The organism is Rhodocytophaga aerolata, assembly GCF_030503435.1.
Taxonomy (GTDB): domain Bacteria; phylum Bacteroidota; class Bacteroidia; order Cytophagales; family 172606-1; genus Rhodocytophaga; species Rhodocytophaga aerolata.
This window is the reverse complement of the sequence record NZ_JAUKPO010000008.1, coordinates 173,015-288,357: the sequence shown is the minus strand read 5'-3', so window position 1 is coordinate 288,357 and position 115,343 is coordinate 173,015. Positions and strand designations below refer to the sequence as shown.

Genomic DNA, 115,343 nt, shown 5'->3' with positions numbered 1-115,343 from the left:
CCGGCTGTAATTGAATATCAAACTTAGCCAGAACCGATTTCTGTACTTCTTCAGCTAAGGCTTTTATCTCATTTCCTTTGGCGTTTCCATAATTTACCAGCACAAGTGCCTGGTTTTTATGTACGCCTGTATCGCCCAGGCGTTTGCCTTTCCAGCCACTTTGTTCAATTAGCCATCCCGCAGGTACTTTCACCGTTTTATCCGAGGTAACATAGCCGGGCATTTGTGGATAGTGGATTTTTAAGTTTTCGTATTGTTTGGTTGGAATCTCCGGATTTTTGAAAAAGCTTCCGGCATTTCCTATTTCCGCTGGATCTGGCAGTTTGCTTCGACGGATATAAATGACTGCATCACTGACAGACCGCAATGTTAAGTTCTCTACATTCATTTGTTTCAACGTGTCCTGAATAGCTCCATAGGAAGTATTAAAAGCAGGTACTTTACCTAGCCTGAATGTAACCCGTGTGATCACATATTGGCCTTTCAATTCTTTTTTGAATATACTTTCGCGGTAGCCAAACTGGCATTCTTCATTGGTAAATACACGGATATTACCTGTATCTATATGTACAGCTTCCAGCCTGTCGAAAATCTCTTTAATTTCTACCCCATAGGCCCCAATGTTCTGCATAGGCGCAGCACCCACCGTACCCGGAATTAGCGAAAGGTTTTCAATACCTGCATACGCATGTTCTATGCAATACAATACCAGTTGATGCCATACTACGCCTGCCCCTGCCTGCACATATACATGCTGGGCATCTTCATTAATCTTTTCTATTCCCTCAATTGCTATTTTAATTACCAATCCATCAAAATCTTGTGTAAACAGCAAATTGCTACCCCCACCCAGAATCAGTTTGGGCATTGCTTTATATATAGAATGCGTAAGTAGTTCTTGCAGTTCGGCTACTGTACGGATCTCTATGAAATAAGCTGCCGTAGCATCAATGCCAAAGGTATTATAGGACTTTAGCGAAATATTTTTCTGGATATGCATAATAGTAGTAACAGTGGGAAAGTAAATGCTATTGTTGATGGTAGTGCAATTTATGGCCTTTTTCTATTTCATCAGCATACAGAGTATTTAACAGATGTAAGATATGGTTTTGTTCTTAAACCAACAGAAACCATATCTTAAGCTATGATTCCCTGCATCCTGCATACATAGGGAAGTAACCTATTTTCAATAGATTCAGCTGGCATACCAATAAATTCCTAGACTAAATGTAGTCACTTATGCGGGGAATACGTACACTGGTTGGTTGCAGAACAACTGCTTCATAAACCCTTTATGTCATGAAGATATTCCGATTTAATACAAACATTGAAAATACCGAAAACCTCCAGGAATTAAGCAAAGTCTTTAACAGAGACCGCCGGATAATTTCGTTTAAAGTTGCTACACAAGAGCCATTACACGTAATGGAGGTAAGCTGTAATGAAGATATTTCCGAACAGGAAGTAAGAGATTTAGTAACGGAAGCTGGCTTTCAAAGCTCTGATGTTCATGCAAGCGTGGCTGGTAATGCTCAGTAGCCTGGGTTCACAATTGGTAATGTAGGTAAGCAGGCTGCGAAGAACGTAGTGAGCTAATTGCTTTGATTGTAGTAAGCCTGCAACATAAAAAAGTGTAATATTTATATAGTTTCTGTGGAAATAATATTAAAATAAAGTATCATCTTTCCAAGATCAAATGAATAGCTACCCACTTTTGAATGGCAGAAGTTGACATTAACGGCATAAAATTAGCCAGAGGAAAAGTTACTGAAGTTAATATTGTAATTTCCCAGCTTCCTTCTCATACCATTATAGACTTGCCGGTATATGCTTTCAGAGGCAAAGAAGATGGCCCTGTGTTATTACTCACCGCCGGCCTGCATGGCGACGAAATTAATGGCATAGAAGTAATACGCCGCTTAATTGTTGAAGATGCCCTCATGCCAGATAAAGGGATGGTTATTGCCATTCCATTAGTAAATGTGTATGGCTTTATATACAACTCACGTAATTTACCCGATGGCAAAGACTTAAACCGTTCTTTTCCAGGCTCTGCAAATGGGTCTTTAGCTAACCGCTTAGCCTATATTCTCATGAACGAAGTGGTGCCTCTGGTAGATTTTGGCGTAGATTTTCATACAGGCGGTTCACGTATTACCAATTATCCCCAGATCCGATGTGTGCTGAGCAATGCCATGAACCGTGAGTTGGCTTCTGCATTTGGTGCGCCTTATATGGTTAACTCCAATTTAATTGATAAATCATTTCGCAAAGAAGCTTCAAAAATTGGAAAAACCATATTAGTCTACGAAGGGGGTGAATCCCTTCGCTTAGATGAATTCTCAATAAACCAGGGAAAAGCAGGTATCCGCCGGTTGATGCAATACCTGGAAATGAAAAATTACCGGGAGCGGCCTCAGGTTTCCGTGGTGCTGCAACAGACCACCTGGCTGCGGGCAAAAATATCGGGTATTTTTAATTGTTTTGTAGAATATGGGACTACTGTCCGCAAAAATCAGCCTCTGGCTAACATTACCGATCCCTACGGCAAGACTAAAATGATAATGAAAAGCCCAAACGATGGCTATGTAATTGGGCTTAACAATATGCCGGTAGTCAATGCCGGCGATGCCTTAATTCATTTGGGTTCTTAATAAGAATGAATGAGAATTGCAGATTGAATAATCATTCATCATTGGTTATCAGCCATTAATTTCCTCTGTTTCAGGAAGTACAGGGAGGGATGATTTCCAAAAATAAATCTGCGGCTCATTTGCAATTCCGCCGAAATGCTCCTACATTTGCACTCCGTTTTGTTAGATTAGATTTTTTGCGGCAAAAACAAGATTTCTAAGCCTTTAACAGAGACTAAGAATTATTATATAAACTAGATAGACAAAAAAATATCCAATGGATACTTTAAGTTACAAAACCATTTCAGCCAACAGTGCTACGGTAGAAAAAGGATGGATAGTAGTGAATGCCGAATCTGCTGTGTTAGGCCGCCTGGCTAGTGAAGTTGCCAAAATCATTAAAGGCAAAAACAAAGCAAGCTACACGCCTCACGTAGACTGTGGCGACAATGTGATCGTCATCAATGCTGACAAAATCCGCCTGACAGGTAAGAAATGGACTGATAAGGTGTATCTTTCTCATACTGGCCACCCAGGTGGGCAGCGGGCTACTACTCCCCGCCAGATCAGAGAAAAGTCAGCCAGCAAGATTGTTGAAATGGCTGTAAGAGGGATGCTTCCTAAAAACAGATTAGGCAGAAAGTTATTTCACAATTTATATGTTTACAACGGTGCTGAACATCCACATGCTGCTCAGCAACCAAAAGAAGTAAAATTGTAAACTGGCTCCGTTTTAACGAAAACAATCAAGCTTACTATAAATTTCACGCAGCTTTAAGCTAAGTGCTGAGGCTAACAACAAACATATGGAAGTTGTCAATACAATAGGTAGAAGAAAAACATCGGTTGCCAGAGTATATCTCACTCCAGGTAAGGGAGATATTACAGTTAACCACCGGAATTACAAAGAGTATTTTGCATCAGAAATTCTGCAAACGATCATTAACCAGCCGTTCAACACGGTACAGGCCTTAGGATCTTTTGATATCAATGCTAATGTAGCTGGTGGCGGTACTACCGGTCAGGCAGAAGCGTTGAGAATGGCAATTGCAAGAGCTCTCTGCGGAGTAAATGCCGAATACCGTCCTGCCTTGAAAAAAGAAGGATTCTTAACAAGAGATCCTAGAATGGTAGAACGTAAGAAATACGGCAGAAGAAAAGCCCGCAGAAGATTCCAGTTCAGCAAACGTTAACAGCAGAGTGAATGGTGCATGGAGAGTAGCGTACTTCTTGTTCATTCATCATTACTCAGTCATCATTAAAAAAGCTTTGCTTGCAGAGACCGATGCAAGGCTTACCTGCGTATGAGCAGGTTCTTTATTTTACATTAACAATTTAACAAACAAAAAATGGCTCAACTACAGTACAAGGATCTTCTGGATGCAGGTGTGCACTTTGGTCACCTTACCAGAAAGTGGGACCCACGGATCGCTCCATACATTTTCATGGAGAAGAATGGCATTCACATTATTGATTTAAATAAAACCTTATCTCTTCTCGAAGAAGCTTCTAACGCTATCAAGCAAATTGTACGCTCCGGCAGAAAAGTAATGTTTGTAGCTACCAAGAAGCAAGCACAAGAAGTAGTAGCCGATGAAGCAAAAAGGCTGAAAATGCCCTATGTAACTGAAAGATGGTTGGGTGGTATGCTGACTAACTTTGCTACGGTTCGTAAGTCTCTGAAAAAAATGTCTTCTATTGAGAAGATGATGAAAGAAGATACTTTCACCAACATGGCAAAGCGGGAGAGACTGATGGTAACCCGTGAGAAAGAAAAGTTACAAAAAATATTAGGAGGAATAGCTGATCTAACCCGTTTGCCGGCTGCTTTATTTATAATTGATGTGAAGAGAGAACACATCGCTATTGCAGAAGCTCACAAATTAGGTATACCAGTGTTTGCTATTGTAGATACAAACTCTAACCCTGAAGTAGTAGATTTCCCAATTCCGGCCAATGATGATGCATACAAGTCTATAGCTATCATTACCCAGGCTATTGGCAGAGCTATTGAAGAAGGTTTGCAGGAAAGAAAGAAAGACAAAGACGATCAGAAGCTGCAAGAGGAAGAAGAAACCAAACGTCAGGTGGATAATGCCAGCAGAAAACAAGCTCCTGCGGCCGTAGCTGCAGAAACTGACGAAACAGAAGCAGAAGCAACAGACGCTGAAGATAACGCATAATCCGGATTTACTCTGGATATTTCTATACCTGCTTTGCAGGGAACAAATTGAACATTGAGCTTAATAATTCAGTGTTCAATTTTTTTTAACCAACGATCAGATCAAACTAAATTATAAACCAAAACTTTACCGATAATGGCTATTACAGCACAAGACGTAAACAAACTAAGACAAATGACCGGCGCGGGAATGATGGATTGCAAAAAAGCATTAGCCGAAGCAAATGGTGATTTTGAAGCTGCCATCGATATTCTACGAAAAAAAGGACAAAAAGTATCTGCCGCCCGTTCTGACAGACAAACTTCTGAAGGTGCCGTATTTATAAAAGTAAACGATGCTGGCACAAAAGCTACCTTATTAGCCCTGGGTTGTGAAACTGATTTTGTTGCCAAAAACGAAGAGTTCCAAAGATTAGGAAACACTGTATTAGAGGCTGCTGTAAAAAATGATATGGACACAGCCGGCGAAGTATTGGCCCTGCATGTAGATGGCCGCCCGGTAGCCGAACACCTGACTGACCTGATTGGTAAAATTGGTGAGAAAATAGAGATTGTATCCTATGAGAAAGTAGAGGGCGAGAAAATAGTGCCTTATGTTCACTCAAATGGTAAATTAGGCGTACTGGTGGCACTAAAAAATACTGGTGGTGCTGACGTAACAGAAGCCGGTAAAGATGTAGCGATGCAAATTGCAGCTATGCGCCCGGTAGCCGTAGATAAAGATGAAGTAGATGCAGCAACCGTGCAGCGGGAAATTGAAATTGGTAAGGAGCAAGCCCGTGCAGAAGGCAAACCAGAAGCTATGCTGGAGAAAATAGCCATGGGTAAGCTAAATAAATTCTATAAAGACAGCACGCTGTTAAATCAGGAATTTGTGAAAGATAATTCGAAAACTGTAGCCCAGATGCTGGATAGCATTCACAAAGGGTTAACCGTTTCATCTTTTAAGAGAATTCAAATTGGTTAAAACAAACCACACAATAATGAAAAGCCCTCCATTGAGGGCTTTTTTTATTCCTTTATTTATGCATTTCCATAAACTTTAATAATTGGTTCCCGCAATACTTTAGCCTTTTCTGAAAGGGTAAAGTACATAATTTCTGCTACTTCTTCCGGTTTTACCCAGTCAGTAAAGTTGGCATTTGGCATGGCTGAGCGGTTTTGTGGCGTATCTAAAATGCTGGGTACGATTACTGAAGTAACTATATTTTTCTTCTTGCCTTCGGCATTCAGCATTTTAGCAAACTCAAAAATGAGTGATTTGGAGAGGGCATAGGCCATCATATCTTTACCTGCTTCCGGCATAAGCGCAGGGCGGGCTCCTACCAGGAAGATATGTCCGCCAGTTGCTTGAGTAGCCATTTGCGCAAATATTTCTCTGGCTAAATAAAAGGCAGATTCGAAATTCAGTGAGAATAGTTTTCTCAAGTGTTCTCCCCGGGTCTGCTGTAGATTACCCATTGCAAAACCACCTACCAGTAGGGCAGCCACATCAATAGTGCCGTTTTTCTGTATGACCTGGCTAACCAATTGCTTTGCCGCATCTTCATTGGTTACATCTACTTCGTACTTCTGGAAATCCGGAGTATTGTCAAAATTATTTACCCTGTCGTGTTCATGTGCTAAAACAGTACCTGCTACGGTTAATCCATGATTCAAAAAGTTCTGCACAACTGCCTGACCAAGATTGCCGGCTGCACCGGTAACAATTGCCGTTTGCTTTGCCATAATGTAATAATAAGTTTAGGTTTAGCTATTTAACACCAATATAGAAAACATTGCTTTTTCAGCTATCTCTCTGATAAAGTATTTTATTTATAGCTATAGCTTATGTATTTCTTTTAGAAGCATCTACTAGAAATGCTAGGGTATAATAAGCAAAAAGCGTAAGACTGTTGCCTTACGCTTTTGTACTAGATATTTTGAGTATTTAAACGGTAGCAGTCTGTAGAACATCCGTTACCTCTGTGTATGGCAGGTTCCAGGCTTCAGATACACCTTTGTACACAACCTCTCCTTTTACCACATTTAAGCCAAGCTGTAATTCTATGTTTTCCCGGCAAGCTTTCTGCCATCCTTTGTTAGCTAACTGAATAGCGTAGGGCAGGGTGGCATTGGTTAAAGCCAGAGTAGAGGTATACGGTACGGCACCTGGCATATTAGCCACACAGTAGTGCACCACATCATCAATAATAAACGTAGGGTTTTCGTGGGTGGTAGGTTTACAAGTTTCAATACAGCCTCCCTGGTCTACGGCTACATCAACCAACACAGTGCCGGGACGCATCATTTTCAGCATATCTCTGGTAACCAGGTGTGGAGCCTTAGCTCCAGGAATTAAAACAGCTCCAATAATTAAGTCAGAAACTTTAATACGGTCGCGAATATTATATTCATTGGACATCATGGTATCCACATTAGCAGGCATAATATCATCCAAATAGCGCAGGCGTGGCAGGCTCACATCCATAATAGTAACATGTGCCCCTAAACCGGCCGCCATCTTGGCTGCTTGTGTGCCCACAATACCGCCTCCCAAAATAAGTACGCGTGCAGGAGGTACGCCAGGTACACCGCCTAATAAAATTCCTCTTCCCTTCAGGGGTTTCTCCAAATAATGGGCTCCTTCCTGAATAGCCATCCGGCCGGCTACTTCCGACATAGGCACCAACAAAGGCAAACTTCTGTCGGCTTTTTCTACCGTTTCATAGGCCAGACATACTGCTTTTCTGGCGATCATGGCATGTGTTAGTTCTTCGGAAGAGGCAAAGTGGAAGTAGGTGAATACTAACTGATTTTCCTTTATCAGGTTGTATTCCTGGGCAATCGGTTCCTTTACCTTGATGATCATTTCTGCAATCCCGTATACTTCTTCTATGGTTGGTAGAATGGTAGCTCCTGCAGTTCTGTAATCTTCATCTGAAAAACCGCTGCCTACTCCGGCATTGGTTTGTACATACAAGGTATGTCCGTGTTTTCTTATTTCAGCTGCCCCGGCAGGTGTTAACGCTACCCGGTTTTCGTTGTTTTTTATTTCTTTTGGAACACCAATGATCATGGTTAAGATCGATTATGAGTTTGAAAATGAAGTCTGCAAATATAGGCATAAGTGGCCAGTATTCCCTATGGGGTTTGCCTTTTTGTCAGTTAACCGCACCTGGAAGACAAGCTCATATAGGATATTTTCCAGGGAAATATTACGCTCCCAGTTACCCCTGTTTTTGGGATATTTAGAGAGTGGTATTGCATTTGTATCTACCCAAATACCTATAAATAATTGCAATAAACTAAGGAGATTGACATGCGAAAAACACTAGGAATACTCTTATTTGCTACGTTTAGCTGTACCATAAGTGTGGCACAAAAATCAAATAAGCCCATACCAGAGCAGGTAGCTATGCAGTTCAGTAGCAAATTCACGCACATCCGGCAGGTGGCATGGAGCACAGCAGACAACAATACCTACGAAGGCCGGTTTCAGGATAAAGGCGTAGTTAAAAAGGTAGTATATTCAAATGCCGGCCAATGGCTGGTTATTGAAAGCCCAGCTTCTGAAAATGAGATTCCGCAGGCGGTTAGCCGTTCAGTATCCCAAAATTTTCCGGGGTATCAGGTAAGCCAGGCTACCCGGATGGAGCTATTTGGCCAGGGCATAGCCTTCCGGATCAGAGTTAGAAATGGTAATGGTTCCCTGGATGTAGAAATAGATACCCGAGGAAATGTGCGGCGGCGAGTAGAAGTATACGAAGATCACCACCATCACCACGATTGCCATCACCATCATGAGCATTGTGATCATCATAAACATAAAGACAAGCATAAACATAAGCATGGCAAAGGACATAAACACCACCATCGTGATGACGATGATGATTAATAGAATAACCTAAAAAGAGCCGTATTAAATGTCTCTTTTTAGGTTAAAAAAGGATTGTACTTTTTTTCTACACCAATCGTAGTAGGATCGCCGTGTCCCGGATAGACGGTAACATCATCACCTAATGGAAATAACTTGGTTTGGATGCTCTTGATAAGGGTATGAAAGTTTCCTCCAGGTAAATCGGTGCGGCCAATACTCCCTTGGAATAAAACATCTCCGCCGATACAAAATTTCTCTTCTGCACGATAAAAAGCAATATGCCCCGGCGCATGACCAGGTACAAACAAGACTGCTAACGAAGAGTTGCCAAATTTTACCCTGTCACCTTCTTCCAGAAAATGATCGGGCAGGGTAGGCTCGTATTGGGCAAAACCATAAGAAGAAGCATAACTTTCTACAGCCCTAAGTACTGGTTCATCTGCCTGGTGAATGTAGAGGTCAACTTTATATGTATGCTTTACAAAAGCATTGCCCAGTACATGGTCTATGTGACAATGGGTATTCAGCAGGTATTTTACGTGTAGTTGGTTGGATTGAATAAAATCTGTTAACTCCTGTTTCTCTTGTTTCTCGTAACAACCGGGGTCAATAATGACACACTCGCGGGTTTCATCAAACAGCACGTAAGTATTTTCCTGGAAAGGATTAAAAGTGAATGTCTGGATCTGAATCATAGTAAATAGTGTAATTTGGCTAGCCTACTTGTATAACAGGAAAATAGTTGGTTTTTTGTGTAAATCCGGTTTGTTTTCTTTCCATTCCTTGGCTGTCATAGTCCGGATAAACTCATCAGGTGCGGTTATGTTTGAGGCAATGCAGAGCAAGGTGCCAGGCTGACAATGGGTTAGTAAATCTTCCAGCAGCTGGTTGTTCCGGAAAGGGGTTTCCATAAAAATTTGTGTCTGGTTTTTTTGCAACGCCTCTTTTTCCATCTGCCGGACTGTTCTGGCTCTTTCTCCTTTATCAATGGGCAGGTACCCATGAAACACAAAAGATTGTCCGCTGAAACCGGAAGCCATTAATGCCAGAAGAATGGAAGAAGGACCCACTAAAGGAATAACCCGGATGCCCTGCTCATGAGCCAGTTTTACGGCAAGGGCTCCAGGGTCGGCTATTCCCGGGCATCCGGCTTCAGAAATAACGCCTACATTTTTGCCTTCCTTCAATAAACTAAAGTGTTTCCGGATGTCATTGAGTACGGTATCTTTGTTAAGCTCATAAAATTGGATATCATCAATTACCTTTCCTGTTTGCAACTCACCAATAAAACGCCTGGCTGTGCGTATATTCTCCACAAAAAAATGATCTGTTTGAGTAATCACTTCTCTGATTTGGGAGGTAAGCACCTGACCATTAGTGCCAGGGGCCAGTACTGTCGGAATTAGATAAAGTTGTCCTTTTTTTATGTTCATCTACAAATAGTTTTATGCAACAAAAGAAATAAAAACAATCTGGTTTTTGTTAGTTTAAAAACCATTCTCTCTTTACGTAATTATGCAAGGAATAGGTAAGATGCTTATTGTAGCGGGCATTGTTTTGCTCATCGCCGGATTATTTTTTGTTTTCTCTCCAAAAATCCCTTTTTTAGGTAAGCTTCCGGGAGATATTATGGTCAAGAAAGAAAATTTTACATTTTACTTTCCTTTAGCCAGTAGCATCCTATTAAGTGTGCTCATTTCTTTGATTGTATATCTCATTCGAAAGTTCAGTTAATGCCTTTATTGAGTTCAAATATAACTTTACTTATAGTTTATTGCTGTATTTGCGTAAAAACTAATATCTTCAATGCTTAACCTATACGCATTAGATATTTTCAGCATGAGTGAAGAGCAAAAAATAAACCGCAGAGATTTTGTAAAAAGTGCAAGCATAGCCAGCCTTGGGTTAGGCTTAGCAACTCCCGATTTTTTAAGGTCTATCCAGCCTAAACCTAAAAATAAATTACCTCAATGGAAGGGATTTAACCTTCTGGATTTTTTCTCACCAGACCCGGCAAAATCCCGCAAAGGCACTACCGAGGAACATCTGAAATGGATAGCTGACTGGGGTTTTAATTTTGTGCGTTTACCTATGGCCTATCCACATTATTTGAAAATAGACCATAGCAAAAATATTACGCCCGACGAAGTATATCGCATAGATGAGCAAGCCGTAGACAAAATTGATCAACTAGTGTCTACCGCACATAAGCATAACCTGCATGTAAGCCTGAACCTTCACCGCGCCCCAGGATATTGTGTGAATGCCGGATTTTATGAGCCTTATAACTTATGGACCGACCAGGCAGCGTTGGATGCATTCTGTTTTCACTGGAATATGTGGGCGAAGCGGTATAAGAATGTGTCTTCTAAAAAAATAAGTTTCGATCTGGTGAATGAGCCCAGTATGCGGGAAGATATGAACGATCAGCACTCCAAACGCAGCACAGTGCCCGGCGATGTATACCGGAAAGTAGCCAAGGCCGCATCCGAAAGTATCCGCAAAGAAAATAAAAACCACCTGGTAATTGCCGATGGGAATGACGTAGGTACCAAAGTAATTCCGGAGATTACAGACCTGAATATTGCCCAAAGCTGCCGGGGGTATCATCCGGGAATTATATCTCATTACAAAGCTCCGTGGGCTAATAAAGATCCGGAGAACTTGCCGGAGCCCAAGTGGCCAGGGCAGGTTGGAGATAAATACCTAAGCCGCCAGATGCTGGAGGAATTCTATAAGCCCTGGATTGAATTAGTGAACAAGGGAGTAGGGGTACATTGCGGCGAATGTGGCTGCTGGAACAAAACGCCACACGATGTGTTTTTAGCCTGGTTTACGGATGTACTGGATATTTTGTCGTCCAACGGAATCGGGTTTGCCTTGTGGGAATTCCAGGGAGATTTTGGTGTTCTGGATTCTGGAAGAGCAGATGTAAGCTATGAAGACTGGCATGGTCACAAACTGGACCGGAAATTATTGGAACTGCTCAGAAAGCAATAATACGATTATAACTTATTGTATAAAGCAGCCTCTTTTATTAAGGGGCTGTTTTTTTTAATTGTATATCTACAATATTGAGCATAAAGGCAATAAATACCGTAATATCTTTATTGGACGTACTCTCATCTAGTATTTTTAACTTAATGTCTACCAGTTGTTTGCGCGTCTTATGCTGAATAGCATTGGCAAAATGATTCAAAGCAGCTACTACACGTTGCTCAGCCTGAATTTTCGATTCCAGGAACAGATATTTGCCGGCAAGTACACCTGGTAACTCCTTTTCTAGTTGGGGAATATGCTTCATTAAGTTAAATTTATTATGGGTGTATCAAATTAACTACGTAGTAAATACTGAATCGTTACCCGGATAGTACTGATTTTTAGATGAATAAAATAAATTACAAGATGAAGGATAAGGAAAAATGGATGAACGGTCAAAATAAGGCAAGTTTCCTTTTACCCAATGGGTAAGTGTTTCAACGGCTTTCCCTAAAGTAGCTTGTTACATGGCTTTGCTTTCCTCCGACAGTAGTTTATCCATAAACAAATTGAATTCTTCTACAAAAGCCTCATAATAATTACCTGTTCCTGGTCCGCTAAATCCGGTATGTATCTTGCGGACTTTGCCGGTTTTATCTATAAAGATGGTAGTTGGAAAAGATATTACCTGGTTGAGCATAGGCAAAGATTTAGACGCTGATTCAGTATCGGAAGTGCCGGCAATAGCAAAGTCATAGCCGACATTCAGCCTTTGTTTCATCTGTTGTACCCGTTTTCGGGCATACTCTAACTCAGGTTTTTTTTCATACGCCAGGCCAATAATTTCTACGCCCCGGTCTTTGTTCTTCTCATACCAGGGTGCCAGAAATCTGGTTTCATCCATACAATTAGGGCACCAGGTACCGAATAGCTGTAAAATAACCACTTTACCCTGGTATTTAGCATCACTTAACCGGATAGTGTCTTCATCAGATCCCGGAAAGCTAAAATCAATAGTAGAATGGCCATCTTTTAAGAAAGTAAGACTACTAGGGTCAGGTAAGGCGGCATTTGCATCTTTCCTAGCAGACCAACTACGGCCTTTGGCTTTGCCAGACCAGAACTTTCCATTCACTAGGCTATCTCCTTGTATCGTAGCTGTAAGCACATAAGCATGTTCTCCATCAAAGGTTGATAATTTCATTTCATGGCCAGCTACTACACCATCCAGATAACGGTAATCGCCTGTGCGGGTAAGTACAGTTCCGGTGAGTTTAGCACCTTGCTGCTCAAACACGCCAATGGATATTAAAGAATCTGGCCGGTCGGCAAAACGGATAGCATATTTTCCGGTAATGTTGGCGGCAGGCTGTTTATCATTTGTTTCAAAACGGTACTCCTGGCCATGGGCTGCCCGGAAGGGGATATGGTAGTTTTGGGCATAGTTTTTTATCCAGGCACCTTGTATGGTAGTATCAGTAAACTTTCCGGCGATTTGTGCATCAAAAATATGCATGGGTATATAAATTGAATCGCCTTTGATAAGTATACTGTCTAGTTCCAGGCGTTCTCCTGCATTGATCAGATACATCCGGAAACTGCCTTCAGCCTTCTTTTCCACTTCAAAAGTAAAGGGCAACGCTTGCTCCGGTAAGGTAAGTACGCCACGCCATTGGCCTGTTGTAAGGCTAGCAGCACTCTCTGACGGCGTACAGGAAACAACCGTAATTACTAGTAAAAGCAGGAGTATTCCTTGAAATACAGTGGTCTTCACAATAAGGATGAGTTATATGACTGAACTAAATCTATATTTATTCTACTTTACTAAAAAGTGAATTTAACGATTCTGCCAAGGTTGGATGTGCAAGGACCGCATCTCTTAGTTTGGGATAAGGCAGTTTGCCCATCATGGCTATCTGGATCATCGACATAATTTCTCCCGCTTCTATGCCCAGTATGGCGGCTCCCAAGATCTGGCTGGTTTCTGCATCTATTATGGCTTTCATTATACCCTGCATATGTCCGGTTTCAATAGCTCTGGCAACATATTTCATAGGAAATTTAGCCGTCTTAATCGTATAGCCCTGCTTATGAGCTTCCTTTTCACTTAATCCTATTCTGCCAAGCTGAGGGTCCGTGAATACGGTATAAGGTACCATACGATCCCTTGTGGTAGCATTTCCTTTTTCTAACAGATTCTTCTCAACAATGCGGTAATCATCGTAGGAAATATGCGTAAATTCTGGCCCTCCTTTGATATCACCCAATGCATAAATTCCGGCCTGATTAGTTTCCAGACGCTCATTTACCACAATATATCCCTTGTCAGAGGTCTTTACTCCGGCTGCATCCAGGTTCAAAGCTTTCGTATTGGGCGTAGTACCTACCGCAATTAAAAGATGAGACCCTTGTACTGTTCGAGTTTTTCCATCTTCCCTAAGTGTGAGTTCTATACCTCCAGAGGAACTTCTGGCAACTTTAGTAACTTCTGTATTAAAAAACAAATGAATTTCTTCCTGCTGCAAAATAGCGGCTAATTCTCTGGCAATATCTGGGTCTTCGCGGCTTAGTAGCTGGGAGCCATGTTCCAGAATACTCACTTGGCTACCAAAACGCCTAAACATCTGCCCGAATTCAAGGCCAATATAGCCACCTCCCAGAATTAACAGGTGTTCGGGTAGTTCTTCCAGTTCCATTATGGACGCAGAAGTTAAGTACTGAACATCGGATAAACCCTCTATGGCTGGAATCATTGGAGAGCTGCCACAATCTATAAATATGTTTTCTGCCTGTATTTGCTGGCTTCCGCCATCTGTTAATTTTATTTCGAGCACCTTGCTGCTAGTGAAGCTGGCCTCGCCCCGGATAAGGGTTATGTTTTCTGCTTTATCCAGGCTATCCTGCACACTCTTGCGGAATTGTTCTACTATTTTGTCTTTCCGTTTTTTTACTTCCTTCATATTCACTTTTATCTCTCCCGTATGCACGCCATATTCACTGGAGCGGCGGGCCTGATAAGCCATGTGGGCAGAAGCGATTAAGGTTTTGGTAGGCGTACAGCCGTAATTGATGCAGGTGCCACCCAGATAGTTCCGTTCAATAATGGCTGTTTTCCGGCCTTTTCCGGCTAATGCCAGGGCCAGAGGTTTGCCTGCCTGCCCGGCTCCGATAATAATGGCATCAAATGTTTTAGGGGTCAGATTTGTCATAATACAGAGAGGTTTCTATCTCTAGAACAACGGGTGCAGGTATTTTTTGTTTGACTAATTGGACAAAACTGGTAGAATTGCCTGTTACTATAATTCCCATTTACAAACAAGCCTGGCAAGTTATATTGCTACAAATCAGCTTTTTGCATGAGAGATACTTTGGCTTTCCAGTTTCTTTTTTCCAGTATCCGGACATTCTGTGTGTCTTTCAGGCTATGCAGGTAGGTTAACAAAAGCGGTAGTTCCTGGTCTGCTACCTCACCATTGTATTCTGCTGGATAAATCACATTTCCATAGTTTCTTTTTGCTTTGGAAGGAGTATCATCCACAATCAATACACGTTCAAGTGAATACCCCAGCTTCGTAACCTTCTTTAGTACTTTTATATAGTTATAATGGTTAAAATAATCTACATAATGGTCAGTATCAAATATATATGTAGCAGCGCAGAAGGTACACCGGCTTCGTCCCCAGATAAAAGCCAGAGGAACATCTGGTGGAACTATCTGTTTTATAATAGCTTCTACATAGTCATCAGAAGCAGAAGACCAAATAGCCAGTGTAAAATGTTGATTACAGCCCCGCAGGAATTCTTCCAGGTAAGGCCGTTTGTAAATATAATAGCCCAATGCTTGAAAATCAGACGGCCTGGATAGTGGCTTTTCAGTAGCATAAATCAGGGTTTCATCTATATCCAATATCAACAGAATTTTATCATCTGGTGCTTTACGTTTGCCAGCCATAAGGATTAATGGTTTATAAAACCTACGTGGATGTCAATTTTCCTGCTGAATGGAAGTGTTTATCCCAAGGCTACATCCAGAGTCATCATCACACCAAAACCAAGCAAGGTAGCCAGAGTGGTCCAGTCCGTATTGTCGGCTAGCTGAGACTCTGGAATTAATTCTTCTACTACTACAAATATCATGGCACCAGCGGCAAAAGACAAAGCATAAGGCAGAATAGCCTGCATATGAATAACCAGCAAGGCGCCAATAACTCCTGCAATAGGTTCGACAATACCGGACATTTGCCCGTAAAAAAAAGCTTTGGATCTTTTCATGCCTTCTCGGCGCAAGGGCACCGAAACAGCCGTGCCTTCCGGAAAATTCTGCAACCCAATACCTATGGCTAATGCAATAGCGCTACCCAGCGAAGCAGAAGGTAAATCATGGCTTACCGCACCAAAAGCTACTCCTACAGCTAAGCCTTCTGGTATGTTGTGCAGCACAATAGCCAGCACTAATAATATGCTCCGGCGGAAACCGGTTTTGGGCCCTTCCGATTTTTGAATATCAAAACCCGGATGCAGGTGCGGCAGAAGCTTATCAATTAGAAACAAAAATAAGCCTCCGGTCATAAAACCGATTAAGGCTGGAGCCCAGGAAGGCAGGCTGCTCCCATTTTGTTCACTCATTTCAATAGCCGGAGCCAGAAGAGACCAGAAACTGGCAGCAATCATTACGCCTGCCGCAAAGCCCAGCATACAATCCAAAGCTTTCTGGTTAAACTTTTTGAAAAAAAACACTAAAGCAGCTCCAAGCGCAGTTACTCCCCAGGTAAATAAGGTGGCAATTAACGCTTGTACGGCCGGGTGTAAAGGGGCTAATACGGAGGTAATATATTCCATGTTCGGTTACAGCTGTACAGATATTAGGTTTGTGTACAAAAATTGTGTTAAATAAATACACTTCTTGCTAAAATGGAAATATTGCAGCTCTTATTTATGAAATATTCAGGGATTGTTGAAGAATCGCCGGATTCAGACAAGCTATGCCGGTAAATTGCCTGAGAAAATCATATGCATGATCCGGCAGCTACCTACAAAAAACTTTATGCATACTATTGGAACAGCTAAATACATTTTCTATATTTAACTTATCTCCAGCTATTTACCTATACCCAATAGATTTTTTAACATGTATCAAGGCAGCTATTTATTGTCTGGCCGATGCTAATCCGTTACAGTGCACTTACTTATTTAACCATATAAATTTTTTATGAATGAACTTGTTATCTCGAACCTTTCGAAGACGTACTCGAATGGGGTACAGGCTTTGAAAAACGTCAGCCTGACTATACCCAGAGGTATGTTTGGCTTACTTGGCCCTAACGGTGCCGGTAAATCTTCACTCATGCGGACCATTGCCACCTTACAAGAAGCCGACAGCGGAAGCATCCGGCTGAATACTATAGACGTATTACGACAAAAAGAGGATGTGCGGAAAATACTAGGTTACTTACCCCAGGAATTTGGAGTGTATCCTAAAATTTCCGCGGAAACTATGCTGGATCATATTGCTACCCTAAAAGGCATCCGCAACAGCAACGAACGAAAAGAAGTGGTAGAAGCATTGCTGCAAAAAGTAAATCTATATCAATTCCGCAAAAAAAATCTGGGCACTTTTTCCGGGGGTATGAAGCAACGGTTCGGCATCGCCCAAGCCCTTATTGGCAATCCCAAACTGATTATTGTAGATGAGCCTACCGCCGGCCTTGACCCTGCAGAGAGGAATCGTTTTCATAACTTACTCAGCGAGATTGGGTTGAATACCATTGTTATCTTGTCTACGCATATTGTGGAAGATGTTACCAATCTTTGTTCGAGTATGGCTATTATTTGCATGGGAGAAGTAGTGGCGCAAGGAAATCCGAATACCCTGGTCGCGAGTGTTCAAGGCAAAATATGGAAGCGGGTGGTTAATAAGGAAGAACTGCCCTTATACCAGAAAGAGTATCAGGTAATTTCTACACATTTGAAAGCTGGCCTTACTAATATTCATGTGTACAGTGATGACCTGCCTGACTCCACCTTTGAACCGGTAGATGCTGATTTGGAAGATGTGTATTTTACCAAAATCACCGGAAATGCCGATGCTGTAGCTGTGTAAACAGCCTGTTCCACTAACTAGTCTAGCCATGTTCAAAGATATTTTTCTGTTTGAATTAAAATACCGTGCCCGCCGCCCGGCAACGTACCTGTATGCATTGATCTTATTCCTGTATTTTTTTATCAGCATCATTAACGGATGGACCCCAGGAAGTGAGAAAGCCTACATCAACTCCGCGTTTGTAATACAGCAAGCCCTGATTATCATGTCCATTTTCGGGGTGCTTATCTGTTCAGCTATTATGGGGGTACCGGTATACCGTGACATAGAACACGATACCAGAAGTTATTTTCTCAGTTATCCTATCACAGAAAAAGGGTATTTGCTTGGCCGTTATGCCGGTTCTTTTGTGGTGTTATTTCTGGTATTTTTAGCAGGCACCTTAGGTCTATTGCTTGGAGGTATTATGGGACCTTTATTCGGGTTTGAAGAAACCAGCCGCTTCGGCCCGGTCAATTTCTCTGCGTATGCAAACGGCATTATACTATTTCTGCTGCCTAATATCTTTTTTACAGGTACGTTGTTTTTTTGCCTGGTTACCCTCACCAGAAAAATTGTGGTAGCCTATACTGGAAGCATCTTGTTTTTTGTAGCTTACTTGGTAGCCAATGCGTTAACCTCGGATATTGAAAAGCGTAACCTGGCAGATCTGATAGATACATTCGGCCTGAACACGTTTCAAAATGCTACCCGTTACTGGACAGTGGTAGAGCAAAATACTTCCCTGGCAGCCTTAGAAGGAAATACGTTATGGAACCGGATTATATGGATGAGTATGGCGGCTGTGGTGTTTGCCTATACCGTGTTCCGGTTTAACTTTCAGAGCTTTCTGGATGTAAAACTGGGCAAAAAGAAAACTATAGAACTGGACTTAGGTATCTCTAAAACACATGTGCATATTCCTGTGGCAGTGCAAAGTTTTTCTGCTTCCGGATATTTCCGTGAAATGTTCCGCCTGGCAAAGCTGGAGTTTACCAATGTTGTTACCGATATCTATTTTCTGGGCATTCTGCTGGGAGGTTTATTGTTTCTTTTCCTGGATGGATGGTTTGGTTTTCCGCAGTATGGTACACCTTCTTTCCCCACCACCTACTACATGCTGGAGGTAAAAGACTTTAATTATATTATTTTTATTTACATCCTGCTGATTTTTTACACAGGCGAAGTCGTGCACCGCGACCGTTCCGTACGTTTTAACCAGATTTCTGATACCCTGCCGGTACCCAACTGGCTCATGTATGGCAGTAAATTTCTTGCTCTGGTATATATATGTCTGATGTTAGTACATATGCCGCTGATCTGTGGTGTATTAAATCAGGTAATTAAAGGCTATTATACTTTTGAATTTGGTAAGTATTTTACCGACTTGTATCTCATAGAACTGCCAGAGTACCTGCAACTGACCATGTTGACTTTCTTTGTGCATATTCTGGTGAATAATAAGTTTCCGGGACACGTAGTTTCCATTGGTATATGGGTTATTATGTTCTCGCTGCGAAGTTTTGCCGAATACGATTACAACCTATTCTTCTATAGCTATACCCCCGGCTACCGCATATCTGACATGAATGGCTTTGGCCACTTTCTAAAGCCACTGGCTTGGTTTAATGTATACTGGTTGCTGCTCGGTGTACTGCTGCTTATGATCGGTAACTTACTATGGGTAAGAGGAACAGAAGGTGACTGGCAAAATAGATTAAAACTAGCCCGGCATCGGATAAATACACCAGTCTTAGCCAGCCTACTTACAGTGACACTCTTATGGATAGGCACAGGGTCGTATATTTATTATAATACCAGTATAGTCAATAATTATAGAACAGCAGAAGAAAATAGGAATGCCCAGGCGGAATTAGAGAAGAAGTATAGTCACCTGGAACGGGCATTACAACCCAAAATCACAGATGTAAAACTATATGCCGATCTGTATCCCAATGACTTCCGGGCTTCTATGCGGGCCATTTGCCTAATAACCAATAAATGGGATAAACCCATTGATACGTTGTATATCAATAGCAATGCACCCATCAGATATCTGAAAATTAATGGTACGGCTCTGGAGCCCTTTTTTCAGGATGCTTCATTGCTACCCACAGAAGGCATAAATACAGATGCAGACCGTACCCATACAGGATTTCTGTGGTATAAATTGCCGCAGACGCTACAGCCCGGCGATACAGTGACCATGGAAACACAGACAGAACTGGCTTACCGCGGATTCACCAATAGTGGTATTAACAGGCAAGTAGTAGAGAATGGTACCTTTTACACTGGTGGAATTCCTGCTTTCGGCTATTCTAGCCAAGGAGAACTAACCAGTGATAAGGAACGAAAAAAGCGGAACTTACCAGAGAAGAAATACACCCAGCCAGCGCAAGACGATCCCTGGGGTTTGGGAAACCTGCTATTTAACGACGATGCCGATTATATTACCTATGAAGCAGTGGTCAGCACCACACCCGATCAGATAGCTGTGTCTCCTGGCTATTTGCAGAAAAGCTGGGAGGATAATGGCCGGAAGTATTACCAGTATAAAATGGAAGGGGAGATGGATATGTTCTTTACCGTAGTGTCTGCCCGGTATGCTGTAGCCAAAGACCAGTGGAAAGGGCAGGATGGAAAAACAGTAAATATCGAAATATTCCATCATCCTACCCATACCTATAATATCGACCGGTTTATTGGTTCGGTAAAAGCAAGCATGGATTACTTTAATACCAACTTTACCCCTTATCAATACAAGCAAATGCGTATTCTGGAGTTTCCCAGGTATGCCGGATTTGCACAGTCTTTTCCCAATACTGTACCCTATTCTGAGAGCTTTGCCTGGGTAGGCGACTTTAGCGATCCGGATAAAACAGACTATGGTTTTTATGTAACTGCCCACGAAGTAGCCCATCAATGGTGGGGCCACCAGGTAACGCCTTCCAATACCCGGGGAGCCAATCAACTTTCCGAAACTATGGCCGAATATTCTGCTTTAATGGTGCTGAAAAAAGAGTATGGGGAAGATGCCATGCAGAAGTTTCTAAAATATGCTTTGGACCGTTACCTATCCGGCCGGGCAAGCGAACGCAAGTTTGAAGAAACCCTCATGCAAAACGATCAGCGGGCCTATGTCTGGTATCAGAAAGGTTCACTCATAATGTATGCCCTGGCCGATTATATTGGAGAAGATGCGGTAAATAAAGGGTTAAAAGCTTTTCTGGAAAAAGCAGCTTTCCGTCAGAAGGCACCATTTGCTACTACAGGAGAATTTCTGCCTTATCTGATGAATGCTACGCCAGATTCCCTGCAATACTTTGTGGTAGACGGATGGGAAAATATTTGTTTGTATGAAAACCGTATAAAAGAGGCTACTTACCAGAAAGTAAAAGATGATGAATATAAAGTAAAACTGACGGTAGATACCAAAAAAATCTATTACGATGGCACAGGCAATGAAATGGCACAGGGAAAATACAAAGAGTATATAGATATAGGTATTTTTACCGAAGATGGGAAAAATAAGCAAGGTATGACCGTTAAGAAACCGCTTTATCTGAAAAAGCACTGGTTAGCCCCCGGAGAACATACGCTGGAGTTTACGGTTAAAGGCAAGCCGGTAAGAGCAGGCATAGATCCGTATAATAAGTTAATAGACCGTGTTCCGGATGACAACGTAAAAGATGTTTCGGAGGAATAACAAAAAACCTGTTAGATTAAATAGTCTAACAGGTTTTTTGTTATTAATCTTCTTTTATTTTGATGAACTTATACTTGTACCCAGGCTTGTTTCCGGTTACTTTCAATGATTTTCTCACACAAAATTAGTTCGCGTAAACCATCAGCAAAGGTTGGATAAGTGGGGTTAGCAGGTTGTTTGCCTTCACGTACAGCTTTATATACTTCTTTAAACAACTGCTTAGATGTATCTGGGAAACCTTCATTGTGGCCACCAGGGAAAGTAATCAGTCCGGCAGCCTCACGGTCTACTAAAGAAGGATCACGCATCAGCATTTGATTGGCCGTATCACGTTTACCCACCCACAGATTGTTGGGTGACTCAGAGCACCAGTGATAGGTTTCTTTAGAACCGGAAATTTCCAGATCCAGGCGGTTTTTACGTCCGGCAGAAACCTGGCTTACCGTTACTACTCCTTTGCTGCCATCATCAAAGCGGAGCATCACTGTAGCATAATCTTCCGTATTGATCGGCACTTCCTGGTAATCTTCTGGTTGCAATAGTTTGCCAGAATAGGTTTCAATTGGTTTGGTTGGCTTTTTTCTGTTTTTGTGTACCGTAGCAAAATCAGCCATTACAGCTGTTACATGCAACCCGGAGATATACTCAATAATATCCATCAAATGGGAACCGATATCGGCAATCGCACGGGATTCACCTGATTTATCAGGCTCCAGCCGCCAGTTATAATCTGTTTCGTAATAGAGCCAGTCTTGCAGATAAGTGCCAATAACTGAATGAACTTTGCCTAATTGGCCTTTTTCCCGCATTACTTTCATATGCCGCACCAGCGGATAATACCGAAGGTTGAAGTGTACGGCATTTACTAACCCGGTTTTGGCTGCCAGTTCTACCAGTTCTTTTGCTTCAGCAGATGTATTGGAAAGGGGCTTTTCACACACTACATGTTTACCGGCTTGCAAGGCACTTTTAGCCATGGGGTAGTGCAAAAAGTTAGGCGTACAAATGTGTACACATTGTATTTCAGGATCAGCAAGCATGGCCTGAAAATCTCCATACGATTTTTCAATACCCAGGCTCTGGGCTTTTGATCTGGCATAGTCGTCACTAAAGTCGTTAATGGCTACCACTTCTACATCGGGTAAACGGCGGAGGGCTTCAATATGAGCAGGTCCGATAAAACCTAAGCCTGCTACACCCACTTTTATTTTATTTGTCATGTGTATTAGATGATTTACAAAGCCAAATATATTCTATTTTCTATTGAGGTCAAGCAAAATTTCCTCTTAATTCATCCGGCTATTGCCAAAGGTTTGATAGATGAAGTATAAAATAAAGAATAGAAATAGCTGAGTTTAATAAAAATTAAACTTAAAATTTTTATAAAATTTTACAAGCAATACCTATTTCTGTTAACTTTAACAGGCTGCAAATATCAGATTGATTCTATAAGTAGTCGTTTTGTTAAATAACCTTATTAACCCCTAACTTCTTTTATTGTATGATGAAGGCAATAACCCTTTTGCTTCTGGCAAGTATCCTTTATTGTTGCGGACCTTCCCGAACAAAAGACAATACCAATGCATCAGCAACTACCAGTGACACAATGTTGAGTATTGTGCAGGATAGAGCTGCACATACCATTTCAGTGTTCAGGAAAGGAGGCAAGGAATTGATACTTACCCAAAATGCCAAACCGGATTTCCGGCCCTATCTGCATCCTATTATGGCTCCCGATGGCAAAGGTACCCTTACTGAATATAGTCCTGGCCATCATAAACACCAGACAGGACTATATTGGGGCTTCACCCGGGTAAATGGCCGCGACTATTTTCATCATCCGGAAGGCAGTTACTGGCGCAGAGTGGAAGCTAAAATTATAGACGGAACAGGAAAGGAGGTACGGTGGCAAACTGTATATGACCTGCTGGATTCCACTGGTAAAGCTGTACTCACTGAAACCCAAACCTGGGCTATGCGGGAGCAGAATGGCAAATTTCTTTTAGACCTGGAATGGAGGGGAGAGGCAAAAACAGAAGTAACCATTGGCAAATACGACTATGGTGGCTTGTTCTTACGCATGCCCTGGCGGGAAGGAATTAATGGAGAAGTAATAAATGCTGCCCGGCAGCGCAACGAGAAGGCGGAAGGACAAAAAGCTATGTGGGTAGATGTGGGCATGCAGGTAGAAGGCCGCAACGACCTGGCTCATATTGCTATCTTTGATCATCCGGAGAACAAAGGCTATCCGCAACCCTGGCGGGTAGATGGACAACTAGGTATAGGTCCGGCTAGAGCCAGAACAGGCGACTGGAAAATCAATAAAGGTGAAACAGAAATAATCCGCCACCAGCTGGTAGTTTATACAGGACAATTAAACGATGTAGAACTCAATGGGCTTTATGGCGAGTTTTCTGGCAATAATTCAACTTATTCTACCGCAGCCTTATGGAGTATAGCGCAACAGGAAGGCCGCGATGCTAAATTTCTTAAGCCTCAGGAAGCAGTAGAAGCCATGACTGTCAAAGAAGGTTTTCAGGTAAATGTCTGGGCCGCTGAACCGATGATTACCCAACCCATGGCGTTTTGCTGGGATGACCGGGGCAGGCTCTGGGTAGCTGAAAACCGGGATTACGAATCACGCGGACATGGCTTTTCTAATGCTGGCGACAGCCGCATTTTGATTTTGGAAGATACTAACCGAGATGGCATAGCCGATAGCAAAAAGGTATTTATGGAAGACTTGGCTTTCCCGGCAGCCATTGCTGTAGGCTTTGACGGTGTTTTTATTGGTGCCCCACCCAACTTACTATTTGTGCCCGATCGTAATGGCGATGATAAAGCCGATGTGAATGATATTGAAGTACGGCTCACTGGCTGGGGAATCCGCGATAGGCACGAAACCTTAAACAGCCTGCACTGGGGGCCAGACGGCTGGCTTTATGGCTTACAAGGTTTTGCTACACCTTCCAAAGTGAGAAAGCCTACAGGGAAAGGCAAGTTATATAAGCATAAAGATCCCTTTCCGGAAGATATTCTGGAAGGAGAAGGCGTAGATATTAATGGCGGCGTATGGCGGTATCATCCAACGAAAGATAAGTTTGAAGTAGTGGCACACGGCTTTAGCAACCCATGGGGAATAGATTATGATGCCAAAGGCCAGTTGTTCATGAGTGCCTGTGTCATTCCGCATATGTGGCATGTGGTTCCTGGAGGCATTTATCACCGGCAAGGTGGGCAACATTTTAATCCGTATGTGTACAGCGACATCCGCACCATCACCGATCATAGTCACCGGTCTGCGCATGGAGGAGCACGCATTTATCAATCCGACGCTTTTCCGGAAATTCACAAGGGACGCATCTTTATGGCTAATATTCATGAACATGCCATCTTATCGGATGTATTGGAGGCTAAAGGTTCTGGTTTCAAAGCCAGCCATGGGGATGATTTTCTGATGGCCAATAATGCACAGTGGATCGGCTTTAGTGTGGAAATTGGCCCGGATGGAGGGTTATATGTATTAGACTGGCACGATGCGGATATTTGCGGGCAGGATGTGTTGAATCAGGAAACAGGCCGTATTTTTAGAGTTACCCCCAAAGAATCATTGGCCCAAAACTTTGAAGGCCGCTATGCTGACCTGACCAAAATGACGGATAAGCAGCTGGTAGATCTGCAAACCAGTAAAAGTGACTGGCATGCCCGCCGGGCGAGAGTAATTTTACAAAACCGGGCTGTTAAAGGAAAATTGCAACCGGATACACATAAAAATCTTTTTTCTATTTTCAAAAGCAATGCAACTCCGGACATCCGTTTGCGGGCTATGTGGGCTTTGCATGTCACAGGTGGGTTTACAGAGAATCAATTACGGGAAATAGTAGCGGATAAAGATCCGTATATCCGGGCCTGGAGCATACAATTATTGTGTGAAGATCAAACGCCTTCTGAAGAGGTATTGGCTGTATTTACTGAAATGGCCCGCAAAGATAATTCGCCAGTGGTGCGGCTATACCTGGCTTCTGCTTTACAACGAATAGCGGAAGAATCACGCTGGAAAATTGCCGGAGAACTCATGCAGCATGCAGAAGATTCCACAGACCATAACCTTCCAAAAATGATCTGGTATGGCATGGAATCGTTAGTAGCGAAAAACCCGCAACGTGCCTTAGAAATGGCATCTCAGAGTAAAATACCGATGCTAGCCCAGTTTACTGCCAGGCGTGCTGTAGATGCCGATGCCCTGGAAGTACTGGCTGCTGCTATTGGAAACGCACCTTCAACTCAACTCTACTTAATGGAAGGAATGCGCGATGGCTTGGAAGGCCGCTATGATTTAGCGGCTCCAGCAAACTGGAAAACAGTATACGCCAGTCTGCAGAAATCTACTCCGAAAGTGGCTGGGTTAGCCGGAGAAATAGCTGGGAAGTTTGGTGATACCGAAGCTGCCAAGCAAGCCCTGGTTACATTGAAAGACAAAAATGCCTCACTTGAACAACGTCGCAAAGCTTTGCAGATGCTAACGGCCCGGCAGCGGAAAGAACTTCCTAAAGAATTGCCCTCTTTGTTAGCAGATGAAACTTTACGGATAGATGCCATCCGGGCTATAGCCAGTTATGATCAGGAAGATTTAGGGAAATTGCTGCTGAAGCAGTACAAGACTTTTAGTCAGGAAGAAAAGCTGGAAGTTGTACAAACTTTATCATCCCGTCCGGCCTACGGATGGCTGTTAACCAGAGCCATTCAGGATAAAACAGTTCCCAAAGCAGAAGTGCCGGCTTATGCGGCCCGGCAGTTGCGCAGAGTAGTAGGCAGTGGTTTTGTAGAAGTATGGGGGCCGATAGACGGATTAGCCACTGGCGAGCAAGCGGCAGAATATACCAGGTACCGGAAACTATTAACCGATAAGAATTTGCTTGCTGCGAATGCACAAAAAGGACGGGCAGTATTTGGGCGAACTTGCGGTGGTTGCCATAAAATGTATGGAGAAGGCGGGAATATCGGTCCGGATATTACTGGCTCTAACCGGGGCAATGTAGAGTATTTGCTCAGCAACATTCTTGACCCCAGCGGTGAAATCCAGGATGATTATAAACTTGTAGTCATTACTACCCGCGATGGCCGTACCTATAGTGGTAATATTGCTGGCGAAAACCAAAGGCAGGTAACTTTGCGTGTAGTCGGGCAAGAGGCCGTGGTAGTAAATAAAGCAGATATTCAATCCCGGGAAGTTACACCGGTATCCATGATGCCTACCGGCTTGTTCAAGAACTTGTCGGATACAGAAATTCTGGATTTGGTAAAGTATTTACGAACAGTAGAGCAGGTAGCTATGCCATAACTTATAGATAAGTATATTTTATCAGATCTTTACGTGAGAATAAACTTAGGTAGCTAACAAAATTGAAATAAGCCGTTGAGATAATACATAGAATCGAAAGTATCAGAGGTTAGAAAGTAAATTATTTATGACACCTGATGCTTTCGTTTGCTGCGTTAAGAGGGAATTTAATGTATCGGTAAATGGATGAGCTATAAAGAGTTAGAATAAAATGAACGGTAAAAGTACATCCCGGGCTTTGCCTATTTTACACTAATTCAAAAAAAGCAATATTTGTATACGTTCATACAAATCAGACAAATGTTTTCTGGCAAACAAGCATTGCAACACGATACTGCAAATTCCCTGTCAAAAAAAATAGTTAGTTCATATTCTATTCATTCTGTTCCATCGGATGAAACTGAAAGCCGGAATCGCATTTCCAAAAAAGAATATCTAATACCAGGACTAATTACAGTTGTATTGATTGCCTCTTGCATCATTTATTCACCTAAGAAGTTCTTCTGGAACGATGAGTTGTTTTCCTACTATTTTCTGTCTGATTCGTCTTTTACCCATATGTGGGCGGCTTTTCATGACAAATTAAATAATACGCCTCCTTTATATTTCTTGCTGGGGTGGGGATGGAGCTGGGTTTTCGGTGCTTCAGAACTGTCCCTCCGGTTATTTTCCAGTCTGGGAATAAGTGTAGCCTGCTGGTTTACCTGGATTACATTAAGGCGTACATTCAATTTCTGGTCAACCTCTTTTGCTGTATTAATTATATTCTGCTTATCTACCTTGGTGCTTTCCCAGAACGCAGAAGCCAGAATGTATGGACTATATCTGGCGGTAAGTGCCGCAGGTGTATGGATATATGATCTCATCGGCAGCAAAAGTCAGGTAAGTTGGAAAATGTTATTTCTCAATGCTTTAATACATGCCGCTATAGTGAATACCCATTTATTTGGGTGCTTGTATAGCGGTGCCATCTTACTTGCTTTTATACTGAACGATTGGCAAACCAGGCAGTTCCGGTGGAAATTGTATGCAAGTGTTCTATTCGGCTGGGCAACATTTCTTCTCTACATACCTGCCTTACTTATACAAGCCGATGCCGGCAATCCGCGTACCTGGATGACAGTACCATATTTGCGCTATGTATTGGATGTACTTTGTTTCACAGCCTTTACCTATGATTTTATTTCTAAATCTGTGTTATTGAAATCGGCTGCTCTGTTGGGACTTGCCTTAATTCCAGGTATCGTTTTTCTATGGGGCAAGCGGGCCATTGCTGAAGCAAAAAAAAATACAGCTGGTACAACTATCCGTTATCAGGCTGCGGGCCGTTTGCTTTTGCTGGCGTATTTATTTCTGGCTGTTCCCATAGCCATGTGGGTGTTTTCCCTAACCATCCGGCCTGCATTCTGGGACCGCTATTTGTTACCTAGCGTACTTGCCTGGCCTGTTTTGTTTGCCAGTTTATTCTCCTTACTATCTATCAATCTTTTTAATTTTCATAGCATACTAAAGAAGCTAGGTATCTATCACTTTATCTATTCCGCTAAGTTTTCCATTTTATTAGTTACCCTATCTGGTATACTGCTCATCTTACCAGTTTACGACTCAATAAAAGCTTATCCCAAACAAATGCCTGGAGAGAATGATTATCAGGCAGGCTATGCGCATTTGCCAATTGTGGTGCTGTTTTCCCATGATTTTCTGGAGCGGATGTACTACTCTCCTCAAAAAGAACGCTACCACATGGTGCTGGATTGGGAAGTGGCGGTAGATTCTACCAGTGGACTTATTGCTCCGCAATTTCATAAACATCTGGAGGCATGGAAGCGAAATTATCCCGCTGTGTTTGGTAACAACATTAGCTATACAGAGGAGTTTCTCAGCAAGCATTCGCAGTTTCTGGTAGTAGGTTTTTCGTGGCAATGCGATCCAGATAAAAAACTAGAAAATGGTTTTTGTGCACGGTGGCTGAATATGCGTCTGGCAAATAACCCCCACTATAGAGTTACTACCTTAAAAGATATTGATTACCGCAGGTTTTATCTGGTAGAAAAAATAAAATGAACTTTGACTCATCTCACCTTCACCTACCTACTCTTTGCTTCTATAAATATTTAAGCTGCGGCTTAAAAATCAACTGTATTGTAAATAAAAACTATGAATTGGAACGCTACACAGGTATTAACTCAGGAATCTTTGCAAGAGCAAACCCTTTTATCAGTCAGGTACAAAGGTGCTTGGCAAGACTGCTTGTTTCTAGGCCTGATTTTATTTCTTTCTGTGGTGCTGTATATTACCAAAATTGGGTTTTATAGTGACGATTGGGCCTATTTCTCCATTTTAGAATCTACTGAAAATAGCTCACTTCTTGAGAATTACCGTAACCTAATGGGAAGCCCTAATTTACGTTCCCGTCCGGTGCAGGCTTTTTTGCAAGGGTTAATCTATTGGTTATTTGGATTGCAGCCACTGGGCCATCATATTTTCAATACCAGTATGGTTTTGCTCAGCATGTGGCTGCTATATTTTATTCTGCGCGAAATGAGGCAAAGCCGGACAATGGCTGTTGTGATACCCTTAGTATTTTGCTTAATGCCTCATTATTCTACTGACCGTCTATGGCATTCAGCCTTTATGGTTACACTAAGCATGTTGCTGTATTTCCTGAGCTTGTATGCCGATTTGCGCTTCTTACTTTCTGCAGGAGTAAAATCCTGGGTTTGGAAAGCAGTAAGTGTCCTGAGCCTGGCGGGTAGTGCCCTGAGTTATGAAATTTTTATGCCCCTTTTCTTTGTCAATCCGGTATTGGTTGGATACTTGGCTTGGCATGTTTCTAAAGATACGGCAAATGCCAAATCAATTAATAAAAACTGGCATTTTTTCTACCTGTTAAATCTGGCAGCTATGGTAGGGGTAGTACTCTACAAAGTATCAACAGCTACCAGAATGGGTACCCTTGGCTTTGCAAAGCAAGTGGAATGGTTTGGGCACCTCATTTGGAAGCTAGCTAAAATCAGCTTCAGTATGTTTGGTGTAAAACTGCCGGGTATCGTATGGACATCAGCTAACTTGTATGCCGATAAACTGATGATCGGGGTATCGGTTATTGCCGGGTTGCTCATATTTGTTTATGTATACAGATCAATGAAACAATCGGCTGAAGGGAAAAACAATTTGTTTTTTGCATGCCTTACACTCATTGGGTTAGTATTGTTTGTAGCAGGCTTTGGAATCTTTTTGGTTAACACCAATGCCATTATTACGCCTACCGGCATAAGCAACCGTATTTTTTTAGCTTCGGCCATGGGAGCAGCTGTGGTTTTTGTGGGAGTTATCGGATGGGTAAGTAGTCTACTGTCTTCTATGCAGGTATACAGATATACCTTTAGTTCGCTTGTTGCGCTTCTGTGTGCGGGAAGTTTGTTTACAAGTAATGTTATTGCTGCTTTCTGGGTAGATTCTTATCGTCAACAAAAACAAGTAGTAGCTGATATTATAGAGAAATTTCCGCAGCTTCCGGGCAAAAGTACCTTGCTTCTGGATGGTATCTGTCCCTATGCCGGGCCGGCTGTAGTATTTGAATCGAGCTGGGATCTGGCAGGAGCTATCCAAATAGCCTACCGCGATACAACTATCCATGCAGATATTGTTACACCGAACTTGCAAATAGAAGAGAATGGTATGGTAACGCTTATGTATGGCGGAGCTAACCGCACCTTCCATGGTTATAGCAATCAGTTATTTGTATACCATATTGGCAGAAAATCTGTGCATTCTCTGCCAGATGCCAAAGCAGCCGAAGCCTATTTCCAGACCTATAATCCTGATTATGATAACAATTGCCCTCCGGCTATGGAAGGGATGGGAGCGGGTATTTTCTAAAAATTATCTGGCAGGTATTTTCCTTTTCCAGATTAACACAAATTAGAAAGCTTTATACCAAAAGTAGGTTTTCTTTAGTTTATCATTCCTTAGAAATGGCAGGCGGAAATATATTTACGCAAAATTTAACCAAGTAGTATGTATAAACATCCTGTCTTTTTCAAAGTGGTTGCTTACAGTCTGATCTGCTTAGTAGGATCTGTTTCATGGGTAGCCTGCAAAAAAGTTGAAAACTTGCTGACTTTCCGCATAAAAAATGAGGTTTCTTTTATGATTCCCTCCGCCATTGGAATCAATACACCTTATTCATTTCCTACGCCCGATGTACCAACAAATGCTAGCCAATCATTCAGCAATAACAATACAAATGTTAATAAAGTAAAAGATATTAAGCTGGAGACCTTAAATCTAACCATCACTTCTCCATCTAATGCTACATTTAAGCCGGTAAAATCAATAAATATTTACATTGTGAGTGAGGGCTTGCCTAAGAAACTGATTGCTTATAAAAATGATATTCCAACAACCGTTGGCAATCAATTGACTCTGGAGACTACCCGTGAAAACCTGGATTCATATGTAAAAAAGGAAAGTTATAGTCTGGCAACAGAAACAGTCCTGCGGGAAGCTGTTTTTCAAGATACGGAAATACATGCTCAAATGTCATTTCTCGTGTCAGCCGATTTTTAATTCTTTCTCTATGGATCAGAAGCCTTATAATAATCTGTTATAAGGCTTTTTTATTGTAAGCTAAGCTTTTAGCAGGAGATTTTCTTTGGATGAGATTTATAAAGATAGAATTCATTTATCTTCATTTCTTATTCTTTTTGTAGGGATTAGATCCATTAGCTAACTTAAGCCTTTTGATAATGATCTTCTCTATGATTAAGGGCACATTTTCTATTCTTATTTGCTTCATCTTTCTTCTTTTTGCGTGTTCCGGCCGTACAGGTAAATCTTCCAAACCGGCTACCTATGATGTATTGATCCGCCATGCACGGGTGGCCGACGGTACTGGCAATCCCTGGTATTATGCCGATGTAGCTATTAAAGATGGAATTATTGCCAAAGTAGAACCAGCTTTAGAAGCAGATGCTGCCCAGGTGATTGATGCTGATAATTTATTGTTGTGCCCAGGGTTTATAGATGTACATGCACACGCAGAGAATGTATACAGTAATTCCAGTGAACGTTTCGTGCGGATGGGAGTAACTACGCTAATTACCGGGAACTGTGGCAGCTCTGTTACAGAAGTAGATACTTTTTTGAATTATGTAAATAAAACACCTATTCCGTTGAACATTGCCACCCTCATCGGGCATAATTCTGTACGCCGCAAAGTGATGGATGAAGTAGACCGCAGGCCCACCCCGGAAGAACTGAAGCAGATGGAATCACTCGTAGAAATGGCTATGAAAGAGGGAGCTGTAGGATTGTCGACAGGCTTAATTTATGTGCCTGGCACCTATGCTAACACGGATGAAATTATCACGCTGGCAAAAGCTGCTGCCAGGCACAAAGGTATTTATGCTTCGCATATCCGGGACGAGGGGAATGAGGTAAAAGAGGCTATTCAGGAAGCTATTCAGATTGGAAAAGCAGCACAAATGCCGGTAGAAATATCTCACTTTAAAATATCCAGCAAAAAATATGGGGTAGCAGCGATCAGACAATTCAGATGGTGGCAGATGCCCGGCAAAAAGGCTTACAGGTAACGGTAGATCAATATGCCTATACAGCTTCTTCTACCAAACTTTCATCCAACCTGATTCCTTCCTGGGTACTGGCCGGCGGATTAGACAAAGCGAAAAGCCGCATTATGCAGCCTGATACTTTACAGAGAATTGTAGCCGATATGAAAAAAGCTATGGGAGAAAGAGCCCATACGGATTTTAGTTATGCCGTAGTAGCAAATTATAAAACAGATACTTCGTATAATGGCCAATCTATTCCGCAACTAGCCCAGCGGGTAAGACAAGATACCAGTGTAGATAGCCAGATCAGCCTGATTCTGGATATGTACCTGGCTGGCGATGCGCAGATGGTATACCATTCCATGGATGAGCCAGACGTAGAACGGATTATGCAAGAGCCATTCACGATGGTTGCTTCCGATGCAGGTCCGGGAAATTATGGCGTTGGCGTGCCTCACCCGCGTGGCTACGGCAACAATGCCAGGGTGTTGAGCCGCTACGTCCGGGAGAAAAAAATAATCAGACTAGAAGATGCTATCCGTAAAATGACATCTCTGCCTGCTCAAACGTTTGGCTTAAAAAACATAGGGCTAATTAAAGAAGGCTATGCTGCGGATTTGTTGATACTGGATGAAAATACAGTAGCCGATCAGGCCACATTTGAGCAGCCCCACCAGTATGCCAAAGGGTTTGAATATGTTATAGTAAATGGAAAACTCGTCATTAACAAGGGTCAATCTACGGGTGCAAAGCCTGGGAGAGCAATCAGAAAATAAGGTGTATTAGTAGTATTACTTTTACAGAATTTACCAAAAGTCTGTACGCCTGTTTTGCTACAGTTTTTCTACATCATACAAAAACTATTGCCAGGCTTTTAGTCACTTAGCTTCTGGTTTATGCATTTTATCGCCTAATAGTAGACTAGAAACAATATTCTTGGGTTACTCCTGCCAGGTTAAATTTTCTAGCCAATTGCTTGACTATTCGTATGCAGGCACCTATTCTTCTGGAGAATGTTTGGCTTTAATATCCGTTAACGCCTGATGAATTTTGTTGAAAATTTTAATGAGCGACTGCTTGCTGGCATTCGATTGAAGCGCATCGCGTAAGTCGTCGGCGAGTTGTTTAGGAAAATGATTCAACTGAGAAATATGATACAACATAGCCATAGACGCTTTTGTCAGCTGAATGTTTTCGAGTACAGATTTCTGGGCTTCAATCAGTAGTTCCTGTTCAGTGGTATAACTTCTGGCTAGAGTATCCTGGGAGAAGTTGAATCGGTTTGAGCCAGCCATATGAAAAAAATTAAGTGTATACTAGGTTTACTTATACCATATCAGTAAGATGAAATTAATGGCATTTGGCAGGCTTAGTAACCTGCTTGTTTATTGAAAGTACTGATTTTTTTGCAAGAATGCAAAGCTATCTAGCGTAAAATCTCAGGCATTTGCTTAACTCTTTTACGCAATAGACGAAAGCCAAGATGTTTTTTCTGTACTATTTTTAGATAGTAGGCTTGGCTGTACTCAAGTTTTCGTCAGGTAATCGGGCTATCTGCACCTGGGCAATATTGTTTCTCAGCCGTTTGAGCACAGTAAATTCGTAGGGTTCAATCACTATTTTTTCGTTGTCGTTTGGAATACGCCCAAAATGGTAAATTAGTAATCCTGCCAGACTATCATATTCTTTGTTTTCTGGAATAGGATCGGGCAAATATTCATTAATGTCGGCTATGGAAGCGGCCCCCAGGGCCTTAAACTGTGTAGGATCTATTTCTTCAATAATTGGTATTTCATTATCATACTCATCCTGTATTTCGCCTACAATTTCTTCAATAATATCTTCTAGGGTAAGTATTCCTTCTGTGCCCCCGTATTCATTTACGACAATGGCCATATGGATGTGTTCCCGCTGAAAATCGCGAAGCAGATCGCTGATTTTTTTGGACTCATGTACAAAGTGGGCTGGGCGCATCAGTTCCTTAACTACAAGGGTTTCCTTCCGGCGCATTCGTAGCAGAAGGTCTTTTATATAAATAATGCCTACTATGTTATCTACCGAGTTTTTAAAAACCGGCACTCTGGAATATCCTTCGTCTATCAGTTTGTTCAGCTTTTGCTCATCGGCCTGATCTATATTCAACCCTACTACTTTAGTTCTGGGAGTCATCACTTGTCTGGCTGTACGTTCCGAAAAATCGAATGCATTTTTAATAATCTCGTAATTATTTTCTTCAATACTACCGCTCTCACTGCCTTGCTCTACCAGGTAGCGCAGCTCTTCCGGGCTATGTACTTCGTGTTCGGATGCTGGCTCAATGCCAACAGATTTTAATACCAAATTGGCAAAGCTATTTAATAACCAGATAATCGGCTTAAACACAAAGTAAAAGAACCGCAAAGGATAGGCTATTGCCAGGGTCACAGCCTCAGGCCGCTGAATAGCCAATGATTTTGGGGCAAGTTCCCCGAAAACAATATGCAGTACAGTGATTAGAGAAAAAGAAACAACCAGAGAAATCTTATTAGTAAGTGAGGGGCTCATGGATATTCCCAGAACATGAAACAAATCTAGAATGATCTCTTCTACCACTGTTTCGCCCACATATCCCAACGCCAAACTGGCAATTGTAATTCCTAATTGTGTAGCCGATAAGTAGGCATCCAGTTTGCTAATTATTTCTTTAGCCATTAAAGCAGTTTTACTGCCGGTTTTGGCCATTAATTCAACCTGGGAAGCTCTTACCTTAACGATGGCAAATTCTGCTGCTACAAAAAATCCATTAAGGAAGACTAAAAATAATGTAAATACAACGTTAAAGAACACTGTTAGGTAGTTTGTTTATATACGAATAGCATGGCAAATATATCTTTTATTTGCCTGTACTCATGCAGCCAGAACCATATACTTTCATTTTCTGATCAGCTAATGATTTTGATACGCTTACCGCTGTCAAATGTTGTAGGGTTGAGGCAGTCTGCTGGTATATCTTTTTGTTAGCTGTATCTATTACTAATGTGAGAGATACGCTGTAGGGTAATTATGCAGCAAGGTGCAGTTGCGAAGTTAGTTTATTGCTTATTTCACACACAGATACATATGCAAAAACCTACCTGGGCCAATTTGAAGAACACATCTTGATGACCACTGCCATACTTTATGGCGAGGTATATGGCATTTCAGTATGCAAAGAACATTTTCGCAGCCTCATGTATGGTGGGTGTAGCGTTGGTAACTATCGGTTTTCGGACAATATAAGCTGCTATTGGTAACTTGGTAAATTCTCTACACAATGAATACTATACCCGTTCTACCTAAACAGGCAGCCAAAATTGCTGGAATGGCTATGCCCTGGTAAACTAGTAGTAAGAAGTTACAGCTGATTTATAGAAATTTATTCGGAGAGTGAAGAGAAAAATGAGTATTAACTAATATGTGCCTGTTGTCAGTGCTTAATATCCATAAAAAGACTGGTAAAAGTATTCAGCAGAAAGAATAGCAAGCATCTCTATCGAAACAAATAGCTTTATGGCAGATTCTACCTTATTTTAATTAGTTGCCTATGCAGGTATATTAGGTAATATACTATTCTCTCTTTACAAAATAAGTATACCTGTATATTCGGCTATTGTACCCCAAGAGCTGTTTAATATGGGAAACTAATAGAAAGTACAAAGGGCCAGAGTGTAATATAGATCTATCTACTCTTGGCCCTTTATTTTCTTTGCTTAGGCTTCTAGCTTAGCAGTCATGGTAATATTGGCATTCAACACTCTGGAAACCGGGCATCCGGCTTTTGCTTTGTTAGCCAATTCTTCAAACTTAGCTTGGTCAATGTTTGGTACTTTTCCCTTCAGGTCCAGGTGGATAGCGGTTATAGACCAACCGCCATCTTTATTTTCCATGGTCAGGTTAGCCGTAGTATTTAAGCTATCGGCAGTAAATCCTTCGCCATTCAGCATAAACGAGAGTGCCATATTAAAACATCCGGCATGCGCTGCTGCAATCAGTTCTTCAGGGTTGGTGCCAGTACCTTGTTCAAAGCGGGTATGAAATGAGTAAGCTGTATTATTTAGTACACCACTCGGAGTAGTTAAATTACCTTTTCCTTCTTTACCGGTGCCATGCCATACGGCTGATGCTGTTCTTTTCATAAAAAATGCGGTTTTAGTAAAATATTTAAAAATGCGGTTTTTTGGTCAATATAATTACTAATCTGAATAAAAGAAAAAATCCATACTCTTTGTTTAAGAATATGGATTTGAAGGGTAAATATTTGTAAAGTTTATATCAATAGGGTATGAGTTAAGTGTGCATACTAAATTAATGAAACACTAAAGCTAATAACTATTAGTTGATATCTGCTCCAACAAGTTCGTGCTCTAACTCATCCGCTACTTTCGCTACCTCTAGGATCATATCTTTGATTAACTGCTCTGTACAATGATCTAATAAAGCGGCGGCAGCTACTTTCAGGTATCCTTCATGGATTACTACTTTGCTGTAGAACAACTCCTGGTTAAGTTCTAACATAGCTTTGTGGTCAATACTTTCGTTCAGTTCACAGATTCTGGACATAAACTCTACCACTTTTACATTATTCCTGTTGATCAGGTATCCGGTTACATTCTGGTAACGGTATCTGGTAACTGGTACAGTAATGATGGTGTTCTCGGCTGAATACTCAAGGAATTTTCCATTGATTTCATCCGCAATTTTTTCCATAGTTAATGAGAGGTTCATATGTATTTAAGTTTTGAGTGAAACTATAGTTGTGTTTATATAAAATTTGATCTTTATTCCAGGCTAAAAACACTGATAGGGGTAAGTTACTGCTTTCTGTTTTGAGTTAATAATTTTCTGACTATCAAACATTTGAGGTAAAATATCTCGAATGTAATATATACTTTTTTTTGCTAGTTCTCAATTGTTGATTTACAAAATTTTTATTTTTCGGCTTCTTCTTACGTCTGCTTTGTAACCTTTAATACTGCTTTTATAAGATTAGTAAACCCTTTTTTGTAATTTTTTTTGATTTTTTTCAGAGAAATTGATGTTATTTTTATGCAAATCTGGTACGCATGTGTTTTAGAGGAATAAAGCAATTATTGTGCGTAATCTTTCTTTTTTAAGAAGCTTATCAGTAGGTTTTTCCATTGTTGTCAGCTAAACCTTATACAGAAGGCAAGCAGCCAAGTTATGGGGAATAGCAAAACAGGCAGAAGTGTGTGTTACTAATGCAATAGTAACTAATCAATCATTATACTTGAAGAGAGACAAGCGTTCACCTGCTCTACCAGCAATCAGGAACAGGAGAAATATATTTCCGGTATTTGCTAGAATCTGGAAGCTGTTAACTGAACGTCGGCTCCGTTCCATGCCTGCTTAATTTGTTGCTCTAAGGCAGTAGCATCGGCTTCTTTACCTTGTTTATGCAAGCTTTGTTGTAAGCCTACTAACGACCAGCCATTTTCCCGGTGGATTTCCAGGTCTTTCAAATATACTTTTTCTGCTTCTGAAGCTAAGCCGGCATCCAAAAGTACGGCACCCAAACTATGCCGCACAGGCTGTGGCCAGGAGCGGGGTTCATCATACTTCAGATCGTCTTCCAGTTGCACAGCCTCTTTTAGTAATGTAATTGCTTCTGTGTATTGTTTCTTTTTGGCCGCTATCTCTCCGGCTAGTACTTTATAAGCAATAGGCAACAAGCTAGAAGTAGGATTTTGAGATGCGAATATAGTGCTATAGGTTGTATCGTTACGTAAAGAATCTAAAGTAGCTAATTGCTTTTGTGCCTGGCCTATCTGCCCTTTGGCTATATAAGCCATCCCTCTGGCATAATGCCACATAGCAGCAGCATGTTTTAACTTTTTACCCGGATATGGTTCGGTAAGTATTTCATTCCACTTGCCGAACCGTAAATAAGCGAAGAGGGGCAAGACATGAAAATTCTGTAGAAAAGGCATTTCTTCTATTAAAGCCGGGTTAGCTCTGGAGGCTGTTTTACGGGCCATTTCAATGGCTACCCGGCTGTTTCCCTCCATAGCTGCTGCTGCCCATATAAAATGAATATTATGTGGGTAATACCCCGTTGGATATTCTCCCTGAGCCATATACTGTGAAATATACTCTTCGTCTACTTCTACTGCGCGGATATTGGTCTGCCGGGCATCTGCATAGCGGCCCACCCGCAAGTAAATATGGGCAGGCATATGTACCAGATGCCCGGAGCCTGGCATTAATGCGGCCAGCCGGTCAGCACTAGGTACCGCCCGGTCAGGATTGTTAGAGGCCTCTACCACATGGATATATAGATGGTGAGCACCAGGATGGTCAGGAAACCGTTTAATTACAGCTTCCAGCGTAGTAATGGCTTGTGCTATTCCCGGTCTGGGCAGGCTTTCTTTAGTCCAGTAATCCCAGGGTTTGCGGTTCATTAAAGCATCGGCATACAAAGTACCAGCATCCGGATCATTCGGATATTTTCCTGCCAGTTTACCCATGGCCACAGCATACGCAGAATCCAACTGGCTTTGTGGTATAGCTGCATTATTGCTGAAACGTTTGGCCATTGCCTCTATATAGGCTTTCTCTTTGGCAGAGGCTTTTGCTTTCAGCGACAAGGCTTTTTGAATAGCTTCGTACCCCATCTGACTTCTTTCCTCATTTATAGGAGAGTTGATATTAGGCGCCAGAGCTAAAGCTTGTCCCCAGTAGGCCATAGCACAACCAGGATCAAGCCGGGCAGCTTCCATGAATGACCGGTGAGCTTCGTAATGATTAAACCCGTAAATAAGCCGCAATCCCTGATTAAAATAGGTTTGTGCCTGCGAAGATTGTGTACTGATGGTGTGTTGGAGAGTACCAAGTTTATCGAATAGCGGAGGCACGGGCCCCACAGTATCGGTTACTTGTCTGGCAAAGGATACTGGTGAACTGCAAAAATTTCCGGGATCTGCCGGTGGCCAATTGCCAGGTAAAGCAGCTTTTGTAGACTCAGCAGCTAGCCTAGGTAAGCTGATAAAAGTTATACTACTGAAGCCGGGAAGTGCAGACTCGTCTATACTTGTTTTAATGGAACAAGCAGCCAGGCAGCTGTAGAGAACTAAGGCGAAAAGGAGGGAACGTGGTTTCATGGGGGTAGGGGTCGTAATATGTATTAATTGTGACAGGGAAAAAGCAATAAACCTGTAGATATAGACAAATGTATTAGGTAAAGCTTTAAAAATCAACTGTTTAATTTGCTTTTATTTTATCTGTACGCTGCCCGCTTTCACATTGGGTAGAGCAAATTATCATGCATAAATTTAATTAACAGTGTATGAAGGGGTTAAAAAATTTAACATTAGTGGTACAGGTTTTCTCTGTAAATTGCCATACCTAACTATGATGACAGATCTGCCACAAGTATCATTGCTCCCCGACGAGAACCGGACTACTCTATTTGTCGATGTGATTTTGCCTGTATCAGTGCCGAATTTATATACATACCGGGTACCGCTTGAGCTGAATGAACTTGTTAAGGTGGGTGCCAGGATAATTGTACAGTTTGGGAAAAGCCGTGTGCTTACGGCAGTAATTGCCAAAATCCATCAAACACCTCCGGAAAAATACCCTGCCAAATACTTACTGGAACTGCTCGACGAACACCCCATGGTTACCGGCCATCAGTTGGAGCTGTTTTCCTGGATGGCTGATTATTACATGTGCTGTATAGGAGAAGTATTGAATGCCGCTTTACCCTCTGGCATGAAGATCAGCAGTGAATCGCATTTGCAGTATAATCCGGATTTTGATAGCAGTATACCTCTGTCTGATACGGAACATTTGTTGTTGGAAACCATTAAAAAAAAGCAATCCCTGTCGTATGAAGAGGCGGCAAGTCTGGTAGGGCAAAAGCATTTGTATAAAATTGTAAAGTCCCTGATTGCCAAACAAGCCATTATTATTATAGAAGAGGTAAAGGAAAAGTATAAGCCCAAGATTGTAAAGAAAATACGCCTGCTAGAGATCTATGAACAACGGGACAATCTACAAGCTCTCTTCCAGATACTGGACAAAAAGCCTAAGCAACTCAATATTCTGTTAAAGTACTTACAACTAGTACCTGTGCTGAGCAATCCGGTTGTTAATAAAGAGGGCGTAGATAAAAGTTTGCTAACCCAGGACGATGCTTCTGCTTCTTCACTGAAGACGCTGATCAAGAATAAAATTGTTGAAGAATTTGAAATAATTGTTTCCCGCTTCGAAGAGGGGAGTCCGGTAGAAAACTACCAGCTGAAGCTGACAGATACGCAGCGGCAAGCAGCAGATGAGATCCTGCAGTGGTTTAAAACAAAAGATACAGTGCTGTTGCATGGCATCACTGGCAGCGGTAAAACAGAAATTTACATTGAACTTATCAAGCAGGTATTAGATAGCGGATCTCAAGTATTATACCTGCTACCGGAAATTGCCCTGACTACCCAGATGGTGAACCGGCTTCGAAAAATATTCGGCGACAGCATGGGCATCTATCACTCCAAGTTTTCGGATAACGAACGGGTAGAAATCTGGAAAGGCGTACTGAATGGGCAATATTCCTTTGTAATCGGCGTGCGTTCAGCCATCTTTCTGCCATTCGATAATTTAGGGCTGATTGTCGTAGACGAAGAACACGAAACATCCTATAAACAGCATGATCCGGCTCCCAGGTATAATGCCAGAGATGTAGCGTTGATGGTGGCTAAAAAACAATATGGCAAAGTGTTACTGGGTTCCGCTACACCTTCGTTCGAGTCATACTATCATGCCAGAACAAGTAAGTATGGGTTTGTAAAGTTAGATAAACGGTTTGGTGAAGCTCAGCTGCCAGAGATTGTACTGGTTGATACCCGCATGGAACGTCGGATGAAAAAGATCAAAAACAATTTTTCTACGGTGCTGATTGAGGAACTGCGGCAGAACATGGAAAACCGGCAGCAGTCTATCTTATTTCAGAATAGGAGAGGCTATGCACCCTATATTGCCTGTGAAGAATGCAACTGGATTGCTCAGTGCCAGAATTGTGCTGTCAGCATGACGTATCACTTGCATAACCATGAACTGCGTTGCCATTACTGTGGACATACAGAAAAGTCGCCGGCCGTTTGCCCAGCCTGCGGTTCTACAAAAATTCTGACCATGGGCTATGGTACCGAAAAAATAGAAGATGAACTGCAACTATTGCTACCTCATTCCCGCCTGGGCCGCATGGACCTGGATACTACGCGGAAGAAGAATGCCTATCAGCAAATTATTGAAGCCTTTGAAGCCGGGCAAACTGATGTACTCATCGGTACACAAATGGTTAGTAAAGGACTGGATTTTGAAAGAGTAAGCCTGGTAGGTATTTTCGATGCTGACCGCATTATCAACTTCCCGGATTTCCGCTCCCATGAACGGGCTTTCCAACTTATTACCCAGGTAAGCGGCCGGGCCGGCAGGCGCGATAAGCGGGGTAAAGTAATTATCCAGACCGCTAATGCCGGACAACCTCTTTTGCAAAATGTGATTGATGGAAATTATACCGGCTTATATGAGAAGGAAATGCATGACCGGAAAAAATATAACTATCCGCCCTTTTGCCGCATGATCCGCCTCACCGTGAAGCATGTGCAGCATACCTTGGCCGAAAAAGCAGCTGCTGTATTAGCTGGCCGTTTATTAGAAAAACTAGGGATGAATCGAGTACTTGGACCAGAGTCACCTGTGGTAAACCGCATCCGGAACCAGTATTTAAAAGATATTATTATTAAACTTGAGAAGGACAACATTAACCTGAAAGCCGTAAAAGAGATGATCCGGAATGAAATGCAGGAGGTATGTACGCAGAAAGAATTCCGCCAGGTAACCATCGTAGCGGATGTAGATCCGTTATAAGAGATATTTCTATAGTATATCCGTGTGAAATTATATCCTTTATATTGGAAACCGATAGTAAAATAAACACCTTATACATATGCAACCCCTGAACAACCCCATCTGGGTAATGAGTTCTGCTTTTAAAAAGCTACAGTTACCCGAAATCATAGAAAAAACCAAAGAAATGGGTGCACAAGGCATAGACCTGTGTGTGTTCCGCCACGATGGTACCCGCAAAGATCACGTAGCTACCCACCTAAATTATGAAAACTTCACCCTGGAAAGTGCCCGCCAGGTAATAGAAGCGTTTAACAAAGCTGGATTAAAATTATCTATTGGAGCTTTCGAAAATCTGATTGGAGGCGACCCAGCAGAAAGGCGCAAAAATCAGGACCATCTGCTGCGTTTAATCCGGATGGCTCACTTGCTGGGAGGTAATGAAAATGGCGTAACAGTGGGCACCTTTGTAGGCTACAACCATGAATTAGGTGTACAAGAAGGCGGTTTCCAGAAAAATCTGGATGAATATGTAAAAGTATTTAAACCCATTATCCAATATGCCGAAGATCTGGGAGTAACCCTATTGTATGAAAATTGCCCCATGGAAGGCTGGCGGCCTGAAGGGTATACCAGTACTTTTAATAACCTGACTGGTGTACTGGCGGCCCGTAAACTGATGTATACGCTTATTCCCAGTAAGGCCCATGGCGAAATCTATGACCCTTCGCACGATGTATGGCAGCATACCAATCCGGTGGATGTTATTCAGGCTACTGATATGAAGCGGCTGCACCGAATCCATGTAAAAGCTACCCGTAATCTGCAAAACCAAGTGCGTACCTATTGGGGGAGCATGTACCCAATGCAGACAGTAAACCCAGCCTTAGCACAACAAGCAGGCGTACCTATTCCTTCTCATAGCTGGGACCGCCATAACTACGAAGCCATGATGCCCGGCTTTGGCGGCTCCGACAGCATGGACTGGCGGGCTTTTGTAGATACACTCAACGAAAAAGGATTTACCGGAGCTTTTGAGATGGAAAATGAAGCCAATAATTCCAAAGGTACAGATAACCTGGGAGCCATTGTGCAAGGTTTCAAAGCTACCATATATTTCCTGTCACCTATGTTATGGCCACTGGCAGACAATGGCTATCAGTATAATAGAACAACTGAAAAGCCATTGAAAGAAGCAGCTAGCAAGGATATTCCAATAGTGACAATGGAAGAGCTACAGAAGAGAACTGTAACTGTATAATGAGTACTACTAGCTTGCCTTCTCTACGAAATCTGGCAGTTTCGGAAACGCTACCAGATTTCGTGGTGTGGACTGCAATTTTCTTCCCAACAGCTATCCTATACTTCCCGATTAAGTGTTAACTTGCACCTCATTTTACAGAGACAGAGAGCAGCATGGACTACTTAGAAGGCTTAAATGAACCCCAGCGCGAAGCCGTTCTGCAAACAGAAGGCCCCTTAATGATTATCGCTGGCGCAGGTTCAGGTAAAACACGCGTACTTACTTACCGGATTGCCCATTTGATCTACCATGGAGTAGACCCATTTAATATACTGGCCCTAACCTTTACCAATAAAGCTGCCGCCGAAATGCGCCAGCGGATTGAGAAAGTAGTAGGTACCGAATCCAGAAATGTGTGGATGGGAACGTTTCACTCTATTTTTGCCCGTATCCTGCGTATAGAAGCAGATAAAATTGGCTATTCCAGAGACTTTTCCATTTACGATACGGACGACTCCAAATCCCTGATCCGGTCTATTTTGAAGGAATTAAGCCTGGATGATAAAATATACCGGGTTGGCGGAGTGTTAGGCAGAATTTCCGGAGCCAAAAACCGCCTGGTTTCCGTCAATGAATACCTGCGGAATACGACTATCCAGGCGGATGACGAGGCCAACCGGATGCCGGAAATGGGCAGGTTGTATAAAATATATCAAGACCGGCTGCGGAAATCTAATGCTATGGATTTCGACGATCTGCTGTTTAATACCAATGTGCTTTTCCGCGACCACGTAGCGGTGCTTAATAAATATCAGCAAAAGTTTAAGTATGTAATGGTAGATGAGTTTCAGGATACCAATATTTCGCAGTACCTCATTACCCGCAAATTGGCCGCTGTCCATCAGAATATTTGTGTGGTAGGCGATGATGCACAGAGTATTTATGCATTCCGTGGAGCCGACATTCAAAATATTCTCAACTTTGAGAAGGATTATCCGGATCTGAAAGTAATTAAGCTGGAGCAAAATTACCGCTCTACCCAGAATATTGTAAAAGCGGCCAATTCGGTTATTAATAAAAACAAAGCCCAGCTCCGCAAAAATGTCTGGACGGAGAATATAGAAGGCCCACTGATTGATTTAATCAAAGCCTCATCGGATAATGAAGAAGGCAACCTGATAGCCAATTCGATTTTTGAGGAGAAAATGAACAATTCGCTCCGCAACAGTGATTTTGCTATTCTCTACCGGACCAATGCCCAGTCACGTGCCTTTGAAGAAGCCTTGCGGCGGCGTAATATCAAATACCGGATTATTGGTGGAGTGTCATTCTACCAGCGGAAGGAAATTAAAGACCTGATCGCCTATTTGCGGTTTACTGTAAACCAGAACGACGAAGAGGCATTTAAACGCATTATTAACCTGCCTAAGCGTGGCATAGGTGAGAGTACAGTTGCTAAAATAGTGGTTACTGCCGATGAGAATAACATTAATTTATGGGAAGTAGTAAGCAAAGTGCAGCAATTTATGCCTGGCAGGCTGGCGGCACCCATTGATAATTTTTCTACCCTGATCAAAAGCTTCAAAGTAATTGCCAATCAGAAAGATGCTTTTGAAACAGCTACGCATGTAGCCAAAAATTCCGGTTTGCTGAAAGACCTGCATGAAGATAAAACGGTAGAAGGCCTGGCCCGCTACGAAAACGTGCAGGAATTACTCAACGCTATTAAAGAGTTTGTAGATAATCCGGAGAATGAAGACAAAACCCTGAGTTCATTTCTGCAAAGTGTATCGCTACTAACCAGTGCCGACGACGAAAAAGATACCGATACCGACAAAATCACGTTAATGACAATACATGCGGCTAAGGGCCTGGAATTTAAGCATGTATATATTGTAGGTATGGAGGAAGATTTGTTTCCTTCGCAGATGATGCTAGCCAGCCGGGCGGATCTGGAAGAGGAAAGGCGGTTGTTTTATGTGGCCATTACCCGAGCAGAAAAAAAACTGACACTAGCCTTTGCAGAAACCCGGTATAAGTTTGGCCGCTTAAAAACCTGCGAACCCAGCCGCTTTCTGAATGAAATTGATCCGGCTTTTATCCGCATGGATAAGTCATTGAACGGCCGGGAGGCGGCGGCTGCTACCCTGGTAAAAAGTATGACACCCCGGAAACCTACCGTGGTGCCTGCTAACCTACACACGCCCTCGCAGGATTTTGTACCAAGCGATACTTCTCAACTTACCGGGGGAATGAAAGTAGAACATCCTAAATTTGGATTTGGTATAGTAAAAGATGTAGAAGTGCAGGGAAACGACAAGAAAGCCAGGATAGATTTTGAAAAAGTTGGCGAAAAAACTTTATTATTAAGCTTCGCAAAATTGAAGATTCACACAAATTAGTTAGATTCACAAAACGTAAATAACTAGTATAGCGTATTTCTGGTATATAAAATATGCCGGATTACTTGCTACCTATGGAGAACAACGTAATTCTTCTATGCTGGCAAGTATCTGACAGGCTTGTTAAACCATTTTAATTGAATTAATCTGGTATGAAATGTTTAAAGAGTAAATCTTATAAGCATAAGCATTATTGAAGCATTCCATGTGGCCGTAGAAAACAAAATTATTTACACATGAAAGCATTTATTTATAACACACAACAAAACGATCTTATATTGAAAGAGTACGGTAGAAATGTCCAGAAACTCGTAGATCATATCATCACGATTCAAGACAAAGACAAGAGAACGAAGTATGCACAACTTCTGGTGGAACTTATGCGCCAGATTCACCCAAACATGCGCGACAACCAGGACTATTCCAACAAACTCTGGGATGACCTGTACATACTATCGGGTTTCAACCTGGAAGTGGACAGCCCTTATCCCATGCCAGAAAAGACATTGCTGGGCAAAAAACCAAAGCGGGTAGGCTACAATACACATGAGTTGCATTACAAACATTATGGCCGCAATGTAGAACTAATGATTGAAAAGGCAATTGTGATGGAAAATCCGGACGAACGCTTTGCCGCCATTGTACACATTGGGCGGTTAATGAAAAGCTTCTATTCGACCTGGAACAAAGAGAATGTAGACGATGCCCTGATTGTAGAACACCTGCGGGAACTTTCAGACAATAAGCTGGAGATCAGTCTGGAGAAAGTAAAAGCAGAAGGTTTATTTGATGCCTCAGGCAAAGAACGTACTGATAACCGGGATAACCGGGGCAGCGGTGGCGACCGTAATAAGCCTTACGGGAACAATGCCAACAAGAAAAACAACAACCGTAAAATGGATAAAAAAAGAAAGTAACCGCTAAATGGTTACTTTCTTTTTATAAAATACGTATGCGTAAGGTACTTCCGGCTTTTTAAATAAATAGGTGTTGCAAAACAATGCATAGCTAAGAAAAACAGGAAGTTAGCCGTGTATTACTATACCTTTTTCACCGAGCAAAGGCTGTTTGCTCGGTTACATTTCCGGGTTTTTACCTGAATTTTGTTTTTTTACTACATGGTTAACTAATTAAGCGTATACAATTGAAAGTTTTGTATGCAGAATAACATATATCTTTAATTAACCATTAACTATTTACCCAGCTTACCTTTTATGCTTTCATTCAAGATTCAAGGCGGCCACCGTCTCAAGGGAGAAATTATTCCACAAGGTGCCAAAAATGAAGCCCTGCAAATACTTTGTGCAGTATTATTAACTGCCGAGCCTATAATCATCCATAACGTACCAGACATCCGGGATGTTAATAAATTAATTGAACTTCTGGCAAGCATGGGGGTAAAAGTGGAAAAGCTTAACACCTCCTCATACCGCTTCCAGGCCAATAACATTGATCTGGAATATCTGGAATCGCCGGCCTATAAGGAGAAAGCGGCTGCCTTGCGTGGTTCTATTATGGTGCTGGGTCCTTTATTAGCCCGTTTTGGAAAAAGCAAAATACCTAAACCAGGTGGCGACAAAATTGGCCGCCGCCGGTTAGATACCCACTTCCTGGGTTTCGAGAAGCTGGGCGCTAAATTTACTTACGATTCACACGACAGTTTTTACCACATAGATGCCAGCAATCTGAAAGGCACTTATATGTTATTGGATGAGGCTTCTGTTACCGGTACGGCTAACGTAGTAATGGCGGCCGTATTAGCCAAAGGTAAAACTACTATTTACAATGCAGCCTGCGAGCCTTACCTGCAGCAATTATGCAAAATGCTCAACCGCATGGGAGCTAAAATTGAGGGTATTGGCTCTAACCTGTTAACGATTGAAGGAGTAGAGATATTGAAAGGCACTGAGCATACCATGCTTCCCGATATGATTGAGATTGGTAGCTTTATTGGTATGGCTGCTATGACCCAGTCTGAAATTACGATAAAAAATGCCAGAGTAGATCAGTTAGGCTTAATTCCGGAAGTTTTCCGCAAACTGGGCATCAACCTGGAGATTAAAGGTGATGATATTTTTATTCCAGCCCAGGAACATTATGAAATAGAGACGTTTATTGATGGATCGATTATGACTGTAGCCGATGCGCCATGGCCAGGTTTTACGCCAGATTTAATCAGCATTGTGCTGGTTACAGCAACCCAAGCCAAAGGTACCGTACTTATTCATCAGAAAATGTTTGAAAGCCGCCTGTTCTTTGTAGATAAACTGATGGAAATGGGTGCCCAGATCATTCTCTGCGATCCACATAGGGCAACTGTTATCGGCTTGAACAGAAGTGTGCCTTTGCGGGGAATGCGTATGACCTCTCCGGATATTCGTGCCGGTGTATCTATGCTTATTGCTGCTCTTTCTGCTACTGGTACCAGCATAATTGATAATGCAGAGCAAATAGACCGCGGCTATCAGCATATTGACACCCGTCTGCAAAAACTGGGTGCGGTAATTGAACGCATGGAATAAAAAAAATAGATAAATAGATTTTCTGAAGAGACTGCTAATCAGGCAGTCTCTTTTTGTTTGTAGCCCTTGCCCAAAAAAAAATCTCCATGCCATTAAACCTTCTCTCTTTCCTGCTCTCTAACAGATAGATTTTAATTTTCATCACCTATATACACGAAATGGCCATTCGATGTGTGTAGTAAACAATTGTACAATCATGAAAAAATTTAGTGTTATTGTATTTATAATAATGGTATCCTGGGGTTATTCGTTTGCCCAGGATGGCACTGCACAAGCCAGAGGAGAAAGAAAAACCATGGAAGAACGGGTAGAAATCCGGACTAACAAAATGGTAGGCGAGTTAGCCTTAACTCCAGAACAAGCAGCAAAGCTTAAAGAAATACACCTGAAGCAGGCAGAAAAAATGAAGGCTATGCGTGAAAAGCAGGCAGCAGAAAACCAGACATTCCGCCAGGAAGCAAAAGCTATTGCTACGGAAACAGAAAAGGAATACGAGGCTATTCTAACCCCTGAACAGGTAGAAAAATATAAGCAAAGTAAAGCCCAAAAAGCGGATGGAAAACGGCCTGGACACAAAGAACCCAGAAAGCGTAGTAAACGCTAGCGCTTGCTACAGTGGTTTAAGCAGAAAAGCCGGCTAGTAAAGGCCGGCTTTTTTGTTGTGTTAGCAGTTGTCTCCTTGAGTTTATTTATCGGGAGAACTAATCGCTTGATTGGTTTCAAAATCATATAAAGTTAGCTGACGAAGGTTGTAATGAGCCATCCAAAAACTTCGTAGAGAGGCGACATAATCACGTTTGGCTTTGTCTTTTTCCTGCAAGGCAATATTTAGATTTGTAATGTCTATCTTCCCGATCAGGTACCTGTTTTTGGAGATATCATACCTTTTCTGGGCCACTTCATCTGATTTACGTGTTATTTTCAACTGGTCTTTTAACATCCGGTAGTTGCGTACCTGGGTATAAATTTCCTGTTCAAAGTTGAGCACATCCTGGCCAACAATGTTTTTCGTAACATCCAGGTTAGCCATGGCTACTTTACGTCTGGACCGGCTGCGTCCCCAGTCCATAATGGGTATATTAAATCCAACCTGTAAGGTTTGTTGCGGAACCGTGTTTGCATAGGAATCGCCTACTTGCGTCAGCGATGCGCCAGTGGTACCATAGGTAGCTACAATATCTGCATTCAAGCCGTTATCTCCTTTTGCTTTGGCAACATCCCGTTCTGCTTCCAGTAACCTTCTTTTAAAACCAATAACCGCTTGCCGGTTCTTATTCGCTTCTTCAATAGCTTCGCTTTCGTCTACTTCAAAGGTGGGGATAGAATCAGGTCTCACTAACTGGATGGGTTGATTATCTGTAACTCCAATAAAAATTTTCAGCCGCAGGGTAGATGTTTCCAGGTTAAGCTTTGCCTGGGAAACAGCCTGGTCAGAATTCATAGCCGTAAGCTCCAGTTGCAGCAATTCATCTTCGGCTATCTTACCCAGATTATACCGGCCCTGGGCTATTTTATAAATAGTGTCGTTATTCGCCTGGTTCTTAAGAGCAATCTCCAAATTAATTTGTTCCAGTAATAAACTAAAAAACCGGTCGGTAGCTATCACAGCAATTTCTTCCAAATCTTCCAGATATAACCGCTTGGATTCTTCAAACTTCAAAGGTTCTATTCTTCTGTTCCACTGTAAGGCATTAAACTGGAAAAGCGGTTGCTGATACCCTACCAGAAAGGGCCGGGAATTGTAGTTAATAGTGCGGCCATCGTTAAAATTATCAATGCGGTTAAGCCGGGAAGTAGCAAAAAAACGCCCGCCTGTAGCCCCTACATTCTGCTGCAGCGATAAACCTACATCTGAGTTAGCATAATGCTGAAGTCTGGCATCATAGCTTCCATCTGGCTGCAAAATAGGATTATATGCTTTTTCGTAATTAGGTAGTGTTCCAAACAGAAATAGTTGAGGCATATAATCGGATTTGTAGGTCCGCCACTGCCAGTAACTTAGCTCTTTATTATTAGAGGCCTGATAATAGGAGGGAGACTGCCTTTTGGCCAGGTCAATAACATCTTCCAGGGTTAGTACCACCGGCGGTTTTAGGGTGTCTACTTCCTGGGCTTGTATGCTTCCTGCACTAGTTAAAAGAAGAACAAAGAAAAGAAAAATACATTTATTCATACCGGAGAGAGGTTATAGGGTTTTGATTAGCAGCCCGCCTGGCAGGTGCAATGCCGAATACCAGGCCAACAAACGAAGAAATACCAAAAGAAATGACAATAGACATCGGAGAGATAATGGTCGGAATGTTGGCTATATGAGAGATCAGAATAGCAATAGAAATTCCTAAAAACACGCCAATTAACCCGCCAGTTAGGCTGATCATGGTAGATTCCATCAGGAATTGAAGAATAATATCTTGTTTTTTAGCCCCAATAGATAAACGCAAGCCAATTTCTTTAATCCGTTCCAGCACGGAGGCCAGCATAATGTTCATAATGCCAATGCCGCCTACCAGTAGCGAAATACCGGCGATAGCCCCTAGCACAATGTTAAAAATATCTTTTGTGCGCTGCTGTTGTTTGAGCAGTAGTTCAGGAATGCTTATTTCATAATCGATCATGTTGTTGTGCCGACGCTGCAGCATCCGGGATATAACCTCAGAGCTTGGCGTGAGAAACTCAGTTTCGTTTACTTGCACCACCATGCGGTCTATCTGGTGGTAGTTTTTTGCTTCTTTGTTTTGTTCTCCCTCATTTTGTTGATTTTCATTAGCTGCCCGCTGAATCATAGCTTCGGTAAGCAACGACCGGTTAGTATACCGCATCAGCACAGTTTTCAGCGGTACATATACATCCATATTATAGTCGCGGATGCCTAGTTTAGATACCGAGTTTTCAGAGATCAGCCGTTCGTCCAGCACGCCGATAATTTTCAGCCAGTGTTTGCCGCATTTAATGTATTTGCCCAGTGGTTCTTCTTTGGTAAAAAATCTGGTCTGAATTCCTTTGCCAATAATGCATACTTGCTCCCCATGCGATAGCTGGTGATCATTAAACATTTTGCCGCTTTTTAATGAAAAATTGCCTATATCAAAGTAGGTAGGTTCTACGCCTACCAGCTTGGCAGACCGCCTGACACCATTTTTGATAATATTGGTTTCCAGCAGAATTTCCGGACTTACTTTGCTAATACCTGGGATATGTGCTTTTATGCTTTGGGCATCGGCCAGTGTCAGGCCCGGAGAATAGGTTTTCTTTTCCTTTTTTCCCTCTTCTGCTTCTACTTTTTCCTCTTTCTGCTCGACAATGGGGGTAATTACTACATTGTTTACCCCTACCAGTTTTATCTGTTCAAGAATTTCCTGCTGGGCGCCATTGCCTACCGCAAGCATAGAAATAACAGCGGCTACTCCGAATATAATACCTAAGGCAGTTAAGGTAGAACGCAACTTATTGGCTTGTATCGCTTCAAAAGCAATTCCAAGATTTACGAAATATTTGGTAAGCATTGAGTGTTGTGCTGATGGTTGATGTGCGAATGTGCAGGTTCCAAAATAGCGGGTAAAACGCTTGTTCCTCACGAATTTCCCCCGCCAGTAATAAATTTAATAGAGACCCTAATGGAATTTCAGGAGTTCTGTTGCAGACTTCCTATACACTGTCCTGAAATTGGTAGCAAAGCTGTTACTCTCTGGAAGTAATGGCAGGGGCAGCCGGGGATGCAGGTAACAAGACGAGTTGTTTGCTTTCTGCATTTTTTGGCACAGACAGGTATAAGTCGTCGCCTTCTTTTACACCTTCTATAATGACAGCCTCATTATCGTTGGTTTGCCCGATTTTTACTTGTTGTTTAACTATACTCGCTCCGCTTTTTTTGAATACATAGGTAAGGCTATCTCCCTGACTGTGCAAGCATTCCAGGGGAGCAAACAGCACATCTTTTAGCTTATTAGCCACAATGTTGTTACTGGTAGTCATGGCTGGGCGGAGGGTAGTATCACTTTCGTTTACCTGAATATTGACCTCAAACACTTTGGAATCGGAATTAGGCATTTGTTCACCTACGTTGGCTACAGAGATAACTTTGCCGCTAAGTTTTTTCTCGGGGAAAGCATCCAGGCCAATCCGCACAATCTGGTCTTTTTTAATTTTCCGTATATCTACTTCATTTACATAAGTTTTGGAAAGCATAACCGACAGGTCGGGCAGCGTGGCTACGGTGGGGTCCCAGGGTTGTATGGTAGATCCTACTGTTTTTTTCCGGCCATTCCATTCTCTCTGGTAAATTACCATGCCGCTTTCAGGAGCATTGATGGTAAACTCCTTCATAATATCGGTAATCTGTTGTACGCGGCTCTTATTCTGGTCTACCAATACGGCTACTTCCTGCATTTTGGCAGCTGCCTGGTTTTTCTTAATGCGGTAATTTTCTTTGGCTTGTTCGTAGCTTCGTTTGGCTTTCTGCATATCTATTTCAGCCTGGCGGATAGTGGCTGGCGGTTCGTATTTAGATTGTTCCAGCACTATTTCTTTTTCTTTTACCGTAAATGCCAGGTTTGTTAATTCGTCGCGTGCAGCCCGTAAGGTAAGGGTAGTATCTAGTTGGGTTTGTACAAACCTCGATTCTTCTTTCTGAAGTTCGGTTTCCCGTTCTCTGAGTTTATTTCCAATTTCAGTTTTGTCCAGTAAAGCAATATAATCTCCTTTTTTTACAGCCGTTCCCTCAGCTACCAGATCTGAAATTTTTACCTGCCATATCTGGATGGCTTGCAAAGAAGATGGACCAGTAATGCGTACAGAATTTTTTGCCTCTAATTCGCCGGAAGCACTTACCAGAATCTCAAATTCCCCTTTCTTCACCGGTACGAGCATATCTGCATCTGCTTTACTGCCAGGACGTAAAACAAACCAAGCGGCTGCCAGGACTACAATAAGCCCTATAAGTACATATAAGATTTTGCTTTTCATAGGAGGTGGGTTAGGTAGATAGGTTTAGTTAAAAGCTTGAAATATTAAATATAATCTAAAATAGTTAATACTCGAACGGCTCTATAGTATATTTTTTTTATGTTTATCTTTGCCGCTACAAGAAATTAAGTGAACACGAGAGACAACAACTAGGTAAGGTGATAGAATAATTCGGGTTTTGCTGATGGTATAAAATTATTTTCAGTTAGGAAGGCATGCTGTCAGTAGAAAGCAAACAAAATTTGGAAATCTTTACAAATGCTGTCTGGAATGCTTACTTCATGAAACTACCCTATTGGAAGAGTGTGCAGAGCACTCATTCACTCAATTACGCATCCTCTAAATGAAGCAGATAATAAGTTTTGTTATCCGGCATGTGCCGCGGAAATACCTTCAGCTGGTTAGTCATGTTGCCCTCAAAGCAATAGCTGTTTTTTATAAGGGAAACGCCGTGGAATGTCCGGTATGCCATAGCCAGTTTAGTAAATTTATGCCCTATGGGCGTACAAATCCCCGTAATAATGCGCTTTGCCCCAATTGCCTTGCCCTGGAACGGCACCGGCTGATGTGGCTGTATTTGCAGAAAAAAACGAATTTCTTTAAAGATCCTCTAAAAGTATTGCATGTGGCTCCGGAACATTGTTTTATAGACCGTTTCGAGGCCATGAAAAATCTGGAATATATTACGGCAGATATTGAGTCCCCTTTGGCCAAAGTAAAAATGGATATTCATGCCATTCCTTTTGAAGCCAATACTTTTGATGTAGCCTTTTGTAACCACGTAATGGAACATGTGGATAATGATATTCAGGCCATGCGTGAATTACACCGCGTACTAAAGCCGAATGGCTGGGCTATTGTACAATCGCCAATGGATGTTACCAGGGCTACTACACTCGAAGATCCTTCCATTACCTCCGAAGCAGACCGTGAAAAATATTACTGGCAGAAAGACCATGTACGCCTATATGGCCTGGATTATAAAGATAGGTTAGAAAAAGCTGGTTTCCAGGTGAAAGCCGATACCTTTGTAAAAGAGCTGGAAAAACAGGTAGTAACAAAATATGCCCTTCCCGAAGGAGAAATTGTGTATTTCTGTAGAAAAATATAAATACTGATAAAAGAGTCTGGTACTTAGGTGTCGCCTGTTTTTATATAAAAAATTTAGTGTTGAGCATACAAGTATGCATACCTGCGCCTGCATCCGTCTAATTGCCATCGTCTGCAAAATTACCTAGTTACCCATTTTTAGCCAATCGGGTGAGTGATGCCAATGAGTACCTCGGTATATTATTGCTAGTGCCTTTCTGCTTTGTTTTATCTATATGCACTTTCTGGTGGATTAGTTTAAAGCTAGCAGCTTGAGTATAAACTTCAGTTGAGAAAAATCCGGTTCTATTTAATTGCTTTTTAATATGATTTTAATGCTTTATTAATGATTGTTTGGTACATTTAAGGATGCCAGGTATGGTGAGAAATCTTCTGGTAAAGTTGTTATGCTAAAGGTCTACTGCTATGAATAGTTGTCCGCCAATCAAATATTGGTTTATATCTGGCCTGCTGGCTCTGATAGTAGGATATACGTTCAATGTAAATTTAACGGCTCATACCTTTGTATCTGCGGTAAAACACCAAAACATCAGCCAACAAAATAAGCTAAGTTTTGAATTACCCTGCTACCCCTCTACCCCTGTAGAATTTACGCGCGATAATCAACTTTCTGCTCCCGGATTAACGCTTAAATCAACAGATCCATCACTTAAGAATTTACTGTATACTTCGTATTGCCTGGATTATATTATATTCATATCCGGCAAAAAGAACAGCTTATTCCAGATAAGCCCATACCTCCATCAACGTTGCCCCCTCTATTTATTGTACAGAGTTTTGCTGAATTAGACTTGTACTATCTTTCTGCTACGCTTACCTGCTAATTTTTATTAGCAGCCCATCTTTTATTATTCTCACCCAAATAAAATTGTATTGCCATGATAGGTATTAAAAATATGTCAATGAATTCCATAGGTCATATCCATTTTAGCAAAAAAGACGCCTTAGCTGAACAGCAAGCCCGGGAAAACCGCCAGTATTTGTTGAGCAAAGCGCAATGTTTAGGAAACCTTTTCCATCAGCCAGTAAACATAGTTTATCAGGCAGATGACGGAGAAATTCAACAAGTAGAATCAGTAGTATGGTCAGTGCTTGAAGATTATATGCAGGTTACAGGAGGGTATATTATTCCTGTGCATGCTGTATTAGCTGTAGAGTTATAGTAGAAAAGAACCGCCGAGCTACTTGGCGGTTCTTTCACATACTGTATGTTGGATTTCTAGGGCAATGGCTGATCAAAAGCTAAAAAAGTCTCTGCTTCTTATGCCTTTATTCGTTGCACATCGTCTGGTTATGGGTTACTTACTAAACATTTACTTCTATTGAAAACTACTTATTTGGAGTACAGTAAATACATTCTTGAAAAAGTTAGCTTTGATAAAAGCTTATTTGAAAAAGAACTACTAAAAGCCATTGAAAACCTTGCTGATACGGAAGTACTGGAACTCTATCAGTGGTGCCTCGATTTATACAGCAGCGACTACTATACTATTATCAGCCATTGCTTCAATATATGACGTTGATTTTGCAGGCAAAGTAAAGACTGCATGAACTGAAAATTCACTGTTTTATGCCAGGCTTTCCAGAACGAAACGTAGAACTTTTTCTTTTATACATTTGCCTCTTATTCAATTCTTACCAGATAGTTATTCAGTGATTTTTATTGGTATAGCTATTTTCTTCTGCTTGCCACCTTTTTATAGCATCCTTCAACCATTGAGGCTTATTATGCATGTCTATTTTTGACAAATCGTAGGTTTTTGTCAGCTGTTGGGCGTGTTCGTAGAGTTCTTCTAGGGGTGGCACATCCCAGTCGGCTCTTTCGGCATCGGTTGTTTGCGGGTCTACATCCCATACTCTTAATCTGGTTCCATCCGGCACATACTGGAGTCCGTACTTTTGCGGCTTGCCCTGATACATCAGCCACCGGTCGTAAGCTGCTGCAGCCAGTTTTCGGGCAGGTGCATACTGTAGTTCTACACTTTTTAGGGCACAGGTATAGGCTTGCCAGAAATCTTCCGGACAGTCTCCATGCAGAAAAATAATACAAGCATAAAAATAATCTTCCCCTGATAAACGTGTTGCCGATTCTATAATAGCTTGAACCTTTGCTATCCGTGCTTTTATCCGCATCCGCATTGCTTTATGTTCAGGCGTACTATCTGGAGGCTGATTGAGGCATTCCTGCTGGTCTTCGTCAAATAGTAAAGTTAACTCTTGATTCATGGCTTTTGCAGAAGTACAAAAAGTGAAGCCCAGAAGTTGATAACCAATGGCCGGAAATAAGATAAGCTTTAGTTTTCCCAGCCACTGGTTAAGTTCTATATGTATTCTAAAGTACTTTCAATACACCCCGGATATAGCCAACTGATTCTGCAGAGCCCGGTACCGGATCATCACCATCTTTCTCGTATTCCAGGGATACAACATGTTTGTATTTTGCTTTTACCAGTGCCTTTAGAAAAGCAGGTATATTTATAACTCCCCGGCCAATTTCCAAAGGGGTATCTTTGCCGGTAGAGCCTGTTACATCTTTTATATGAATATCGTAGAGGCGATTCGCATATTTGGCAGCCATTTTTGCTGGGTCTTGCCCAATGCGCTGGGTATGCCCAATATCTATACACAGGCCAATCCGGTTATCCAGATCTTTTATTTTTTCATAAACCGATTCAGGGCTGGGGTATACTTCATCGCCTGGGCCATGGTTGTGAATAGCCAGCATAATATTGGTTTCTTTCACTTTTTGCTCGGCCAGGCTCAACAGGTTATGAGACGGTACGCCAACAATCATTTTAAATCCGGCCTGCCGGGCGTAGTCAAACGCCTTGCTTACTTCGTCTTCGGTTTTCATGTAAATTACCCCACCCCCATACAGATCAAGGCCTGCTTCCCGTACCTGGGCTACCCGGGCTTTTAGTTGCTCCTGAGTTAAACTTAACGGCAAATGGAAATCTTTCAACGCCACATGTTTTAACTCAAGTTTTTTGCAGATAGCTATTACTTCGTCCAGGGTAAACTTACGTAAGGTATAAGAAGCCATACCCAGATTCAGTTTATCCTGTACAGCGTTGGAAGAAGCAAGCGAAGGGGAGAAGCCAGAGAGCAGCGTGCTTCCCAATACGCCGGCCCCGGAGCGTTGTAAAAATTCTTTACGGGTAATCGTAGACATAGAAATCGGAAAAATTAATTGTAGAAGTTTAGTTAATCACTGTCCTTGCGGCAATGCGCGTCAATATAACAAATAATAGAAGGAATAGAAATAAATAAAGCGAGATTATGCCTCCGGCACCTGCCGGATCTTTGGAAAACTACCTGAAAAGCTACTTTTGGTGTGGGTCCAAGCAGGCTGACTATTTTTTACAAAGCTCTGGTTTAAGGACAGATGCATCCAGGATAAAGACAAAACTTTATTATGGGCTTCACGTAAGTGTCCATAGGTTGTATGGCCTTAAAACAGACCGGCTTAACGCGGGTTTGTGCTTGCCCCATACGGCAATACTATAATCTGAAACTCTATATGCTAGAAATGATATATCCGCCTAACCCAGGCCAGAATCCGGAAATTCCACCGACACAGGAACCCATTCCAAACTCGCCGGTACCAGAACCCTATTCACCTCCGCGTGAGCCGGAAACACCACCAGTGCAGGAACCGTCTACCCCTCAAGTTCCTGACCCTTATGTTCCGCCGATACAGGAACCGGGTACCCCTTTACAGCCTTGAAAAATGTTGGATTACTATAACAGTTGGATTATGAGAAGATTTGTATTATACAGGTTAGTAATGTGTCTGCTTATCTTGCCAGGCCTGGTATTATTGGTTTCTTTATGCAAACCGGCAAACATCACCTCTTCTACGCGGGAAATATTACCTATTTCTGCAAAATTAGTCTCAAGCAGAAGTGAATTAAATATGTTGTTTGATCAGCTGGCAACCGCCAAAAGCGGAACAGAAGTGCAGCAGATTCAGGCAAAAATATGGAATGTGTGGATGGATAGTGGTGAAATAGAAGTAAACGGCTGGATGCAGCAGGGCAGCAAGGCTGTATCGGATGGTGAATACACCAAAGCCATTGCTATTTTTACAAAAGTTACAGAACGAATGCCTGAATACGTAGAAGGCTGGAACAAACGGGCCACGGCCTATTATTTGAACGGCGACTATGATGCCTCCCTGCAAGATATTTTCAGGACATTATCTATAGAAAAACGTCATTTTGGGGCGCTCTCTGGCCTGGCCTCAATCTATTTGGCCAACAATGATTACAAAGAAGCTTTGCGGGTTTTGGAATATATGCTGCTCATTTGCCCTAGCCAGCCCGGCCTGGAAGAACAAGTGCATGAGTTATACCAGCGGCTAAAGATCATGAAAGTATAATAAAGCTTATTTTACCTGAACCTATATAACCAACCCCAGTTTCTGGGGTTTTTGCTTTTATTGGGTGTTGCTGGTGATCTGTACCGTGCCCACAGGATTGCGCATATATTACATGGAGTAAGGGGCAGAAACTTAAAAAGTTTCCAATTCTTACCTATCTTCCAGGTACAGGGGATTTGTATTGCCTCTTCCAGTTATTGTATGCGAGATTTGAAATATATAGGTCAGCTATGCCTGCTTTTGTGGCTATGTTCACTCACTTGCCAGCAGGCCTGGGCGCAGGAAATAGTAAAGGTAGATGCCCATCAGGTTCTGAATGATGTGGCGGATAGTCCAATAGGAATCAATATGAATTATCTGATGGACGGCACTTTTTTTGGACCTTCTCAGATAACCAGTACGAAAGCCGCCTTACAAAGCATGTGTGTGCGGTTTTTAAGATACCCTGGTGGTGAGAAATCAGACAACTACTTGTGGTCTGTGGCTCCCTGGACTAAATCTTCACCAGTAGTAGCCAGGCCTGGTCCCATGGAATGGCCTTCCGGTGATGCCCGTTTTACCAAAACAGACCATCGAACATTGAAACCGACTGCATTGGATTTTGATGAGTTTATGGAAGTAAGTAAAGCCATTGGAGCCGAACCAATACTAGTAGTAGCCTATGATGGGATGTATAAAAAAGCAGCTACTCAGCAAGCCAGTATACCAACAAGAGAACAATTGCTTAAAAATGCAGAAGAATGGGTACGCTATGCAAATGTGATAAAGAAATACGGCGTAAAATACTGGATGATCGGCAATGAAAGTTTTAAGAATTGCGAATATAATGGCTGCGCTACGGCAGAACAATACCGGGACGATGTCATTGAATTTGCCAGCCGGATGAAAAAGATTGATCCTGGTATTAAGATCATAGCCAATGGGGAGGAAGAGGGGTGGTGGGCAACCGTACTGCCACAGGCCGCTGCCTATATTGATTACCTGGGCCTCAGTAACTATCCGGCCTGGAACTACACTGGCGGCTATGAATACTACCGTACCCACCAGCCCAACTTTATGAGAGTAGTCAACATAGCTACCAATGCTCTTGCTAAGTATACACCTGCTGAAGATAAAGAACGTATCAAAATTTTCGTTACAGAGTTTAATGCCATAGACTGGTCTGGCGCCTGGAAAAATACGAATGATCTGGGGCATGCTTTATTTTCATTTGAAATGCTAGGGGAACACCTTACTACTCCCATTATCGTCTCTACCAACTTCTGGACTACCAGATGGGCAAAAAACACCCTAGATCATGAGGTAAATGATGCCCTAACAAAGTATGCCAACCTGACACCGGGCGGAAAAGTCCTTGGCATCTGGGGCAATTATCTGTTGCCAAAAATGATACATACTACCAGTACCAAAGTTATCCGTACATTCGCCAGCCAAGACCCTGCAACTGGGAAACTCCATGTTTTTCTGATCAATAAAGATATAAAGCCTCAGCAAGCAACTGTTTCTCTGCTAAACTATGCAGCGAGCTTTAGTGGGAAAAGATGGGAATATAGTGGAAAAGGCCCGGGAGATCTTTTTCCGGCATGGATACAGAAAGAAAGTATTGAAAGTAATCGTCCTTCCTTGGCTATTCAGTTACCTGCTACTTCCATTACTGTATTGGAACTGTCTGCCACAAAGTAATCCCCGTCTGAAGCTATTCTTTCTCAATCAGGGAGGTATACTTGGTATCTTTCATGCTAACATACACGATGAGCGAAGTAAAAATACAAACTGTCACAAAGTAATAATACCAGTTTTCATGGCCGATGCTTTTCAGATACAGGGCAATGTATTCTGCGGACCCTCCAAAAATAGCTACCGTCAGGGCATAGGGTAAGCCTACACCCAAAGCCCGTACTTCTGCCGGGAAAAGCTCCGCCTTTACTACTGCATTAATGGACGTGTATCCACTTACAATAAGTAATGCTGTGATGAGTAATCCCAGTATTTCCAGCTGGCTGCTAGCCTGGCTTAGAGAAGTTAATAAAGGAACAGTGAAAAGGGTACCCAAAATGCCAAATCCCATTAGTAAATACCGGCGGCCAATTACATCGGATAGTAAGCCAAACACAGGTTGCAACAAGGCAAATACGGCTAACGAAAGAAAGGTGAGTAAGGTAGATTCATCTTTGGTTAATTGTACCGTATTGACCAGGAATTTCTGCATATAAGTAGAATAGGTATAAAAAGCAATAGTTCCTCCCAATGTTAATCCTATCACCGTAGCAATAGCTTTCGGATGCCGGAATAATTCCTGCAAAGAACCTCTGTTTGTATGGGTTTGACTGGCCTTCTGGAAATTTTCTGTTTCCTTAAGTTTGCTCCGCAGATACAGGGCTACGACTGATAGTAATGCACCGATAAAAAAAGGAATGCGCCAACCCCAGTCATGCAGTTGTTCAGATGTAAGCAATACTTTTTGCAAAATTAATTGTAAACCCAGTGCCAGGAGTTGTCCGCCAATTAACGTTACATACTGAAAGCTGGAATAAAAGCCGCGTCTTGCCGGTGTAGCGATTTCGCTTAGATAAGTTGCGGAAGTACCATATTCTCCTCCTACACTTAATCCTTGCAACAACCGGGCTACGAGCAATAATACTGGGGCAGCAATGCCTATACTGGCGTAGGTAGGCGTAAGGGCAATCAGCAAAGAGCCAAATGACATTAGCAACACTGAGGAAGTCATGGCTTTTTTGCGGCCACTTCTATCGGCTAAGCGGCCAAACAGCCAGCCGCCTACCGGTCGCATCAGAAAGCCAACAGCGAAAATTCCTGCCGTGTTTAATAACTGCGCCGTAAGATCGCCTTTTGGAAAAAATGAGGCAGCAAAGTATAAGGAAAAAGCGGAGTAAGCATACCAGTCGTACCATTCTACCAGATTCCCAATAGCCCCGCCAAAAATAGCTTTTAGCCGCCATTGCATATCATGTGCCTTACCAGGATGTACAGAGCTTGTTTTCTGGTTTACGTCAAAGGGTGTATTCATCTGCTTGCAGGTCAGTAGGGTGTTAGCAATATTGTAAACCACGCCATTGCCTTAACTATTATTTACTGCTGGTAAAATAACAAATATTCTTTAGTAGCGGAATGGATTTGCAAATTTACGTTGCTGTAGGCTGTGCGCTTATTGCTTTGTTTTCTGTAAAAACTTAACGTATTTTACCCAAGCACAAACCCTAAATACCTCCATGATACGGCATGCATTTAAAATGAAATTGAAAAAAGGCTTTGAGGAAGAATACAAAAGAAGGCACGATGCATTATGGCCAGAGTTGGAAAAAGCATTAAAAGAAGCAGGTATTCATGACTATTCCATTTTTCTGGATGAAGAAACATTAACCCTGTTTGCTGTTCAGAAACTGGAGCCGGGCCATACAAGCAGCCAGTTGCCAGAACATCCGGCAGTCAAAAAATGGTGGAAATACATGGCAGATATTATGGATACCAATCCCGATCATTCACCGGTAGCTATTCCCTTAACAGAAGTGTTTTATCTGAAATAAGAAAGGGTAATTTTAGTGCTTAAGAGTATTACTTAAACTGCCCAGGATACATTGCCGCGGCTTTCCTGTCTAACCATACTGTTTTTACTTTGCCAATTGTGTATGCACTGCTACTACTTTTTACTAAAAATATCATCACTGCTGCTTTGTTGCCTCACCCTTATAGCTTTCCAGGCTCAATCGCAACCCCAAAAACCAGAAGGACTTGCTTTGTGGTTTACACATCCTGCCGGTACCTGGAATGAAGCGTTACCAGTGGGCAACGGAAGGCTGGGAGCTATGCTATTTGGCGATCCTGATAAAGAACGGCTGCAACTCAACGAAGAAACGGTATGGACTGGCAATCGGTCTGATTTTGTAAACCCACAGGCAAGGGGATCTTTGAAAGAAGTACGTGCATTACTATTTGCCGGAAAATATGCAGAAGCACAGAAACTAGCCCAGCAAACGATGATGGGCGACAAAAAAGTGCATAGCACCTATCAGACATTAGGAGATCTTCAACTGGACTTCAGCTATGCAGATGCCGCCGTTTCGGATTACTACCGGGAACTAGACCTGGAAACAGCGGTAGCTAAAGTAAGTTACCGGGCAGGAAAAGTAGTTTTTACTCGGGAAATTTTTTCCAGTGCCCCAGACCAGGCCATGGTAGTGCGGTTGACTGCAGATCAACCCGGAGCCCTTACCTTTACTATGAAGCTAAGCAGGCCTGGAAACAAAGCCAGTATTAAGGCAGCCAATGGAGAAATTACTCTGAGTGAACACGTTGGGAATGGAGTAGGCGTACAACTTGTCGCCCGGGCAAAAGTACAACATGAAGGTGGAAGCCTACAAATAAGCGGAGAGACTATTACCGTTGACAAAGCTAATGCGGTTACCTTACTTATCACGGCTGCTACCGATTATTGGGGGAGCAACCCGGCAGAAATCTCAACCAAGCAGTTGACAGCTGCGGCAGGCCGAAATTATGAAGAGCTAAAGAACAGACATACAAAAGATTATCAGCAATACTTCAAGCGGGTAGATTTTGATTTAGGTACAAGCCAGGCCATTTATTTTCCGACCCATACACGTGTGGCAGCTATAAAGCAAGGCAATACTGATCCGCACTTATTAAAACTATATTATCAGTTTGGCCGCTATTTGTTAATCAGTAGTTCCCGGCCGGGTGGATTACCGGCTAATCTACAGGGTATCTGGGCCGATGGGTTAAATCCACCCTGGGATGCAGATTACCATATCAATATCAATATACAAATGAATTACTGGCCTGCCGAAGTAACCAACCTCTCCGAGATGCATATGCCATTTCTTCAGTTTTTAAATGATATGCGGCCAGATGCCCGTAAAACGGCTAAAGATATGTATGGATTAAACGGGACCGTAGCCCATTTTACAACCGATGCCTGGCACTTCAGCGAAACCTACGGACAAACACAGTGGGCTATGTGGCCCATGGGAATGGCCTGGAGTGCACAGCATTTATGGGAACACTATTTATTTACGGAAGATAAAAAATACCTGCAGGACCTGGCCTATCCGGTGATGAAAGAAGCAGCCCAGTTTTGTGCCGAATGGCTGGTAGAAAATCCTCAAACCAAGCAACTGGTGTCTGGGCCATCTATTTCACCGGAAAATACCTTCAAAACCAAAGATGGCGAAATTGCTACCATGGTGATGGGGCCAACCATGGATCATATGATTATCCGGGACTTATTGAGTAATAGTATTCAGGCAAGCAAAATAGTAAATACCGATGCTGCTTTCCGCCGCAGGTTAGAAAATATACTTTCCCGTTTGGCTCCAACTAAAATTGGCCGTGATGGACGCATTATGGAATGGACTGAAGAGTTTGAAGAGCCAGAGAAAGGTCACCGCCATATCTCCCATTTGTTTGGCTTGCACCCCGGCCGGCAAATTACCAAACAATCCAATCCGGAATTGCTGGAAGCAGCACGCAAAACCATCGATTACCGCTTATCTCATGGAGGCGGCCATACTGGCTGGAGCCGGGCCTGGATTATTAATTTTTTTGCCCGTTTGCAAGAGGGTGAATTAGCCTACCAGAATTTACTCGCATTGCTAGGCAAGTCTACCTTACCGAACCTATTTGATACACATCCACCATTTCAGATTGATGGAAATTTTGGCGCTACTGCCGGAATTACTGAAATGCTGTTGCAAAGCCATGCAAAGGAAATACAGCTCTTACCTGCCTTGCCGGCCGACTGGCAGAAAGGGTATATACATGGCCTTTGCGCCCGGGGTGGATTTGAGGTGAACATAGATTGGGAAGGAGGGAAGCTGTCAAAGTGTACCATTCTGTCTAAACTAGGTAATCCCTGCACCATCCGCTATGGCAACCAGGTAATTACAATCCAGACAGAAAAAGGCAAAATGTATCAGTTTGATGGAAGTTTGAAGCCATTGTAATGCTGCTATCATAAATATATTTGTCAAGGTGCAACGAGTAGTCTAAACTCAGCATCTATGGCAGTATAAGATTTTCACCACCCGCTTTTTATCATTGTAATCCGATAATGGTATGCTACACGTATTTCCACAAAAAATTAGCTATCAACATGTATGGCAGAAAATAAAAAGAGTGCGCCACCTGTCTGCTGCTAGTTCTCAACCGTCTGCTGGTTCCGCAAGTACCTTTTCGTATAACGATAGTTGGCTGAGAATAGTGGGTTCTTTGGCTGCTACACATTTTATAGAAGTACTTGGCCGGGAAGAATCGTTGTTTTACCTGTTGCTGCAAAAGTTCTATTATATAGATGTTATCTCCGGATTCTTTATTGCTTTTATCGTGTGGGAGATGATTGCACGTGCTACCCAGTACCTGGATGCCAGGGTACCCTGGGAAAAGCATCCGGTAAAACGCATAGGGTTACAAGTGTTAGTAGCCGTATTTATTCCATCGGTTGTATTACATATGCTCACGTATTTGCAATTTACCTATATTCTCGGGCAGCAGATGTCCGTTACCAGCTGGTATATCTACGAGCTTCCTGTTTGTATTTTGTTAATAATCCTGATCAATACTTATTACCTGACTTATTACTTTTTTCGCCAATATCATTTACTGAAGCAGCAAGGTGTCTTTTTGGCTTCAGCCAATGCAACTTCTTTGATGCAGCCCCTTATTGAAACACCTGTTGTTAAGCGGAAACGGCAGGTGTTTATCATCAATAAAGGCCACCGGAATATACCACTGTCAGTAGAAGAAATCGCTTATATTTATAAAAAAGAAGAATACTGCTACCTTCGGACTTTTACCGGCGAAACCCATTTAATTGACGAATCGCTGGAGGATATTTTTTCACAACTGGACCAAGGGCAATTTTTCCGCGCAAACCGCCAGACGATAGTTAGTTTTCATGCCTGTAAATACTATAGTACTTTAGACTATGGAAAGCTAGAAGTAGCACTGCTTCCTGAGGCAGACGAGGCAGTTGTTGTCAGTCAGAAAAGAGCCCCGCTTTTTAAAGAATGGGTAAGCCGCTAGTAGTTAATAAGGTTGTGTCGTAGGTTGTGCGGGTACCCCCTGATAAGCGAGCTTCCGCCACAGCATTTCTACTGGCCCCTGAGAAAAGTGCTTCATCCACCAATGGCTATACAAGACTTGTAGGGTATACACAGCCATGGCAATCAGATACGTTTCCGTGATGGTTACTTTTCCATATAATTGCAACCCATGCGGCCAGTGAAAAAAGAGCAATAGGTAAAAAATGGTTTGCATCAAATAATTGGTAAGTGCCATCCGGCCAACTGGTACAAAAATTTTCAAAATATTTTGCAGGCGGCTATTCTCCCAGGCTTTCACAAACAAACCTATATAACATAAGCTTTGCAATACCAGGCCGCCTACAATCAGAAAGATCAAGCCTACAGAAGCCCCATCTAGCTCCAGTCTGCCAGTAGTTACTGCCCAGAAGCCGACACTGCTCAGGATGCCGAATGTACTACCAAACAAAATCCATTTATTAATCATGCTTCGGAAGAGTTGAGGTGTGGCAAAAAAACCGATCCGGCCTAGCCAGAAGCCTAATAAGATCTGTCCTGAACAGAAAACCAATGTAATAGGAGAGTCCTGTATAAAGTTGACTAATGGATCTATGGTAAAATTAATGGTTAAATACCGCCAGTAGGATTCTGTAATATATAATTCCTGCACAATAGACACATCATACGTGTATTCCTGCAGGTTCAGCGCCGCATTCAAGATAAATACCAGGGCAGTAAGAGGAATGGCCAGTAATAAACCTACCCATAAAATCCTTCGTATGGGCCATTTGTAAATAAGCACTAACAGCAAGCCGCAGATGGCATAATCTCTAGTAATGTCTCCAAACCATAACAAGTATCCATGGATACATCCAATTAACAGGAGCCATAACATTCGCCGGATAAAGTATTTGCGGAAATCAGTGTTCTTCTCAGCCATTCTATCTACCTGTATAGAAAATCCAAATCCAAACAGCATAGAAAATACGGTAATAAATTTTTTATCTATAAAAAAGGCAGTAGCTGTTTTAAGCAGGTTATCCCAATAGGCAGACCCTAGTATAGATCGGTTGCTAGTATATACTTCTGTCAGATCGTGGGAATAGGGAATGTTTGCCAGAATAATACCCAGCAAAGCAAAGCCCCGCAAGGCATCTACCATTTCGAGGCGTGTACTTTGTATAAGCGCCTGAGAATTGAAATAAGGTTTCATACGTTTTGTCTGATTTTCTATGGTGACAAAAATACGCCTCTACATTCATGAAAAGACATGTGGGAAAGCCTTACCTCCCTCAGACAGGAAAAAAAGGAGATGAAGTAGAACGTATACCAGGTGAAAAAGGAATGTATATGTTCTGTATAAAGAGCTAACGCAGTAGGAAATTATTCAGGTAGTTATGCCTAACGTTTACTTCCGAATGCTTCATAGCCTGTTTGATCTACTTCGGTTAGTATCAACGTAAAAATACGGTTTGTTAAAATGCTTATGCTTGATAAAAACACAAGAGCCTCCGGCTATGTATCAGCCGGAGGCTTTTAGATAAAAGAACTGTCTGTCAGGATTATTTTTGCTGCAACACTTTACGCAGATACTGGCCATAGCCGCTTTTGGAGAGTTCTTCGGCTAGTTTCAAAAGCTTGGTTTCGTCTATAAATCCCATCCGGTAAGCTACTTCTTCAATAGAACCAATTTTGGCTCCCTGCCTTTTTTCAATCACCCGTACAAACTCACTCGCATCGTGCAGCGAATCAAAGGTGCCTGTATCCAGCCAGGCTGTGCCCCGGTCTAAAATAGCCACTTTCAGCTTGCCTTGCCGCAGGTATTCTTTATTGACATCGGTGATTTCATACTCACCTCTCGGCGATGGAGCGATGTTTTTGGCAATTTCTATCACCTGGTTGTCGTAGAAATAAAGTCCGGGTACAGCAAAATTCGATTTAGGCTTGGCCGGCTTTTCTTCGATGGAAATAGCTTTGCTTGCCTCATCAAACTCTACAACCCCATAGCGCTCCGGATCAGATACCTCATAGGCAAAGACATAGCCGCCTTCCACCCCATTTAAGGTTTGCAATTGCCGGCCTAAGCCCACCCCGTAAAAAATGTTGTCTCCCAACACCAAGGCCACTTTGTCTGCATCCACAAAGCGCTCGCCAATGACAAACGCCTGGGCTAAGCCATTGGGTTTTTCCTGCACGGCATATGAAAACTGGCAGCCCACCTGACTGCCATCGCCTAATAAGCGTTTAAACTGCGGATTGTCTTCCGGGGTGGTTATAATTAATACCTCCCGGATACCTGCCATCATCAGCACCGACAAGGGATAATAGATCATGGGCTTATCATAAATAGGCATCAGTTGTTTGCTGATGGCTTTGGTAATGGGGTAGAGGCGGGTGCCTGAGCCGCCGGCCAGAATAATTCCTTTCATTTATCGTCGGTTGATATATACAGTCGGTTGATACAGGTTTGCAAACTATGTTTCCAATAAGGGATAGCTATACCCAGCGTTCGTTTGATTTTCGATTTATCCATCACCGAGTAGGCCGGCCGTCTGGCTTTGGTGAGGTATTCAGCGCTGCGGACCGGAGTCACTTTTACGGCCATGCGGCTAAGCTCGAAAATAGCCTGGGCAAAATCGTACCAGGAAGCCACCCCTTCGTTGCTGTAATGATAGAGGCCATACTGGGAAGTTTTGCTCTTGATGATGGAGAGAATACAGGTTGCCAAATCCATGGCATAGGTAGGGCTGCCTACCTGATCCCATATTACTTTCAGCTGCTCGCGTTCTTTGCCCAGCCGCAGCATGGTTTTGACAAAATTATTGCCATATTCAGAATATAGCCAACTGGTGCGAATAATGAAGTGTTTTTGGGTTAGTGCTACCACTGCCTTTTCTCCGGCTAGTTTACTCTCTCCATATACATTGATAGGTAGGGTATCCTCGGATTCTGTTAGTGGCAAATGGTGGCTGCCGGAAAAGACAAAATCCGTAGAAATATGGATAAGCGTGGCATCCTGTTCTCTACATAAGCGGCTCAGGTTACTGACCCCATCCCGGTTCAGCTTCATGGCCTGCTCAGCTTCATCTTCTGCTTTGTCTACAGCTGTGTAGGCCGCACAGTTAATGCAATAAGCAGGTTTGTATTCAGCAAATACCTTTTGTAAAGTATCTACATCCAGAATGTTGGCCTGCTGACTGGAAAGAAAATTGATTTGTTCTAGATTTTGCTCCCTGGCCAACTTTTGCAAACATTGCCCTAATTGCCCAGAAGCTCCAAAAACGACGATTGTATGCATTCAGAAGTTGAGTTATGTACAGGAAATTTCTCTCATTTTATATGTTTCATCAATGTGAGAGCCATTAACTGTTTATCTGTTAGCCTGCAATTTTACATAAAAGTAAGGGTAAAGCAATCTTTTCTAGTAATGAAATTCCAATTTTTCCCGCTCAACTGAGACCTGTATTGTAGCTGCTGGAATAGCAAGAAATGAAGATTTTCAAGCGAATTATCTCGTCTTTCAACGTCCTTCGGTATTGGCATTATTGAGTTGGATGTTGAGGAATCTACTTCATCAAAAGTTCTATTTCCTGCTAAAGCCAGGCCAGAATTGGATTGGGATACAAACAATCAATTAACTATGAATATGGATTTCAAAAACTTTTTAAGAAGAGTACGCAAAGATTTAGAAAGCAAAGAAATTAGAAAAGAACCATTTGGTAAAATTTTAAAAGAAGAGGAGTTGAGTAGAAGCTTTAGTAGCATATAAGCAAAAAGCCCTTAATTTCGTGAATTAAGGGCTTTTTGTTGACCTACCAGGATTCGAACCTAGACAGACAGAACCAAAATCTGTAGTGCTACCGTTACACCATAGGTCAATTAGGACTGCTTTAAAATTTGGTGTGGCAAAGGTAGGATGAAAAACATAATCTGCAAAAATATTTTATAAATTTTTAAAGTTTATTGGCCAGCCGGCTGATTGCTTCAATAAAATAAGCCCCGTTCTCCGGACCGAACCAGTTCATGGTCCTGGTTTCGTAATGGTCTACATCGTAATAGGTATCTGAGGTAATATAGCCAATGTATCCTCCATTAAAACTAGTAATAATAAGCTGTTGATTGGTTTTTTTTTCAATAGCAGGCATCATTTCTCCGGCAAAGTCGCAAGGGGTGCCAATCCAGGTGACATCTCCAATGCGTAAGCCTGTTAAAGAAGAGGGGTAGTTGCCATATAATCCATAAAATACCCACGGGCGCAGCCGCCAGTTTTCAGAGATACGCCATTGTGGTTTACGGAGCGGCAAAGGCATATGTACACTTGCCAGTTTCTGATGGTATTGTGTAGAAATGGCAGGCAGGTTATAAGTGATTTTCTGGGAAAGGGCAGCTGCTACATTGCCAATTTTCTCAAAATGTTCTCCTTCTCCACCAGTACTATGGCTACCTACACCACCTGCACAAAAAGCTGCAAAATCTATATCCGGGTGCTTTTCTAAGGAATCTACCAAGGCACCAGGATAATCTCTGGACAGAATATATTGACGAGACGGCAGGCTGGTAGCATGGGCGGCAAAGGAAGTAATTACGGCTGTGGCCCCAGATTGCTGCCGGATAAGGAACACCCGCAACCAGGGATCTATATTGCCTTGTTTACTAATGCGGTGGTATACCAGTTCGCCGGCGTGGTACTGGGCAAAGCCAAAACTAGCTTTTTGCTTACGAGCCTCTGCCTGCTGAATAGCAGAAAGAATGCGGCTGATTAACTGGTTTACTAATTTATCGCGGTATTTGCCGGCTATGATATTGCCTACCAGTTTTTTTGCCCAGCCTCCATATCCGTAATGGGTATGCGTGGCCGTCAGATAGGTTTGATTGATGGTAAAACCGATTTCTGGCAGCCGTTTCTCCAACGCTTCGGTTACTTCAGGTGGTACAATTAACATATCCATGGTGAGTAGCACGGCTTTTTGATACCCGTTGTCGAACACAAAAGCTCTAACCCATAATGAGTCATGCACGGAAACATATTTTTTGCCCCACCGGTTACCATAGCCAGCCATTGCTACAGGTTCATCAGGGGTAATATTAACTTTTGCCCAGCCCGCCTGGATGGTGTCGGTTTTGGTATATAAAGAGTCAGTATTTACTTCATTTATCTGCTGCTGAAATTGCTGATAAAAATCTGTTTGGTGATAAGGTGTCCGGTCTATTTTTGCCAGCAAGCAAGACTGCATGATCAGAGCCATACTTACCAATACAGGTACGAAGCTGGCATAATAGTATTTTCTAATTTTTTTAGGGTTTAACGTAGCAAGTACTTTAAGCAGGTTTTTTACTGGTAAGGTGTTCAAATCTGGATTTAAGGGTGTTTAATTCAAAAATTACATCGCTTGGCTTACGGGAGACTGATTTAGATACCAGGGCTCTGGCTTCCCAAATCTCCAGAATATCTTCAACCGGAATAAAATCTGTCGCAAATTCCGGATTATCTGATTGAATAACAATACCTGCCGCTTTATCTATTACATTTTGTATACGCTTAATGCAGATTCCGTTTTTGGCTACTATTACATATACATTGTCGTTGCTCAGATTGTTCCAGTTTTCTACATATCTGGTAATCACCATATCTCCCGGTTGCAAGGTATTGGTCATGCTGTAGCCTTCTACTTCAAAGATACGGAAGGTACCGTTGGTAAAACCAGGCATAGAGCAGGCATATAAGGATTGTATGTATTCCGGATCTCCATAGCCTAACAAGTATCCGGCTCTGGCTTTCACCGGTACAAACAAAATGTTTTCTTTGCCGGTGCTGTCTACAGTAACAACCAACGGACGGACATTTTTGCCACTTACTTTGTCTGTTGTTTCGGGTGCCATCCGGGGAGTTTCCAGACCTTGTTCAATAAATTCAGGCGTAGATTTATACAAATCTGCCAGTTTCTGAAGAACAGGATACGGAATTTGTAGGGAGGGTTGGGTTTCGTAAATGGCTAGTCTTGAACGGGATTTGCCAATATAGGCGGCTACTTGCTGCTGATTAAGTCCGGCTTTGCGGCGGAGGGATTTAAGTCTGTCAGATTGGTTCATACGTGAGGTGTGTTTGTCTGGTAAATGTAGTGTAAAAAGCTAACATTTGCAAACAAAAACGAACAAACAAGTTAGGTTGAAAATGAGAAGATGTGGAAATTTGGAAATGAGATAAGCTCGTCTTTTAGTTGAAATAGAATTGTTGTAGAATATACCAGTTGTTGAAATTTAATATAATTTAGTAAGCATGATAAGTCTATAAGAGCAATTTATGATGAAACCATTACATATAAATAAATTAATGTGCATTTTACAGTAAGCTTCAGTTTACTTTCCCATTCTCAAACTTCCTCATTTTTAAACTTACTTGTTCCTGCTTGCCTGTGCAACTTGTTCCAGGTTTTTGAGCATACCCTGGTAGGGTGGCTTTTCTATTTCCCGGCTCAATACTTTGTATTCATTAATAAAATTGCCGGTACCTTCGCCGTTCATAAATATCCATTCTTCATCTTCGCTTACTTTTACTCCTTTATTTTGCAACTTCTTTAAAATATTCTTCTTTATGTTTAGGTATTCATTTACTAGGTTACCATATTTCTGATCTACAATCATAAATACCTCAATAAATTCCGGGTTATTAATAATACCCTGGTATACATCCGGCTTGTATTTCTGGGCATGCAGCAGGTAAGTAAGGCAGTAAAATTTAAATTCCACATAAGCATTAATGACACTCCCTACCGTAGAAAAGTAGTTACGCCAGTCGTCTACGGTGTTTTTACTGTTCTCCTCATACCACTTGTACATATATACATCTGTTTTGGTGCCGTGGTAATAGGCATTCCATTCGTCGAGTAAGCCATAAATCCCTAAAACATTGGACGTGATCTGTATCTTTTCTTTCGGGTTATAGATGTAGGTATCAAACCGGAAGGTATGGAGTTCCGGGCGTATTTCTTTACCAATCTCCTCAGTTAAGAATACCGGCGTGTATTTTACGAGAATGTGTGTGGTATCGCCAATGTAATAACAGGCATATTGGTCCCGCTCTCTGGGGCGTATTTTCCAGGCCATAAGAGCACTATACCCATGATTTAACTCATGTACAATGGTGCCTAATGCATCGCGTACATTTTTCTTGGTATGGCCTTCAGCATACCGGTCGAAATGATTGTTGTAGGACAGTTCGTTCATCTTGTTAACTACATACCAGCCTTCCGGGTCATATTTTTCAAGTAGGTCTAATGCGTATTGCCTTTTTTGAGGAAAGCTTAACACCGTTTGAGCCTGTGTAGCAGATTGGCTCAAAGAAAGACATGAAAGCAGCAAGAGAAGTAACAAATATCGCATACTAGCCATAGGTAATCTTCTACATGTTAGGTACAATCTATTAAACGGCAAATCCTTTTCTCCGCACATATAATAACCGGAAATAGGTAGAACTGTCTTGCTTTGTACGATGGCAAAACGAACAGTACACTTTTTGCCTATTTTTCAGAGCAGCAGGTAGTTTTGATATGATAAACAGAAAATTACAGAACTTTAGTATATCTGCTGGTAAGTCTCTTGCGTAGGCAAAAAAAAAGGGCTCTACAGCCCTGTAATTTTACGTTTACCGAGGTAAACAGTTATGAATGTTTAATATCTATTTTTCTTTGTAGACTCGTCCGTTTCTGGCGGTAAGGCAGCGTTACTTGTAATACACCTTCTTCATATACTGCATCTATGTTGTTGCCATCTACAAAATACGGGATGTCAAAGGTTTTATAGAACATAGGTACCTGTAATGGAAGCTCTGATTCCTCTTCCGGATGCCTGCCTGGGATAGTAGAAAACACAATTAACTTACTATGATCTATGAATATATTGAATGATTCAGGACTAACACCAGGGGCAGAAACAGTAATAACTAAGCTATTTTCGGTTTCTTCCATGTTCATAGAGGCCATGCTTACACCGCCATTCAGCGTGTTCATTAAGTCGATTTGCTTAAGAAAACCCCGCCACATATTATTATCTTTTATAAATTCCATGATTTTCTGTTTTAGGTTACACATCTAGTTATACAATTAACATACCAGAGACAGAAACCTTCTATAGCTATGCATTCTATGTTAATTTGTCATATTCATTTATATTGCTTCGGTTATAGTATGTCATATAGTCATTTTCTGCTATAGCATGCCTCTTATGGAGTATACCACATGAGCGGCTATTTTGTTTAATTTTCTAATGACATATACAGTTAAGTTCTCTCGTTTATCTGCTCAACAAAATATTATGCAGCTTACTAGAGTAACTAATTAATTAAACAACTGCATCGCTGGAATTAACGTTGAGGGTAGTATTCCCTTATTTTACAAATAGCATTACTCCGCCTAACCCATTACCACTAACTAACCTATGAAAGCAAACATTCAACTGGCTTTAGTACTATGCGCTTTAGCTTATAAGCAACTGCATACCAGAACTATTTATCTGCAACCGGAAGACATGCCAGATGCAGAGGATTATGATGAAGAAGATACCTGGGAAGAAGGATTAACAGAACTCGACAGACAAAAACATGTTGACCACGACGAGGAGGTAGATTTAATCGAAGATGAAGACGACAGTTTTGTTGATGAACTGGATGAAGAAGAATAAAATAGCTGTAATACCTGCTACTAAAAAATACGCTTATACGATTCATTGGCTATCCTCTAATGCCTTGCCTATCTTCAGACTTTTCTATCAATCCTTATCCATTATTACTTTCCGGGGCGGCCATCTTTATGTACTGTGCACTTGTACTCTGCTGAAAGTTCCTGCTTTTGAGCAGGCAATTTGCCGAAGTGTCGAAAGATTCTGCCCAACAGTCTAAAATTTGTAGAGTTCAGGCAACAAAAGTTATAATTTGCATATTATTTACTGGTAATTAACAATACCAATGTACATCTGCTGATGATTTTCCTGCCTGATAGTAGGAGAAAGCAAGTAAAGCAGATTAGCAGGAAGCCTGTTTTATTCTGGCCAAATAGTTTACAGTGTAAACTATTTACGATGTAAACTATTTATGACCCATGGCAGTTAGTTAATTAATGGATAAAGAAAAGTGGCAAAGTGGTACGGCTCCCTTAGGACTTTACTTTAGTTTACTTACTAAGTGTTTTGCTGGTGCTACCGTAAAAAAGATGTCTCATATTGATCTGGATAAATATTTCAGAGTATTGGTGGCTGTGGAGCAATCGAAGGAGACGATTACGCAGCAAAAGCTTTCCGACTACTTTAAAACAAGTAAAGTGTCGATGGTTAGAATTATAGATTATCTGACTGGAAAAGGCTATCTGCAAAGAAGAGTAAATACTAAAGACCGGCGAGAACATTTTTTGATTCTTACTGAAAAGGCGAAGAAGGAGCTTCCCCTGATCAAACAAACGCTGGCAGATGTAGAAGCAAGTGCTTTGCAGAATTTTACAGAAGAGCAGAAGCAGCAATTCTTCCAGTATCTGGAAAAGATATACATAAATATGTCCGAACTGCCTGCTGAAGATCTTTTTGTCGTATACCAGAAGGTAGGTGAATCAGAACAGCAGTCGGCTAACGTGTCTGTAGGGGATGCGGCAGAATAACCCAAAAAGTTAGATAACAACAGTATAAAATAACAGTAAAAGCTAGATTTTTTAATTGCAAAGTAGATGAATAAGTCAGTAAAAAGGGGCCTAATAGTAGTAGTGATCGTAGTAGGTGTGTTAATCATCGCACTGCCCCGTATGGATTTTTTGAAGGCCGACAACAAAACTGACCCGAAAGGGCAAGCGGCCACCGGTGCAGGTGCAAGTGCAGGAGGAAAAGGCGGTCCGGGTGCAGGGAACGTAGCTGTGGATGTGATTGTGGTGAAATCAGAAAAACTAGACAATAAAATTCAATCTACAGGTACCATCTTAGCCAATGAGGAAGTAGAACTCCGTAGCGAGATTTCAGGTAAAGTGAGCCGGATTTTTTTTAAGGAAGGCGACCGCGTAAAGAAAGGACAGGTTCTTGTCCGCATTAATGATGAAGAACAGCAAGCTCAGCTGAAAAGGCTTCAGTATAATATAAAACTGAATGAAGATCAGGAATTCCGTCAAAAACGTCTGTTAGAAAAAGAAGCTATTAGTCAGCAGGAATATGATATTTCTCTTACACAGCTTAATACGATCCGGGCAGAGTTGCAGCAGCTGGATGCAGTGATAGACAAGTATTCAATTAGAGCGCCTTTCAGTGGTATCATTGGTTTGCGCTATATCAGCGAAGGAAGCTATGTATCGCCAACCTCTCAGATTGCCTTTATGCAGGATATTGACAAGGTAAAAGTTGAGTTTTCTATATCAGAAAAGTATGCAGCTCAGGTAAAGCCGGGAAGTAAAATTGCCTTTAGCATTACCGGCAGAGATAAACAGTACGAAGGTACCGTATATGCCGTAGAACCTAAAATAGACCTGGCCACCCGTTCTGTACGTATACGGGCTATCAGTCCAAATCCGGACGGAGAATTATTTCCAGGGGCTTTTGCCAGAGTGGAACTTACCCTGGAAACTATTGATAATGCCATTATGATTCCCACAGAAGCCTTAATTCCTGAACTTCAAGGACAAAAGGTATTCTTATATAAGAATGGCCGCGCTATATCGTCGCCGGTAGAAACCGGATTACGTACCGAAAGAGCAATTCAGATAACTAAAGGTGTACAATCCAACGATAGTTTAATTGTAACTGGGTTATTGCAGCTAAAAGATAGTACGCAAGTAAAAGTAAGAGACTTGTCTGCTGCAGAAGCAGCCAAAAATAACCAGATCTCCAGTATATCAGAGTAAAATAAATTATACCATATGAATATTTCTTCACTCAGCATCAACCGTCCGGTACTGGCCACTGTCTTTTCTATTGTGCTTGTACTTTTCGGGGTTATCGGATTTACAGCTTTAGGTGTAAGAGAATATCCCAGCGTAGACCCACCCATTGTTACGGTGCAAACCAACTATACAGGGGCCAATGCAGATATTATTGAGTCCCAGATTACAGAGCCCTTAGAGGAATCGATCAATGGTATTGCCGGGATTAGTGCGTTAACTTCTCAAAGCAGCGATGGCCGGAGCAGTATTACGGTAGAATTTGACCTGGAAGTAGACCTGGAGGCAGCTGCCAATGACGTACGCGACCGGGTATCCCGTGCACAACGAAACTTGCCTCAAGATGCGGACCCACCCATTGTATCCAAAGCAGATGCAAATGCCGAAACCATTTTATCTCTTACTGTACAAAGCGATAGCCGCACCTTACTGGAACTTTCTGAAATAGCCAACAACGTATTTAAAGAAAGACTGCAAACTATTCCCGGGATAAGCGAAATCCGGATATGGGGAGAGAAAAAATACGCCATGCGTTTGCTGATGGACCCCGATAAATTAGCGGCTTATCAGCTGGCGCCACTGGATGTACGGAATGCTTTGATCAGGCAGAATGTAGAACTTCCTTCCGGAAGAATTGAAGGATACGGCACAGAGCTGAGTGTTCGGACACTAGGCCGCCTACGGACTGAGCAAGAATTTAACGACATGATCATTAAAGAAACAGAAGGATCTATTGTCCGCTTCAGTGATATTGGCCGGGCTGTACTCTCTCCAGAGAACGAACGGACCCTTTTACGAGGAAACGGAGGTATCCCTATGGTAGGTGTAGCCGTAACCCCTCAGCCAGGCGCTAACTACATTGCTATTGCCGATGAGTTTTACAAACGGGTAGACCAGATAAAAAAGGAACTACCAAAAGATCTCCAGTTAGGCATGGCCCTGGATACCACAGTTAATATACGTAAGGCCATCACGGAAGTAGAAGAAACGATTCTGATAGCTTTTGGACTGGTAGTGTTGGTAATTTTCTTGTTCCTCAGAGACTGGCGAACTACGCTAATTCCTGTACTGGCTATACCAATCTCGCTGATCGGGACTTTTTTCATCATGTACATTGCCGGTTTCTCTATTAATATTTTGACTCTGCTAGGTATAGTACTGGCAACCGGTCTGGTAGTAGATGATGCGATTGTGGTGTTGGAAAATATTTATTCGAAGATAGAGGGAGGCATGAACCCAAAGGAAGCCGGGCATAAAGGTTCACAGGAAATTATTTTTGCGATTATCTCTACAACCATTACGCTGGCAGCTGTATTCCTGCCTATTATATTTCTGCAAGGGATTACCGGAAGGTTATTCCGGGAGTTTGGCGTAGTAGTAGCCGGTTCGGTAATTATTTCCGCGTTTGTTTCCTTGACACTTACACCCATGATGAGTGCCAGATTCCTGAAAAAGAAAAAAAGCGAAAGTAAGTTTTACCACATCACCGAAAAATTCTTTGTGAATATGACAGAAGGGTACAACCGGTCGTTGCAGACGTTTATGCGCTATCGGTGGGTGGCTATTGTCATCATGGTTGTTTCACTGGGCATTGTCGTCGGCATTGGCTCTCAGCTTCCTTCCGAGCTTGCTCCCCTGGAAGATAAAAGCCGCCTGAACATTCAGGCTACTGCTCCGGAAGGCACTTCGTATGAGTTGATGGAGCAATACATAGGTAAAATAATTGAGGTAGTAGATACTATGGATGTGAAAGAGTCCATACTATCGGTAACTGCGCCAGGGTTTGGAGGAGCCGCAGCTGTAAACAGTGGGTTTGTCAGAGTAACATTGGTAGACCCTACCAAACGGGAAGTAACCCAGCAGCAATTAGCTGACAAATTAGGAGCCATTACCAGGCAGTTTAATTTTGCCCGCACATTTGTGGTGCAAGAGCAGACTATTGGTGGCGGTAGAGGCTCCGGTTTACCCGTTCAGTTTGTTATTCAGGCACCCAATTTTGAAAAGCTAAAGGAAATCATACCCAAGTTTATGGACCGGGCGCAGGCAGATCCCAGCTTCCAGGTAGTAGATTTAAATCTGAAGTTCAACAAGCCAGAGCTAAGTATAGAAATAGACCGTGAACGTGCCAGAATTCTGGGTGTATCTGTATTGGATATTGCTGAAACGTTACAATTATACTATAGCGGCCAGCGTTTCGGATATTTTTATAAAGATGGAAAGCAATACCAGGTAATAGGCCAGGCTAACCGGGTAAGCCGAGATGCGCCCGTAGACTTAAGTTCCGTATATGTTAAGAATGACAGAGGCGGCTTAATTAAACTAGATAACGTAGTACGGTTAAGCGACCAGAGCAGTCCGCCACAATTATTCCGGTATAACCGCTATGTTTCTGCTACAGTTTCTGCTTCTCCGGCTCCAGGACTTACGTTAGGCCAAGGTATAGAAGCCATGGATAGAATTGCCGATGAAGTACTGGACGATACTTTCTCAACCAGTCTGGCGGGTACATCCAAAGAGTTTGCAGAAAGCTCCAGCAGCTTGCTTTTTGCCTTCCTGCTTGCATTAGCATTAATTTATCTCATTCTTTCAGCGCAGTTCGAAAGTTTTACTGATCCGTTGATTATTATGTTTACGGTGCCATTAGCTTTGGCTGGAGCAGTATTATCCCTGTGGCTATTCGGGCAGACCTTAAACATCTTTAGCCAGATCGGGATCATTGTGTTGATTGGTATTGTAACCAAAAATGGTATTTTAATTGTGGAGTTTGCCAACCAGCGAAAAGAAGAAGGTTTACAGGTAATGGATGCCGTAGTAGATGCTGCTACCCAAAGGCTTCGTCCAATTTTAATGACCAGCTTAGCTACTGTACTGGGTGCGTTGCCTATTGCCCTGGCGTTAGGCGCTGCTTCAAAAAGCCGGATGCCGATTGGTATTGCTATTATTGGCGGGTTAATGTTCTCTTTGATTCTTACGCTGTATGTCATTCCAGCTTTGTACACCTATATCTCTGGTAAAACCAAAGCAAAAGAAGAAACGCCAGCAGAGGTACGAGAACTGGAAAGCGCAACTGTTTAATTAAGCATACTGAATATTTATAGCCAGATAAAAACGGTTGAATAAGTAAAGGGCTAAGCTTCTTATTCAACCGTTTTTATTACAATTTTGCATACACAACCTAACGTTTTAATCAATTATGATAAAAAACATTTTTATCGTATCTCTTTTATTATCTGTTCCATTTTTTTGTAAAGCACAGAACGCATCACCTGTAGATACTCTCACTATTGAAAATGCAGTTCAGCTGGCATTAGAAAAAAACTATTCCATAAAGATTGCTCAAAATCAAAAGCAGTTTGCAGCGAACAATTTTAGTTACGGGTATGCAAATTTTCTTCCTACCATAAATCTGGATGCTTTACGAACCAACTCCGTTAGTGATACCCGCCAGGTTTCATTTAATGGGGATGTAAGAGAAGTAGATAATGGAAAATCGAACAGACTTTCTGCATCTGCCTTATTTAACTGGACTATCTTTGATGGACTTCGCATGTTTGTTGCGTACGACCAGTTAAGAGAATTAAAAGCTGCCGGTGAAGAAAGTGCCCAGATTGATATAGAAAATTCTGTAGCCCTGGTAAGTAATTCCTATTATGACATCATACAACGGCAGGAACGGGTAAGTGCCTTTCTGGATGCCCTGAAAATATCGCAACAACGCCTGGATCTGGCACAAGCCCAGTATGAGGTAGGATCAGGTTCCAAGTTAAATTATCTGGCTGCACAAGTAGATTATAATACAGATAAAGCTGCGTTAATTTTGCAGGAACAAGAATTACAAAAAGCTAAAATTACATTTAATGAGTTTTTGGGCAGAGAACCCAATGTCGAATTTGTGGTAACAGATACCATTATTGTGGATGAAAACATAGACCTTGGAACGTTACGTGCCTCTGCCCTTCAGCGGAATCCTAACTTACTATTAGCCCAGCGAAATAAAAATATTGCGTATTTAGATACCCGGGCTATCCGGGCAGAACGATTTCCAACCCTCAACCTGACAGGTGATTATACTTATTCCAGAACGGAAGCGGCGGCAGGTTTTGCCTTAAGTAACCGGAATAACGGCTATACCTATGGAGCCAGATTGACCATGCCTATTTTAAACGGATTTGATATAAACCGGCGGGTGCAAAATGCCAAGGTTCAGCAGGATATTAGCAATTATCAGCTGGAAGCTTTACAGGTACAACTGGAAGCCGAAATACAAAGGGCTTATACGGACTATACAAACAGCTTGACTCTCGTAAACCTGGAAAAACAAAACCTGGAAGTTGCCCGTCAAAACATTGATATTGCCCTGGAAAGATACCGCCTGGGCGTATCTACACCCCTGGAACTGCGCGAGGTGCAGCGGAATGCGGTTGCTACGGAAAGCCGCTTGATAGAAGCGGAATTCAATGCAAAATTAGCTGAAATAGAATTAATGCGGTTAAGCAGCCGGATTATCGAATAAGCCTTTATAGTTCACAATAGAAGCATATTTATGAGTAGTTTGCATATGGATACATATGCTTTTATTTTATGCGTAAAATTATTCTCATCAGTGCTTCCTTATTGCTTATCGGAGGTATTATAACCTACATAACACTAGGAGGTTTAACAAAGCCACAATTTACTACCCAACCGGTCTCTGGCTATCTAATGGCTGGTGTTGCTTTTAAAGGGATGGCCTCTAACGAAGGGTTGCTGAAGCTGTTTGAGCAAACCCGTATCTATCATCAGCAGAACAAACTGCCCGGTACTCTGGCTGCCTTGTATGTGGATATACCTAACGCAGAAAAAGGAGAAGTAGAGGCTTTTGTAGGTGTAGTTGTAAAAGATTCGGCTACTGTTTTGCCTGATAAGTATATCTATAAATATATTCCTGCCGATAAGGCAGCACAAGCCACTATAAAATCTCACTATCTGGTAGCTCCTTCGCCTGATAAGATACGGGCAAGCTTGCTGAATTATGCGCAGGAAAGAGGGTTACTATTGCAGAATTTTGTAATAGAACAATATATAGGAGATAATCACATTGTTGTAGAAATCCCTGTAAAAAGTGAGTAATTTTAATGTACGTAGAGCTGATTGATTATAGTAGCACAAGGGATATACGTAGGAACAGACATAATTAAAAAAGTAAATGTATGACAAAGAAACTGAAACGTTCGCAGACTAACCGCATGTTGACCGGTGTTTGCGGAGGCATTGCCGAATATATGAATGTAGATGCTACCCTTGTACGTGTAGCTTTTGCTGTTGCAGCGGTCTTGGGGGTGGGTGCACCAGGTATTGTTTATCTTATCTTGGTGTTTATTATGCCAGATGAATATTAACCGGCAGACCTTATCTGGTGGGTTTCGCTAAACGGTAAGATTTTCTCTTGGCCAGATAATTTTTTAAAACCGGATAAAGTAATACAGCTGAGAGTATGATAAGTGTCCCCAGGTAAAAACCTGGGGTCATTTTTTCAGAATCGCCAAAAAACAAAAAAGCTAACACTATTCCATACACCGGCTCCAGGTTCACAGTTAAGTTAATGGCAAACGCTGAGAATTTTTTCATCAGTTGCACGGCTACTGAATAGGCATATACCGTGCATACGAAAGCAAGTATGGCAATATAGAACCAGTCATTTAAGCTGGGCGTTAAGTGTAGTTGTCCATTGTCGGCAAGAAACCACTGATAGAAAGGCAGAAAAATCCCTGTAACCAGACAAGCTCCAACCATTTCATAAAAAGTGATCGTATACGCATAATATCTGCTGCTGAATTGCACATTTATCACCGTGAAGAGTGCGGCTAGCAAGGCGGATGTGATAGCCATACAAATACCCAGTGCATGGGTAAATTCAAAATGAAAAATAACATATAAGCCCAAAATTACCACCACCCCAATGCCCATTTCCAGCAGGCTTATTCTCCGGCCAAGCATCAGTGGTTCCAGCAAACTTGTCCAGAGAGAGCCGGTAGCCATGCCCGCCAGACAGATAGAAGCAGTAGAAACTCTGGCTGCTCCAAAAAACAGTATCCAGTGAGCCGCAATTAACCCCCCAGTCAGCAACATACGGATCAAATCTGTTTTCTGAATAAAGAGTTGTTCTTTTTTTTGCATTAGCATAGCTCCTAATAGTAGTGCAGCCAGCAACGTGCGGAAGAAAACAAGTTCTACGGTGGGTATGGAAATCAGTAAACCCAAAATGGCGGTGAATCCCCAGATAAGTACAATAAAATGGAGTTGTAAATAATCTTTTAAAACGGGCATAGATAGTGGCAGGTAGACTGATGTAAATGCAGGTTAGCTAAACAGGATAAAACAAGAAAGTTACCGGGGAACCGTATGGTACATAACCAGCCCAATACCAGAAAAAATAATGTTAGGTAGCCAAACAGCCAGCAAAGGGTCCATGGAGCCAGTTTGGGCAATGGCGCGGCTCATAATAAAGAATAGTATATAGACAAAAGCTAGTACGAACCCAAAGGCAATCTGGAAACCTACACCACCCCGGCTTTTGCGGGCAGAAACAATTACACCTATCAAGGTCAGAATAATGATAGCAAAAGGACTGGTAAACCGCAGGTATTTCTCTATCTGGTAAATGGCTACATTGTCTGCCCCGCTTTCTCTCAATTCGTTAATAAACGATTCCAGCTCGTTAAGGGTAAAGGTTTCGTACAGCATATAATTGTTGCCGAAAACCTTTGGATGCAGGTTAATTAAGGTATCTAAAGTATCACCATAGGAAATGGTTTCTTTCATGCCATCAAAGGTGCGGAGTTTGTAGTTCCGGATCAGCCACTTTTCTTGCTTAGGCTTCCACTCTATCCGTTGGGATTCCAGCTTTTCTAGCAGCTTGGTATCTACTATTTTTTCCATCGTAAACTGGTAGCCAACATCATTGGTTACATCGTAGGTACGCAGATATACATAGGTGTGAGGAGCTATTTTCTTATGGATATCTCTGGAATCGTTGTAATAAGGGTCTTTCAGGTACTGCCGTTCAAAATTAACCCGTACTTTGTTAGAATTAGGAATAACCCACCCCGAGAAGAGAAAGATAACCAACCCAATGATTATGGCACCTACTACATATGGCACCATAAACCGCATAAAACTGACCCCGCTGCTTAAAATGGCAATTACCTCTGTGCGGGAGGCAAGTTGTGCGGTGACAAACACGGTGGCAATAAATACCGTAATTGGACTCAGTAAATTGGCTATGTATGGTATAAAATTTAAGTAATAATCGTAGATAACGGCTTCTGTAGGGGCTTTCCGTTTAATAAAATCATCGTTTTTCTCTGTAAAATCTATTACTACGATAATGGCAACCAGGATGAGCACCACAAACAAAAAAGTGGACAGGAATTTTTTCAGAATATATAAATCCAGAATTTTCATAACCGTTGCATCACTTGTTGAACCATCTTGTTTTTCCAGGCTGCATAATTTCCCGCTATAATCTGTTGACGGGCCTGCTTTACGAGCCACAAATAAAACGTGAGATTATGTACACTGGCAATCTGGGCAGCCAGGTATTCGCCGCTTATCACCAGATGCCGCAAATATGCCTTTGAGTAGGCTGTACTTACGTACCCTCCCAGCATTTCATCAATCGGACTAAAGTCCTTTTTCCACTTTTCGTTCTTGATATTAATAATGCCTTGTGTAGTAAAAAGCATGCCATTTCTTGCATTTCTGGTTGGCATTACACAGTCAAACATATCTATACCCAAAGCAATGGCTTCCAGAATGTTGGCAGGTGTGCCTACTCCCATTAGATAACGGGGTTTATGCGCAGGTAATATACCACAAACCAGTTCTGTCATCTCATACATCAGTTCAGCCGGTTCTCCTACCGATAAGCCGCCAATTGCATTGCCTTCCCGTTCAAAAGAAGCAATAACCTCAGCCGACTGCTTACGTAAATCTTTAAAGGTACTGCCTTGTACAATTGGAAACAAAGTCTGGCTATAGCCATATTCCGGGCTTGTGCTATCAAAGCGGTCGCAGCAGCGTTTCAGCCAGCGGTGGGTCATCTCCATCGATTTGCGGGCATAGCTGAATTCGCAAGGGTAGGGGGTACATTCATCAAAAGCCATTATAATATCTGCCCCGATAATGCGCTGAATATCCATTACATACTCTGGTGAAAAATGATGCGTAGATCCGTCTATATGCGATTTGAACGTAACCCCTTCTTCCTTTATTTTGCGTGTGCCGGATAAGGAATATACCTGGTAGCCTCCGCTATCGGTTAAAATAGGTTTTTGCCAGCTATTGAATTGGTGCAAACCGCCAGCTTTATTAAGTACATCTAACCCGGGTCTTAAGTATAAGTGGTAGGTATTTCCCAGAATAATGTGTGCTTGTATATCGTCTGTTAATTCCCGCTGATGCACCGCTTTTACTGAACCTGCTGTGCCTACCGGCATAAAGATAGGTGTTTCTATAAGACCGTGTTCGGTGGTGATACTACCGGCTCGTGCGTTGCAATGTGTATCTTTTGCGTGTATGTCAAAATTCATTCGTATTCTTCCCAGACTGTATCTTTGAGAGCTAATATTTCCATAAGTTGAATTTGTTAGGTAACCTATGAAATTATTTTGTTAAAGAACAGTTTTAACTATAAATAAAGGTGTATAAAATCGGAGTAAATAGATATATTCCTATCAGGATGAACCTGCTTTTTTTATCTATGCCTACCATATAGAGTACAAGCTTACATCCGTATAAAGGCACAAAATTATGCCTTATTCTTCATATTCTTGTTCCTAATTTTGAATTTATATTTACGCACCCATATTGAAGTATAGAATAGTTTAACTTCCTTAATTTGTGAACATTTATACCGTTTTTATTCATATCATCCTCTACAGCTTTATAGCAAGTGTAGCCGTTCAACTTTTATACTGGGCAAGTATTTTTTCCCGGCTTGCATTCTATAAGCAGGCACCTGCTGCCCCATCTGATTCTTTAAAGAAACCTGGCGTATCGGTAATTGTCTGTGGCTGGAACGAGCTGGAAAATTTGAAAAAGCTTATCCCCAGGTTGTTAGAGCAGAATTACCCGGTTTTCGAACTAATTATTGTAGATGATAGGTCTAACGATGAATGCTACGATTTTCTATTGTTTGAATCATTCAAACATGCGCAGATGCGGCTGGTTCGTATTAATGAGACACCTGATCATATTACGCCGAAGAAATATGCCCTCAGCTTAGGAATAAAAGCTGCTCAATACGATATTATTCTGCTAACCGATGCCGATTGTATGCCCCAGTCCATCGACTGGATCAGCCAGATGCAGCAAAAGTTTTCTGCCGAGAAACAAGTTATTCTAGGGTATTCGCCTTATGTGTATCATAAAGGCTTATTAAATTTTATGATCAGATATGAAACCTTTTATACGGCAGCACAGTATTTTTCTTTTACATTGGCAGGCTTGCCTTATATGGGAGTAGGCAGAAATCTGGCTTACACGAAATCTTTATTTATATCCAATAAAGGCTTTCATTCACATTTGAATGTATTGGGTGGCGACGACGACTTGTTCGTAAGCGAAGTAGCCACCCCAAAAAATGTGGCCATCTGTATTGAAAAGCAAGCACATGTGGTTTCAGTTCCAAAAACAACCTTTCTCTCCTGGTACAGGCAGAAAAGAAGGCATTTGTCGGTAGGAAAACATTATACTTTCCGTAATAAAGTGATGCTGGGCCTGATGTCATTATCACAAATGATGTTCTGGTTTACATTCTTTATATTGCTTTTCTCTAACGAGTATATCCCATGGGTACTGGCCGGATTTTTAATCAGAACTTCTACCCAACTATGGATGTTACAGAATATAGCAAAAAAGATAGATACTACGATAAAGTGGTTTTTTATTCCTATTTTTGATCTTTTATATACTATTTATTACATCATTATAGGTTCATCCGTTTCTATTTCAAAACAGGTAAGATGGAATTAGACAAACAATTTTCAGATAAAGCTCTTCAAGATTTTAAATTGATTGACCTTGCCAAAGAAGAGGGAGATCAGAAGGCTTATGCTGAATTAATGAAGCGATACAAAAAACCGTTATATCACACCATCCTGAAAATGGTCAGGAATGTAGATGATGCGGAAGATTTAACCATAGAGGCCTTTGCTAAAGCTTTTAAAAGCCTGCACAAATTCAAGAAAGACTATACCTTCAGTACCTGGCTTTTCAGAATTGCTACCAACAATTGTATTGATTTTATCCGGAAAAAAAAGCTCGAAACTACCAGTATCAGTTCTTCTTTCCGCGACGATAATGGCGACGATGTGGGCATGGACATTAAAGATATAAATCTGAATCCACAGGAAGAAGCTATTAAAAGCCAGAAGGTAGAAATTATGCAGCTAATTATAACCAAGCTGCCTCCCAAATATCAGACATTGGTGAACCTGCGGTATTTCAGAGAATTGTCTTATGAAGAAATAGCGGAAGAATTACAAGCTCCTCTGGGTACCGTAAAGGCACAACTTCACAGAGCCCGCGAACTGCTGTATGACCTGGTAAAAGATAAAAAGGATTTCATATAACAAACTATAACTAGAGACGTGATATTTCACGTCTCTAGTTATTTACACCCAACTAACATAGTTTACATTAACGCCGGTCGGTTAATCCTCTACTGCTTTGGATCTTCTACTTCACTATTTTCCTGACCTTACCCAGCAGCAATTGGAGCAATTCAAACAACTACAGCCGCTGTATGAAGAGTGGAACGAAAAAATCAATGTCATCTCCCGCAAAGACATCGAACAACTTTACGAACGGCATGTATTGCATTCATTAGGAATAGCCAAAGTGGTTTCGTTTAAGCCAGATACCAGTATTTTAGATGTAGGTACTGGAGGCGGGTTTCCGGGAATACCCTTAGCTATTTTGTTTCCTGCGTGCCATTTCCATCTGGTAGATTCTATCGGGAAGAAAATTAAAGTAGTGCAGGAAATAGCCAGAGCCTTAAACCTTAAAAATGTAAAAGCTGAGCAAAACCGGGTGGAAAAACTAGAAGATAGCTATGATTTTGTGGTGAGCCGGGCAGTAACCCATTTGAAAGAATTACACAACTGGGTGCGGTATAAAATTAATAAGCCTTATAATAATACTTTGAAAAATGGTATTCTGGCATTGAAGGGGGGCGACCTAACGGAAGAACTAAACGAAGCAAGGCTCAAACACAAGATTTATCCCCTATCAGCTTATTTTGACGAAGAGTTTTTTGAGACGAAGAAAGTAGTTTATGTGGCAGGTTAGGCTTCGTTATATTCTTTGCTCTGCATTACTACATTTGTAAATCTTGTTTGTTTATTAAAAACAGACAATAAACCTTTCTTTACTTACATCTGCTTACATCCTTTTAGCATTGGTTACTTTATAGAAACACTTTATGGAAAGTGTTCGCTTCATGAAAATATAAAGTTAAATTGACTGGATATATAGTGTACAAACGTATTTTGTTTCTGCCGTATTCTGGCCGTTTATTTAACAGAAAATAGGTATATCAGGGATAGAGTAGCTTAGTTTAAAGTGCACAACTAGTTACCCATACTGCAGCTTTTTATACTGTATACAAAAAACTGGTTTGCGGCAAAAAGAGCCACGATTAACTATTTTCAAAAATTTAATTTCATATATTACCTGCATGCGGAATATTTAATTTAGGTACAACAGAGTGATGCCAAAGCAATAACTTTGATTAAATGTTAACCAATCAGGAAATGGAAAATAACGTAGATTTAGTCATGCTTGTGGATGACAACGATACCGATAATTTTATTAGCAAAAGAATTATAGAAATCACCAAGTTTGCCAAGCGTGTAGAAGTAAAGAACTCAGGAAAAAGTGCCCTGGAATATTTAGAAAGAGAAAAATTTAATGCCCACAACCTGCCTGATATAATCTTCTTAGACATAAATATGCCCATAGTAGATGGCTTTGTCTTCTTATTTGAGTTTGAGATGTTTCCAGAAGAATTAAAGAATAAGTGTAAGATCGTAATTTTATCAAGTTCTGATAATAAACGGGATATTGAAAAAATAGTAGATAACAATTACGTAGTGAAATTTGTCACAAAACCATTAACAGAAAGCGCTTTAACAGAAATAAAAAGATTGCCTCAGTTAGTAAGCAAATAGTTTTACACGTATATTTAATAATCCATGGCATGTTGAATCCTCCTATTTTACATGCCATCATTTTTTCCTGCGTATGACAAATATCTACAAAAGCGTATTATTAATAGACGATAACGAAGCCGATCAGCTAATAGCCCGTAAGCTGATGCAAGTTACAGGTTTTGCTAAGGATATTTGTATTAAAAACACCAAACAGAGTGCATTAGATTACTTAACCAATGCACGCAACCATTTAAGTGAAGTGCCGGATGTTATTTTCCTGGATATTAACCGTCCGGCTATAGATGGCCTCTCCTTTTTACATGCCTACGATGCCATGCCTGCTGATTTTAAGAAGAAATGCAAATTGGTTGTCCTTTCCAGTACAGATAACAGGCATGATATAAAGGAAGTGTATGGATATAGCAGTATTGAGGCTGTGTTACCCAAACCGCTTACCACAGACTCCATCATGCAGCTAACGCATTAAGATCTACCCTCACTCCCAGATTACTTCTATTACTTCGTTTCCTAAATCTACTGTTGTTTGCTTCTCCTGAGGCAAACGTTTTACTTCCAGTTCGCCTTTTAGTAACCCAACCAGTTTCTGCTCCAATACAAAAGACTCATTCTTTTTGCGAAACAATACAGCCCTTTCAGCCGATTTGTCCTCTGCTTTTACACGAAATACATTCCCTTTCTGCTTTACTACCCGGATATTGTTTAAAGAAAGAGTAGAGTCTTTTAATAATTGAAGTGCCTTGCCAGCATCAGGCACACCATACCCTACAAAGTTGTTTCCATACGGATATAAATGAGCTGATTTTTCAATAAGTAGTTTCAGTTGTTTGTTGGTTAATGTGGAGTCAGCTTGCATTAAGCAGGCAGCAAAGCCAGTTATGACTGGGGCAGAAAATGAGGTTCCGGAAGGGGAAAAACAAGCTACATTAGGTTTCAGGTAGGGTAAAAATTCTGGACCAATGCTGCTATAGCCTATTTTATCTCTGGACTTTGCCTTAGTGGCTCCTACCGAAATCACGCCTTCAGCATCTGCCGGAGTAGATACAATACGCCATTTAGGGTCATCGCCTTCGTTACCTGCCGATACAATAACAAGCATTCCTTTTTCTTCAGAAGCAATACGGGTAGCCCGACTAATGATACTGGTTTTCCCATCCATATCTTGTGGTTTGTAATTTTCTTTAGGATTAGTAAAACCAACAGCATAGCCTAACGATGTATTAATAAGCCGGATACCTAAACTATCCATGCGTTCCATAGCCATTATCCAGTTATCTTCTTCTTGCCTGGTTTCCCGGGTGCCGTGGTCGGTACGTGCCAGACAGAACTTTGCCCCAGTAGCCATGCCATACTGCAGTTTTTTAGTGGGCTCAAATCCGGCAATCATCTGTAAAACTTCTGTTCCATGAAAATCTGAATTAGTCTCCAAACGGGTAAAAGGCTCTGTATTGGCTGGGTTTACATAGTCTTGTACATCGGCAATGCGGTTTTCACTAAGCAGGTGTTGCAAGCTCTTATTGTCGGTTACCCCATAGAAGCCTACATCTATTACACCAATCGTAATGCCTTTTCCTGTGAGGGCCTGTTCAGTAAATACAGAAGCGTTCAGCTGGCCCATTACTGTAGAATAATATTCCGGCGTTAGGTTTTCAGAGGGATAGCTACTGATTTGTAAATGCCGGTCTATAGGAATTATTTCTTGTATAAAAGAAAATTGTTTTATTCTTTCCAGGAGCTGTGTATCCAAAAAAGCAGAAGTAGCATTCAGCCATTTAGACGTGCATAGCACTTCCACTCCAGCTATCTGCAAACTGTCTATATAGCCTGCATGTACAGGCAGATCAGATACTTGTGCCAGGGGAAGTTTTAGATTTTTCCGGTTGCTTTGATTTTTTGCCGATAACTCATAGGTATTATTTTCAACAGGTTTGTCTTTAAATACTACCCAGTACTTCTGTTGCGCTTGTACACTTCCTAACAGACAATAAAAAAAAAGGATGTAGGCTATTTTTCTCATAAAATTCCTGCTGATGAAGTAGGTGCCGGAAGCCATATTTTATCTGAATTTATAGTATTTTTAGGTTTTAACGTACGACAGACACAGGTTGCTGAAATCACCAAAATAAAAAGTTTACAGCCACCTATTCCACCATTATCCACTAAAGTAAAGATACGCAATATGAAATACTTGCCTATTGGAAAAGAATTATTTACAGGGAACCGGCAAAACCTGGCAAAACTCCTTCCGCCGAATGCTATGGCTATTCTACATTCTAATGATATTATGCCGACTAATGCAGACGGTACAATGGGTTTCCGCCAAAGTAGCGACTTATTTTACTTGTCTGGGATTGATCAAGAAGAGAGCATTTTGTTAATTTTTCCCGATACCCATGAACCCAAGCACCGGGAAATACTTTTTCTTCGCGAAACCAATGAACACATTGCCATTTGGGAAGGGCATAAATACACCAAAGACGAAGCCAGAGAAACGTCCGGTATACCTACTATTTACTGGACCCACCAATTTGAACAAGTGTTGCATGGCCTACTGACCGAATGTGAATTTGTCTATCTGAATTCCAACGAACACACCCGGGCCGTAGTGGAAGTAGAAACCCGTGAAGCCAGGTTTGTTAAATGGTGTAAAGACAAATATCCTCTGCATACCTATAAGCGTCTGTCGCCACTGATGCACCAGTTGAGGGCTATAAAGTCGGAAAAGGAAATAGAATTGATTCAGCAGGCGTGTAATATCACCGAAAAAGCATTCAGGCGGTTACTTACCTTTGTAAAGCCGGGCGTAACAGAATTTGAAATTGAGGCCGAGCTATACCATGAGTTTTTGCGCAACCGCTCCAGAGGCCCTGCCTATGCGCCTATTATTGCTTCTGGGGCCAATGCCTGTGTGCTGCACTATATAGATAATAACAAGGTTTGTAAAGATGGAGAGGTAATCCTACTCGACGTAGGAGCCGAGTATGCCAACTATGCGGCCGATATGACTCGCAGCATTCCAGTGAATGGGTGGTTTACAGGCCGCCAGAAGCAAGTGTATGATGCTGTACTGCGCGTCATGAGAGAAGCTACCTCTATGTTAGTAACCGGCAATATATGGGACGAGTACCACAAAGAAGTAGGTAAAATAATGGAAAGTGAGCTGATTGGATTGGGTTTGCTAGATGCAGCTGAGGTACGTAAACAAGATCCGGAAAGACCCTTGTACAAAAAATATTTTATGCATGGCACCTCACATTTTCTTGGGCTGGATGTACACGATGTAGGAAACAAGTACCGCCGTTTTGAGCCAGGTATGGTCTTTACCTGTGAACCAGGCATTTATATACCTGAAGAAGGCTTGGGCATACGGCTGGAAAACAATATTCTGATTACTAAAAATGGTAATATTGACCTGATGAAAAATATTCCCATTGAAGCAGAAGAAATAGAACAGTTAATGAATAGCAGATAAGTAGTAAAATCTGGAAATGTGTCAATGTGGAATTGAAAACAAAGCAAATTTACAAGACCATCCGTCTGTTTATTCTCAACCCTTTCTACTTAGCACATTTCCAACTTAATTAAATATCCAGGCTGCTATGTCGTTTATCGGCTTCTTCATATTCTTTGGCCGGAATCACTTCAAAGCCATCGTCATACATCTCCTGCAGATCGTCTTCCGTTAATTCATACTCATCCTTGCTGATCATGTCTTCTTCAATCATGATCTCAGTGCCATCATAAATATATTCATCCTCAGGATCTTCAATCTTGTCTATTTTAAAATAAACAATTCCATCTTCATATTCATTTTTGAGATATAACGTCTTCATGGTAATTGCGGTTTTAGTAAAGAACTCTACTACTTACGTTAACGGATAAGATCCGTTTTGATTTTTGTTTGGCGGCAAAAATCGGAAAATAAAGTATGCTTTCCAATACAGGAAAACTATACACGCAAGCACATACGAAGAGTAATAGAAACAAAAGTCAGGTGATAGGCTGCTTTTAGGCCAATAAGCAGTTGAAAACTAATGTGATAATTAGACATAGTAGCTAAAAAACCAAACTATAGTGCAATATGATTCGTATGCGTAAATAATTCTTAGTCTAAGATGTTACCAAGAGTTTATCGGTTATGAAGAAAAAATTAGTAAATATCTGGTCTTTTTTGAAAGATTTGTTTGCTGAATGGTCAGCAGATAATTGTTTTCAATTAGCAGCAGCCTTATCGTATTACACCCTCTTTTCTATAGCCCCTATGCTGATCATTGTAATTTCAGTGGCAGGGTATTTTTTTGGAGAAGATGCCATTAATGGAGAAATTCAACGGCAACTCTCTGGACTTATTGGTGCAGATGGCGCATCGGCTGTAAGTACAATGATACAAAGTGCCTATGTTGATGGAAAAGGGTTGTTGCCAACAATTATAGGGATAGGTACGCTTTTCTTATCGGCAACGCTGGCATTTACGGCCTTGCAAGATTCACTGAATAAGATATGGAAAGTTAGTCTGAAACCTCAGAGCGGGATTATGGCTGTGGTGATCAACCGGGTGTTGTCCTTTGCAATGGTCATAGGTATTGGATTTTTGCTATTGGTTTCCATGGTTATTAATAGTTTACTGATTGCCTTAAGCGCCTATATTGAGAAAGTATTGGATTCGTATTCTATTTATCTGATTCAGGCGTTAGCATTTCTTATATCCTTTACAGTTATTACCCTGCTATTTGCTATGATCTTTAAGTTTCTGCCCGATGTTAAAATCAGATGGAAAAACGTATGGCTGGGGGCAATTATTACCACTATTCTGTTTTCTATTGGTAGATACGCTATTAGCTGGCAGATAGGGAATAGTGACCTGACCAATACCTATGGAGCAGCAGCTTCTATTGTTACCATAATCTTATGGGTTAACTATTCTTCCTTAATTCTGTTTATGGGCGCTGAGTTCATTTATGTATATGTGCGTAGGAAAGGAGAAGATATTAAACCCAACAGTCATTCGGAAAAAATACGGTATGGCCGGTCAGAGAAAGAGATGGGCAAACACGATAATAAAGCTCCGGCATATACCTTCAATAATGGCAAAGCCGTAGTTATTGAAAAGAACGGGCGATAACTGTTTTTTACAAAAGTTACTTGATTTTCATTTTTTGCACACAGGTACTTCGATGATAGAAATTAGCTGTTACATTAATTTCTATCATCGAACCAGGCTTATTTAGAATGGCTATTGGTGTATTTGGGATTAATTGTTAGTTTTGCAGAAGTTTGCTGCACACAGGTCTGTAATACAGCATCTCCGCATACTTATAAGCCATATGCCTACGCCATATTCCGTAAAACTATTTTCTGGTAGCCAGTCGCAGTACCTAGCCGAAAAGATTTCCTATTATTATGGCAAATCATTAGGATCGGTATCCTTACAGAAATTCAGTGATGGAGAACTATCTCCAAGTTTCAATGAATCTGTGCGGGGCTGCGATGTGTTTCTTATCCAATCTACTTTTCCGCCGGCCGATAATTTACTGGAACTGCTGCTAATGGTAGATGCTGCCCGCAGAGCTTCTGCAAAGTATGTTACCTTAGTGGTGCCCTATTTCGGATATGCCCGGCAAGATAGAAAAGATAAGCCACGGGTAGCTATTGCTGCTAAACTGGTGGCTAACTTGTTTATGGCTGCCGGTGCCGACCGCCTCATGACCTGCGATTTGCACGCCGGCCAGATCCAGGGCTTTTTTGATTTTCCGGTAGATCACCTGGATGGTTCAGCTATATTTGTTCCTTACCTGAGAAGCCTGAAATTAGACAATCTGTTGTTTGCTTCCCCAGACGTAGGAGGGGTGGCCCGTGCCAGAAGTTTTGCCAAGTTTTTCCAGGCCGACATTGTTGTATGTGATAAGCACCGCAAAAGAGCCAATGAAATTGCTTCGATGCAGGTAATTGGTGACGTGGAAGGCGCAAACGTGGTCTTGGTGGATGACTTGATAGATACCGGAGGCACTATTTGCAAAGCTGCCGAAATAATTATGGAGAAAGGCGCAAAATCTGTTCGGGCTATTTGTACGCATCCTATTATGTCTGGCAATGCGTATGAAAAAATTAATAGTTCTGTATTAACAGAAATAGCCGTTTCAGATACTATTCCGCTAGCCCAGGAAAGCCCCAAAATAAAAGTACTAACAGTCGCTGAACTGTTTTCGAAAGCCATCCGGAATGTACACGATCATGAATCCATCAGTTCATTATTTATAAAAATCTAGTTTATTTATTCATTTATTAATTCAATCAAACAATTATGAAAACGTTAGAGATTATAGGGTATAAAAGAGCAAATCTCGGAAAAAAAGCCTCCAATGATTTACGTCTGGATGGTTATGCTCCATGTGTGTTGTACGGAGGTAAAGATCAGGTTCACTTCTATACTCCCATGATTCTTTTTAAAGAATTACTATATACACCCAATGTTTACCAGGTAGCACTGAATATTGAAGGGGAACAATATAAGGCTGTATTACAAGATGCGCAGTTTCATCCGGTAAATGAAGTAATTCTGCATGTAGACTTTTTGGAGTTGCAGGATGATAAGCCTGTAAAGATGGAAGTGCCGATACAGTTTACAGGAGTTGCTCCCGGTGTGCAAAAAGGGGGTAAGCTTGTCTCTAAATTAAGAAAGTTAGCTATTAAAGCTTTGCCAAACGATATTCCAGATTATATCACCGTAGATATCTCTAACCTGGATCTGGGTAAATCTATTAAAACAGGCGAAATAAAGCCTGAAAACTATACCGTTCTGAGCAATCCGAACACTCCGATTGCTACCGTTGAAATACCAAGAGCCCTGAGAGGTAAAGGAGAAGAAGGCGGAAAATAAGTTATTATTAAATGATGGAAAACGGAAAGGCGCAGAATATGCGCCTTTTTTATTAACGATTATTTTATAGCCGGATGGTAACAGTACCCAGTTCATGGCCATCCGAGCGGTATATCACTAATCGGTCTTGGTTTTCCTGGTAAAGAATAGAGATTAGCTGGCTATTTTTAATGGCCTGGTCTGTTAACAGCCGGCCATTATAATCATATAAGAAAGTCTGTTTTTGGGCCAGGTCAGTAATAGCTATAATCCGCAAACCGGCTCCAAAATCATATAGCTGTACAAAGGTATGTCGGGGAGAACTATATTCTTTCTCAAACAGCGTTTTGCCTTCTTTATCTAGTATACTTAGCTTTTCATTGTCTTGCCTGGCTACCAGCCAGTCTTTTCCGCTAGTTTCTATAATGGCTTTAAATACGGTAGACTTATCTGGGCGATATAGCTGGCGCTGGCTAAGAATTTCGCCCATCAGATTAAATGTTGTGATCTCTCCGTTATCTGTCAATACCGAAATGGACGTTTTTTGTGTATTAACACCAGCTTCTATAAAAACAGGATTATGTATGCGATCGTTGATTAAAAAGGGAAAACCTTCATAGGATTTTCCTTTGCGGTTAAGCACATGGATAATACCATTTGCCTGCGGTACAAGTATATAATCTTTCCCTTGAATACGGATGTGGCTGGCAGCACTGCTTAATCCGTAGCCATAAGGGAGCCTGAGAGGATTCCAGCCATCCAGTAATTTACCCTCTTTACTATATAAATATAAGTCGCCTTTACGGTCGGAAGCCAGAAAACGGTAGTCATGGCTGTTGTCATAATCGAGTGTAGCCAGGGTATGAATGCGTACAGTGTCAGGCAGGCGTACTGGAAACCCACTCACCATATTTCCTTTTCTGTCAATGGCATATATGGCAGAGGGTGTAGCGAAAAGATATTGTAGCTTATTATTTGCGAAATAATCAATTTGCCGGATATCACTTACTATGGTAGCTGGCAATGGTTTTTTCCAGAGCTTTTTTCCGGATTTATCAATTAAATATAACTGATTATTTATGTCTTGAGCCAAAATTTCCCTGCTTTTGTCTGCATGATTCCTGACAATGTACGGGGGAGTTTGCAGGGAATGGTCTATCGTAGAGGTAGCATTTACTAAAAACTTATTTTGCTCCTGGCCTGCCGGAAGTTTCTCTTCCAGCTGTAGAAGTATATTTGTCTGGAATGCTTCTTCTTCCTCATAACGCATCTGTAAGCTTACATAGGCTATGTTTTTTAATCCGCTGGCATAGGTTTGCATAGATTTTTTCCAGGCAGGTGTAGCATAGCTATGCAACAAAGGCCATATTCTGGCACTGGCCATAAAAATGCCTACATTATCGTTGGCAGCGGCTTTTTTTAATAAGTTCTTCTTTTTAGCAGAAGTAGCCCATACATTATCGGATTCTATTTCATGCAGCAGCTTTTTCAAGGATTGTACGCTTTCAGCAAAAACTATATAGTTCTCAACAGGCGCATAAAAACATTGGGAAAATCCGCTGAAAGACGGACCCAGCATTGCAGCCGGAAAATCGGGCAAGGCTATTTCACGGATAGGAATGCCTGCAAAGCTTTCAGCGTAAGGGGTTGTTTCATCCGCAGCGTTAATCGTACTGGTAATTTTGCCGACTGACTGCTGGGCCAGGGCTATATCTTGTGCCTGAATAAAAAGCAATTTCTCAGGCGTATAGTGGGTATTTTCCAGAAAAGCCAGGGCAATTTCATTACCCATCCATTGCGTAAAAGCACTTGGGCTAATGTGGTAATGGGTACGTAATTTCTCCTGTGCCTTCACCGTCTGGGCATCGTTGGCTGCCCAATAATTTTGTAACGAAAAAGCCAGCTTCTTTGGATCATGAAATCCCCAGTGTAGCAATGCCGCCGTATGATTGGGAATGAGGTTCAGGCAGGAGAGGGGTTGCGGCTGTTGATTTTTAAATACACTTAAAAAATGAAGGGCCTTTTCTTTCTGACTAAGCATGCTAAGGCCATCTAGTCTGATTTCCTGGTCGTTGGCTTTGTATACCAGGCTGGATGATTGTGCATATTCTTGTAAAAGCGATAACGAAGGGTTAAAAGGCTCGTCTGTGAATACATGAAACAATCTGGGTAGTGCACTGGCCTGTACATATACCTGAAGGCTGCCAGTAGGAGCCGGGTAACTCTCCTTGATTTTCGACCACGTATTTTTTTGCAATGCCACCGATTGATCAATATTCCGGATTACATCTTCTATTAAGAAAGGGGTATAACTGCCAATCAGGTGATTGTGATGAAAGAAAAACGAGAAAGTAAGCCTGGCCGAAGGGAGGCTTACTTCTGTTATCTGATGCTCCTGAAAAGTACGCGTACGTATTTTAGATCTAGGGCTGTTTCTATATTCTTCAATAAGCTCAGTTATTGTCTGCTGCTCTTTGTCGGATTTTATTGGCAAATAAAATACATAGTCAAAGTTATTTCGGGTAGTTACATGCAGGGAAGTCAGGATCTGTTTGTCTGAAAAAAACTCTTGTATGTCGCCGTCATATTCTGCCAGCGAGTAAACGTTGGTAAGCAGGGTATGTATATCGGGCAAAGTATGGATGCCGGACTGCGTTGTTTTCTGCCATTCTTTCCAAAGTGTTAGAGGGTTGGTACTTTCCAATACCAGCACAGCACTAGCCGGTACAAGTTCCCAGCTGTTAGCCGCATAGTTTTTCTTCCAATACCGGTAGCCGAATATACCCCAAATGAGCAGCAGGAGTGAAACAAATAAAATGTGGTAGGTGTACTTTTTCAATGGGAATAATAAGGCATTTGTTTCTTATCAAAATTACAAATTTTGGTATAAGTTGTTATACATCCTGAAAAAAATCCGTCCTTCATTTTGGAGCAATTTTAATAGAGTTATACGAATTGTTAGTAAAAGCGCAGATTATCTTTGAATGACTCTTCTACCGGCTGTGGCAGCTCAGCTGGCATAGCTGTTTGATGCCAGGCATGTACATTATATAGGGCTCTGGTTACCGGATAAATTGTCCATAAGAGGCAGATATATATAACCCAGTGGGTTCTGCCAGGTTGCTTATTTCTACTATACACATCTACCAAACTAAACAGGAGCAACATACCTGGAACATAGATAGGAGCTAGTTTCCGGTCGTCTATTTGCTCGGTTACAATAAAGCTGATAAGGAAAAGCAATACAAAATAGCTCCAAAAGAGTATACTAAGTACAGCTACTACCGGCTGATGTGTAATGGATTTTCTATAGTAAACATAGATAAACGCTAGAAAAAATAGTAGTCCGTACAAAAGCAGTACCCGTAGCCAAATAGGTAACTCATCGGGCAAAAGCCAGGAAGTAACTATATCGTGGTATATGCCTAGGTGTGAGAAGAACGAAGTGAGAAATAGGGTATCCCGGTAATCGTTCATGAGGAGGCCTCTGAGCTGGTAATTCCTTATCCACCACAAAAGTAAAGGCAGTACGGCCGCCAGCAATGCATAACATAAGCTAATGATTAATTTTTTAGAAAAGGGAATAGAAGATGGATATATACATAAAATACAGGCGCCCCCGGCTACAAAAAAGGCGCCTACTTGTCTTTGTACGCATAACAGCAGGCCACTTATCACCAGCAACATATACAGTTGCCAGCTGGGTTTTTGCAGATAGCAGATAAAGAGTTGGAGTTGCAGCACCACCAGAATTGAAAAAAAGGATTCAGACCATATGAAATGGTTAACCAGTATGAGTGGCGTAGAGAATGCCAGGCTCAGGCAAGCTATTACAAACAGAATGTTGTTTCGGATCATTTTCCGGGCCAGGCTGCATGACAGTGCTACGGTAAGGGCGGCAATCAGAATTTGAAAGTAAAACAGGTTGGTAAGTATAGAGCCTGGCACATAACTCACCATAGCAATTAGTAGCGGATACAAAGGAGGCCATTCGATAAATGGCGTTTGAAAAGGCCGTAACAATTCTCCTTTTTCCGCCAGACTGTGCCCGGCATACACATAATTAATAGAATCAAAGGTAATACCTGGGCCGTATTTGCTTCCTGCATAATACACAAGCGCAGCAATAATGAAACAGCTTATAATCGTAATTACTGTATGAAAAGATATTTTGTTGATCATGGTTTGTAGGCGGCCATTAGCTGTTTTAATATGCAAAATGGCTATATTTGAAGGCTCATTGGCATCCCGAAAATATGATTAAATATAATCCCAAGAAATGGTTTTTGCCTATTGTCCAGTTTCATAAAAGTGATACCCTGCGGATTCTGTTTCCCAGTATGATTGTGATAGGCATATACACAGCTATAGTTACCTACATTGCTTTGAATGCATTAGATTTAAAAGCGGTAAGTACCACCGCTGTGCATGCCCTTTTGGGTACTGTACTAGGTCTGGTGCTGGTGTTCCGGTCTAATTCGGCGTATGAGAGATGGTGGGAAGGAAGAAAATTATGGGGAGCTTTGGTAAATGAATCCCGGTCCATTGCTATCAAAATAAATTCTTTTCTGCCTGATACAGAAACCAAGCCGCGAATATTTTTTGCCAAAAGTATAGCCAATTATGTATATGCGCTGAAGGGGCATCTGCGCAATAAAGTAAATTTATCGGAACTTGAAGATACAGAAAGTCTTACGCTGGAAGAGTTAGGGCAGGCAAAGCATGTGCCTAATATGATTGCCAATTCTATATATGGGCAAATTATTCATTTGTACCGGCAGAAGTTTATTTCGGGTGAGCAGTTAATTATTCTGGATAAAGAAATTAAGTCGTTTACGGATATTGTAGGGGCTTGCGAACGGATTAAAAATACACCTATTCCTTATTCGTACAGCATGTTCATGAAGAAGTTTATTTTCATTTATACCATGACTATGCCTCTTGGATTTATTACCACCTTTGCTTATTGGACGATTCCGATTGTTATGCTGGTATTTTATATTTTGGTAAGTATAGAACTGATTGCTGAAGAAATAGAAGATCCTTTTGGTATGGATTCTAATGATTTACCTATGGAAGAGATGTCTTTGCGTATTAAGCACAACGTACGGGAAATTTTACTAAAGAGAGACATCTTAGTGCATGCCAAGCCCGGTAGTCCGCATCAGGTAGCACAAGCATAAGTCCTATGCTATAAAATTGCCGGAGCAAGGATTTTTTATTTAATCAATGCTCCGGCAATTTTTTGCAATACATGTTTGAAATTTATTTGGGTATTTTTATTGTTTGTCCCGGATGAATCAGATTCGGGTCTTTGATTATATCTTTATTGGCTTCAAAAATTCTTCTCCACTGCGTGCCATCTCCATATTGCTGCTGAGCAATCTTAGAGAGTGAATCGCCGCTTTTTACCGTATAGGTTAGCGTTTGTACAGGTTCCGTTTGTATACTCGATGGAGTTGCCTTGTCGGCATTGGCAATCGGCTGTTCGGTAACCGGAGGCTTTACTTGTCCGCCAGGTTTGTCAAATACAGAATCTGTATCTTTTTTTGTTGGCTGCTTAGGTGCATCAGGGGCTGGCTTCTCCTGACCTTTATTTAAAAAATCTAGTAGTCCCATAAATTTAACGAATGATAGTAGTAATAGGTGTTTTGTTTAATTGAACGGGATTATATGACTTATAGTTGTGCGGAATAATTGGCTAGTATATCAAGGAATGACAGGCTATTGAACTATCCAATAAGCAACCCCGGTAGCCAGATACCGTACAAGAGCAAAGACTGATAATACCCAACAATCGTTTACTAATAACCACCTAAATTACCTACGTTATGGAAGTCAGAAAATTAATACTTATGTGGATGCTGAGCTTAATTGTAGTAGCATTCAGTTGCCAGAAAAAGGGTGACGACAGAGAAGCTTTTTATGGAGCTGGTAGCAAAACCTGGCATGTAGCCAAAGAAACAAACGCAGCAGGCAAAAAAGAAAAACTTACAGATGAAGAAAAACAAGATGTACTCCGTTTTAACTCCGATGGTAGCTTTAGCGCCAACACTGCGCAGGGTAATGCTGAAGGAAACTGGCAGTACGACCCTTCGGCGAAGCTGCTTACGTTGCAATTTGCCGGAGCTTCTGTAACAGAATCGCACAGTGTAGTAAACCTGTCCGACGATCAGATAAAACTCAAGGCTGGCGATGGATCAGAAATGACGCTGGAAGCAGCAGAGTAAATTGATATAATCTAGTTAAAGAAACAGAGAAGCAGGCAGCAATGTCTGCCTTTTACTTGTTTTGGCTGTCTACAATAACTCTTTCTTCATCAAGTAATCTGTTTGATCTTCGGTACCCAAACGGAAAATATGAGAGCTGAATTTTTTAAACCCCCATTTTTTATAAAATTCAATTGCCCGGGTATTGTTCTCCCAAACTCCCAGCCATATTACCTCGTACTTTTCCCGTTGTGCAATAGCCAGGCAGCGTTCCATTAAGGCTTTTCCAACTCCATGTCCGATCATTTCCTGCAACACATAAATGCGGTGAATTTCTAAAGCTTTGGCTCCTTTTAGTTCTTTAGGCGTTTTACCTGTCCGTAGTTTGGTATACCCGACCGGGGTTTCATAGCCTGCAATATATGCCATTAGAAAGATGGAAGAAGGGCTTTTTATTTCTTCCAGGATCTGATCTTGTGTAAAAGCAGAAGCCATATAGGCCGTCATATTATCACAGCTGTTCTGGTTGCCAAAAGCCTGGTTAAAAGTTTGTGCGCTTAAATCGAGCAGCAGACTGGCATCTTTTTCGGTAGCCTGCCTGATGTGTATTCCTTCTGCGCTGGTAGCTTGTGTAGCCATATTTTACAAAAATACTGTTACTTATACGCTACTGATACAGGAAAGTATAAACAATATAGTTTTTTTATTCAGAAAGTTAACCAGGCCATACCCTTTTTTGTAAAAGCCCAAATAGCTTGGAAAATAGCATGCAAGCAGTTCATTTTTAGCTGGGTGAGCATACTGGTTCAGCACTTAAGAGTCACTAGGGAAGGCGGGTTATGCTACCGCTGTTTCTGCGTGTGTGTATTTTTTAAAGCTTACTATAAATTTAGCCCCTTTGCCCTGAGTACTTTCGCACCTGATCTGCCCATGCATAGCCTCCACATATTTTTTTACAATAGAAAGCCCCAATCCAGTAGAAGGTTCTCCGGCAGTTGGTCTGGCACTGAGCTTCTGGAACTTTCCAAACAGTTTTGCCTGATCTTCTGTACTAAATCCCGGACCCTCATCTACAATTGTAATTTCTATAGTTTCGGTACTTTCCTGCAAATCAATATACACTTGTTTGCCGGAAGGGGAGAATTTAACCGCATTAGAAAGTAGATTATCGAGAATTTGTATAGCATATCCCCAGTCTAATAAAGCAAAACTTTTCAGCGTGGAAGGGGAGAAGTGAATGCGGATCTGTTTTTTTGCTGCAGCCGGTTGAATATGGTTAACCGTTTCCTGTATCAGCTGGTGGACAGCCGTTTTTTCTAATTTAAGATTAATCCGCTGCTGCTCTATGGCATTCATATCCAGAATTTTGGCAATCATGTCATTGAGCCTGGCCGACTCTTCTGATATAAGCTGTATATACTGTTTTTGTTCGCCGGTTAGGTTCTTTTCATCCAGTTTTAGCAGGTTTGTCAATCCATACATCCTGCTCAAAGGGCTTCTTAAATCATGAGCCACTATGCCAATCAAGTGGGTTTTTTCTTCATTTAGCAGTACAAGTTCCTGGTTTTTCAGATCTATATTCTCTTTCTGCCGCAGAATTTCATCTTTCTGTAGATTGATAGCTGCATTCTGGTAAGCAAGAATCTGGTTGGTCCGTTTGCGGATATGATAGTTCCGGTATAAAAAAGCAAAAACCACCAGAATTAACAATAATCCAAATACTAACACGCCAGTAACAATGCGTTGATACTGTATTTTTTGTTCTTTATCTTCTTTTTCATGCTCCAGAACACCTATTCTTGCTTCTTTTTTCTTATTATCAAAAAAAGCTTGCAAGCCAGCTATATTCTTGGCATTCGATTCATTGAGCAGACTATCCTTATAGATAATAGCTTTTTTGTATACCTGTAATGCCTGTTCATGCATACCCATTTGGGAATAGGTGTCAGAAATTGCTTCAAAACAAAGTTGTATATGTTTTTTAGAACCAACTTCCTGCGCTGTATGAAGCCCCTTTTGCAGATATTGTAAAGACTGCGTGTAGTTTTTAAGCCGGCTGCTAACTTTACCGATATTAATATAACTATCAGTAATATACACCTGATCGCCTAATTTGCTGTTTATTTCCAGGGCTTGCAGGTAATAAACCAGGGCTTCATCTGGACGGTTGTTCTTTTCGTAAATATTTCCAATATCATTCAAACAAATAGCAATTCCTTTACTATTGTTCATCTCTGTATTCAGGGTTAGCGACTGCTGATAATAGGTTAAGGCTTTATCAAAGTTGCCCAGATTTTCGTGTACACCGCCAATATTATTCAGATTAATAGCTACCCCTAATTTGTTGCTACGGGCTGTTTCCAGCTCCAGACCTTTCGTCAGGTAGTTCAGGGCTTTTCCCCATTCTTTAATAGACAGGTAAATATTGCCAATACTATTTACTGCCACTGAAATATTGGGTTTATCGTCAATGCTTTCTGACAATTTTAGGGCTTTCAAATGAAAGGTTAAGGCTTGCTGATAATCATCCACCCGCCGGTATACAACTCCCATATTATTCAGGAACTGAGCCATGGAGGCTTTGTGGTTTAGCATGGTGCTTATCTCCAGTGCTTTCTTATGCCCTTCCAGGGCTTCGGCATAATTACTGGTATTGCGGGCAATTACCCCGCGCAGATCCCAGCAATAAGCAATACTTAGCTGGTCGTTCAGGTGATGGGCTAGCTGGCAGGCTTGATCGGCAAGCTCAATTACTTTGAGAGAATAGCCTTGTTGTAGCAGATATTGGTTGGTGAGTGCATAGAGTACCTGTACTTTGGCCGGGGAATCTTTCGTATCCTTTAGTTTCTGTTCAAGGCTATCCAGTTCATGAGATTGTCCTGTGCAGGGCATTACATACGCCATCAGCATCAAGGTGAACCACACTATTTTAAGGGATACTAATATCCTATGCCATCTCATAGCAGAAGTTACTAATCTGGTTAAGGTTAATACATTTATCGGTAGTAGGTATACTGGTATTCTATTCTGAAAATTGCCGGATGTATTATTGTATCGAACAAAGCTCTGAAGGGTAATCAACTATCAAAGTTTTGACTCATGAATTCCGGTTATTACTGCTTTATGCTTTCTTTCCAACACGTTCTATACTTGTCATTTTATAGCAAAAAGCATTATTTGACTATTAATTGTAAACTTTTTGGGAAGTAACCTTAATTATTTTATTCTAAGTATATATCCCGTAAAACAGGATGTATGATATAAGCCTTTTAGCTACCTTGTTTTTACTGAGAATCCTGTTTTCGGGCACAGATAATTCAAAATTCCCTGGTGTATATTATTTTCCTTTCCCCAAAAATAAATCTAAAGCCGCAGCCGTCATTGCCTGAATTCCGGTTTTAATAGCAGGTTCTGGCAACGGAGCAAATGAACTTGAATGCAAAGAAGGCAATGCCTTGCCTGTCTGCTCGCTTTCGGTTATTTTCTTAGGATCCACTGCTCCCAGCCAGAGCATACAAGTAGGAATAGGAGGGTCTACCCGGCTGTATCTGGAAAAATCTTCTCCTACCATCGAGGGAGGTGTTTTAACTACATTATCCTGGCCCATGCTGCTGATAAGCACTTTTGTAAGCCGCTGTGTTAAGGGAATGTCGTTATAATTGGAGGGGGTATATTGTTCCCGCACCTGTACGGTTGGTAATCTGTCATCGGGTATGCCCGCCGCCTGTGCTATACCCTTGGTTATGCGTTTGATGGCAGCAATCGTCTGGTTACGCACCTCATCGGAATAAGAACGCAGGGTAAGTTGCATCTTTACTTCATCGGGAATAATATTGTATTGAGTGCCTCCCTGAATAGAGCCTACCGTAACAACGGCTGGTTCCAGTGGGGAAATTTCACGGCTGACAATGGTTTGTAAAGCCAATACTGTTTGGGCAGCAATAACTATTGGGTCTTTCGTATTATGCGGAATGGCTCCATGGCCTCCAATTCCTTTTATGGTAACATCCACGGCATCTACACTTGCCATAATTCCACCTTCTGTATATCCTACTTTGCCGGCTGCCAGCGAAGAGTTTACATGAAAGGCCAGGGCATAATCGGGCCGTGGGAATTTGGTATACAAGCCTTCTTTCAGCATGGCAATAGAGCCGCCACTCTGTTCTTCAGCTGGTTGCCCAATCAATATGAGGGTGCCTTTCCAATTATTTTTAAACTCCATCAGGCTTTTTGCAACGCCTGTAAATACTGTCATGTGTACATCGTGTCCGCAGGCGTGCATAACAGATACTTCCTTGCCCCCTGCATCTTTCATATGAGCCTTACTAGCATACGGAAGGCCGGTCTGTTCCTCTACAGGTAACGCATCCAGATCGGTACGGATCATTACACAAGGTCCGTTCCCGTTTTTCAATACACCTACTATACCGTATCCGCCAAAGTTTTCTGTAACCTCATACCCTATCTTTCTTAACTGATTAGCTAATGTAGCTGCTGTATTTTTCTCTTGAAACGAAAGCTCTGGATTTGCATGCAATTGCTTGTATAAGGTAAACAGGTCCGGATAGGCTGTATTAACAAAATTAGTTAGCTTTTTTGTATCAATCTGCTGAGCAAAGGCGGGTAAGCATAAGAGATAGAAGGTAGAACTTAATAAAAAATACAGGCTTAAGTAGTTTCGCATCATGCTAGGGAAAAGTGGGTTCTCAAATTTATCAAACTAAAAGAAAATTCACATAAAAATTATTTTTTGGTGTAAGAATTGCAGGGCTTTTTGCAAAGTTGTAAAGCAAGCTCTTACCATAAAATGGCTAGCTATAGAGGTGGCAGGTGTACTGGGCAATGCATTTTTTAGTGATTTCCTACAACTCGCAGAAGCTACCTGAAAAGATAACACCGATTAATGGCTGTTGAGCTACCTTTGGGGTTTTATTGGTAAAGTTTCTTCAACTAGGTTCTGCCATTTTTTACGCCTAACTGTTTGTACATGCAAAAAATACTTTTACCAGTCTTCATATGTCTTTTTAGTTTCTCAAAAGTGCTTGCGCAGGTGCCTACCAAACAAGTAAGGGCCTTACGTACCTTGCAAACTCTTACAGTCGATGGCAACTTAGATGAAGCAGACTGGCAAATGGCACCCGATGCCACAGATTTTGTACAGAACTGGCCGGTACCTGGAAAGCCCGAAACGCATAAAACCATTGCAAAAGTATTGTACGACGATGTAGCTATTTACATAGGGGCTATTCTGTATGATGTTGCGGCAGATAGTGTGTTGCGGCAGCTGGTAAAACGTGACGAAATTGGCAATTCTGATTACTTTGCTGTTTACCTGGATACCTATCATGATAAAATTAATGGATATGGCTTTATGGTTACAGCCGCTGGCGTGCAATCGGATACACGCTTCTCTTCCAATGGCCAGGATTGGCACTGGAACGCCGTCTGGCATAGCAAAGTAAGTATTCACGATGACCATTGGGCTGTGGAAATGAAAATTCCGTATTCAGCCATTCGCTTTGCAAACCGCGAAGAACAAGTATGGGGAATTAACTTTAAAAGGCAGATCCGCCGGAAGAATGAAGCCTATTTCTGGAACCCGGTTAAACCTTCGGTAAGTGGTTTTCTGAACCAGTCCGGGCAACTGCTGGGCGTAGAGCAAATTAAATCTCCCCTGCGCTTATCCTTTATGCCTTATATTTCTTCTTATGTGAATAATAGTCCGGTAGAGGGAAGCAAAAATATCACTTCTATGAACCTGACTGGTGGCATGGATGTGAAATATGGTATCAGTCAAAGCTTTACCCTGGACATGACCCTGGTGCCGGATTTTGGGCAAGTACAATCAGATAACCAGGTGCTGAACTTATCTCCGTATGAGGTTCAGTTTAACGAAAACCGGCCATTTTTTACAGAAGGCACGGAGTTGTTTAATAAAGGAGGGTTCTTTTACTCACGTAGAATTGGAGGCAAACCGCTAAATTATGATCAGGTGGAAGGACAGCTAGCTGAGGGAGAGCAAATTGTATCAAACCCTACGACCAGCCGTTTATTGAATGCCAGTAAGGTATCTGGCCGTACACCCGGAGGCCTGGGCTTAGGTGTATTTAATGCCGTATCGGCCAATATGTTTGCAACCGTGGAAAATGAAGAGGGTGAGAGGAGGCAGATTCTTACCCAGCCGTTAACGAACTACAGCATTGTGGTATTGGATCAGTCGTTAAAGAACAATTCCTATGTCAGCCTTATAAACACCAATGTTGCCCGTAGAGGTGCTGCCTATGATGCAAATCTTACCGGGGGCTTATTTCGCTTTGCCGATAAAACAAATATGTTTTCGCTCAGTGGCCGTGGAGCCATCAGCCAGATTCTAGATCCGGAAAAGCAAGGTCCTAAGCTTGGGCATACTTCTTCTGTAACAGGGGCTAAAATAAGCGGCAATTTTCAGTATGATTTTACGCAGGTAATTGAAACCGATACCTATAATCCGAATGATATGGGGATTTTATTTAATAACAATGAAATCACTCAGCGGGCCAGAGTTGAATATAATATATTCAAGCCTTTCTGGAAGATGAACAATTTGTATACTGATTTTGCCGTAACCTACTCCAGATTATATAAACCCTATACTTTTCAAAGCTTAACTCTGAATGGGAATGTTTATACTACGTTAAAAAATTTCTACAATGTAGGGAGCTATATCCATATACAACCTGTGCAGAATATGGATTTTTATGAGCCCCGTGTGGAAGGGAGATATTATGTGGTCCCTACCAATATTTTAGTAGGCAGCAGCCTATCTACAGATACCCGGAAGCGCTTAGCTCTGGATTTTTATGGGCAATACCGCACTTTCCAGGAAAATAACCGCAACTCTTATAATTTTGGCATTTCTCCCAGGTACCGGGTAAATGACAAACTCTCTTTCCGCTATAACCTGGATACACGTCAGGCAAGTGATGACATCGGCTCATTTGGAGATAATGTACGGAACGATTCTATTTTCTTTGGCATGCGTAATGTAAAAACCATTTCTAACACCCTGAATAGTAGCTATATTTTTACCAACCGGATGTCGCTTACCTTGCGTGCCAGGCATTATAACTCCTCTGCTATGTATCAGAAGTATTTTTCACTTACCGAAAATGGCAACTTAACGGAAGCAGCCTATGACGTAAAGAAAGATGTCAACTTCAATACTTTTAATGTAGATATGGTATTTTCCTGGTGGTTTGCTCCAGGCAGCGAAGTAAGCCTGGTATGGAAAAATGCCATTGCGACCGATGGCATTGATATGGCCAGAAATTATACCGATAATTTTAACCGGACACTTCAAACGCCCCAAAGCAATAATATTTCAGTAAAAGTTTTGTATTACCTGGATGCTCTGATGTTTAAGAATAAGAATATAAACCAGAAAATCCCGGATATACTGACAAGCATATAATTGCTGGAGAGTTTACCAGGTCGATCTATTCCTATTAATTTAGTCTTTTTGTTACCTGGAAGCTAGTATATATATGCCAGTTAGTATGAGAACGATGCCAGCGTAATGCTGGCAATGCAATTGTTCTTTCAGAAATATAACCCCTAATAGAGTGCCTACAATTACGGTTCCGCCAACGATTACCGGAATGCCCACACTAGCTGGTGTACCTTTAGAAAACGCATAAAAAGAAGTAATCTCCGCTAATCCTACAAATACCCCTGCCAGCACAGCAAACAGTAAGCCTTTGCCAGAGTTTTCGAATGGCACTTGCTTCAATTTTAAGTATACAAGGGCAATCCCACCCAATAGCAAAGCAATGGCCTGTAGAATAACTGCCCCCAGAATTTCGTGAATATGCCCGGCTGAAACTTTAATAAAAAAATTATAAAACCCGAAAAATACAGCTGTAATAATTAATAGAGTAAGCCAATGCATGAGACCAATAGACAAATGGGTAGGTGAAAAATGCTTATTATGGTAACGTATCTACCTGTTATACATATAGATTATATAATAGCAGAAGGAGAAAATTAACTTCTTTTGATGAGACTAATGCCTGACAGCAGAAAGACCAGGCCGACCAGAAAAGGTACAATAGATTCAGTTTTATCTACAGAAAACCCCAAGACCGGCTTTCCGTCGGAGAGGAAAGCAGCACAGGCAAAAAGCACAATGATAATCCCCAGAATTGTAAGTGTTGAGCCAAATATCTTTTTTATGTCCATTCTATGTAAGTAGCCAATAATTGTGTGCATATACGGAAGAATGGCAAAATAGCTGTAATTAACTAATAAGACAATGCTTGAAGACCCAAGGTGCAGATTTCTAGCAACAAATGTCCTACAGGTAACTAACCCAGGTTGAAGTGCTTTTACTTTTGAATCGGTTGTAACGCTTGCATATTGGGTAAAGAATAGCAACAATACAAATCCAGATCAGATACACTCTGCCTAATCCATAACCGAAGCCTTCTGGCAATCCTCCAAATGTTTGGTTGAACTGAAAGTCACTCCAGGTATACCCAGCTGATAAAGCCGCCAGCAGGGAAAATGTGTGAATCGTATAAAAGTGGAGTATATAATAGAACAGCGGTACTCTGCCAAATACATCAAATACTTTCAAGATCTCACCCTGTTTACCTTCTATAAACCGCAGAAATAGCAATGCCGGACCAATAGTCATTAAAAGGTATAGTAGGGAAGGAGGGTATTTGGTAGTATTCAGAAAAGACAAAAGCGAATAAGTAAACGTGTTCTGGATGCTCCAAGGGGCAGGGTCACCATAAAAGTTAATGGCTCTGATGATAATAAACAGCACAATACAACCCAAACCAAGTTGCAGGAGTGTTCTTTTACGGAAACTTTCCTCCAGCTCCGGACGGTACAGATAGCCGAAACAGTAGCCAACAAGTATAAGCCCAATCCAGGGCAACACCGGATACATCACCATAATGGTGTGGGAAGCATCCAGTGGATGAGGCCCCGGCTGATGCAGAATAGAAAACAGAACATCAGCAAAAGTGCCGGTAGGAGGGGAAATACCATCCAGCAGATTGTGCCCGAATACGATCAATAATCCAACTCCCAACAGGAAGCGGAAAGGCAAATGAATGAAACCAGCCAGGCAGATCATACTAATCCCTATAGCCCAGATTACCTGCAATACCGTGAAACTGAAGGTAACATCGAACCAGAAGCCAAAATTAATGATAGTTACTTCCAGAAGAACCAGCCACACTCCTCTGATAAGCAGAAACGTACTTAGTTGTAATTTATTCTGGATACGATGGCCATACAAAAAAGCCGATGTGCCAGCTAAAAACACAAACACTGGTGCACAAAAATGGGTAATCCACCGGGTGAAAAATAGTATGGGTGTGGTAGTAGCCAAGTCTGTTGGGTCCTGCGTTTGTGCCGTAATATGAAAAAAATCTCTGGTATGGTCCAGCGCCATAATAATCATTACCAGTCCCCGGAGCAAGTCAATAGAAGTTATCCGCTTCTTTCCTGCTAAGATAGGTGCAGGAGAGTCTTTAACAAGAACTTGCATAGATGAAGAGTTTAAAGATGGGACGTTTAGTGATGTGTGTTACCTGTTGAACGAATACTTGTCTTTACAGAAATGTGGGTATGCTTACCCCTTACTACTAACCTTAAGTAATTTATTAAACTATTGACAGGTAAGCAACTATAGGCATATAATTTAAATTGAATAGTATCCTGGCCTGGTTAAAAGAAGCCATTAAAGTTTGCACCAGCTAATTAGTTTGCTTCTTGTTAAATGTACTTTTCAATGTACAACAAGTATAATACCCCAGAAGACCGTAAATTGACGACCTACCAAATAGAGGTATATTTATTAAACTTACTGACAATAGTAGCTTACTTCTTTAATCCTCGCAAGTGATAGGCTTTGGGGCGGACAAAGGCACGTATACCGGTATAAGATAATGTAGAGCCAAAGCCTGAATTTTTACGTCCACTCCAGGGTAGTGCCGCACTTACCCGGTCGCAACAATTCCAGTAAGCGGTACCGGTATTTAATCTGGATAAGATATTCTCAGCCCTTTCCATACTTTTGCTATAAACGGCAGCTGTAAGGCCATAGCTTGTATCATCCATTAATTGCAAGGCTTCTTCGTCATCTTTCACTTTCATAATGCCAATAATGGGTCCAAAGGATTCATCCTGCATCACACGCATCTGATGGTTTACATTGATAAGCACCGTCGGCTCAAAATAATATCCGTTCTTTTGTATTGGCTTCCCACCTGTCAGAACTGTGGCCCCTTTCTCAACAGCCTCTTTTACCTGGGCTTCCAGTACTTTTATCTGGTCTTTTCTCGTCAGCGGCCCTACATAAACTCCTTCTTCGCTGGGCGGCCCCACTTTGTAGGTTTTTACTTCTTTTACAAACTCTTCCACATACTGGTCATAGATAGATTCATGCACATAAATACGTTCTACTGCACAGCAACTTTGTCCATTATTATAAAAGGCACCATCTGCCGTACCTGCTGCTACCGATTTTATATCTTCCACATCATCAGCTACATACAACGGATCTTTACCGCCCAGTTCTAATTGACAAGGAACCATTTTAGAAGCCACCCGTTCATAAATGTATTTCCCGGTCCGGTAGGAGCCAGTGAAAAAATACCCATCAAATGGCACATCAAGCAGCAATTCGCCCACAGCAGATGCGCCAATAGCTACCTGAAACACTTCGTCCGGAACGCCTGCCTTTCTTAACATTTTTTCTATTTCCAGGCCTGTAAGTGCCGCATATTCCGACGGTTTGTAAAGCACCCCATTTCCTGCTAACAGTGCAGGGACAAATACATTTACCCCCACCAGATACGGATAATTCCAGGCCGATATGTTACAGATCACTCCTAAGGGCTCATAGCTTATTTGCTCACCCAAGCCCTCTTCTTGGGTCATCCATTCATGCGTTAGGTATTTTTCTCCATTATCTGTCAGCCATTGAATACGAGCAATCGCTCCTTTAATTTCGTTGCGGGATTGTTGCAGAGGCTTGCCTACTTCAGAGGTAAGTACGGCTGCTAGCTGTTCTATATTTTGTTCAAGCAGACTACTGAATTTTTTCAGAATTAAAGTCCGCTCTTGTATGGTCTGCTGTGCCCAAGCTTTTTGCGCCTTTTTCAGCAGTGTAAACTTTTCCTGCAAAGTGGAGGAAGTGTCTTCAGGAAGGGTGGCAATTATTTCTTCGGTTGCCGGATTAGTTACATTCATAAATCTTATTTTTAGATTAAAGCGTTGGCTGCTTTAATAAATGCTTCTCTGATAGTGTATACAAAAGGGTTTTGCTGATTATGCATTCTCTCAGGATGCCATTGTACCAGGCACAAAAAGCCTTTCCCATCTACCTCTTTTCTATCGGCTGCTTCTATAATGCCATCCTGACAAAATGCACTTGCTACCAACCCGTCGCCCACACGGTCAATGGACTGGTGATGATTACTATTGGTTTCTCCTGTTACTTTGCCTACTACATGTTCAAACCAGGAGCCGGGTATAACATTAATTGAATGATATCGGTCGGAGCCGTCGGCTAGCTTCGCATGGGTGGGTTTGCCCCATGCGGGAATATCCGGAATAAGGGTGCCTCCCTTAAAAACATTGAACACCTGCAAACCCCGGCAAATACCCAGTACAGGAATATGATTTTGCTCTGTATACTCCATCAATTTTAACTCAAACTCATCCCGGAGTTCATTTATATCATCTTGATGGCAGAAAGACAGATATTCGGGCTTGCCGTAAAGCCCCGGATGTACATCTTCTCCTCCGGTAAATACAATACCCTGGCAACGCGCCGCATCTGCTAAGTTATTGGCTTTCTCACTCAACTTCAACGTTTCTACCTCAGTGCCAAATGCTTGTATCCAGCGGGCGTAGTTGTCGTACTTGCTGCAATCGGTAACGCCAATGATTATTTTATTCATGAACAAATAGAACTACAAATGATTATTCCAACGGCTAATGACTTATTTACAGTGCTTTCTGGTACAGCTGTTTGAAATCTTCTCGGGATACTGGCTTTGGATTATTCGGATGAGCGAAATCAGCAATGGCCAGGTCAGCTAACGTTTCTATATGTTCGGACTTTACACCAATTTCCCGGAGCTTATGCGGAATGCCAATCTGGGAGTTTAAGTCAAACAGATACTGCACGACGGCGTTGCCAGTTTCCTCTTTCAATTCAAGGGTGCGTGCTATTCTTCTGAATTTAGGTTCAAACCCTGCAATATTATATTCCATCCCATACGGAATATTTACTGCATTAGCCAGGCCATGATGCGTGTCCAGCAGCGATGAAAGCGGGTGAGCCAGAGAGTGCACCACGCCTAACCCTTTCTGAAACGCAATGGCTCCCATCATAGAACCCAGTAGCATTTTGCTCCGTGATTCTAAATCAGGCTTGTTAACAGCTTTTTCCAATGAATCTTTTATCAGGTTAATTCCTTCCAGCGCAATTCCTTCACAAATAGGATGCGGCATTTTGGCCAGAAAGGCTTCCATATTATGTGTCAGGGCATCCATACCGGTGGCTGCTGTGATGAATGCAGGTAAGTCCATAGTAAGCTCTGGATCGGCAAACACGATTTTAGCCAATAGTTTAGGCGAAAATAAAATGCGTTTCTGCTTGGTTTCATCATCGGAAATAATGGCACTCCGGCCAACTTCACTTCCTGTACCCGAGGTAGTTGGAATCGTTACAAAATGAGGCACATCGTTAGTTACGTATACATCGCCTCCAATCAGGTCGTCGTATTTGAATAAATCTTCCCGGTGGTTAATTCTAAGCAAAATAGCCCGTGCAACATCTAACGCCGCGCCTCCACCAATACCCACTATACAATCCCGGTTGGTTTGGTCCCAAACTTCGGTTCCTTTATATACATCTGACTTCACCGGATTTTTATGTATATCTTTAAAAACTTCTGGTGAAAGTCCTTTATCTGTTACCTGCTTGAGTATAGTTTTAAAAAAAGGCAATTCTGCTACCACCGGATCAGTTACAACCAGGGGCCTTGACAAACCCTGGCTTTTCAGATAATCACCTAATTCCTGGCTTGCTCCGGCTCCAAAACGGATAGTGGTCGGAAAATTATACTGGTATACTTTATCAAAGGTCATAAGTAGATGTGCTGATTAAATGATATGCTGATACTTGTCTAATAAGTAAGGGCTGCTATAAATCAAAAGTTATATGCTGTTATATGCCAATGTTCAATAGT

The 115,343-nt window shown here is 41.7% G+C and carries 98 protein-coding genes and 1 tRNA gene (1 of these 99 cut by a window edge); 52 read left to right on the top strand and 47 right to left on the bottom strand.

Features of this window, described 5'->3' with window-relative positions:
* On the bottom strand, nucleotides 1–1,003 hold the 5' portion of the coding sequence (gene murB, locus Q0590_RS16480) for a UDP-N-acetylmuramate dehydrogenase (protein ID WP_302038676.1). Its footprint begins 17 nt before the window's first position; 1,003 of the gene's 1,020 nt are visible here — the first part of the coding sequence; it begins with the start codon at nucleotides 1,001–1,003; its stop codon lies beyond the left edge, outside the window.
* Nucleotides 1,004–1,299: 296 nt separating this feature from the next.
* Here murB and Q0590_RS16475 point away from each other — a divergent pair, with 296 nt between their 5' ends.
* The 6 genes from Q0590_RS16475 to tsf all read left to right on the top strand — a co-directional run bounded on the left by Q0590_RS16475 (nucleotide 1,300) and on the right by tsf (nucleotide 5,782).
* Nucleotides 1,300–1,539, top strand: a complete 240-nt coding sequence (locus Q0590_RS16475) for a hypothetical protein (RefSeq protein ID WP_302038668.1) — start codon at nucleotides 1,300–1,302, stop codon at nucleotides 1,537–1,539.
* A 179-nt stretch (nucleotides 1,540–1,718) separates the two neighbouring features.
* Nucleotides 1,719–2,654, top strand: coding sequence for a succinylglutamate desuccinylase/aspartoacylase family protein (locus Q0590_RS16470; RefSeq protein ID WP_302038667.1), 936 nt, complete (start codon nucleotides 1,719–1,721; stop codon nucleotides 2,652–2,654).
* A gap of 256 nt (nucleotides 2,655–2,910) precedes the next feature.
* Nucleotides 2,911–3,354 carry a 50S ribosomal protein L13 gene (rplM, locus tag Q0590_RS16465; RefSeq protein ID WP_302038666.1) on the top strand — a complete coding sequence of 148 codons (444 nt, stop codon included), beginning with the start codon at nucleotides 2,911–2,913 and terminating at the stop codon, nucleotides 3,352–3,354.
* Between the two features lie 85 nt (nucleotides 3,355–3,439).
* Entirely contained in the window at nucleotides 3,440–3,826 is a 387-nt protein-coding gene (gene rpsI, locus Q0590_RS16460; RefSeq protein WP_302038665.1) for a 30S ribosomal protein S9, read from the top strand.
* Nucleotides 3,827–3,982: 156 nt separating this feature from the next.
* Nucleotides 3,983–4,816: a 30S ribosomal protein S2 gene (rpsB, locus tag Q0590_RS16455; protein WP_302038664.1), complete on the top strand. Its 834-nt coding sequence runs from the start codon at nucleotides 3,983–3,985 to the stop codon at nucleotides 4,814–4,816.
* A gap of 135 nt (nucleotides 4,817–4,951) precedes the next feature.
* Nucleotides 4,952–5,782: a translation elongation factor Ts gene (gene tsf, locus Q0590_RS16450; RefSeq protein WP_302038663.1), complete on the top strand. Its 831-nt coding sequence runs from the start codon at nucleotides 4,952–4,954 to the stop codon at nucleotides 5,780–5,782.
* A gap of 56 nt (nucleotides 5,783–5,838) precedes the next feature.
* On the opposite strand, the gene Q0590_RS16445 is transcribed toward tsf, so the two are convergent.
* Together Q0590_RS16445 and ald are read right to left on the bottom strand one after the other, a co-directional pair.
* Nucleotides 5,839–6,543 (bottom strand): SDR family NAD(P)-dependent oxidoreductase, encoded by a 705-nt coding sequence (locus Q0590_RS16445; protein WP_302038662.1) that lies wholly within the window; start codon nucleotides 6,541–6,543, stop codon nucleotides 5,839–5,841.
* A 202-nt stretch (nucleotides 6,544–6,745) separates the two neighbouring features.
* Nucleotides 6,746–7,873, bottom strand: a complete 1,128-nt coding sequence (gene ald / locus Q0590_RS16440; RefSeq protein ID WP_302038661.1) for an alanine dehydrogenase — start codon at nucleotides 7,871–7,873, stop codon at nucleotides 6,746–6,748.
* Between the two features lie 243 nt (nucleotides 7,874–8,116).
* Between ald and Q0590_RS16435 the strand changes: the two genes are divergently transcribed.
* Nucleotides 8,117–8,692 carry a PepSY-like domain-containing protein gene (locus Q0590_RS16435; protein WP_302038660.1) on the top strand — a complete coding sequence of 192 codons (576 nt, stop codon included), beginning with the start codon at nucleotides 8,117–8,119 and terminating at the stop codon, nucleotides 8,690–8,692.
* A 38-nt stretch (nucleotides 8,693–8,730) separates the two neighbouring features.
* On the opposite strand, the gene Q0590_RS16430 is transcribed toward Q0590_RS16435, so the two are convergent.
* Nucleotides 8,731–9,369: an MBL fold metallo-hydrolase gene (locus tag Q0590_RS16430; RefSeq protein WP_302038659.1), complete on the bottom strand. Its 639-nt coding sequence runs from the start codon at nucleotides 9,367–9,369 to the stop codon at nucleotides 8,731–8,733.
* Between the two features lie 24 nt (nucleotides 9,370–9,393).
* Nucleotides 9,394–10,107: an SAM-dependent methyltransferase gene (locus tag Q0590_RS16425; protein WP_302038658.1), complete on the bottom strand. Its 714-nt coding sequence runs from the start codon at nucleotides 10,105–10,107 to the stop codon at nucleotides 9,394–9,396.
* Between the two features lie 82 nt (nucleotides 10,108–10,189).
* On the opposite strand from Q0590_RS16425, the gene Q0590_RS16420 reads away from it, so the two are divergent.
* Both Q0590_RS16420 and Q0590_RS16415 read left to right on the top strand, forming a co-directional pair.
* Complete coding sequence (locus tag Q0590_RS16420; RefSeq protein WP_366970448.1) at nucleotides 10,190–10,408, top strand: DUF2905 domain-containing protein; 219 nt, start codon at nucleotides 10,190–10,192, stop codon at nucleotides 10,406–10,408.
* Nucleotides 10,409–10,480: 72 nt separating this feature from the next.
* Nucleotides 10,481–11,674 (top strand): glycoside hydrolase family 5 protein, encoded by a 1,194-nt coding sequence (locus tag Q0590_RS16415; protein ID WP_378410513.1) that lies wholly within the window; start codon nucleotides 10,481–10,483, stop codon nucleotides 11,672–11,674.
* Between the two features lie 37 nt (nucleotides 11,675–11,711).
* Here the strand turns inward: Q0590_RS16415 and Q0590_RS16410 are convergent, their stop codons facing one another.
* The 5 genes from Q0590_RS16410 to Q0590_RS16390 form a co-directional block, all read right to left on the bottom strand.
* Complete coding sequence (locus Q0590_RS16410) at nucleotides 11,712–11,978, bottom strand: hypothetical protein (protein ID WP_302038657.1); 267 nt, start codon at nucleotides 11,976–11,978, stop codon at nucleotides 11,712–11,714.
* A gap of 198 nt (nucleotides 11,979–12,176) precedes the next feature.
* Nucleotides 12,177–13,427 (bottom strand): peroxiredoxin family protein, encoded by a 1,251-nt coding sequence (locus Q0590_RS16405; RefSeq protein WP_302038656.1) that lies wholly within the window; start codon nucleotides 13,425–13,427, stop codon nucleotides 12,177–12,179.
* A 37-nt stretch (nucleotides 13,428–13,464) separates the two neighbouring features.
* The gene (locus Q0590_RS16400) at nucleotides 13,465–14,862 is read right to left on the bottom strand and encodes a mercuric reductase (RefSeq protein ID WP_302038655.1); all 1,398 of its coding nucleotides are present in this window, start codon (nucleotides 14,860–14,862) and stop codon (nucleotides 13,465–13,467) included.
* A gap of 128 nt (nucleotides 14,863–14,990) precedes the next feature.
* A complete protein-coding gene (locus tag Q0590_RS16395) occupies nucleotides 14,991–15,605 on the bottom strand; it encodes an HAD family hydrolase (protein WP_302038654.1) in 615 nt (204 codons plus the stop codon).
* Nucleotides 15,606–15,664: 59 nt separating this feature from the next.
* Nucleotides 15,665–16,492, bottom strand: coding sequence for a ZIP family metal transporter (locus tag Q0590_RS16390; protein WP_302038653.1), 828 nt, complete (start codon nucleotides 16,490–16,492; stop codon nucleotides 15,665–15,667).
* 370 nt (nucleotides 16,493–16,862) lie between these two features.
* Between Q0590_RS16390 and Q0590_RS16385 the strand changes: the two genes are divergently transcribed.
* Both Q0590_RS16385 and Q0590_RS16380 read left to right on the top strand, forming a co-directional pair.
* The gene (locus Q0590_RS16385) at nucleotides 16,863–17,753 is read left to right on the top strand and encodes an ABC transporter ATP-binding protein (protein WP_302038652.1); all 891 of its coding nucleotides are present in this window, start codon (nucleotides 16,863–16,865) and stop codon (nucleotides 17,751–17,753) included.
* 28 nt (nucleotides 17,754–17,781) lie between these two features.
* Nucleotides 17,782–21,438 carry an ABC transporter permease/M1 family aminopeptidase gene (locus tag Q0590_RS16380; protein WP_302038651.1) on the top strand — a complete coding sequence of 1,219 codons (3,657 nt, stop codon included), beginning with the start codon at nucleotides 17,782–17,784 and terminating at the stop codon, nucleotides 21,436–21,438.
* A gap of 68 nt (nucleotides 21,439–21,506) precedes the next feature.
* Here the strand turns inward: Q0590_RS16380 and Q0590_RS16375 are convergent, their stop codons facing one another.
* Nucleotides 21,507–22,658, bottom strand: a complete 1,152-nt coding sequence (locus Q0590_RS16375) for a Gfo/Idh/MocA family protein (RefSeq protein ID WP_302038650.1) — start codon at nucleotides 22,656–22,658, stop codon at nucleotides 21,507–21,509.
* Nucleotides 22,659–22,939: 281 nt separating this feature from the next.
* Here Q0590_RS16375 and Q0590_RS16370 point away from each other — a divergent pair, with 281 nt between their 5' ends.
* From Q0590_RS16370 to Q0590_RS16345, 6 genes are all read left to right on the top strand, one after another.
* Entirely contained in the window at nucleotides 22,940–26,779 is a 3,840-nt protein-coding gene (locus Q0590_RS16370; protein ID WP_378410514.1) for a PVC-type heme-binding CxxCH protein, read from the top strand.
* Between the two features lie 273 nt (nucleotides 26,780–27,052).
* Nucleotides 27,053–28,843: a glycosyltransferase family protein gene (locus Q0590_RS16365; protein WP_302038649.1), complete on the top strand. Its 1,791-nt coding sequence runs from the start codon at nucleotides 27,053–27,055 to the stop codon at nucleotides 28,841–28,843.
* Nucleotides 28,844–28,936: 93 nt separating this feature from the next.
* Nucleotides 28,937–30,661: a hypothetical protein gene (locus Q0590_RS16360; protein WP_302038648.1), complete on the top strand. Its 1,725-nt coding sequence runs from the start codon at nucleotides 28,937–28,939 to the stop codon at nucleotides 30,659–30,661.
* Between the two features lie 138 nt (nucleotides 30,662–30,799).
* A complete protein-coding gene (locus Q0590_RS16355; protein ID WP_302038647.1) occupies nucleotides 30,800–31,351 on the top strand; it encodes a hypothetical protein in 552 nt (183 codons plus the stop codon).
* Nucleotides 31,352–31,530: 179 nt separating this feature from the next.
* Nucleotides 31,531–32,376 carry an N-acyl-D-amino-acid deacylase family protein gene (locus Q0590_RS16350; RefSeq protein ID WP_302038646.1) on the top strand — a complete coding sequence of 282 codons (846 nt, stop codon included), beginning with the start codon at nucleotides 31,531–31,533 and terminating at the stop codon, nucleotides 32,374–32,376.
* A complete protein-coding gene (locus Q0590_RS16345; RefSeq protein WP_302038645.1) occupies nucleotides 32,340–33,131 on the top strand; it encodes an amidohydrolase family protein in 792 nt (263 codons plus the stop codon). Before Q0590_RS16350 ends, Q0590_RS16345 begins: the two co-directional genes overlap by 37 nt.
* Nucleotides 33,132–33,353: 222 nt before the next feature.
* Here the strand turns inward: Q0590_RS16345 and Q0590_RS16340 are convergent, their stop codons facing one another.
* The 5 genes from Q0590_RS16340 to Q0590_RS16320 form a co-directional block, all read right to left on the bottom strand.
* Nucleotides 33,354–33,650, bottom strand: coding sequence for a hypothetical protein (locus Q0590_RS16340; RefSeq protein ID WP_302038644.1), 297 nt, complete (start codon nucleotides 33,648–33,650; stop codon nucleotides 33,354–33,356).
* A 208-nt stretch (nucleotides 33,651–33,858) separates the two neighbouring features.
* A complete protein-coding gene (locus tag Q0590_RS16335; protein ID WP_302038643.1) occupies nucleotides 33,859–35,181 on the bottom strand; it encodes a hemolysin family protein in 1,323 nt (440 codons plus the stop codon).
* 902 nt (nucleotides 35,182–36,083) lie between these two features.
* A complete protein-coding gene (locus Q0590_RS16330; protein WP_302038642.1) occupies nucleotides 36,084–36,509 on the bottom strand; it encodes an OsmC family protein in 426 nt (141 codons plus the stop codon).
* Between the two features lie 196 nt (nucleotides 36,510–36,705).
* Complete coding sequence (locus Q0590_RS16325; protein WP_302038641.1) at nucleotides 36,706–37,098, bottom strand: hypothetical protein; 393 nt, start codon at nucleotides 37,096–37,098, stop codon at nucleotides 36,706–36,708.
* Between the two features lie 593 nt (nucleotides 37,099–37,691).
* On the bottom strand, nucleotides 37,692–39,491 hold the full coding sequence (locus Q0590_RS16320) for a tetratricopeptide repeat protein (protein WP_302038640.1): 1,800 nt from the start codon (nucleotides 39,489–39,491) through the stop codon (nucleotides 37,692–37,694).
* Between the two features lie 250 nt (nucleotides 39,492–39,741).
* Between Q0590_RS16320 and priA the strand changes: the two genes are divergently transcribed.
* The 6 genes from priA to Q0590_RS16290 all read left to right on the top strand — a co-directional run bounded on the left by priA (nucleotide 39,742) and on the right by Q0590_RS16290 (nucleotide 49,005).
* A complete protein-coding gene (gene priA / locus Q0590_RS16315; protein ID WP_302038639.1) occupies nucleotides 39,742–42,255 on the top strand; it encodes a replication restart helicase PriA in 2,514 nt (837 codons plus the stop codon).
* 79 nt (nucleotides 42,256–42,334) lie between these two features.
* The gene (locus Q0590_RS16310; protein ID WP_366970447.1) at nucleotides 42,335–43,495 is read left to right on the top strand and encodes a sugar phosphate isomerase/epimerase family protein; all 1,161 of its coding nucleotides are present in this window, start codon (nucleotides 42,335–42,337) and stop codon (nucleotides 43,493–43,495) included.
* A gap of 155 nt (nucleotides 43,496–43,650) precedes the next feature.
* On the top strand, nucleotides 43,651–45,879 hold the full coding sequence (locus Q0590_RS16305; protein WP_302038638.1) for an ATP-dependent helicase: 2,229 nt from the start codon (nucleotides 43,651–43,653) through the stop codon (nucleotides 45,877–45,879).
* Nucleotides 45,880–46,115: 236 nt separating this feature from the next.
* Nucleotides 46,116–46,796 carry a DUF4290 domain-containing protein gene (locus Q0590_RS16300; RefSeq protein ID WP_302038637.1) on the top strand — a complete coding sequence of 227 codons (681 nt, stop codon included), beginning with the start codon at nucleotides 46,116–46,118 and terminating at the stop codon, nucleotides 46,794–46,796.
* Between the two features lie 297 nt (nucleotides 46,797–47,093).
* Nucleotides 47,094–48,401: a UDP-N-acetylglucosamine 1-carboxyvinyltransferase gene (murA, locus tag Q0590_RS16295; protein ID WP_302038636.1), complete on the top strand. Its 1,308-nt coding sequence runs from the start codon at nucleotides 47,094–47,096 to the stop codon at nucleotides 48,399–48,401.
* A gap of 196 nt (nucleotides 48,402–48,597) precedes the next feature.
* Nucleotides 48,598–49,005 carry a DUF4890 domain-containing protein gene (locus tag Q0590_RS16290; RefSeq protein WP_302038635.1) on the top strand — a complete coding sequence of 136 codons (408 nt, stop codon included), beginning with the start codon at nucleotides 48,598–48,600 and terminating at the stop codon, nucleotides 49,003–49,005.
* An 81-nt stretch (nucleotides 49,006–49,086) separates the two neighbouring features.
* Here the strand turns inward: Q0590_RS16290 and Q0590_RS16285 are convergent, their stop codons facing one another.
* The 3 genes from Q0590_RS16285 to Q0590_RS16275 form a co-directional block, all read right to left on the bottom strand.
* A complete protein-coding gene (locus Q0590_RS16285) occupies nucleotides 49,087–50,574 on the bottom strand; it encodes a TolC family protein (protein ID WP_302038634.1) in 1,488 nt (495 codons plus the stop codon).
* Nucleotides 50,567–51,904, bottom strand: a complete 1,338-nt coding sequence (locus Q0590_RS16280) for an ABC transporter permease (RefSeq protein ID WP_302038633.1) — start codon at nucleotides 51,902–51,904, stop codon at nucleotides 50,567–50,569. Before Q0590_RS16280 ends, Q0590_RS16285 begins: the two co-directional genes overlap by 8 nt.
* A 175-nt stretch (nucleotides 51,905–52,079) precedes the next feature.
* Nucleotides 52,080–53,363 (bottom strand): efflux RND transporter periplasmic adaptor subunit, encoded by a 1,284-nt coding sequence (locus Q0590_RS16275; RefSeq protein WP_302038632.1) that lies wholly within the window; start codon nucleotides 53,361–53,363, stop codon nucleotides 52,080–52,082.
* A gap of 343 nt (nucleotides 53,364–53,706) precedes the next feature.
* Here Q0590_RS16275 and Q0590_RS16270 point away from each other — a divergent pair, with 343 nt between their 5' ends.
* From Q0590_RS16270 to Q0590_RS16260, 3 genes are all read left to right on the top strand, one after another.
* Nucleotides 53,707–54,474, top strand: coding sequence for a class I SAM-dependent methyltransferase (locus Q0590_RS16270; protein ID WP_302038631.1), 768 nt, complete (start codon nucleotides 53,707–53,709; stop codon nucleotides 54,472–54,474).
* Nucleotides 54,475–55,351: 877 nt separating this feature from the next.
* Nucleotides 55,352–55,636: a hypothetical protein gene (locus Q0590_RS16265; RefSeq protein ID WP_302038630.1), complete on the top strand. Its 285-nt coding sequence runs from the start codon at nucleotides 55,352–55,354 to the stop codon at nucleotides 55,634–55,636.
* A 159-nt stretch (nucleotides 55,637–55,795) separates the two neighbouring features.
* Entirely contained in the window at nucleotides 55,796–55,990 is a 195-nt protein-coding gene (locus tag Q0590_RS16260) for a hypothetical protein (protein ID WP_302038629.1), read from the top strand.
* 133 nt (nucleotides 55,991–56,123) lie between these two features.
* Here Q0590_RS16260 and Q0590_RS16255 read toward each other — a convergent pair whose 3' ends face one another.
* Together Q0590_RS16255 and Q0590_RS16250 are read right to left on the bottom strand one after the other, a co-directional pair.
* The gene (locus Q0590_RS16255) at nucleotides 56,124–56,699 is read right to left on the bottom strand and encodes a hypothetical protein (RefSeq protein WP_302038628.1); all 576 of its coding nucleotides are present in this window, start codon (nucleotides 56,697–56,699) and stop codon (nucleotides 56,124–56,126) included.
* 106 nt (nucleotides 56,700–56,805) lie between these two features.
* The gene (locus Q0590_RS16250; RefSeq protein ID WP_302038627.1) at nucleotides 56,806–57,645 is read right to left on the bottom strand and encodes a sugar phosphate isomerase/epimerase family protein; all 840 of its coding nucleotides are present in this window, start codon (nucleotides 57,643–57,645) and stop codon (nucleotides 56,806–56,808) included.
* Between the two features lie 348 nt (nucleotides 57,646–57,993).
* Between Q0590_RS16250 and Q0590_RS16245 the strand changes: the two genes are divergently transcribed.
* From Q0590_RS16245 to Q0590_RS16235, 3 genes are all read left to right on the top strand, one after another.
* Complete coding sequence (locus Q0590_RS16245; protein ID WP_302038626.1) at nucleotides 57,994–58,200, top strand: hypothetical protein; 207 nt, start codon at nucleotides 57,994–57,996, stop codon at nucleotides 58,198–58,200.
* Nucleotides 58,201–58,230: 30 nt separating this feature from the next.
* Nucleotides 58,231–58,854 carry a tetratricopeptide repeat protein gene (locus tag Q0590_RS16240; protein ID WP_302038625.1) on the top strand — a complete coding sequence of 208 codons (624 nt, stop codon included), beginning with the start codon at nucleotides 58,231–58,233 and terminating at the stop codon, nucleotides 58,852–58,854.
* A 201-nt stretch (nucleotides 58,855–59,055) separates the two neighbouring features.
* Entirely contained in the window at nucleotides 59,056–60,537 is a 1,482-nt protein-coding gene (locus Q0590_RS16235) for an alpha-L-arabinofuranosidase family protein (RefSeq protein WP_302038624.1), read from the top strand.
* 13 nt (nucleotides 60,538–60,550) lie between these two features.
* Here Q0590_RS16235 and Q0590_RS16230 read toward each other — a convergent pair whose 3' ends face one another.
* Nucleotides 60,551–61,882 carry an MFS transporter gene (locus tag Q0590_RS16230; RefSeq protein WP_302038623.1) on the bottom strand — a complete coding sequence of 444 codons (1,332 nt, stop codon included), beginning with the start codon at nucleotides 61,880–61,882 and terminating at the stop codon, nucleotides 60,551–60,553.
* A gap of 202 nt (nucleotides 61,883–62,084) precedes the next feature.
* Between Q0590_RS16230 and rhaM the strand changes: the two genes are divergently transcribed.
* The 3 genes from rhaM (at nucleotide 62,085) to Q0590_RS16215 (ending at nucleotide 65,910) form a co-directional block, all read left to right on the top strand.
* Nucleotides 62,085–62,399, top strand: coding sequence for an L-rhamnose mutarotase (gene rhaM, locus Q0590_RS16225; protein WP_302038622.1), 315 nt, complete (start codon nucleotides 62,085–62,087; stop codon nucleotides 62,397–62,399).
* Nucleotides 62,400–62,501: 102 nt separating this feature from the next.
* Entirely contained in the window at nucleotides 62,502–64,832 is a 2,331-nt protein-coding gene (locus Q0590_RS16220; protein ID WP_302038621.1) for a glycoside hydrolase family 95 protein, read from the top strand.
* 112 nt (nucleotides 64,833–64,944) lie between these two features.
* Nucleotides 64,945–65,910 carry a LytR/AlgR family response regulator transcription factor gene (locus Q0590_RS16215; RefSeq protein WP_302038620.1) on the top strand — a complete coding sequence of 322 codons (966 nt, stop codon included), beginning with the start codon at nucleotides 64,945–64,947 and terminating at the stop codon, nucleotides 65,908–65,910.
* Between the two features lie 3 nt (nucleotides 65,911–65,913).
* Here the strand turns inward: Q0590_RS16215 and Q0590_RS16210 are convergent, their stop codons facing one another.
* The 3 genes from Q0590_RS16210 to rfbD all read right to left on the bottom strand — a co-directional run bounded on the left by Q0590_RS16210 (nucleotide 65,914) and on the right by rfbD (nucleotide 69,207).
* On the bottom strand, nucleotides 65,914–67,122 hold the full coding sequence (locus Q0590_RS16210) for a DUF418 domain-containing protein (RefSeq protein ID WP_302038619.1): 1,209 nt from the start codon (nucleotides 67,120–67,122) through the stop codon (nucleotides 65,914–65,916).
* Between the two features lie 349 nt (nucleotides 67,123–67,471).
* Nucleotides 67,472–68,338, bottom strand: a complete 867-nt coding sequence (rfbA, locus tag Q0590_RS16205; protein ID WP_302038618.1) for a glucose-1-phosphate thymidylyltransferase RfbA — start codon at nucleotides 68,336–68,338, stop codon at nucleotides 67,472–67,474.
* Nucleotides 68,335–69,207 carry a dTDP-4-dehydrorhamnose reductase gene (rfbD, locus tag Q0590_RS16200; RefSeq protein ID WP_302038617.1) on the bottom strand — a complete coding sequence of 291 codons (873 nt, stop codon included), beginning with the start codon at nucleotides 69,205–69,207 and terminating at the stop codon, nucleotides 68,335–68,337. Before rfbD ends, rfbA begins: the two co-directional genes overlap by 4 nt.
* 252 nt (nucleotides 69,208–69,459) lie before the next feature.
* Between rfbD and Q0590_RS16195 the strand changes: the two genes are divergently transcribed.
* Nucleotides 69,460–69,678 (top strand): hypothetical protein, encoded by a 219-nt coding sequence (locus Q0590_RS16195; protein ID WP_302038616.1) that lies wholly within the window; start codon nucleotides 69,460–69,462, stop codon nucleotides 69,676–69,678.
* Nucleotides 69,679–69,716: 38 nt separating this feature from the next.
* On the opposite strand, the gene Q0590_RS16190 is transcribed toward Q0590_RS16195, so the two are convergent.
* From Q0590_RS16190 to Q0590_RS16170, 5 genes are all read right to left on the bottom strand, one after another.
* Nucleotides 69,717–69,787 (bottom strand) — tRNA-Gln (locus tag Q0590_RS16190).
* Between the two features lie 75 nt (nucleotides 69,788–69,862).
* On the bottom strand, nucleotides 69,863–71,260 hold the full coding sequence (locus tag Q0590_RS16185; RefSeq protein ID WP_302038615.1) for a neutral/alkaline non-lysosomal ceramidase N-terminal domain-containing protein: 1,398 nt from the start codon (nucleotides 71,258–71,260) through the stop codon (nucleotides 69,863–69,865).
* Nucleotides 71,229–71,999 carry a LexA family transcriptional regulator gene (locus Q0590_RS16180; RefSeq protein ID WP_302038614.1) on the bottom strand — a complete coding sequence of 257 codons (771 nt, stop codon included), beginning with the start codon at nucleotides 71,997–71,999 and terminating at the stop codon, nucleotides 71,229–71,231. Before Q0590_RS16180 ends, Q0590_RS16185 begins: the two co-directional genes overlap by 32 nt.
* 303 nt (nucleotides 72,000–72,302) lie before the next feature.
* Nucleotides 72,303–73,289, bottom strand: coding sequence for a hypothetical protein (locus tag Q0590_RS16175; protein WP_302038613.1), 987 nt, complete (start codon nucleotides 73,287–73,289; stop codon nucleotides 72,303–72,305).
* A 278-nt stretch (nucleotides 73,290–73,567) separates the two neighbouring features.
* Complete coding sequence (locus tag Q0590_RS16170) at nucleotides 73,568–73,972, bottom strand: Hsp20/alpha crystallin family protein (protein ID WP_302038612.1); 405 nt, start codon at nucleotides 73,970–73,972, stop codon at nucleotides 73,568–73,570.
* A gap of 370 nt (nucleotides 73,973–74,342) precedes the next feature.
* On the opposite strand from Q0590_RS16170, the gene Q0590_RS16165 reads away from it, so the two are divergent.
* The 7 genes from Q0590_RS16165 to Q0590_RS16135 all read left to right on the top strand — a co-directional run bounded on the left by Q0590_RS16165 (nucleotide 74,343) and on the right by Q0590_RS16135 (nucleotide 82,188).
* Nucleotides 74,343–74,585: a hypothetical protein gene (locus Q0590_RS16165; RefSeq protein WP_302038611.1), complete on the top strand. Its 243-nt coding sequence runs from the start codon at nucleotides 74,343–74,345 to the stop codon at nucleotides 74,583–74,585.
* Nucleotides 74,586–75,019: 434 nt separating this feature from the next.
* The gene (locus tag Q0590_RS16160; RefSeq protein ID WP_302038610.1) at nucleotides 75,020–75,550 is read left to right on the top strand and encodes a MarR family winged helix-turn-helix transcriptional regulator; all 531 of its coding nucleotides are present in this window, start codon (nucleotides 75,020–75,022) and stop codon (nucleotides 75,548–75,550) included.
* A gap of 66 nt (nucleotides 75,551–75,616) precedes the next feature.
* A complete protein-coding gene (locus Q0590_RS16155) occupies nucleotides 75,617–76,774 on the top strand; it encodes an efflux RND transporter periplasmic adaptor subunit (RefSeq protein WP_302038609.1) in 1,158 nt (385 codons plus the stop codon).
* Nucleotides 76,775–76,789: 15 nt separating this feature from the next.
* A complete protein-coding gene (locus Q0590_RS16150; protein ID WP_302038608.1) occupies nucleotides 76,790–79,885 on the top strand; it encodes an efflux RND transporter permease subunit in 3,096 nt (1,031 codons plus the stop codon).
* A 118-nt stretch (nucleotides 79,886–80,003) separates the two neighbouring features.
* Nucleotides 80,004–81,323: a TolC family protein gene (locus Q0590_RS16145; protein WP_302038607.1), complete on the top strand. Its 1,320-nt coding sequence runs from the start codon at nucleotides 80,004–80,006 to the stop codon at nucleotides 81,321–81,323.
* Between the two features lie 68 nt (nucleotides 81,324–81,391).
* Complete coding sequence (locus Q0590_RS16140) at nucleotides 81,392–81,919, top strand: hypothetical protein (RefSeq protein WP_302038606.1); 528 nt, start codon at nucleotides 81,392–81,394, stop codon at nucleotides 81,917–81,919.
* An 80-nt stretch (nucleotides 81,920–81,999) separates the two neighbouring features.
* Nucleotides 82,000–82,188, top strand: coding sequence for a PspC domain-containing protein (locus Q0590_RS16135; RefSeq protein ID WP_302038605.1), 189 nt, complete (start codon nucleotides 82,000–82,002; stop codon nucleotides 82,186–82,188).
* A gap of 10 nt (nucleotides 82,189–82,198) precedes the next feature.
* On the opposite strand, the gene Q0590_RS16130 is transcribed toward Q0590_RS16135, so the two are convergent.
* The 3 genes from Q0590_RS16130 to tgt are packed head-to-tail and all read right to left on the bottom strand — an operon-like array spanning nucleotide 82,199 to nucleotide 85,380.
* Nucleotides 82,199–83,116: a DMT family transporter gene (locus Q0590_RS16130; protein WP_302038604.1), complete on the bottom strand. Its 918-nt coding sequence runs from the start codon at nucleotides 83,114–83,116 to the stop codon at nucleotides 82,199–82,201.
* Nucleotides 83,117–83,176: 60 nt separating this feature from the next.
* Entirely contained in the window at nucleotides 83,177–84,253 is a 1,077-nt protein-coding gene (locus Q0590_RS16125; RefSeq protein WP_302038603.1) for an LptF/LptG family permease, read from the bottom strand.
* Entirely contained in the window at nucleotides 84,250–85,380 is a 1,131-nt protein-coding gene (tgt, locus tag Q0590_RS16120; RefSeq protein ID WP_302038602.1) for a tRNA guanosine(34) transglycosylase Tgt, read from the bottom strand. Before tgt ends, Q0590_RS16125 begins: the two co-directional genes overlap by 4 nt.
* 310 nt (nucleotides 85,381–85,690) lie before the next feature.
* Here tgt and Q0590_RS16115 point away from each other — a divergent pair, with 310 nt between their 5' ends.
* The 5 genes from Q0590_RS16115 (at nucleotide 85,691) to Q0590_RS16095 (ending at nucleotide 89,491) form a co-directional block, all read left to right on the top strand.
* The gene (locus Q0590_RS16115; RefSeq protein WP_302038601.1) at nucleotides 85,691–86,824 is read left to right on the top strand and encodes a glycosyltransferase; all 1,134 of its coding nucleotides are present in this window, start codon (nucleotides 85,691–85,693) and stop codon (nucleotides 86,822–86,824) included.
* On the top strand, nucleotides 86,815–87,423 hold the full coding sequence (locus Q0590_RS16110) for an RNA polymerase sigma factor (protein WP_302038600.1): 609 nt from the start codon (nucleotides 86,815–86,817) through the stop codon (nucleotides 87,421–87,423). Before Q0590_RS16115 ends, Q0590_RS16110 begins: the two co-directional genes overlap by 10 nt.
* A gap of 97 nt (nucleotides 87,424–87,520) precedes the next feature.
* Nucleotides 87,521–88,141, top strand: coding sequence for a 16S rRNA (guanine(527)-N(7))-methyltransferase RsmG (gene rsmG, locus Q0590_RS16105; RefSeq protein ID WP_302038599.1), 621 nt, complete (start codon nucleotides 87,521–87,523; stop codon nucleotides 88,139–88,141).
* Between the two features lie 464 nt (nucleotides 88,142–88,605).
* Nucleotides 88,606–89,022: a response regulator gene (locus tag Q0590_RS16100; protein ID WP_302038598.1), complete on the top strand. Its 417-nt coding sequence runs from the start codon at nucleotides 88,606–88,608 to the stop codon at nucleotides 89,020–89,022.
* Nucleotides 89,023–89,095: 73 nt separating this feature from the next.
* On the top strand, nucleotides 89,096–89,491 hold the full coding sequence (locus Q0590_RS16095; RefSeq protein ID WP_302038597.1) for a response regulator: 396 nt from the start codon (nucleotides 89,096–89,098) through the stop codon (nucleotides 89,489–89,491).
* Nucleotides 89,492–89,500: 9 nt separating this feature from the next.
* Here Q0590_RS16095 and Q0590_RS16090 read toward each other — a convergent pair whose 3' ends face one another.
* A complete protein-coding gene (locus tag Q0590_RS16090; RefSeq protein ID WP_302038596.1) occupies nucleotides 89,501–91,039 on the bottom strand; it encodes a S8 family serine peptidase in 1,539 nt (512 codons plus the stop codon).
* Between the two features lie 162 nt (nucleotides 91,040–91,201).
* On the opposite strand from Q0590_RS16090, the gene Q0590_RS16085 reads away from it, so the two are divergent.
* The gene (locus tag Q0590_RS16085; RefSeq protein WP_302038595.1) at nucleotides 91,202–92,494 is read left to right on the top strand and encodes an aminopeptidase P family protein; all 1,293 of its coding nucleotides are present in this window, start codon (nucleotides 91,202–91,204) and stop codon (nucleotides 92,492–92,494) included.
* Nucleotides 92,495–92,603: 109 nt separating this feature from the next.
* On the opposite strand, the gene Q0590_RS16080 is transcribed toward Q0590_RS16085, so the two are convergent.
* Nucleotides 92,604–92,855, bottom strand: coding sequence for a hypothetical protein (locus Q0590_RS16080; protein ID WP_302038594.1), 252 nt, complete (start codon nucleotides 92,853–92,855; stop codon nucleotides 92,604–92,606).
* 305 nt (nucleotides 92,856–93,160) lie between these two features.
* Here Q0590_RS16080 and Q0590_RS16075 point away from each other — a divergent pair, with 305 nt between their 5' ends.
* From Q0590_RS16075 to Q0590_RS16065, 3 genes are all read left to right on the top strand, one after another.
* Complete coding sequence (locus tag Q0590_RS16075; protein WP_302038593.1) at nucleotides 93,161–94,144, top strand: YihY/virulence factor BrkB family protein; 984 nt, start codon at nucleotides 93,161–93,163, stop codon at nucleotides 94,142–94,144.
* Nucleotides 94,145–94,346: 202 nt separating this feature from the next.
* On the top strand, nucleotides 94,347–95,288 hold the full coding sequence (locus Q0590_RS16070) for a ribose-phosphate pyrophosphokinase (RefSeq protein ID WP_302038592.1): 942 nt from the start codon (nucleotides 94,347–94,349) through the stop codon (nucleotides 95,286–95,288).
* A 35-nt stretch (nucleotides 95,289–95,323) separates the two neighbouring features.
* Complete coding sequence (locus Q0590_RS16065; protein ID WP_302038591.1) at nucleotides 95,324–95,899, top strand: 50S ribosomal protein L25/general stress protein Ctc; 576 nt, start codon at nucleotides 95,324–95,326, stop codon at nucleotides 95,897–95,899.
* Nucleotides 95,900–95,963: 64 nt separating this feature from the next.
* On the opposite strand, the gene Q0590_RS16060 is transcribed toward Q0590_RS16065, so the two are convergent.
* Nucleotides 95,964–98,717: a DUF3352 domain-containing protein gene (locus Q0590_RS16060; protein ID WP_302038590.1), complete on the bottom strand. Its 2,754-nt coding sequence runs from the start codon at nucleotides 98,715–98,717 to the stop codon at nucleotides 95,964–95,966.
* Nucleotides 98,718–98,836: 119 nt separating this feature from the next.
* Complete coding sequence (locus Q0590_RS16055) at nucleotides 98,837–100,060, bottom strand: glycosyltransferase family protein (protein WP_302038589.1); 1,224 nt, start codon at nucleotides 100,058–100,060, stop codon at nucleotides 98,837–98,839.
* 74 nt (nucleotides 100,061–100,134) lie between these two features.
* Between Q0590_RS16055 and Q0590_RS16050 the strand changes: the two genes are divergently transcribed.
* Entirely contained in the window at nucleotides 100,135–101,061 is a 927-nt protein-coding gene (locus Q0590_RS16050; RefSeq protein ID WP_302038588.1) for a bestrophin family protein, read from the top strand.
* Between the two features lie 82 nt (nucleotides 101,062–101,143).
* Here the strand turns inward: Q0590_RS16050 and Q0590_RS16045 are convergent, their stop codons facing one another.
* The gene (locus Q0590_RS16045; RefSeq protein WP_302038587.1) at nucleotides 101,144–101,497 is read right to left on the bottom strand and encodes a LysM peptidoglycan-binding domain-containing protein; all 354 of its coding nucleotides are present in this window, start codon (nucleotides 101,495–101,497) and stop codon (nucleotides 101,144–101,146) included.
* A gap of 212 nt (nucleotides 101,498–101,709) precedes the next feature.
* On the opposite strand from Q0590_RS16045, the gene Q0590_RS16040 reads away from it, so the two are divergent.
* Entirely contained in the window at nucleotides 101,710–102,108 is a 399-nt protein-coding gene (locus Q0590_RS16040; protein WP_302038586.1) for a lipocalin-like domain-containing protein, read from the top strand.
* Nucleotides 102,109–102,177: 69 nt separating this feature from the next.
* Here the strand turns inward: Q0590_RS16040 and Q0590_RS16035 are convergent, their stop codons facing one another.
* The 3 genes from Q0590_RS16035 to Q0590_RS16025 all read right to left on the bottom strand — a co-directional run bounded on the left by Q0590_RS16035 (nucleotide 102,178) and on the right by Q0590_RS16025 (nucleotide 106,774).
* Nucleotides 102,178–102,726: a GNAT family N-acetyltransferase gene (locus Q0590_RS16035; RefSeq protein WP_302038585.1), complete on the bottom strand. Its 549-nt coding sequence runs from the start codon at nucleotides 102,724–102,726 to the stop codon at nucleotides 102,178–102,180.
* 198 nt (nucleotides 102,727–102,924) lie between these two features.
* Nucleotides 102,925–105,048 (bottom strand): tetratricopeptide repeat protein, encoded by a 2,124-nt coding sequence (locus tag Q0590_RS16030; protein ID WP_302038584.1) that lies wholly within the window; start codon nucleotides 105,046–105,048, stop codon nucleotides 102,925–102,927.
* Between the two features lie 376 nt (nucleotides 105,049–105,424).
* Complete coding sequence (locus Q0590_RS16025; protein WP_302038583.1) at nucleotides 105,425–106,774, bottom strand: M20 metallopeptidase family protein; 1,350 nt, start codon at nucleotides 106,772–106,774, stop codon at nucleotides 105,425–105,427.
* Between the two features lie 300 nt (nucleotides 106,775–107,074).
* On the opposite strand from Q0590_RS16025, the gene Q0590_RS16020 reads away from it, so the two are divergent.
* The gene (locus Q0590_RS16020; RefSeq protein WP_302038582.1) at nucleotides 107,075–109,537 is read left to right on the top strand and encodes a DUF5916 domain-containing protein; all 2,463 of its coding nucleotides are present in this window, start codon (nucleotides 107,075–107,077) and stop codon (nucleotides 109,535–109,537) included.
* A gap of 51 nt (nucleotides 109,538–109,588) precedes the next feature.
* Here the strand turns inward: Q0590_RS16020 and Q0590_RS16015 are convergent, their stop codons facing one another.
* The 6 genes from Q0590_RS16015 to Q0590_RS15990 all read right to left on the bottom strand — a co-directional run bounded on the left by Q0590_RS16015 (nucleotide 109,589) and on the right by Q0590_RS15990 (nucleotide 115,242).
* Complete coding sequence (locus Q0590_RS16015) at nucleotides 109,589–110,014, bottom strand: EamA family transporter (protein ID WP_302038581.1); 426 nt, start codon at nucleotides 110,012–110,014, stop codon at nucleotides 109,589–109,591.
* Nucleotides 110,015–110,109: 95 nt separating this feature from the next.
* Nucleotides 110,110–110,334 carry a hypothetical protein gene (locus Q0590_RS16010; RefSeq protein ID WP_302038580.1) on the bottom strand — a complete coding sequence of 75 codons (225 nt, stop codon included), beginning with the start codon at nucleotides 110,332–110,334 and terminating at the stop codon, nucleotides 110,110–110,112.
* 85 nt (nucleotides 110,335–110,419) lie between these two features.
* A complete protein-coding gene (locus Q0590_RS16005) occupies nucleotides 110,420–111,628 on the bottom strand; it encodes an acetyltransferase domain-containing protein (RefSeq protein ID WP_302038579.1) in 1,209 nt (402 codons plus the stop codon).
* A gap of 332 nt (nucleotides 111,629–111,960) precedes the next feature.
* On the bottom strand, nucleotides 111,961–113,334 hold the full coding sequence (locus tag Q0590_RS16000; RefSeq protein WP_302038578.1) for an aldehyde dehydrogenase family protein: 1,374 nt from the start codon (nucleotides 113,332–113,334) through the stop codon (nucleotides 111,961–111,963).
* Nucleotides 113,335–113,345: 11 nt separating this feature from the next.
* Entirely contained in the window at nucleotides 113,346–114,047 is a 702-nt protein-coding gene (locus Q0590_RS15995; protein ID WP_302038577.1) for a gamma-glutamyl-gamma-aminobutyrate hydrolase family protein, read from the bottom strand.
* A gap of 46 nt (nucleotides 114,048–114,093) precedes the next feature.
* The gene (locus Q0590_RS15990; protein WP_302038576.1) at nucleotides 114,094–115,242 is read right to left on the bottom strand and encodes an iron-containing alcohol dehydrogenase; all 1,149 of its coding nucleotides are present in this window, start codon (nucleotides 115,240–115,242) and stop codon (nucleotides 114,094–114,096) included.
* Nucleotides 115,243–115,343: the final 101 nt, after the last annotated feature.

What these genes read in the sequence shown, in the direction of transcription:
- Q0590_RS16300 (WP_302038637.1), top strand. Translation starts at nt 46,116, where the DNA reads ATGAAAGCATTTATTTATAACACACAACAAAACGATCTTATATTGAAA.
- Q0590_RS16165 (WP_302038611.1), top strand. Translation starts at nt 74,343, where the DNA reads ATGAAAGCAAACATTCAACTGGCTTTAGTACTATGCGCTTTAGCTTAT.
- Q0590_RS16045 (WP_302038587.1), bottom strand. Translation starts at nt 101,497, where the DNA reads ATGGGACTACTAGATTTTTTAAATAAAGGTCAGGAGAAGCCAGCCCCT.
- Q0590_RS16010 (WP_302038580.1), bottom strand. Translation starts at nt 110,334, where the DNA reads ATGCACACAATTATTGGCTACTTACATAGAATGGACATAAAAAAGATA.
- rfbA (WP_302038618.1), bottom strand. Translation starts at nt 68,338, where the DNA reads ATGAAAGGAATTATTCTGGCCGGCGGCTCAGGCACCCGCCTCTACCCC.
- Q0590_RS16005 (WP_302038579.1), bottom strand. Translation starts at nt 111,628, where the DNA reads ATGCAAGTTCTTGTTAAAGACTCTCCTGCACCTATCTTAGCAGGAAAG.
- rhaM (WP_302038622.1), top strand. Translation starts at nt 62,085, where the DNA reads ATGATACGGCATGCATTTAAAATGAAATTGAAAAAAGGCTTTGAGGAA.
- Q0590_RS16055 (WP_302038589.1), bottom strand. Translation starts at nt 100,060, where the DNA reads ATGATCAACAAAATATCTTTTCATACAGTAATTACGATTATAAGCTGT.
- Q0590_RS16100 (WP_302038598.1), top strand. Translation starts at nt 88,606, where the DNA reads ATGGAAAATAACGTAGATTTAGTCATGCTTGTGGATGACAACGATACC.
- Q0590_RS16330 (WP_302038642.1), bottom strand. Translation starts at nt 36,509, where the DNA reads ATGAAAAGAACAGCATCAGCCGTATGGCATGGCACCGGTAAAGAAGGA.
- Q0590_RS16150 (WP_302038608.1), top strand. Translation starts at nt 76,790, where the DNA reads ATGAATATTTCTTCACTCAGCATCAACCGTCCGGTACTGGCCACTGTC.
- Q0590_RS16155 (WP_302038609.1), top strand. Translation starts at nt 75,617, where the DNA reads ATGAATAAGTCAGTAAAAAGGGGCCTAATAGTAGTAGTGATCGTAGTA.
- Q0590_RS16130 (WP_302038604.1), bottom strand. Translation starts at nt 83,116, where the DNA reads ATGCCCGTTTTAAAAGATTATTTACAACTCCATTTTATTGTACTTATC.
- Q0590_RS16275 (WP_302038632.1), bottom strand. Translation starts at nt 53,363, where the DNA reads ATGAAAAGCAAAATCTTATATGTACTTATAGGGCTTATTGTAGTCCTG.
- ald (WP_302038661.1), bottom strand. Translation starts at nt 7,873, where the DNA reads ATGATCATTGGTGTTCCAAAAGAAATAAAAAACAACGAAAACCGGGTA.
- Q0590_RS16420 (WP_366970448.1), top strand. Translation starts at nt 10,190, where the DNA reads ATGCAAGGAATAGGTAAGATGCTTATTGTAGCGGGCATTGTTTTGCTC.
- murA (WP_302038636.1), top strand. Translation starts at nt 47,094, where the DNA reads ATGCTTTCATTCAAGATTCAAGGCGGCCACCGTCTCAAGGGAGAAATT.
- tsf (WP_302038663.1), top strand. Translation starts at nt 4,952, where the DNA reads ATGGCTATTACAGCACAAGACGTAAACAAACTAAGACAAATGACCGGC.
- priA (WP_302038639.1), top strand. Translation starts at nt 39,742, where the DNA reads ATGATGACAGATCTGCCACAAGTATCATTGCTCCCCGACGAGAACCGG.
- Q0590_RS16065 (WP_302038591.1), top strand. Translation starts at nt 95,324, where the DNA reads ATGAAAACGTTAGAGATTATAGGGTATAAAAGAGCAAATCTCGGAAAA.
- Q0590_RS16445 (WP_302038662.1), bottom strand. Translation starts at nt 6,543, where the DNA reads ATGGCAAAGCAAACGGCAATTGTTACCGGTGCAGCCGGCAATCTTGGT.
- Q0590_RS16350 (WP_302038646.1), top strand. Translation starts at nt 31,531, where the DNA reads ATGATCTTCTCTATGATTAAGGGCACATTTTCTATTCTTATTTGCTTC.
- Q0590_RS15995 (WP_302038577.1), bottom strand. Translation starts at nt 114,047, where the DNA reads ATGAATAAAATAATCATTGGCGTTACCGATTGCAGCAAGTACGACAAC.
- Q0590_RS16470 (WP_302038667.1), top strand. Translation starts at nt 1,719, where the DNA reads ATGGCAGAAGTTGACATTAACGGCATAAAATTAGCCAGAGGAAAAGTT.
- Q0590_RS16340 (WP_302038644.1), bottom strand. Translation starts at nt 33,650, where the DNA reads ATGGCTGGCTCAAACCGATTCAACTTCTCCCAGGATACTCTAGCCAGA.
- Q0590_RS16125 (WP_302038603.1), bottom strand. Translation starts at nt 84,253, where the DNA reads ATGAAAATTCTGGATTTATATATTCTGAAAAAATTCCTGTCCACTTTT.
- Q0590_RS16395 (WP_302038654.1), bottom strand. Translation starts at nt 15,605, where the DNA reads ATGGCTGGCAAACGTAAAGCACCAGATGATAAAATTCTGTTGATATTG.
- Q0590_RS16210 (WP_302038619.1), bottom strand. Translation starts at nt 67,122, where the DNA reads ATGAAACCTTATTTCAATTCTCAGGCGCTTATACAAAGTACACGCCTC.
- rpsI (WP_302038665.1), top strand. Translation starts at nt 3,440, where the DNA reads ATGGAAGTTGTCAATACAATAGGTAGAAGAAAAACATCGGTTGCCAGA.
- Q0590_RS16140 (WP_302038606.1), top strand. Translation starts at nt 81,392, where the DNA reads ATGCGTAAAATTATTCTCATCAGTGCTTCCTTATTGCTTATCGGAGGT.
- Q0590_RS16360 (WP_302038648.1), top strand. Translation starts at nt 28,937, where the DNA reads ATGAATTGGAACGCTACACAGGTATTAACTCAGGAATCTTTGCAAGAG.
- Q0590_RS16090 (WP_302038596.1), bottom strand. Translation starts at nt 91,039, where the DNA reads ATGAGAAAAATAGCCTACATCCTTTTTTTTTATTGTCTGTTAGGAAGT.
- Q0590_RS16240 (WP_302038625.1), top strand. Translation starts at nt 58,231, where the DNA reads ATGAGAAGATTTGTATTATACAGGTTAGTAATGTGTCTGCTTATCTTG.
- Q0590_RS16370 (WP_378410514.1), top strand. Translation starts at nt 22,940, where the DNA reads ATGATGAAGGCAATAACCCTTTTGCTTCTGGCAAGTATCCTTTATTGT.
- Q0590_RS16250 (WP_302038627.1), bottom strand. Translation starts at nt 57,645, where the DNA reads ATGTCTACGATTACCCGTAAAGAATTTTTACAACGCTCCGGGGCCGGC.
- Q0590_RS16085 (WP_302038595.1), top strand. Translation starts at nt 91,202, where the DNA reads ATGAAATACTTGCCTATTGGAAAAGAATTATTTACAGGGAACCGGCAA.
- Q0590_RS16415 (WP_378410513.1), top strand. Translation starts at nt 10,481, where the DNA reads ATGCTTAACCTATACGCATTAGATATTTTCAGCATGAGTGAAGAGCAA.
- Q0590_RS16310 (WP_366970447.1), top strand. Translation starts at nt 42,335, where the DNA reads ATGCAACCCCTGAACAACCCCATCTGGGTAATGAGTTCTGCTTTTAAA.
- Q0590_RS16255 (WP_302038628.1), bottom strand. Translation starts at nt 56,699, where the DNA reads ATGAATCAAGAGTTAACTTTACTATTTGACGAAGACCAGCAGGAATGC.
- Q0590_RS16050 (WP_302038588.1), top strand. Translation starts at nt 100,135, where the DNA reads ATGATTAAATATAATCCCAAGAAATGGTTTTTGCCTATTGTCCAGTTT.
- Q0590_RS16160 (WP_302038610.1), top strand. Translation starts at nt 75,020, where the DNA reads ATGGATAAAGAAAAGTGGCAAAGTGGTACGGCTCCCTTAGGACTTTAC.
- Q0590_RS16235 (WP_302038624.1), top strand. Translation starts at nt 59,056, where the DNA reads ATGCGAGATTTGAAATATATAGGTCAGCTATGCCTGCTTTTGTGGCTA.
- Q0590_RS16375 (WP_302038650.1), bottom strand. Translation starts at nt 22,658, where the DNA reads ATGACAAATAAAATAAAAGTGGGTGTAGCAGGCTTAGGTTTTATCGGA.
- Q0590_RS16070 (WP_302038592.1), top strand. Translation starts at nt 94,347, where the DNA reads ATGCCTACGCCATATTCCGTAAAACTATTTTCTGGTAGCCAGTCGCAG.
- Q0590_RS16220 (WP_302038621.1), top strand. Translation starts at nt 62,502, where the DNA reads ATGCACTGCTACTACTTTTTACTAAAAATATCATCACTGCTGCTTTGT.
- rplM (WP_302038666.1), top strand. Translation starts at nt 2,911, where the DNA reads ATGGATACTTTAAGTTACAAAACCATTTCAGCCAACAGTGCTACGGTA.
- Q0590_RS16000 (WP_302038578.1), bottom strand. Translation starts at nt 113,334, where the DNA reads ATGAATGTAACTAATCCGGCAACCGAAGAAATAATTGCCACCCTTCCT.
- Q0590_RS16245 (WP_302038626.1), top strand. Translation starts at nt 57,994, where the DNA reads ATGCTAGAAATGATATATCCGCCTAACCCAGGCCAGAATCCGGAAATT.
- rpsB (WP_302038664.1), top strand. Translation starts at nt 3,983, where the DNA reads ATGGCTCAACTACAGTACAAGGATCTTCTGGATGCAGGTGTGCACTTT.
- Q0590_RS16265 (WP_302038630.1), top strand. Translation starts at nt 55,352, where the DNA reads ATGATAGGTATTAAAAATATGTCAATGAATTCCATAGGTCATATCCAT.
- Q0590_RS16270 (WP_302038631.1), top strand. Translation starts at nt 53,707, where the DNA reads ATGAAGCAGATAATAAGTTTTGTTATCCGGCATGTGCCGCGGAAATAC.
- Q0590_RS16390 (WP_302038653.1), bottom strand. Translation starts at nt 16,492, where the DNA reads ATGGAATATATTACCTCCGTATTAGCCCCTTTACACCCGGCCGTACAA.
- Q0590_RS16290 (WP_302038635.1), top strand. Translation starts at nt 48,598, where the DNA reads ATGAAAAAATTTAGTGTTATTGTATTTATAATAATGGTATCCTGGGGT.
- Q0590_RS16095 (WP_302038597.1), top strand. Translation starts at nt 89,096, where the DNA reads ATGACAAATATCTACAAAAGCGTATTATTAATAGACGATAACGAAGCC.
- Q0590_RS16355 (WP_302038647.1), top strand. Translation starts at nt 30,800, where the DNA reads ATGTATAAACATCCTGTCTTTTTCAAAGTGGTTGCTTACAGTCTGATC.
- Q0590_RS16385 (WP_302038652.1), top strand. Translation starts at nt 16,863, where the DNA reads ATGAATGAACTTGTTATCTCGAACCTTTCGAAGACGTACTCGAATGGG.
- Q0590_RS16425 (WP_302038658.1), bottom strand. Translation starts at nt 10,107, where the DNA reads ATGAACATAAAAAAAGGACAACTTTATCTAATTCCGACAGTACTGGCC.
- Q0590_RS16435 (WP_302038660.1), top strand. Translation starts at nt 8,117, where the DNA reads ATGCGAAAAACACTAGGAATACTCTTATTTGCTACGTTTAGCTGTACC.
- Q0590_RS16145 (WP_302038607.1), top strand. Translation starts at nt 80,004, where the DNA reads ATGATAAAAAACATTTTTATCGTATCTCTTTTATTATCTGTTCCATTT.
- Q0590_RS16410 (WP_302038657.1), bottom strand. Translation starts at nt 11,978, where the DNA reads ATGAAGCATATTCCCCAACTAGAAAAGGAGTTACCAGGTGTACTTGCC.
- Q0590_RS16025 (WP_302038583.1), bottom strand. Translation starts at nt 106,774, where the DNA reads ATGATGCGAAACTACTTAAGCCTGTATTTTTTATTAAGTTCTACCTTC.
- Q0590_RS16325 (WP_302038641.1), bottom strand. Translation starts at nt 37,098, where the DNA reads ATGAACCTCTCATTAACTATGGAAAAAATTGCGGATGAAATCAATGGA.
- Q0590_RS16030 (WP_302038584.1), bottom strand. Translation starts at nt 105,048, where the DNA reads ATGAGATGGCATAGGATATTAGTATCCCTTAAAATAGTGTGGTTCACC.
- Q0590_RS16230 (WP_302038623.1), bottom strand. Translation starts at nt 61,882, where the DNA reads ATGAATACACCCTTTGACGTAAACCAGAAAACAAGCTCTGTACATCCT.
- Q0590_RS16345 (WP_302038645.1), top strand. Translation starts at nt 32,340, where the DNA reads ATGGTGGCAGATGCCCGGCAAAAAGGCTTACAGGTAACGGTAGATCAA.
- Q0590_RS16320 (WP_302038640.1), bottom strand. Translation starts at nt 39,491, where the DNA reads ATGAAACCACGTTCCCTCCTTTTCGCCTTAGTTCTCTACAGCTGCCTG.
- Q0590_RS16280 (WP_302038633.1), bottom strand. Translation starts at nt 51,904, where the DNA reads ATGCTTACCAAATATTTCGTAAATCTTGGAATTGCTTTTGAAGCGATA.
- Q0590_RS16180 (WP_302038614.1), bottom strand. Translation starts at nt 71,999, where the DNA reads ATGAACCAATCTGACAGACTTAAATCCCTCCGCCGCAAAGCCGGACTT.
- rfbD (WP_302038617.1), bottom strand. Translation starts at nt 69,207, where the DNA reads ATGCATACAATCGTCGTTTTTGGAGCTTCTGGGCAATTAGGGCAATGT.
- Q0590_RS16285 (WP_302038634.1), bottom strand. Translation starts at nt 50,574, where the DNA reads ATGAATAAATGTATTTTTCTTTTCTTTGTTCTTCTTTTAACTAGTGCA.
- Q0590_RS16075 (WP_302038593.1), top strand. Translation starts at nt 93,161, where the DNA reads ATGAAGAAAAAATTAGTAAATATCTGGTCTTTTTTGAAAGATTTGTTT.
- Q0590_RS15990 (WP_302038576.1), bottom strand. Translation starts at nt 115,242, where the DNA reads ATGACCTTTGATAAAGTATACCAGTATAATTTTCCGACCACTATCCGT.
- Q0590_RS16475 (WP_302038668.1), top strand. Translation starts at nt 1,300, where the DNA reads ATGAAGATATTCCGATTTAATACAAACATTGAAAATACCGAAAACCTC.
- Q0590_RS16380 (WP_302038651.1), top strand. Translation starts at nt 17,782, where the DNA reads ATGTTCAAAGATATTTTTCTGTTTGAATTAAAATACCGTGCCCGCCGC.
- Q0590_RS16430 (WP_302038659.1), bottom strand. Translation starts at nt 9,369, where the DNA reads ATGATTCAGATCCAGACATTCACTTTTAATCCTTTCCAGGAAAATACT.
- Q0590_RS16135 (WP_302038605.1), top strand. Translation starts at nt 82,000, where the DNA reads ATGACAAAGAAACTGAAACGTTCGCAGACTAACCGCATGTTGACCGGT.
- Q0590_RS16080 (WP_302038594.1), bottom strand. Translation starts at nt 92,855, where the DNA reads ATGAAGACGTTATATCTCAAAAATGAATATGAAGATGGAATTGTTTAT.
- tgt (WP_302038602.1), bottom strand. Translation starts at nt 85,380, where the DNA reads ATGAATTTTGACATACACGCAAAAGATACACATTGCAACGCACGAGCC.
- Q0590_RS16170 (WP_302038612.1), bottom strand. Translation starts at nt 73,972, where the DNA reads ATGGAATTTATAAAAGATAATAATATGTGGCGGGGTTTTCTTAAGCAA.
- Q0590_RS16110 (WP_302038600.1), top strand. Translation starts at nt 86,815, where the DNA reads ATGGAATTAGACAAACAATTTTCAGATAAAGCTCTTCAAGATTTTAAA.
- Q0590_RS16020 (WP_302038582.1), top strand. Translation starts at nt 107,075, where the DNA reads ATGCAAAAAATACTTTTACCAGTCTTCATATGTCTTTTTAGTTTCTCA.
- Q0590_RS16400 (WP_302038655.1), bottom strand. Translation starts at nt 14,862, where the DNA reads ATGACAAATCTGACCCCTAAAACATTTGATGCCATTATTATCGGAGCC.
- Q0590_RS16040 (WP_302038586.1), top strand. Translation starts at nt 101,710, where the DNA reads ATGGAAGTCAGAAAATTAATACTTATGTGGATGCTGAGCTTAATTGTA.
- Q0590_RS16175 (WP_302038613.1), bottom strand. Translation starts at nt 73,289, where the DNA reads ATGCGATATTTGTTACTTCTCTTGCTGCTTTCATGTCTTTCTTTGAGC.
- Q0590_RS16035 (WP_302038585.1), bottom strand. Translation starts at nt 102,726, where the DNA reads ATGGCTACACAAGCTACCAGCGCAGAAGGAATACACATCAGGCAGGCT.
- Q0590_RS16305 (WP_302038638.1), top strand. Translation starts at nt 43,651, where the DNA reads ATGGACTACTTAGAAGGCTTAAATGAACCCCAGCGCGAAGCCGTTCTG.
- Q0590_RS16015 (WP_302038581.1), bottom strand. Translation starts at nt 110,014, where the DNA reads ATGCATTGGCTTACTCTATTAATTATTACAGCTGTATTTTTCGGGTTT.
- Q0590_RS16215 (WP_302038620.1), top strand. Translation starts at nt 64,945, where the DNA reads ATGCTACACGTATTTCCACAAAAAATTAGCTATCAACATGTATGGCAG.